Below are 115,343 nucleotides of genomic sequence, written 5' to 3' on the forward strand. Positions count from 1 at the left end.
CACCGGGGTGCCCGCCGACAAGGCCGCCCGCATCGGCCGCGAATTCGCCGCCAATGCCGAGGAATCCGGCGGCCGGTCGATGATCCTGCTCGGCGCGGGCACCAATCACTGGTTCCACTCCGACACCATCTACCGCGCCTTTCTGGCCTTGACCACGCTGACCGGCTGCCAGGGCGTGAACGGCGGCGGCTGGGCGCATTACGTGGGTCAGGAGAAATGCCGTCCGGTGACCGGGTGGGCGCAGGTGGCCAATGCGCTGGACTGGTCGCGCCCGCCGCGGCAGATGATCCAGACCGCCTACTGGTACCTGCACACCGACCAGTTCCGCTACGATCCGTTCACCGCCGACCAGCTCACCACCACCACCGGAACCGGCCGGTTCGCGGGCATGACCACCGCGGACGTGGTGGCGCAATCGGCGCGCATGGGCTGGATGCCGTCCTTCCCGACCTTCGATCGCAATCCCCTGGAGCTCACCGAGGAGGCCCGCGCCCGTGACACCGAACCCGCGGATTACGTTGTCTCCCAGCTGAAATCCGGCGAGCTCAGGTTCGCCTGCGAGGACCCCGACGAGCCGCGCAACTTCCCGCGCCTGCTCACCATCTGGCGTTCGAATCTGCTCGGCTCGTCCGCGAAGGGTGACGAGTATTTCCTGGAACACCTACTGGGCGCGACCAATTCGCTGCGCGCCGAGGAAGCCGAACCCGGCCGGCGTCCCCGGGATGTGGTGTGGCACAAGCGCGCACCTGTCGGCAAGCTGGATCTGCTGCTGACCCTGGACTTCCGCATGACCAGCACCACCGTCTTCTCCGATGTGGTGCTGCCCGCGGCGACCTGGTACGAGAAGCACGACCTGTCCTCCACCGATATGCACCCGTACGTGCACTCCTTCAGCCCCGCCATCGCGCCGCCGTGGCAGACCCGCACCGACTGGGATGCCTTCATGACCATCGGCAAGGAGTTCTCGAAGCTGGCGCGCGGCCATCTGGGGGTGCGCCGGGATCTGGTGGCGACGCCGCTGCTGCACGACACCCCCGACGAGATGGCGAATCCGCACGGGGTGGTCAAGGACTGGAAAGCCGGTGAGTGCGAACCGATTCCGGGACAGACCATGCCGCGGTTGACGGTGGTGGAACGCGATTACACCGCGATCTACGCCAAGATGAGCGCGCTGGGCCCGCTGCTGGACACCCTGGGCGCGACCACCAAGGGCATCACCTTCGATGTGCGGCGGGAGATCGACTACCTGGCCCGCAAGAACGGCGTGGTGCGCGGCGGCCCGGTCGACGGGCGGCCGTCCCTGGTCCGCGATATCGACGCCTGCGAGGCCATCCTGGCGCTGTCGGGAACCACCAACGGGCACTTGGCGACCCAGGGTTTCCGCACCCTGGAACAGCGCACCGGCACCGTGCTGGCGGATCTGGCGGCCGAGCACGAGGGCAAGCAGATCACCTTCGCCGATACCCAGCTCGCGCCGGTGCCGGTGATCACCTCTCCGGAATGGTCGGGCTCGGAGACCGGCGGTCGGCGCTATTCCCCGTTCACCGTGAACGTCGAGCGGAACAAGCCGTGGCACACGCTGACCGGCCGCCAGCACTTCTATCTCGACCACGATTGGATGGCGGAGGTCGGCGAGCAGCTGCCGGTGTACCGCCCGCCGCTGAACATGACCGCGCTCTTCGCCGAACCGCCGCTGGGCGAACACGGCGAGGCGGGGCTGACGCTGCGCTATCTCACCCCGCATTCGAAATGGTCCATCCACTCCGAATACCAGGACAACCTGTTCATGCTGAGCCTCTCGCGCGGCGGCCCGACCATCTGGATGTCCGACCTGGACGCCGCGAAACTCGGTATCGCGGACAATGATTGGATCGAGGCCGTCAATCGCAACGGCGTGGTGGTGGCGCGCGCGGTGGTGTCCTCGCGCATGCCGCAGGGCACGGTGTACATGCATCACGCCCAGGACCGGCTCATCGATGTCCCGCTCTCGGAGACCTCCGGCAAACGCGGCGGCATCCACAATTCGCTGACCCGGCTGCTCATCAAGCCGACCCATCTGATCGGCGGCTACGCCCAATTGTCCTTCGCCTTCAACTATCTCGGCCCGACCGGTAATCAACGCGACGAAGTGACGGTCATCCGCCGTCGCGGCCAGGAGGTGCGGTACCGATGAAACCCATGGCGCAGCTGGCGATGGTGATGAACCTCGACAAATGCATCGGCTGTCACACCTGCTCGGTGACCTGCAAACAGACCTGGACCAATCGGGCCGGGGTCGAATACGTGTGGTTCAACAATGTGGAAACCCGTCCGGGGCAAGGCTATCCGCGCACCTACGAGGATCAGCGGAAATGGCGCGGCGGCTGGACCCTGGATCGCAAGGGCCGGTTGAAGCTGCGCGGCGGCGGGCGTTTCAAGAAGCTGTTCACCATCTTCGACAATCCGCTGCTGCCCGAACTGTCCGACTATTACGAGCCCTGGACCTACGACTACGAAACGCTGACCACCGCGCCGGTGCAGCAGCACACCCCGGTGGCGCGGCCGAAATCGCTGATCACCGGCGAGGATACGAAGGTCACCTGGTCGGCCAACTGGGACGACGATCTGGCCGGGGCGCCCGAGCTGGCCGCGCAGGATCCGATCGTCCGGAAGCTCGGCGACAAGGTGAAGTTCGAGTTCGAGCACACCTTCATGTTCTATCTGCCCCGCATCTGCGAGCACTGCCTGAATCCGGCCTGCGCCGCGGCCTGCCCGTCCGGGGCCATCTACAAGCGGTCCGAGGACGGGATCGTGCTGGTGGATCAGGACAAATGCCGCGGCTGGCGGATGTGCGTATCGGGCTGCCCGTACAAGAAGGTGTTCTTCAATCACCGCACCGGCAAGGCCGAGAAATGCACCTTCTGCTTCCCGCGCCTGGAGGTCGGACTGCCGACGGTGTGCGCGGAGACCTGTGTCGGACGGCTGCGCTATATCGGCGTCATGCTCTACGACGCCGACACGGTGGCCGAGGTCGCCGCGACCCCCGACGAGCGGGATCTGTATGCGGCGCAACGGGATGCGTTCCTGGACCCGTTCGATCCGGAGGTGATCGCGGCCTGCGAGCGCGCCGGTATGCCGCGTGACTGGGTGCTGGCCGCCCAGCAGTCCCCGGTGTACGCGCTCATCCGCAAGTACCGGGTGGCGCTGCCGCTGCATCCGGAATACCGCACGGTGCCGATGGTCTGGTACATCCCGCCGCTGTCGCCGGTGGTGGACGCGCTGCGCGATACCGGGCACGACGCGGAGGATCACGGCAATCTCTTCGCCGCCATCGAGGCGCTGCGGATTCCGGTGGAGTATCTGGCGGAACTGTTCACCGCCGGTGACGTGGAACCGGTCAACGCTGTGCTGCGCCGGCTGGCCGCCATGCGCAGCTATATGCGCGATATCAATCTCGGCCGCGCCACCCGCCCCGAGATCGCCGCCCGGGTCGGCATGACCGAGGAGGAGATCTACGACATGTACCGGTTGCTGGCCATCGCCAAATACGAACAGCGCTATGTGATTCCGGCCGCGCACGAGGAGCAGGCGCACGGGCTGGAAGAGCTCGCCACCGAGTGCAGCCTGGACTACGACGGCGGGCCCGGTATGAACGGGCCGTTCGGCGAGAGCTCCGGACATCCGACGCCGGTGGCGGTGGAGAACTTCCGCATGTTGCGGGACCGGCAGACGGCCGACGAACCGGTCCCGGTGCGCGGCAGCGGGCGGGTGAACCTGCTCAACTGGGACGGGCGGGGCAATCCCGACGGGCTGATGCCGCGTAAAACCGGTGGCAGGCACCGCAAATGAAGGTGAGCGAAGCCGACCGGGCGGCGGCATGGCAGGCGCAATCGTTGCTGCTCGGCTATCCCGACGAGGCGTTGCGGGCCATGCTGCCGATGCTGCGGCGGGTGGCGGACGCGCTGCCGGAGCCGATGGGCGCGCCCCTGCGGCCGGTGGTCGAATACCTGGAGACCGGCGAATCGATGACGGTCACAACGGAATACGTCGATACCTTCGACCATCGCAAAAGGTTCAGCCCATATCTGACTTGGTTCCTGTACGGCGACACCCGCAAACGCGGCATGGCACTGCTGCGCTTCAAACAGGTCTACAAGACGGCCGGGCTGGCGCTCGACGACGGCGAGCTGTCCGACCACCTCGCCGTCGTGCTGGAATTCGCCGCCGCGCATCCGGCCCCCGGGCGGGAACTCCTGGAAGAACATCGCGCCGGCATCGAAGTCATGCGAATGGACCTGCGCGAGAACGATTCCCCTTGGACCGGCGTCCTCGACTCGGTCAGCGCCAGCCTGTCCCCGCTGCGCGGCAGCGACCGCGAGGCCGTCGCGAAGCTCATCGCCGCCGGCCCGCCCGGCGAGGACGTCGGCCTGGAACCGTTCGCCCCGCCCACCTACCTGCCCGAAATCATCGGAGGACGTCGATGACATTGAGCGCCAAGGACTATCTGCTCTGGGTCGCCGTACCCTACGTGGCGCTGGCCGTCTGCGTCGTCGGCTTGATCTGGCGCTACCGCTACGACAAGTTCGGCTGGACCACCCGCTCCTCCCAGCTCTACGAGAACCGCCTGCTCCGCCTGGGCAGCCCGCTGTTCCACTACAGCATCGTCTTCGTCTTCTTCGGCCACGTCATCGGCCTGGTCATCCCGCAGTCCTGGACCGAGCAGCTCGGCATCAGCGAATCCGCCTACCACGCCGCCTCTTTCACCCTCGGCGCGATCGCCGGCCTCGCCACGGTGGCCGGCCTGCTCATCCTCATCTACCGCCGCCGCACCGTGGGCCCCGTCTTCTCCGCCACCACTCGCAACGACAAGATCATGTACGTCCTGCTCGGCCTCACCCTGGCCCTCGGCCTCGGCGCCACCCTCTACGGCAACCTCACCGGCCATCCGCACAACTACCGCGCGGACATCGCCCCCTGGTTCCGCTCCATCTTCTACTTCCAGCCCGAACCCGAACTCATGGTCGACGCCCCCCTCGGCTTCCAGCTGCACGCCCTCGCCGCCTGCGCCCTCTTCGCCTTCTGGCCCTTCAGCCGCCTGGTCCACGTCTTCTCCGCCCCCATCGGCTACCTGTCCCGCCCGTACGTCGTGTACCGCAGCCGGGACGCTCGCACGCTGGGTGCGAGCGAACCGCGGCGCGGCTGGGAACGGGTGTGATCACACCCGGCCCGATCAGTCGATCGCCGGAACGGTGACCTTCCGGTTCAGCTCCGACAGCGCGAAGTCGATGGCCACCGGCGCGCCGTCCGCGCCGGCCACCGTCAGCCGGGTGCCGACCGGCAGATGCCGTCCCGTCGCCGCGAACCACACCGTGAGGCGGGCATCCTCGCGCAGGGTGGGCAGCCACACCTGAGCGTCCGCGCGCGGCACGGTCCCGATCACCCGGAAAGCCATTACGCCGGAGTGGGTTTCCCGCACCTCGGTGCGGGCGTCGGTGATATTGGCCAGCATGCGCGCCAGACCGCGCTCGGGATCGAGCAGCGTGGACGGGATCGGCAGCTCACCGGCCCCCGAAAGCTTCGGCGCCGGACTGTATTTCCCGCTCGCCGATTTCGTGTACAGCTGACCGTTCCGTTCGACGAACTCCACCCGCTGGGAGCGATCGGCGCCCAGCACGATATCGGCGGCGCCCACCGACGACCCGGATTCGGACCCGCGGGGTGCGCGCACATCGGCGGAGAACGTCCGCGCCGCCAGACCCGGCACCGGCGCCGCGGCGGCCATCTCGACGTGGGCGCTGGCGACGTCGCCGCTGGCGGCCCGCGCGCCGCGCAGCAGGAACGCGGCATCGGGTAGCCCGCCGGTGCCGTCCCAGCATGCGGTGGCCCCGGCCAGGACGGCGAGGGCGATTGTGATCCGCCACAACACTCTCATCGCGCGACCGCCAATTCTTCGATGGTGACCGCGGATTCGGCGTCCACCGTGGCCTCGACGCGCCAATCCGGCTGCGGCGCGGACAAATCGGGCGTCGTGGCGAACACCTCGATCACCACCTCGTCACCGGGCACGATGAACCGCCGGAACCGGAACCGCCCGGCCGAGCGCAACCGCAACCAGGGGTCGTCGGCGGCGAGCCGGATCAAGGCCAGCGCGCTCTCCACCAGCAGCACCCCGGGCAGCACCGGGTAGCGTGGGAAATGGGTGGCGAACAGCGGCAGGGTGCCGGTCACATTGAGCCGGCCGCGGGCGCGGCGGCCGTACTCGAGCAGGTCGATCCGGTCCAGGCGCGGCGCGGCCAGGGTGGCCGGGCCGAGGGGAGGCGTAGTCAGCATGGCTTCTTTCACGGTCGGCTCCGATCCAGTGGTCCGCGGCCGAGCAGCGCGTGCGCCAGCCGTTCGGTATCTGCGGGGTCGTCGAGACGGTCGGCGTCGATGAGCGCGCACATGAGATTGCGCACCAGCAGGATCGGATTGCCGCCCACCGTCACCCGCCCGTGCACGACCGCGGTGCGCTGATACGCCGAGACCACCTCCGCGCTCATGCGCAGCACATCGCCGGGCACCGCCTCACCCAGCACGGTCACCTCTCCGATGCCGAGCAGGGCGGCGCGCTTGCGGTGTTCGGAACTCAGCAGCACCAGCCATGCCCCGGCCTGGCACAGCGCCTCGAGCACCACGCCGAACGGCGCGACCGGTCCGGCGGCCGAGGTCTGCCAGTAGTCCTCGTAGACGGAGGTGGCCTTGCGGGCGGTGATGCGCCGCATGGGTTCCCAGGACTCCACGCGGTCGACCAGATGAAATCGCATGTCGATCAGGGCTTTCCGAAGCTGTCGCGCAATTGTCCGGCCAGGGGCGCCGATACCGCGCCGATGAGCCGATCCAGCGCCGCCGGGTCCGCGATCCGCGCTGCCGCGCTGTGGATCTGGCCGGCGTCGAGCACGGCCACACAGCGGGACAGGTAGGCCGCGGGCAGGATCTCGATCATTTCGCCGAGCGTCGTCCAATCCTCCAGCTCGGCGAGCGCCCGGGCCGCCGCGACCAGCAGTTCCCGCGGCAGGCCCGCGATGACGGGCGCCGAGCGCCGCAGATCGAGATGGGTGGCGACGGCCGCGAGATACCGTGCGGGCAAGCGCTGGGCCACCGCCACCGCCCGCGCGGTGTCCAGCACGGAGGCGAGATACGCCGTCCACAGCGGATTGTCGTTGCGGGTGGCGACCTTGGCCGCGATGGGCGGCGGGATGACCTTGGTGACGGCCGCGACCTTGCTCAGGCCGGGGGCGACGGTGTCGTGGAACAGGTCCGTCACCGCATGCCGCAGGGCGGCGATGTCGGCGGCGGGCAGCTGCGCGAGGTGCTCGAGGCGTTCGACCGGCACCCCGAGCGCGCGGGCCAGGCGGATCACCTCGACGGTCGACGCGGTCGGTGCGGCGTTCACTGCCCCACCGCCTTCCGCACCACCGGGCGCAGGAATCCGGGCACATTGTCGAGCGCGCCCAGGGCGGCGTAGGAGAGTTCCACGAGCAGACGCTGATTCGCCTGCTCGATCAGTGTCGCCAGCTCCTCGAGTTGCGCCGCGGGCAATTGCGCGAAGCTGTCCGGCGCGGGCGTGCGCAGCACGGCGGTCAGCTTGTCGAAGCCGCTCGGGGCTGCCACGCCGGACGCCGCCGGGCGGGAATCAGGTGGGGTCATTTCACACTCTTCACTGGGACAGCGGTCGCGCCGAGCCGTACTCGACATCGAGCAATGGCCGAGAACCGCAGTGGTACAAGGAGAATCGAAGGACTCGCGAGTGTGTGGCCGGAGCCTAACACGGCGCGGGGACGAGCGCGCCCTCGTTGACCGGCCGGAATCGGGCTCCTATTCTCGTGCCACCGTGGCCCGGGCCCTCATGCCGCCGCGGTTCTTCCCTTCCTCAGCTCTGGAGTGAGTGACATGTCTTCGTCTTACCGGTATTCGGCCGCCGCGACGGCCGAGCAGGCCGCCGAGTTCAACGAGATCGTGCGGCGCATCGACGATCGGACGCTGCGTACCGCGATGGCCGATCCGGTGACCCGCGCGGTGGTGCTCGGCGCGGTGTTCGCGGGAATGCCACAGCGGGTGCGCGGCGACCGGATCGACGGCGTCACCGCGACGATCTGCTGGCGGATCGGCGCGGCGCCGGACTGCTGGACCGTCGTCATCGACGGCGGCGACTGTGTGGTGCGGCCGGGTATGACAGGCGAGATCCCCACTGTCACGCTGGAATTGGGCACCGTGGCGTTCCTCCGCATGATCGCAGGTCAGGCCGGTGGCATGGCGCTGGTGCTGAGCGGGAAGCTGCGCATCAAGGGCAGTCTCGTCATCGCCCGCCACCTGGAGGACTGGTTCGCGCGTGGCTGACGCGCCCGGTCTGCCATGGCAGGTTCTTGTCAACACTGAGCTGTCACAAGCGCGTTGACAGAGATCGAACCGTTATTTAATGTTCGGAACACCCCGCAAGAGATGCCGCGCATCCTGCGGATCTGCACAGGCGAGTGTGCGAATTGACGTATCGGCAATGTCGCCGGACAACCCACCCCAAAATCCGACCGGTAGACGCCGGTCAGCTGTCGTATCTGCTGTGCGCGTAATTCATGTGCGCCATTGTGAAAAGGTTTCCGCACCATGCCCGTTGATATGTCGATCAGGCAAGATATCGCAGAATTTCTGCACACCCATTACAACCTGGATCTCGACTCGATTTCCCCCGATGCCACCATGCAGGACATCGGGCTCGATTCGCTCGGGGTCCTGACCATCGCGGATCTCATCGAGACCAACTACGGAATCTCCCTGGACGACGAGCGAATCGCGTCCGTGCGGACCTTCGCCGGCCTGCTGGATCTCATCAAGCTCAAGCTGGCCGAGGCCGCCGCGGCCGAGACCCAGCCCGCCGAAGGCCGGTGACCCGTGCAGGCTTACATCACCGCGACCGGTCGTTTCCTACCCGGCGAGCCCGTCTCCAACGACGAGATGGAGGAGTACATCGGCAAGGCCGGCAGCGCCGCCTCCGGGCTCAAGGATCAGATCCTCGCCAATAACGGGATCAAGACCCGGTACTACGCCATCGACAAGCAGCAGCAGACCGTCGTCTCCAATGCCGCCATGGCGGCGGGCGCGGTGCGCAATGCCGTGCGGAACGCGGGGCTGGCCCCCGAGGACGTCGAAATGCTCGCCGCGGCAACGACTCTCCCGGACCTGATGGGACCCGGGCACGCCAGCATGGTGCACGGCGAGCTCGGCTATCCGCCCATGGAGATCATCACCGCGCACGGCATCTGCAGCTCCGGGATGATGGCGCTGAAGAACGCCTACCTCCAGGTCCGGATCGGCGAGAAGACCACCGCCGTCTCGGTGGCCAGCGAATTGGCCTCGCGCGGGTTCAAGCACACCCGCTACGAGGAGATGAAGGCGATCTCGGAAGACGGTTCGCTACCCATGGAGGCGGCGTTCCTGCGCTACATGCTCTCCGACGGCGCCGGCGCCGCGGTGGTCTCCAATGCCCCCGCGCCCGGCCGGATCAGCCTGCGGATCGACTGGATCTCGTTGACCTCCTATGCGAATACCCAGCAGGCGTGCATGTTCTTCGGCAGCAACAAGAATACGGCGGAAAAGACCTGGGGCGACTATCCCACCACCGCCGCGGCCGCTCTCGACGGTGCGCTCGCGCCGCGGCAGAAATTGTCGCTGCTGCCGCATCTGGTCCGCATCGGCATCGACGAATACGTAAAACTGGCCGAGGCCGGCAAATTCGATCCCGATGCCGTCACCTGGTTCCCCGCGCATTATTCGAGCGAACGCATGAAGACCATGCTGATCGGCGAATTGAAGCGGCGCGGAGTTTCCGCCGGACGGCCCGAGGCCTGGTTCAGCAATCTCACCCAGGTCGGAAATATCGGCAGCGCCAGCATTTACGTGATTCTCGACGAAATGCTCGAGACGGGGCTGGTCAAGGCCGGCGACACGCTGCTGTGCATGGTGCCGGAATCGGGCCGGTTCGCGATTTCGTTCATGCACCTGACCGCGGTCGCCGGGCCGTCGGACGGGGATCGGGCATGACGGCCGACCGGTCGCGCGGAAACGGCCGTCGCGCGGTCGTTTTCGAATACACCCAGACGGGGCAGTTGAGCGAGGTGGTGGACGCGCTGGTGGCCCCCATGGCCGCCGCGGGCTGGCGGATCCGCCGGGTCGCGGTGCGGCCCGCCACCCCGTTCCCGTTCCCCTGGCCGGTGCTGCGGTTCTTCGGCGTCTTCCCGGCCTGCGTGGACCAGGACGCCATCATCGAGCTGGCGGACGACGAATTCCATTCCGCGCCGGACGAATTGGTGATCTTCGCCTATCAGGTCTGGTACCTGGCGCCGTCGCTGCCCGCCCGGTCGCTGCTGGCGAAGCATTCGGAACTCTTCACCGGCCGCGAGGTGCTGAGCGTGGTCGCCTGCCGCAATATGTGGTACTCGGCCGCGGCGGAGGTGCAGGGCCGGCTGGCCGACGTGGGTGCGCGCGCCGTAGGCACGGTCGCGGCGATCGACACCCGGGCCCAGGCGATCACCTTCGTCACCACCCTGCGCTGGTTGCTCACCGGGCCGCGCGACGGCACGGTCTTCGGGCGCGCCGGGGTCGGCGCCGACGAACTGGAGCGCATCGGCGTGCTCGGCGCCCGCCTGGCCGACGCCGACGACCGTGCCGCCGTGCTCCGCAAATCCGATGCGGCACCGGTCGTTCCGGTACTGGCGGCCGCGGATCTGCTGGCGGGCAAGGCGTTCCGCAGGTTCGGGGCGGTCATCCGGCGGGCCGCCGGCCGCGGACCGCTGGCCTGGGCGGGCGCCATGACGGGCTTCGTCGCGACGCTGGGCGTGGCCATCGCCACCGGGCTGCCCGCGCTGGCCGTGGCCCGCCTGCTGTTCGGCTCGCACTTCGATCGATGGGTGACCGCGCGGGTCGCCGCCACCCTGGATCCCACCGCCCGCCCGGCGGTGACCGCATGACCGCCGACCGCACCCGGGTCGCCGTCATCGGGGCCGGACCGGCAGGTCTGGCGACGGCATCGTGCCTGGGGCACTGGGGGATTCCGACCGTGCTGCTGGAACGGCGCACCGCCCCGTCCGCGCACCCGCAGGCCACGCTGGTCAACACCCGGACCGCCGAGATCCTGCGCGAGCTGGGCGTGCTGGAAGCGACGCGGACGGCCGGAACCACGCTGGAGAACGCCACCCGGGTGCGCTTCCTGCACACGCAGACCGGCGCCGAGTTCGGGCGGCTGGAACTGGTGGAATCGACCGACAAGCTGATGCGGGTGCTCACCCAGAGCCCGGTCCAGCCGCTGCTGTGCCCGCAGAAGAAGTTGCAGACCGTCATGGCCGAGCAGCTCGCGCGGGACCCGGCCGTACGGATGATCACCGGCGCGCAGGTGACCGAATTGACCACCACCGCACAGGGAACCGCGCTCGCCTACCGCACCGCGGACGGCGTCTCGCATACCCTGGAAGCCGAGTACGTGGTGCTCGCGGAGGGCGTGCACGGCGGGTTGCGCGCCGGGGCCGGCATCGAGACCGTGGCCGAGCCGCCGCTGGGTACGCTGCTGGACATCCACTTCCGGGCGGACTCGCGGGTGCTCCCGCAGGCCACCGACAGCGTGCTGTCCTGGATCATGAACGACCGCACCGCGGGCGTGCTGATCACGGTCGCCCCCGAGGACGGCGAATGGATGCTGGAAGTGCCGCTGCCGGAAGCGGATCCGGCCATCGACCCCGGCGCGGCGGCCGAGATCCTGGCCGCCGCGCTCGGGCCGGGCGTGCCGACCGAGATCATCGGCATTCGCACCTGGACGATGGGTTCGAGCCGGGCGCGGCGCTGGCGGGACGCGAGCGGGCGGGTGCTCGTGGTGGGCGACGCCGCCCACACCTTCCCGCCCACCGGCGGTTTCGGCATGAACACCGGCATCCAGGACGGGCACAATCTGGCCTGGAAGCTGGCGGGCGTCCTCGGCGGCTGGGCCGCCCCGGAACTGCTGGACAGCTATGGATCCGAACGCGCGCCGGTGGCCGGCTTCAACGGTGCGCAGAGCGAGCGCAATGCCCTGGCCATGCGCGAGTTCGCCGTCACCGCGGCGGCCCTGCTGGCCGACGCCGCCGCCGATCCGGCCGAGCGGGCCGAGCGGCTGCGCGCCGGAGTCGAACTCCAGCGGCCGCATTTCGATATCTCCGGGCAGGCGCTCGGCTTCCGCTACGGGGCCGGCGACGTGGTGGAGCAGGTCGTCGACTACCGGCCGCGCGTCGAATTCGGCTGCCGGGCACCGCATTTCTGGCTCCGCCGGGCCGACGGGGAACTGCTGTCCACGCTGGATCTGCCCGACCGCGGCTTCGCGCTGGTGTTCGGCCCGGCCGCGGCCGACCTGTGGATCGACGCGGTCGGCTACGTCTACCTGATGAACACCGTGCCCGTGCACGCGGCGCTGGTGCTCGGGCAGGAGAGCACCGGCGGCGAGCGCACCGGCGCCCGGTCGCTGGTGGACCACTCCGGTGAGATGTCGGCCGCCTACGGGCTCACCGGCGCCGCCACCGCCGTGCTGATCCGTCCCGATGGTCACATCGCCGCGGTGCTGCCCGGTGACGACCCCTACAACGAACTGATCAACGCCGTAATCGACGGCACCACAACCGGTTACACGAAATCAGAGGTGTTGGTGTGAGAACCGAGGCACTCACGCAGGCGATCGCGCTCGCGACGACGACCGGAAAGGCCACCGCGGCGCAGATCGAGGATCTGCTCTCGGGTGAACGGCCCCGGGTGCGTTCGGTCGTGGAGGTGATGCCGGAATCCGATCTGCGCTGGGCGCTGGGCACCGATCTGGGGGAGCAGGCGCTGCTCAATGCCTTCGAACTGATGCCCAGCTACTACGTGCCGGGCGAGTTCACCGATCCGATCATCGTGCGTTACAAGGTGACTCGCGCGCCCGGTGCGCCGGTCGAGCAGGACGTTTTCTTCGGTCCCGACGAGTGCCGGGCGGGCCCGGTGGATCCCGCGCACCAGCCGGATCTGAGCATCTTCGTCGACGGCCTGGGTTTCGTGCGGGTCGCGACCGGACTGGTCAAGGGCATGGAACTGCTCATGCGCGGCGAGTTGAAACTGCAGGGCAATGTGCAGGTGGCGATGAAGACCGAGATCTTCTTCGGCCTGGCCGCGGCGGCGAAATCATGAGCGGGCCACAGCGGGTCGTCATCACCGGCATCGGACTGGTCACTCCGATCGGGACCGGCGTGGAGGACTTCTGGAAGCAGCTGATCGCGGGCGAGAGCGGGGTGCGCACGATCACCTCCTTCGACCCGTCCTTCAACCGGGTCCGGATCGCCGCCGAGGTACCGGATTTCGATCCTGCACGCTGGCTGGAATACAAGGACGTGCGCCGCTTCGACCGGGTCGGGCACCTGGCCGTCGCCGCCGCCGAGCTGACCGTGGCCGACCAGGCGCTCGACGGACTCGACCGGGACGAGATCGCCGCCATTGTCGGGTGCGGGCTGGGCGGGACGCGGACCGCGCAGACCGGCATTCAGGACCAGGCCAACGGCCGGAACGTCTCACCGCTGTTCATCCCGATGGCGATGGCCAACTTCGCCGCCTCCACGGTGGCATTCCGGCATCAGCTCGGCGGCCCCTGCTACGCCCCGCTGTCGGCCTGCTCGTCCTCGGCGGACGCGGTCGGCCAGGGCTATCGCATGGTGCGCGACGGTCACGCGGTGGCCGCCCTGGTCGGCGGCGCGGAGGCCGCGGTGAATCCGGTGGTGCTGTCCGGCTTCACGAGCATGCGGGCGCTGTCGAAGCACAATGACGATCCGCAGGGCGCGTGCCGGCCGTTCTCCAAGGACCGCGACGGTTTCGTGCTCGGCGAAGGCGCGGGCATGCTGCTGCTGGAAACCCTCGACTCGGCGCGGGCGCGCGACGCGCACATCTACGCCGAGGTCTGCGGGTACGGACAGGTGGTGGACACCCACCACGTCACCGCGCCCCGCGAGGACGGCGCGTGCGCGGCCCGGGCGATGACGCTGGCCATGCGCGAAGCCGGGGTGGCGCCCGACGAGGTCGGCTACATCAACGCGCACGGCACCGGCACGCTGCTGTCGGATCCGGCCGAAACCAATGCCGTGCACCGGGCTTTCGGCGCGTACGGCAAGCGGGTGCCGATCAGTTCGACCAAGGCGATGACCGGTCACATGCTCGGCGCGACCGGTGCGGTGGAGGCGGCCATCTGCGCGCTCGCCATCGATCGCGGCACGCTGCCGCCGACCATCAACTACAACGAACCCGATCCGGCGTGCGAGGTGGACTGCGTCCCGAATGTCGCGCGCACCGCGAAGGTCGAGGTGGCGCTGTCGAATTCGATCGCCTTCGGCGGACACAACGTGACGCTCGCCTTCCGGCGCGTCGAGGACTGACAGGGGAATCCATGGAACTGACACATATCGGCACCGTCACCGCCAATTTGAAACCGCCGGTCATGATCGGGCCGGGACCGTACGGCGTGCGCATGTTCTTCGAGATCCTCGACGGCGTGCTGGAGGGCGAGCCCGGCGTGCCGGAGGTGGCCACCATTACCGGCAAAGTGCTCTCCGGCGGCGGGGACTGGGCGCTGATCGGACCGGACGGCTGGGTCCGGCTCGACGTTCGAGTGCAGTTCCAGACCCCGGAGGGCGGCGCGATCTACGCCGCCTTCCCCGGGCTGATCGAATTGAACGAACCGGTGCAGGCGGCAATCGCGGCCGGCACCGGCACCGGCTTCGGTGACCAATACTTCCGGGTCACACCGCAATTGGAGACCGGCGACACCGACTTCGCCTGGGTCAACCACACCATGTTCCTGGGGGAAGGCCGTTTCATCGACGGCTTCGGCCTGCAATACAAGATGTATCGAGTGGGCTGAGATGACCGGATCACAGACCGCGGCCATCGCCGTCGAGGACCTGGTGGTGGTGCGCGACGGCCGCCCCGTGCTGCAGGGGCTGTCGTTCCGAGTGACGCCCGGCAGCGTCACCGGTTTGCTCGGGCCGAGCGGCTGCGGCAAGACCACGCTCATCCGGTCCATCGTCGGCGTCCAGCAGATCAAGGCCGGCACGGTGACGGTGCTGGGCCTGCCCGGCGGCAGCGCCGCGCTGCGCCCGAAGATCGGCTACGTCACCCAGCAGCCCGCCGTGTACGCGGACCTCACCGTCCGCCAGAACGTGCGGTACTTCGGTGCGGTGTACGGGGTTTCGGCCGCATCCGTCGACCGCACCCTGCGTGACGTCGGGCTGGACGACCGGCCCGACCAGCTGGTGGATCAGCTCTCCGGCGGGCAGCAGGCGCGGGTGTCGCTGGCCTGCGCCCTGGTCGCCCGGCCCGAGGTGCTGGTGCTGGACGAACCGACCGTCGGGCTCGACCCGGTGCTGCGCCGCGATCTGTGGGATCAGTTCCGGGGGCTGGCGGCGGACGGCGCGACGCTGCTCGTCTCCAGCCACGTGATGGACGAGGCCGAACGCTGTGATCGCCTGCTGCTCATGCGGGAAGGGCGGCTGCTGGCCGATGAGACGCCGGAGGAACTGCGAGCGGCCACCGGCGTACCGAATCTGGAGGAGGCGTTCCTGCAACTGGTGCTGGCCCAGGAACGCCGCCTCGACCCGACCACGCAGGGAGCCTGACCGTGTCGATCCGACTCACGCTGTGGACCGCCGCCCGGGTGCTGAACCAGCTGCGCCACGACCGCCGGACCATCGGCCTGATCCTGGTGGTGCCGAGCGTGCTGCTGACCCTGCTGCACTTCGTATTCGACCGCAGGCCCGACATTTTCGATCAGATCGGGCTGCTGCTGCTCGGCATCTTCCCCTTCACCTCCATGTTCCTCATCACCAGCGTGGCCATGCTGCGCGAGCGGACCACCGGCACGCTCGAGCGCCTGCTCTCCATGCCGCTGAACAAGCTGGATCTGCTGCTCGGCTACGGCCTGGCCTTCGCCGCGGTGGCCGTCGTGCAGGCCACCGTGGCGGCGAGCGTGGCCTACCGGTTCCTCGGCTTGCAGACCCAGGGGCACATGGCGGTGGTGCTGATCATCGTCGTCGCCACCGCGGTGCTCGGCTCCTCCACCGGCCTGTTCACCAGCGCCTTCGCCCGAACCGAGTTCCAGGCCCTGCAATTCGCGCCGTCGGTGATCATTCCGCAGCTGCTGCTGTGCGGGCTGATCTGGCCGCGCGAGGAGATGTCCGCGCCGCTGCGCGCGGCCAGCGACGTGGTGCCGCTGCGCTACGCGGCCGAAGCGCTGGGCGAGGTCGGCACCTACCCGGAGCCGACCACCGTGCTGTGGCGCGACCTGGCCGTCATCCTGGCCTTCGGCATCACCCTGCTGACTCTCGGCGCGGCCACGCTGCGACGTCAGTCACGTTGATCCGCAACATTATTCGCATTGAAGAGATGGAATCCGATGGCAACTCTGCTGACGGTGGCCCGGCATCTGGTGCCCGCGCCGACCATGAACGACATGAAGTTCGCCGCCCGGGGCTTCCCGGCCGCGGCGAACGAGGTGAGCCGGCGCTTCGAAGGCGTTTCGCGAGCGGTGCTGGAGGGCTTCGAGTACGGGGCCGATATCGACGACCCCGACGAGGTGGCGCGGCGGCTGGAATGGGTGGACCCGCGCTACCGGAGCCTCGCCTACGAGGGCGCCATCGCCGCCATGACGCTGCGGGATCTGCTCGCGCTCGGGCGCACCGATCGGGCCGAGGAGTTCACCCGCACGCACGGCGAACCGCATTCGCTCATGGCCTACGTCGGCTACGGACTGGTCATGTCGCGGCTGCCGCGCCCGCTGTGGCGGCGGGCCATGCCGCGCTTCGACTCGAATCCGCTGGTCGCCCGATTGGGCTGGCTGGCCGTCGACGGCTACGGCTTCGATCGCGCCTTCTTCGACCCGCGGCGCTGGATCGTCGAACATCGCCGGCCGCCGCGCTACCCGTGGGCGGGCGCGCCCGACTACTTCCCGCGCGCCTTCGACCAGGGCGTGGGCCGGGCGCTGAGTTTCTACTACGGCGGTGACTGCGCCGCGGTCGCGGACGCGGTCGAGGCCTTCGAACCGGATCGGCGCGGCGATCTGTGGAGCGGAATCGGCGCGGCCGCAACGTATATCGGCGGGCAGCCCGCCGCCGAGCTGGAGGCGCTGCTCGCGCGGGCCGGGGCGCACGCGCCGGATCTGGCGATCGGGGCGGTGATGGCCGTCAAGGCCAGGCATTACGCGGGCTGGGTGCCCGAGAGCGCGGAGCTGGGCGCGGAGCTGTTCTGCCGGTCCGACGTCGCCGAGATCTCGGCCTTCGCCGAGGCGGCGGCGGAAGCGCCCGCCGAACCCGGCGCGGTGCCCGATTACGAGCAGTGGCGCTTGCGGATTCGCGCCCGCTTCGCCGATCTCGAGGTGCGATCGTGAGTGCGGAACCGCTGCCGCTGCGCGGCGCCGCGACCCCGGCGGTGCCGCCCGCGGAGCTGTTCGCGGTCCCCCGCCCGCCGCTGGATGCCTTCGGCCCGGCCGAAGCGGTCCGGATGCTCACCATCGCCGGGGTGCTCGGCGCCAGCGTTGCGCATCGAATCATTCGCCGCGCCTGGGGATTCGGTGCGAAGCGCGCGAATCGCCGGGTGGCGGCAGCGGAGGGCGTGGTGGACGGCTTCGAACGGCTCGGCCCGCTGTTCGTCAAGCTCGGCCAGCTCATCGCCTCCTCCAGCGGCGCGTTCCCCAAGGAGCTGTCGGACGCGTGCCTGCGCTGCCTCGACGATGTGCCGCCGTTCCCCGCGGAACTGGTGCGCCGCACGGTCGCCGCCGATCTGGGCCGCCCGATCGAGGAGTTGTTCCTGCACTTCGACGACGAGCCCCTCTCGGCGGCCTCGGTCGCGCAGGTGCACGCGGTGGTGCTGGCCGATGGCCGCGAAGCGGTGGTCAAGGTGCAACGACCCGGCATGGCGCGCCGGATGATCGTGGATCTGCGGGCCGCGCTGCTCACCGCGCGCCTGCTGGAACGGCGTTCGGAGGCGGCGCGGATCGCCAATGCCGTCGGCGTGGTCCGGGACCTGTACGAGGTGACCGTCTCGGAGCTGAACTTCCTCGTCGAGGCCGAACACCAGGCGCGGATCGGCGCTGCTGTCGGGGCCTTCGGCGACAATGCCGGAGTCGTTGTCCCGGAACCATTCTGGGATTACTGCGGACCGCGGGTGCTGTGCATGGAACGGCTGCGCGGCATCCCCCTGGATCGCTTCGACGCGGTTCGCGCGGCCGGTGCGGACCCGGAGCTGCTGATCCGCCGGCTGGTCAAGGTGTGGCTGGAAGGCGTTGCGGTACACGGACTTTTCCACGGCGACGTGCACGCGGGCAATCTGTGGCTGCTCGACGACGGCCGGCTGGCCATGCTGGACTTCGGCATCGTCGGCACCATGACCCCGCCCTGGCAGGCACTGGTACGGGCGATGTTCCGGGCCAGCGCCTTCGACGGCGATTTCACCCCGGTCGCGGTCGCGCTGCGTGAGCTCGGCCTGTTCACCGGGCAGAGCACCGACGATGTCGCGATCGGGGAGCAACTGGCCATGGTGATGGGGCCGATCCTGTCCGGCGAGCTCGCGGAGATGGATCTGAAGTCGGTCACTTCGCAACTGCTGGATTTCGGCCGGGGGACCGGGGCGTCCGGACCGGAACAGCTGATCCTGATGGGCAAACAGCTCGGCTATTTCGAGCGGTACGCGGTCGCGCTGGCGCCGGGCTGGCGGCTCGGGCGAGATCTGTATCTGCTGCGCAATATCTTTCCCGAGCAGGTCCTCGCGGCGGCGGCCGAGCGCGGCCTGGAATTGCCCTCATGACCGGCTGATCCAACGATCATGTTCTAAGATTTTTCTGTCCGGGCGGAGGTTCGGCCCGGACGCTGGAGAGGGATGAATGCAAGATACCGGTCGGTGGGGGAATGCTGTAGCCGGGGTGGGACGCTATCGAATTCCTACATTGGTCGGCCGGCAGGCGCCGCTCGCCGAGCTGCGGCGGCTGATCATCGATCCGCGGATCCGGTTGCTCACGGTGACCGGACTCGCCGGGATCGGCAAGAGCAGGCTCGCCGCGGAGGTGGCCGCGACCCTCGAAAGTCGCTCGCTCACGGTGGATTTGGCCGAGTCCACCGAACCCGCGCAGGTCTGGGCGGCGATCCTGCGGGAACAGGACAGGGATCCGCCTGGGCGGCGGGCCGTGGCCGATCATCTCGGCTCCGGGCCCGCGGTGCTGTTCCTGGACAATTGCGATCGCCTGGTGGGGACCATGGCGGGTGAACTGCCGGAACTGTTGTCCCACAACCCGGATCTGACGATCGTCGCGACCAGCCGGCGCGCTCTCGGGCTCTACCAGGAATGCCTGTATCAGATTCCGCCGCTGGAGACCGCGGCGACGCCGCATCCCGACGGGCCCAGCCCGGCCGCCGAATTGCTGCTCAACAGCATCGAAACCCGTTTCCGCAGTGCGACTTCCGCGGTGGATCCAGCGATCGCCGAGGAGATCGCGGTGGAGCTGGGCGGGGTGCCGCTGGGCCTGGAACTGGCCGCGACCGCCATCGCCCGGATCGGCGCCGAGCGGACGCTGCTCCAGATCAGGTCCGGGCACCCGCTGCCGCCGTCGCCGTTCGTCGATATGCCCTTGCGGCACCGGACCATTCGCGATTGCGTCGAATGGGCCTCCACCGATCTGTGCGTCTCGGTGATCAATCTGCTGCTCCAGATCTCGAGCTCCGACGTACTCGCCGATCTGGAGGAAGTGCTGCAGCTGAGCGGCGAATGGCGCGACCGCGTCACCGACGGCCTGGCCAAGCTGGTCAATCACAGCCTGCTCGACCACACCGTCGCCGACAACGGCAATTACGCCTACACCATCTCCGGCTTCACCCGCACCTACTGCCGTCAGCTCATGCACGCGGATACCGAACGCGCGCAACTGATTCGAGCGGTCCGCGCGCACGGTATCGGCCAGCTCGCCGCCGAGATCGCGCGCCTGCGCGCCGAACCGGGCGGGCGCGCCACGGCCGCACGGCTCATCGACCGCTGGTTGACCGATCTGCTCGGCACCGTGCGATACCTGATCGACCAGGGCCGGGGCGAGCAGGCCGTGGTGCTGCTGCGGGAACTCGAGGACGTCTGGATCGAACGCCGGATGCTCGTCTACGCCGAGTCGATTCTGCTCGGCCTGCTCGCCGAGGCGGATGGCGCCGTCGCCCGCGCCTGCCGGGAATTGCTGGGCCGCTGGGCATTACGGTCCGGCCGGTTCCACGATGCCGTCGGACTGTTGAGCCGGGCCGCCCCGAGTACCGATCCCGCCGTCACCCGATGTCTCGCGCTCGCCTACCACGAAACCGATAAACCGGAACAGGCGCGGCTGCTGTTCGCCGGCGCACCGCTGGACGCCGCCGGTTCGCCGCGGGAGCGTGAGGTGGGCGAGCTGATCGAGGAATTGGCCGAACTGGGCGATCCCTCCGGTGCGGACGAGAGCTGGGCCGCGCTGCGCGATCGGGCGCTGGCGCTGCCGCAGGCCGCGGACCGGCTCGGCGTGCTGGGCGTGCTGGGGCGCACGCTGCTGCGCGCTCAGGCGCCCCGGCGCGCGCTCGGGGTGTTCCACCTGGTGCTCCGCACGCCCGATCCGGCCGGGCATCTGACGGAGGTGGTCACCGCGCTGGAGGGCTGCGCCCGCGCCTACCACGCGGCGGGCGCGGACTATTCCGAGCAGGTCCATCGGTTGTCCGCCGCCGCGCGCTGGATTCGCGACACCTACGCGCTGCCCCAGCTCACCGACCATGTGGACGTGTCGAAAGCGCCGGCGGACAGCGATGATCCGGCCATTTCCACCATCGGGGCGGTGCTCGATATCGGCGAGGCGATCGCCTACGCGCTGGCCGCGCCGCCGCTGCCCGCCGACGACTTCGACTCGCCCGTATCACGGCTGACCAAGCGGCAGCTGGAGATCGCCCGGCTGGTGGCGGACGGAATGACCAACCGGATGATCGCCAGCCGTTTGGGAATCGCCGAATGGACGGTGGTGAATCACCTGCGCCAGGTGATGGCGCGGCTGGACTGCCCCTCGCGGTTGCATGTCGCACTGGTGATCCAGCGTGGGGCGCAGCGGACGGCGTGAGTCCCCGGCGGCCTTGCGGACCCGAATAATGGTGTCATGTGGAAGCTTTCGTTTTCAGATAGCGTGGGGGTCCGCAAGCGACACTGGAGAGTTGGTAGATGCCGTTCGTCACGCGCGGGGGCGTGCAGGTCAGTTACAGCGATAGCGGGGGCGGGGAACGGGCGATAGTGCTGGGGCACTGCCTGTTCATGGATCAGGAGATGTTCGCGGCGCAGGTGGCGGGGCTGGCGCCGGAGTATCGGGTGATCACCATCGATTCGCGGGGGCACGGGGCCAGCCGGGACGACGGGGGGCCGTTCAGTTACTGGGACCTGGCGCGCGACGCCTGGGCGGTGGTGGACGAGCTGGGGCTGGAAAAGGTGGTGGTGGGCGGGGTTTCGCACGGGGCGTTCACGGCGCTGCGGATGGCGTTGCTGGCGCGGCCGCGGGTGGAGGGGGTGATCACGCTCAGTGCCACCGCCGTCGCCATGGACGCGCAGCGCCGGGTGGGCTACACCGAGGTGATCGATGCCTGGACGATCGGCACGCCGTTCGCGGCGACGGCGCGCATGGTGGCCTCGCTGATGATCGGCGGGACCGCGCAGGATCAGCAGCCGTGGCGGGACAAATGGCTGACCGGCGATCGGGAGCGGACGCGGATGGCGGCCGAATGCTCCATCAACCGGGATTCGGTGGTGGAGCTGCTGGGGGAGATCACCTGCCCGGCGCTGGTGATCCGCGGCGACAGCGATCATTCCGCGCGGCCCTTCGAAACCGACCAATTGGCGGCGGCATTCGGCGGGCCGGTCGAGACGCACACCATCATCGGGGCGGCCATGACGCCGAACCTCACGCATCCGGAACAGGTCAACGCGTTGCTGCGGAAGTTCCTGGCCGACCTACCCGGCTGAGGCGGGGCCGGTCAGGCCGATGAAGAGCTGGTGGGCGGGACCGGGCGCGGTGCCGCGGTAGCGCTGGACGCGCACCTCGAAAACCGTTGCGGTGCGCGGATCCCGGAGCGCGAAGTCCGGGTCGGGCCGGCCCAGATGGACGTGCCCGGCGGCCCACATGCGCCGGAAGTCGGGCTGGCGCTCCAGATCTCGCAGCACCGCTTCGGCCTCGTCGCGGCCGGACGCCATGGCGGCGTAGGAGCGGAACCGGCCGACCAGCAGGGTGGCCTCGCGTTCCCATTCCTCGACCACGATGCGGGCGCGCGGATCGGTGAACATCCAGCGCAGCACATGACTGCCTGGCGTCAGGCCGGGTAGCGCGTCGCCGAAAGCGTTGTTGTGGTCGATGATCCGCCAGCCGTTGTCCAGCGCCGCCGCCAGATGCGGTTGCAGCGCGTCCAAGGTGGCGCGAATGGCGCTGTCGGGCGCGCGCAATGGCGGCACCGCCGCCGCAGGACGTTGCTGCGCCAGGTGATACAGGTGCACCCGGGCCGCGGTGTCCAGCTCCAGCACGGTGGCGAGCGAATCCAGAATGGCGGCACTGGGATTGAGCGCCTCACCCTGCTCGATCTTCGCGATATAGCCGAGGCTGGCGTGCGTGGCCTCGGCGAGTTCCTTGCGGGTCAGCCCGGCCGGATGGCGGCCGGTGGGCCGGGACCGGCGTTCGCGAACGAACTCGGCCAGCGTCGGTGCGCGCAGGACGGCGTGAGTGTCGCCGCCAACGGTGCTGTCTACCAACGGATCTCCCTTCTCGCAAGATCTTTCGCCAGGATAAGCACCGGGGGTGGTTCTGTCCGCCGGTTCGACACTTCCCACGGTGTGCCGAATCTCGCACCACCACTGCCGGTGGTACCGCCGGGCCCGGCGTTCCGGACGGTGGTACCGGGCCCTGGGTGAGGTCATGACTGGGGTATCCGAGCGGTTGCCCCGTGCGCCTGCGCATTCGATTCTTGCTGTGTGAATTCAACGTGGCCGGAACGCTCGGGATTGCATTCGCGCACCATTCGAATCGGTGACCGATCGTTTCCCTATTTCTTCGGTGCCGACTGCGTCGGTGAAATCGCCGACGGGCTGGCCGGGCTGGGTGCGGATCTGCTGGTTGTGGTGACCGACGATCAGGTCCGCGCGCTGTACTCCGGGGTGCTGGCGCGATGGGGCGAGCGGACCCGGACCGTGGTGCTCAGCCACCCCGCCGGGGAATCCATGAAAACCCTGTCCTGCCTGGCGGAACACCTCGAAGCGGCACTGGCGGCCGGGGCCACCCGGCGGTCGGTGGTGGTGTCCTTCGGCGGCGGCGTGCCGGGCAATCTGGCCGGTGTGATGGCCGGTCTGCTCTTTCGCGGCGTGCGCCTGGTGCACGTGCCGACCACCACCATCGCCGCCATGGATTCGGTGCTGTCGCTGAAACAGGCGATAAACAGTCCGGTCGGCAAGAACGGTCTCGGCACCTATTACGCGCCGGCTGCCGTGTATACCGATGTGCGTTTCTTCACCAGCCTCCCGATTCGCGAATTGCGTTCCGGGCTGTGCGAAATGGCGAAGAATTGCCTGGCCATTCGGCCGGAATCGATCGCGGGGCTGCGCGCGGTCATCTCCGGCGGTGACCTGGGTGCGCCGCGGGCGCTGGCATGGCTCCTGGACGCCAGCATCGACGCCAAATCGGCGGTCACCCGGGACGACACTTTCGAGCGGCGGGCCGGGTTGGTGCTGGAGTACGGGCACACCACCGGGCACGCCATCGAGCTGTGCGACCATCGGGCGCGGGGTGCGGAGGGGCTGCCGCACGGGGTGGCCATCGCACTGGGAATGCTGGTGGCGGCGCATATCTCGCACGCGCGCGGCTGGCTGTCCGAGGACGCGGTGCGCACCCACTACGAGATCGTGACCGGGCTGGGCGTGGATCCGCGTCTGCCGGCTGCGGTGCACGCGGACGACGTGCTGCGGGTGATCGCCGACGACAACAAGAAGGGCTATCTGGAGCCGCGGGCGGACAGCGTCCCGTTCGTGCTGCTGCGGGCGCTCGGGCGACCGGCCATGACCGGGGAGCTGCCGCTGGTTCCGGTGTCCCACGGCGAGATTCGCGCCGCCCTCGACCTGCTGGCGCGGCGGCCGGCGGCGCTCCCGGCGGCGGGGTGACGATCATGCTGGCGATGGACGGCGGGCAGCCGGTGCGGACGGCGGCGTGGCCGCGCTGGCCGCAGCACGACGAACACACCGAACAGGCCGTGCTCGCGGCGCTGCGCTCGGATCGCTGGTCGGTCAGCTGGTACAGCCCGCGCGGCGGGAAATCCCGGGAACGACTGTTCGGCGAGGCTTTCGCGCGCTACAACGGGGCCGCGTACGGGGTGAGCGTGGACCACGGCTCCAGCGCGCTGGTGATCACCCTGGAGGCGCTCGGTATCGGACCCGGCGACGAGGTGATCGTGCCGGCGCTCACCTGGGTCGCGCCCGCCACCGCGGTGCTGCGGGTCGGCGCGGTGCCGGTGCTGGTGGACGTGGACGCCGAATCCGGTTGCGTCACCGGCGAATCGATTCGTGCGGCGGTGACCGCCCGCACCCGCGCGGTGATCGCGGTGCATCTGGCCTGCACCGCGGTCGAGCTGGACGAGGTGCTGGCCGCCACCTGCACCGAGGGCATCCCGCTCATCGAGGACTGCTCGCAGGCGCACGGCACCCGGTGGGCGGGGCGGATGGTCGGCACCTTCGGCAATGCCGGGGTGTTCAGTCTCGGCGCGGCCAAGACCCTCGCGGGCGGTGAGGGCGGCGCGGTCATCACCGACCGCAGGCAGCTGTATCAGCGGATGCTGTTGCTGCGCGCGGACTCTCGCGGCTACACCGAGCACGATCCCGCGCCGGGTGAGTACGAGCTGGTCGAACGCGGCGACATCATGGGCGCGAACTACTGCATGCCGGAACTGACCGCGGCGGTGCTCCTCGATCAGCTGCCCCGGCTCGACGCCCAGCACGAACACCGCGCACTGCGCGCGGCTGAACTGGAGGCCGGGCTGGCCGCCATCCCGGGGCTGAGCCCGATCCCGGTGCCCGCCGCGGTGGATCGGCGCGCGGTGTACGAGTACGGAATCCGGTTCCGGGCGGGCACTTTCGGCGGGGCATCGATCGAAGCGGTGGCCGCCGCACTGACCGCCGAACTGGGCGTCAAGGTCTATCCGCCGCGAGTGCCGTTGCATCGCAGCGAACTGCTGCGCCCGCACACCAAACCGCGCTTCGCCCGCTTCTGGAACCCCGCCGTCGAACGGGCGGCCGGACGCGCCTTCCCGGCGGCCGATCACTACCGCGACCACACCCTGCTGCTGCATCACAGTGTGCTGCTCGGGGCGCGCACCGAGGTCGAGGACATCCTCACCGCGCTGGAAAAGGTGCGCTTCCACGCCGATTCACTCACGACGAAAGGTGTTGGCGTATGACCACCGTGGACCTGATGGCCCGCTGGGAGAGCGTATCGATGGACGGCTTGCACGTCCGGCGGGCGCGCGAGGACGACTGGGACGCCCTGCACGATGCCTACGACCGGGCCTTCGGCGGCATTCGCGCCAAGGACGTCGCGAGCTGGCGGCGGCAGTTCCGGCTCTCCGATATCGCGGTGGCCGAAGACATCTCGGATCCGGACGCGCCGTTCCTGGTCGGCAGCCTGGCGGTGCTGCGCATGCGGATCACCGCGCCCGGCGGCGGGCAGCTGCGGGCGGCGGTGTGCGCACAGGGGCTGATCGCGCCGACGCATCAGAAGCGCGGCATCTACGCCCGGCTGCAGGCCGAAACTCTGTACATCGCACGGGAATTCGACGCCGACGTGTTCGGCGGCGCGCCGGGACCGGGCGCGCACTACGGCTACGCGGGCCCGGCCGCGCACACCCGTTCGCTGCGCATCGACCGGCGGCGCGCGAAACTCCTGGCGGGGGCCGATGATTCGGGCTGGTGCCGGGAGTCGCGGCCGGGTGCGGCACGGCCGCTGATCCGCGAGATCTACGAACGCTGGCAGCGCGGCACGCCCGGGGCCTTGGATCGCAGCGCGCATTTCTGGGCGGCGACCTTCGACGACGAATCCTTCGTCATCGTGCACCCGGACGGCTACGTGCTCTACGACCTGATCGGGGACGTGGTGCGGGTGCGCGACTTCTGCGCCGTCACCGCCGCCGCGCATCGCGAACTGCTGCGCTGCCTGCTCGGGCACACCGAATACGCGGAGATCCAGCTCGAGACCGCGCTCGACGACCCGACCCCGCTGCTCTTCGAGGACCCGCGCGTCACCGCCGTGACCGGGGTCGGGGCCGAGCTGCGCATGTTCATCCTGAACGCGCCCAAGGCTTTCGAACGCCGCGCCTACCGGGCCGACTTCCACGGCGTCATCGAGGTGACCGATCCCTACGGCATGGGTTCGGGGCTGTTCGGGCTGGACGTCACTGCGGGGGAGGGTCGCTGGGAACCGGTCCCGGCGGGCACCCCGCCCGATGTGCGGGTCGGGCCGGTCGAGCTGGCCAGTGCCTACTTCGGCGCGCACACGCCCCTCGAACTGTGGCGGGCCGGGCGCATCCAGGAACTCACCGCCGGGGCCGTGACCGCGCTCGACAACGCGCTGGTGCCGGACCGGCGGCCCGTCAATATCACCGCGGTCTGACCGGCCGCACCACCGATAGAGCAGGACAGACATGACAGCACTGCGTCCCGGGCGGCTCACCGCCGCCGCCAAGCGATTCCTCGTCTGGGATTCCAACCCCGACGTCTTCGGGATCACCATTCCCTGCCCGGTGCCGGTGGCCATGAGCCTGGACGACGCGCGGGCGATGGTCAACGCGATCATCGACAATCACGAATCCCTGCGCAGCCGCTACAGCTACGGGGAAGCCGCGGGTTGCCTGATCGAGGCCGCGTCCGGCGGGATCGTCGACCTCGAGCGCGTCGATGTGCGGGAGATCTCCATCGAGGGGCTCGAACCGGAGCAGCTGGTGGCCCTGATGGAGGAGGAGGGGGCGAAGAACAATCTGCGCCTGAACCCGGCCGCCGGCAAGATCGTGACGGCGGTGCTGTTCACCCGCTCCTACGACGTGAGCATTCTGCTGCTCACCGCCCATCACATCGCCATCGACGGCGTGGCCATGTGGGTGCTGTGGGACGACGTGGCCACCTACACCGCGCAATGGGCCGCGGGCGAACCGATCTCGCTGCAACCCGAAGCCACCACCGGCTCGGAATGGGCGGCCTTCCTGGACGAGCTCGCGCCCAGCCGGGCGGGGGAGCTCGGGTACTGGCTCGGCAGCACCGACAGCGAACCCAATCTGCCGGTGCGCGCGGCGACTCCGGCGGCGGCGCATATCGACGGGGTGATCGACGGGCCGCTGGCGGAACGCCTTTTCACGGCGCTGCCGACCGCTTTCGACGCCACCTACACCCGGATCCTGCTCGTCGCACTGGGTTTGGCCATCGAGGACGTGACCGGGGTGGCGCGGCCCATCCAGGTACAGAAGCACGGGCGCTACAGCCGCCTGCGGCCCGGCACCGATCTGGCGCGCACCGTGGCCTGGCTCTCCGACGACTATCCGTGGCTGGTGCGGCCTTTCGACGGCGACCTGGCGGCGCGGCTGCGGGACGCCATCGCCGGATACCCGGAGCATCCGGAGGATTTCACGCTGCTGTGCTGGCATCACCCCGAAAGCTGGCCGGAGTTCGTGCAATTCAACTTCCCGAAGTTCTACTTCAACTTCCTCGGCGATCTGGGCGTGTGGATTCCGGATGCGCACTCGCGGGAACAGGCGCGGCTGACCATGTTCGACCTGAGCATGTTCCTGGGCGCGAGCAAGCCGGAAGGGACCGACCAGGTGCACTATTCGGTGCATTCGCCCGAGGGGGCGCTGGGGGCGGAACGCGTGGACGCGATCGTCACGCGCTGGCTGGCCATTCTCGAGACGGTGGAGCTGTCTTGAGCAGACTGATCATTGCCGCCATCGGCAGCCGCGGTGATATCGCGCCGCTGCTGGGACTCGGCGCCGGACTGCGCGATGCCGGGCACGAAGTGGTGGTGGCCGCGCACGAGATGTTCGCCGAGCTGATCACCGGCGCCGGTCTCGAATTCCGGTCCATGGCAACGAATCTCGACTTCGATATGACCAGCGCCGACATCACCGACAAACGCAAGATGGAATGGACCTTCGGTTCGCCCAGCGGGGTGCGGGCCATGGGGGAGGGGATGATCGCGGCGCTGCGCGACGAACCCGCCGATGCGCTGCTGCTGGGCCAGCTCACCGAACTCGCCGGGTTCCAGCTGGCCGAGGCCAAGGGGATTCCGGCCATCGGCTTACGTTTTCAGCCCATGTCCGCGACCCGTGCGCACCCGCCCAGCGCCCTGGGGCCGCGCTCGTTCGGGCCGGTCGGCAATCGGCTGGCCGCCGATATCGGGGGCTGGGTACTCGACCGGTTCTACGCGGGGCCGGTCGCGGCGTTCCGGAAGGAACTGGGGCTGCCCGCGGCCTCCGTCCGGGAACTGCGGCGACGCCGGACCGACGCGCAATGGCTGATCCTGCACGGGTTTTCGACCGCCGTGGTGCCCCGGCCGGCCGACTGGCGACCGGGACTGGAGGTGACCGGCTATTGGTGGCCGCCGCAGCCCATCGCCTGGGAGCCGCCCGCGGAACTCCTCGACTTCCTCGCCGCCGGGCCGCCGCCGGTCTTCATCGGCTTCGGCAGCGTCGTCGACAGCGCCACCCGCAGCGCCGAGATCTCGGCGCTGGTGGGGGAGGCGCTGCGCCGGTCCGGGGTGCGCGGCATCGTCCAATCCGGTTGGCTGCGACTGGATGTCAGCGGCGACGACGTGCTGACCATCGGCGATGTACCGCACGAGTGGCTGTTCCCGCGGACGGCGGCCGTCGTCCATCACTGCGGCGCGGGCACCACCGCGGCCGGATTGCGCGCCGGCGTGCCCGCCATCGGGGTGCCGCTGTACTCCGATCAGCCGTTCTGGGCGCAGCGGCTGCTCGACCTCGGGGTCAGCGCCGCCACCATCCCGCATCCGAAACTGTCGGCGGGGCGGCTGGCATCCGCGCTCCAGCGCGTCACCACCGATGCAACCCTGCGCCACAACGCCACCCGGCTCGCCGCCGCCATCGCCCTGGAAGACGGTGCGGGTCAGGCGGTCAAGGCCATCGAAGCACGCCTGAGCGGAGAAATCGGATGAGCAGATTCGTCATCGCCCCCATCGGCACTCGCGGGGATTTCGCGCCGCTGCTGGATGTCGCACTGCGGCTGCGGGATTCGGGTCACGAGGTCGTCATGGCGGCGCACTGCATCTACAAGGAGATGGTCCTGGACGCGGGCCTCGAACTGCGCGTCATGGGCGCGGACTTGGAGATCGATCCGGCCGACCCGAACTTCCTGCACCACGAACGCGCCAAGACCCTCGCGCGGCCGAGCGGGCAGCGGTTCCTCAACGAGACCGTGATCGAGGCGCTCATCGACGAACCCGCCGACGCGCTGCTGATCACACCCATGTCGGAGGCGGCCGGACACGCGCTGGCCGAAGCGAAGGGGATTCCGGCGATCGGCATGCGGCTGGCCCCGACCTCGGCGACGGCGGAGTTCCAGCCGGCGCTGTGCGGGGGCGCGCGGTCGCTCGGCAGCTGGGGCAATCGGCGGATCGCCGATGCCGGAGCCGGGCTCTACGACTTCATCTTCCGCAATATCATCGCCGATCTGCGCCGCGATCTGGGACTGCCGAAAGCGCCGGTGCGGGAACTGCGGCGGCGGCGGGACGCGGCGGATTGGCTTATCCTGCACGGTTATTCGCCCGCCGTGTCACCGCGCCCGCACGATTGGCGGCGCAATGAGCTGGTCACCGGCTACTGGTGGCCGCCCCGGCCCGCCGATTGGGAGCCGCCCGCCGAACTCGTCGATTTCCTGGCCGCCGGACCGGCGCCGGTCTTCATCGGATTCGGCAGCACCACCGCGCGATCCGGTAAACGGGAGGAGATGTCGGCCATCGTGAATACGGCGCTGCGGCGTTTCGGCGGCCGGGCGGTGGTGCAATCCGGGTGGCTGGAACTCGATATCGCCGGGGACGACGTGCTCAATATCGGCACCGTGCCGTACGACTGGTTGTTCCCGCGCATCTCGGCGGCCATCCATCACGCGGGGGCCGGGACCGCCTCGGCGAGTCTGCGGGCGGGGATTCCGGCGGCCGGGGTGCCGGGGCAGGCGGATCAGGGGTTCTGGGCGCAGCGGCTGATCGATCACGGGGTGAGTCCGGGCACCATTTCGCTTCGCAAGATGACCGCCGATCACCTGGTCGGCACGCTGCGGGCGCTCACCGAGGACGATTCCTACCGGGCCAATGCGGCGCGGCTGGGGGCGGCCATCGCACAGGAGGACGGTGCGGGGGCCGCGGTCAAGGCCATCGAAGCCCATATGGCCGCGCTCGGCAGGGGATAGCCGATGCGACTGATCATGATCGCCGTCGGCACCCACGGGGATGTCGCACCGCTGGTCGGGCTCGGGGTCGGCTTGCAGGCGGCGGGGCACGAGGTCGCCTTCGCCGCGCACCCGCTCTTCGAGAGCCTGGTCACCGGGTGCGGGCTCGAATACCTGTACATGGCTTCGGGTTTCGAGTTCGATCCGGACAATCCGATACTGCACGAGACGGCCTCGCAGGACTTCGCGTACACGCTGCGGGTGCTCAGCAAGGGCGTGATCGAGGCGGTCCGCGATCAACCCGCCGACGCCCTGCTGACCGGTATGGCGGTGGAGCTCGCGAGCTACTCGCTCGCCGAATTCAAGGGCATACCGGTCATCGGGTTGCGGTTCTTTCCCACCGGCGACTTCGGGAACGGGCCGATGCATCCCGGAGCCGCCGAGGCCGGGCACGCGGTGCGGCGCGAACTGGGACTGCCCGCGATCTCCACCCGGGAACTCGAGGAACGGTTCCGGGAGTCCGAAAAGTTCGTGCTGCACGGCTTTTCGACGCACGTCATGCAATTGCCGCCGGAATGGCCGCCGGACCGGATGGTCGCGGGCTACTGGTGGACGCCGCGCCCGCTGGGCTGGGAGCCGTCCGCCGAACTGGTGGATTTCCTGGCGGCCGGGCCGCCGCCGGTCTTCATCGGATTCGGCAGCACCACCGACGGGGCCGATCAGCGCGAGGACCTGTCGGCCGTGGTCGCCGAGGCATTGCGGCTGGCAGGCGTGCGCGGCATCGTCCAATCGGGCTGGCTGAAGCTGGATGTCGAGAATGCCGACGTACTGACCGTCGACAGCGTGCCGCACGACTGGCTGTTCCCGCGCATGGCCGCCGTGGTCCACCACTGCGGTGCGGGCACCACCGCGGCCGGTCTGCGCGCGGGCGTACCGGCCGTCGCCATACCCGGCGGCGTCGATCAGCCGTACTGGGCGCAGCGGCTGCTCGACCTCGGGGTCAGTCCCAGGACGATTCCGTTGCGGGAGCTGACCGCCGACGCGCTCGCCGACGCGCTGCGCGCCGCCGTCACCGATCCGGCCTTGCGCGCCAATGCCGCTCGGCTGGGCGCGCTCATCGACGCGGAGGACGGGATCGGCGCGTCGGTGCGAGCCATCGAAGCCTATTTGCGGTGAACTGCCCGGGCAGGGGCGTGAACGGCCGGTCGCTGGATTGTCAGCGGCCGGCCTGCGCGTGGATCCCGTTCGCCACGACTTCGTCGCTGCGCGCGGACGGATGGAACGGGATCGCGCCCGGATCGCGCGGATCCTGATAGTCGTTGATCCACGACTGCTCCGAGCACAGCCCGTGGCCCGCGGTCGCCGCCCGGGCGTCGAAGAACTCCACGCCCAGCAGCCGCGCCGCCGCCCGCTGCGCCTGATCGAGCCGATTCACCGAATCGATGGCCGCCTGCCCGCGCGGCTGCACGAACCGCAGCACGCCGAAAGCGCTGAAGCACACCGCATCCTGTCCGGCGCGGAACAGTTCCGGATAGCCGACCAGCACGATGCGGGCGTTCGGCGCGTAGTACTTCACATACGTGATCACGTTCCGCAGCCGCTCGGCATACCGCTCCGGGGTGATGTCGCCGGCATCCATGCTCCGGCTCGGCACCGCGGCATCCGCCCCGCACCCGCGGACCAGATCCAGCACGCACTGCTGCAGTGCGTACCACAGCGTCGCCTCGTTGCTGCCCCAGCGATCGTTGAGCCCGAACTGCAAGGCCACCACCTTGGTTCGCGGCCCGAACGCGCCCTTCTCGTCGGCCTGCTTGGCCTCCCACGCGGCGGTATGGCTCGGCGGGGTGTCGAGCGCGGCCCCCGGGCAGGACAGATCGAGATAGTCGGCGCTGTCCGCCACCTCCATCAGGCGGCTCAGCCGGGTCGGCCAGGAAGTCTCCCCGTGCCGGCATTCCACCGCCTGCGAATCCACCACCCATTGGTTGGCGCTGAACGAATCCCCGAGCACCACAAGCGCTTTGCCTGCGGCGGGTGCGGCCGTCACCGGCCCGGCCCCGATCGTGGAAGCCACGACCGCCAACGCCACCGCGATCCAAGACCTCATGGCACAACCGCCCAACAAACTGAAACGAAACGCTTTCATCTGGCCCGTGAGTCTAAGCACCACGGTCCCGCTCGCGGGCGACTCCGGCCGCATTCACCGTCCCCCAAATTCCTCCACCCCCGGATTCGGGGGCGGCCGCGCGCGGGCGGCGTCACCGGAACCCACGGTGACGCCGCCGCCGCTCAGTCGATGGTCGCGGCGGTGAAGCGTTCGCGCACGAACGTCCCGCGCTCCACGGTGTCGATGATCGCGGCCGCGTAATCGCCGGTGCTGATCCGGCTTTCACCCGCCGCATCGGTGAGCGGAGTGTCCCGGGCCTCGGCCCGATAGCCGCCGGTCTTCGCGCCCGGAATCAGCTGCACCGGCGGCGGGCTGGCATAGGACCAGTCGACCACCCCGTCGGCGGCACGCAGCAGGCGCAGCGCCTCGGACTGGTCGAGGGCGGTCTCCAGGTATTGCGCCGGGAAATGCGGGGATTCGACGAACGGCGTCCCGTCCTCGGACAGCAGGCTGCCGCCGCCGCCGAGGAACACCAGCCGCCGCACGCCCGCCGCCGGCAGCGCTTCCAGCAGGGCTGCCGCCGCGCGCGGCACCAGATGATCGGGCCCCTTCACCGCGACCACGACCGCGTCGTGCCCGCTCACCGCCTTCTCGATCGAAACGGCGTCGGTCACATCCACATCCGTACTGTCCAGCGCGGTCACCGCGTGGCCGCGAGACCGCGCCTCGGCCACCACCAGACTGCCGAGATTGCCGGACGCGCCGATCACCGCGAGCTTCATCGAGCCGACCCTTGCCATGAATCCGGCGATCAGCGGCGCGATCTCCGGCAGCTTCTCTTCCAATGCGAAATGGCCCGTCTCGAACAGGTGCAGTTCGGCGGCGGGCAGATCCCGCAGGTACGCCCGCGCCCCGGCCTCCGGGAAGAAGGCGTCGTTGCGGCCCCACAGGATCAGCGTGGGCGGCTGCTGCGCCCGCAGCCAGGCCTGCCACTCCGGATAGCGGGCGACGTTCGAGCGGTAGTCCAAAGCCAGCGCCAGCTGTGCCTCCTTACGCCCTGGCAGCTCGAGGAAATGCTGGTCCAAAGTCCAGCCGTCCGGCGAGATCGAGCCGGGATCGGTTGTCCCGCCTTCGTATTGACTCCGCGTGACCGGCAGCGTGAACAGGTCGCCGAGCGCTTCGGCCGGCGCCCCGATGGTCTCCCGCGCCAGCTCCGACAGCCCTTCCGCGTAGGCGTTGGCGTTCTGCACGATCAGCCCCGCGACCGCTTCCGGCCGCCGCGCCGCCAGCCGCAACCCCACCGGCCCGCCGAAATCGAAGGCGTACAACACGAACCGCCGCAGCCCGAGCGCCGTCACGAACCCTTCGACGACCTCGGACAGCCGATCGAACGAGTACTCGAAATCGGCGGGCGCCTCGGTGTGGCCGAACCCCGGATAGTCGGGCGCGATCAACCGGAATCGGGTGCCCAGTGCATCCATCAACCGCCTGAACTGGTGTGAAGCGCTCGGAAAGCCGTGCAGTAACAACAGCGGCAACCCATCCGCGGGCCCCGCCTCCCGGTAGAAGACCCGTACCTCGCCGACCGTGGCGAATCCGTGGGTGATCCGGGGAATCTCCATGCCCATATCTCTCCGATAGCCGTCCCCGGAGCCGGTTGCTCACGGGTGACGGTCATCTGACCGCGCGGCCGGGCGGAACCTGACACTCGATTCGGGTGACGTCCGCCACTCCGATATGGCGCTCGCGGGTAGTCCGGTGCGCCGAAATGGCGCGCGCGGGATCGTTGTGGGCTCGGACATACTGAAACCGCTACCTTCGGGCTATCCGGAGGGTCTTCGAATCGGCGGCTGAGGAGTTCGCATGGTGGCCATTGCTCGTGATGTCGTGATCGTGGGCGCGGGCCCGTCCGGTCTGACCGCCGCCGTGGAATTGCGGAAGGCCGGTCTGACGGTGGCGGTGCTGGAGGCCCGGGATCGGGTCGGCGGCCGTACCTGGACCGGCGACATCGACGGCGCCATGATCGAGATCGGCGGGCAGTGGCTCTCGCCCCACCACACCGCGGCGCTGGAACTGGTGGATGAGCTGGGACTGAAGACCTTCTCCCGCTACCGCGAGGGCGAGTCCGTATACCTGGCCGCCGACGGCACCCGGCAGCAGTTCATCGGCGACGTGTTCCCCGCGCCCGCCGAGACCGCCGCCGAGATCGACCGGTTGCTCGCCCTGCTGGACGAACTGGCGGCCGAGGTCGGCGCCGACACGCCGTGGGAGCATCCGCGCGCGGCGGAACTGGATTCGGTGCCGTTCAGCAGCTGGCTGGAGCGCCACTCGGACAACGAATACGCGCGCGAGACCGTGTCCTTCTTCGTCGCCGGGGCGATGCTGACCAAACCCGCGCACACCTTCTCCGCGCTGCAGGCCCTGCACATGGCCGCCGCCCAAGGCTCCTACACCGCGCTGGCCACCGACACCTTCATGCTCGACAAGCGGGTGGTCGGCGGGATGCAGCAGGTATCGCAGCGACTGGCCGCGTCACTGGGCGCGGACGTGCATCTCGAGTCGCCGGTGCGCCGGGTGCGCTGGTCCGAGGACGGGGTGACAGTCTTCGCCGACGGCGACCTGGAGGTGCGCGCGGACCGCCTGGTGCTCGCCGTGCCGCCGAACCTGTACTCCGCCATCAGTTTCGATCCGCCGCTGCCGCGCCGCCGGCACCAGATGTACCAGCACATGTCGTTCGGGTTCGTGGTCAAGGTGCACGCGGTCTACCCGACCCCGTTCTGGCGGGAAAAAGGCTTGTCCGGCACCGGCTTCAGCGACACCGACATGGTCTCCGAGGTCTACGACAACACCAATCACGACGCCGGCAACGGTGCCATGGTCGGCTTCATCGCCCACGAACAGGCCGACGCCTACTTCGCCATGGACCCCGCCGAACGCCGCCGCACCGCCCTCGACTGCCTGGTCCGCTACCTCGGCCCCGAAGCCGCCGACCCCATCGTCTTCTACGAATCCGACTGGGGCGCCGAGGAATGGACCCGCGGCGCCTACGGCGTCAGCTTCGACCTCGGCGGCCTGACCCGCTACGGCCACGACCACCGCGCCCCGGTAGGCCCCATGCACTTCGCCTGCTCGGACCTGGCGGGCCACGGATTCCAGCACGTCGACGGCGCCATCCGCATGGGCCGCTCGGCCGCCGCCGCCATCGTGGCGCAACGCGCCCCGGCCTGAGACCCGCGCCGGTTCAGTATTGGTCCGCGAGGCGGACGCCGGTGAGCCGCTCGGCTTCCGTCCACAGCCGGGCGGCGACGGCGCGATCACGGGCGCGGCGCGGAATGGAAGCCGGTCCGGTCGGTCCGACCAAGCCGAATCGTCCTGTGGGGCCGTAGTATCCGCCGTTGCCGGCAGCCGGGTCGGCGGTCGCGAAGAGCAGTGGTTCGGCGCCCTGCTCAACCTCTTGCGAGGGCAGGAAGTTCACGCCGCCCAGGAAACCGCGGGCCGGCTTGTCCCGGCCCAGGCTCGCACCCGCCGTCTGCAGATTGGTGCGGGTGTAGCCGGGATGCGCGGCGGCGCTGAGCAGACTCCAGCCGCGCTCTTCGGAGATCTCGGCCAGGCGGACCGACATGATCAGGTCCGCGAGTTTGGACTGCGCGTAGGAGCGGACCGGGCTGTAGCGGCGTTCCCATTGCAGATCGTCGAAATCGATGCGGCCGAAATTGGCGGCGCCGCTGCTCATGGTGGCGACCCGGGGGCGCTCGGCGCGCAACAGGGCCGGCAGCAACTGCACGGTCAGTGCGAAGGGGCCGAGGAAGTTGCTGCCGAACTGGAGCTCGAAACCGTCGGCGGTGAGGTGGCGGTCGGGCGGAGCCATGACGCCGGCGTTGTTGACCAGTGCGTCCAGCGGAGCGCCCGCCGCGAGAAGTTCGTTCGCGAAGTCGCGGACCGAGCCGAGGTCGGCCAGGTCGATGCGGCGGACCTCGAGTTTCGCGGCGGGATGCCGGTCCAGGATTTCGGCTTTCGCCCGTTCGCCTTTCGCGGGGGTGCGCACGGCCATGATCACCGTCGCTCCGGCGGCCGCGAGCCGGGCCGCCGCTTCCTTGCCGGTGCCGCTGTTCGCGCCGGTAACGACGATCGTCTTACCCGTCTGATCAGGGACTTCGTACATGATGGGCTCCTTCCGGAAGTTTAAGAGACTGACGGTCTCTTGCGCTTTCGAGATTAAGAGACCGGTGGTTCGTTGTCAATAGACCGGTGGTCTGAAATACTTGGCGCATGATCGAGTTCCAACGGGCCCGCAGTGACGAACAGCGCGAGATGCGCAGGCAGGCGATCTTGGACACGGCCGCCGGCATGCTGGCGGAGATGCCGGTCGTCGACGTCGGCCTGAACGAGCTGGCGCGGCGCGTCGGGCTGGCCAAGTCGAATGTGCTGCGGTACTTCGAATCCCGCGAAGCGGTGCTGCTGGAATTGCTCGAGCTGCGGTATCGGGCGTGGATCGCCGAGCTGACCCCGCTCCTGGCGGATCACCGCGGCGACCTGCGCGCGCGCCGTGATCGGCTGATCGCCGCGTTCGTCTCGTCGCTGGAACGGGAACCGGTGCTGTGCGACCTGTTCAACGCGCAGGCCGCCATCCTCGAACGCAATATCTCGGCCGAAGTGGCCGCCCGATACAAACGCGGTTCACTCGCCGCCACCGCGGAACTGGTGTCGCCCGTCGAAGCGCTGGTTCCCGAGTTCGGTCCCGGCGGCGCGATGAAATTCTGTGCGGCCGGGCTGCTTTCGGCCGGCGCGCTCTGGAGCCACAGCCATCCCGCCCCCGCCATGCTCGCCGCCTACGAACAACACCCCGAACTGGCCGCGGTCCGCCTCGAATTCGTCCCGGTGCTGACCGACCTGCTCACCGTCCTCGCGCGCGGCATCCTCGCTCCGGATTAGGCAGCGGGGCCGGGAATGCGCACGGCGCCAAGTGGGTTGCCCACAGGGCGTGCACGCCCGCGCGTCGGCGCGTATCGCGGGGAGATACCCCGAGGTTGCGCAGGTCAACGATGGGATAGGCTTTATCGGTCATGAAGTCGGCTTTCCCGGGTCCGGTCGGTGCCCAGACGGTCTACCTCGATCACGCGGCCACTACACCCATGTTCCCGGTCGCCATCGAGGTGATGTGCGCTGCGCTGGGACAGGTGGGCAATGCGTCGTCGCTGCACGGGTCGGGGCGCGCCGCGCGGCGGTGCCTCGAGGAGTCGCGGGAGTCGATCGCGGCGGGGCTGGGGGCGCGGCCCTCGGAAGTGATCTTCACCAGTGGCGGGACCGAGAGCGACAATCTCGCCGTCAAGGGGATCTTCTGGGCGCGGCGCGACGCCGACCCGAAGCGGAACCGGATCCTGGTGAGCGCGGTCGAGCATCACGCGGTGCTGGACACCGTGGAATGGCTGGAACAGCACGAAGGCGCGCAGGTGACGTGGCTGGAGGTGGACGCCGACGGCGTCGTCTCGCCGCGCACGCTGCGCGACGCCCTGGCCGCGCACGCCGAGGACGCGGCGCTGGTCAGCATCATGTGGGCCAACAACGAGGTGGGCACCATTCAGCCGATCGCCGAATTGGCGGCGGTGGCACAGGAATTCGACGTGCCCATGCACAGCGACGCGGTGCAGGCCGCCGCCCAGCTGCCCATCGACTTCGGGCGCAGCGGGCTGGCCGCCGCCAGCTTCGCGGGGCACAAGGTCGGCGGACCGCACGGCGTCGGGGTGCTGCTGCTGGGCCGGCAGGTCGGCGTGGTGCCGCTGCTGCACGGCGGCGGGCACGAACGCGATCTGCGGTCGGGGACCTCGGACGTACCGGGCGCGGCCGGACTGGCCGCCGCCATTCGCGAGACCGTCGCGGGGCTGCCCACCCGCGCCGTGGAACTCGAGCGGCTGCGCGATCGGCTGATCGCCGGCGTCCAGGACCTGTTCCCGGACGCGGTGCTCAACGGCGCGACCGGCGACCGGCGGCTGGCGGGCAACGCCCACTTCACCTTCCCGGGTTGCGAAGGCGATTCGCTGCTCATGCTGCTGGACGCCGCCGGGATCGAATGCTCGACCGGATCCGCCTGCAATGCCGGTGTCGCCGGACCCTCCCATGTGTTGCTGGCCATGGGCGTGGAACCGGCGCTGGCGCGCGGATCCCTGCGATTCTCATTGGGACACAATTCGACCGACGCCGATATCGATGCCCTGCTGGCCGCGTTGCCGCAGGTGGTGGAGCGGGCGAAGGCGGCCGGACTGGCCGGAGCGAAGGGAGGCTTCTAGATGCGAGTACTTGCCGCGATGAGTGGTGGTGTGGATTCCGCGGTGGCGGCCGCCCGCGCCGTGGACGCCGGACACGAGGTGGTCGGCGTGCACCTGGCGCTGTCGGCGTCCCCGGGCACGCTGCGCACCGGATCGCGCGGATGCTGCTCCAAGGAGGACGCCGGTGACGCTCGCCGCGCCGCCGATGTGCTCGGAATCCCGTTCTACGTCTGGGATTTCGCGGACCGTTTCAAGGAAGACGTGATCGACGATTTCGTCGCCGCCTACGCCGCGGGGGAGACCCCGAACCCGTGCCTGCGCTGCAACGAGAAGATCAAGTTCTCGGCGCTGGCCGATCGCGCGGTGGCGCTCGGCTTCGATGCCGTGGTCACCGGCCATTACGCGCGCCTCGCGGACGGCGTGCTGCGCCGCGCGGTGGACGCCGACAAGGACCAGTCCTATGTGCTGGCGGTGCTGACCGCGGATCAGCTGTCCCGGGCCATGTTCCCGGTCGGCGACACCCCCAAGCCGCAGATCCGCGCCGAAGCCGCCGAGCGCGGGCTGGCCGTCGCCGACAAGCCCGACAGCCACGACATCTGCTTCATCCCCTCCGGTGACACCCGCGCCTTCCTGGGCGCCAAGATCGGCATCCGCCCGGGCGCGGTCGTCGACGCCGACGGCACCAAGCTGGGCGATCACGACGGCGTGCACGGTTTCACCATCGGCCAGCGCAAGGGCCTGGGCCTGCCCGGTCCGGCCGCCGACGGCAAGCCGCGCTACGTCACCGGCATCGATCCCGAATCCGGCACGGTCAGCGTCGGTTCCGTACAGGACCTCGAGGTCTGGACCGTGCTCGCCGATCGCGCGATCTGGACTTCGGGCCGGACCCCCGACGGCCCGATCGAATGCATCGTGCAGGTCCGCGCGCACGGCGGCACCGCGCCCGCCGTCGCCGAACCGGTGGACGGCGGCCTGGTGGTGCACCTGCGCGAACCGCTCACCGGCGTCGCCAAGGGCCAGGCCGTGGTGCTCTACCGCCCCGACACGGCCGGCGACGAGGTGCTCGGCAGCGGCACCATCTCCGGTACCGGCCGCGAACCGCACACGCGGGCAAGCGAACTGGTCGCGGATAACGCCCGGTGAGCGCCGAACGCTGGCTGCGATCGGCGACCACCGAACCTCGGCCGCCGCGCGCGGGTAACTTGGGAGCCGTGGATGTGCGGCGATTCGTCGCGCCGGGGATGCGGGTAGCCCTCGCGTCCCGTCTGGTGCGGGCAGCGGATTCTGGTATGGGAGCACGAATTCGACGGCGGCCGGTCCGGCCGAAACGCCGGATACTGCCCGGAACCGTCACCGATCCGGGAGTGAGCTGCCGGGAAGCGGCCGAACAGGCCCGGGCGCGGCGGAATCCGGAATGGCAGGACCCTCCGCTCGAACAATGGAATCAGGTGCCGAGCGCATCGGATGAGCAGCCGTCGCGGGAACAGCACGGCGAAACGGGGACGCACGAGTGAGCAGTGGCGTGGTTGATCACGACGAACGGACCACGCCCGGCCTGCGCGGCGGCATCGCGACCGGTGTCGGCTCCTGGCCCGGCACCGACCCCCGCGAAGCCGCGGCGACCGTGGTCGGCGAACTCGGCGACCTCCCGCATCTGGTGGAACTGCCGGCCCGCGGCGTCGGCGCGGACATGATCGGCCGCGTCTCGGGTCTCCTGGTCGATATGCGGTTCGACAGCACCACCCGCGGCTACCGGCTGGCCCCGCGCCCCGGCGCCGTGGCCCGCCGGGCCCGCGATCTCCTGCGCACCGACCTCGACGCCCTCGAAGAAGCCTGGGAGACAGCCGGTCTCACCAACACCGGCCGCACCGTCAAACTCCAGGTGAGCGGACCCCTCACCCTGGCGGCCGAAGTGGAACTCCCGCACGGCCACCGCGTCCTCACCGACGCCGGCGCCCTGCGCGACCTCTCCGAATCCCTCGCCGAGGGGCTGGCCAACCACGCCGCCGAGGTCGCCAAGCGCCTGGCCGCCGACGTGCTGATCCAGCTCGACGAACCGCTCCTGAACGCGGTCCTCGAGGGTTCCCTGCGCGGCCCCAGCGTCATGAACACCGTGCGCGCTATGCCGGAACCCGAAGCGCTGCACGTCCTGGACACCCTCATCGGCCATCAGGCCCACCCGGTCCTGATCCACTCCTGCGCCGAACCCCCGCCCCTGGACGTGCTCCGCAAAACCCGGGCCGCCGCAATCGGTTTCGATCTGGCCACCATCGCCACCAAGCACCTGGACGCGGTAGGCGAAGCCCTCGAAGCCGGCAAATACCTGGCCCTGGGGCTGGTCCCCACCACGGCCCCGGCCAAGCCCCCGTCGTGGAAGGAGATCGCCGAACCCGGCGTCCGCCTGATGGACCGCCTCGGCTTTCCCCGCCGCCGCCTCGCCGACCAGATCCTGGTCACCCCCGCCTGCGGCCTCTCCGGCGCATCGCTGTCCTGGGCTCGCACGGCCCTGGCGCTGACCGCCGAAACCGCGCACGCCTACGCCGACGAGCCCGAAGCCCTGAACTTCGACTGACTACTGCGGATCGCGCGGCGGCTTCGAACCGAAGTACGGGCGGACGCCCGGATGGTCCAGCTGCCAGTTGTCGGGTTTGCCCGCGGGGTAGACGACCGGGATCTGATCGCCCGTCGACGGCCACTGGCCGGTGTCCCAGGCGAAGCGCCCGTAGACCTCGTGGGCGAACACCGTCGGGCCGGAGATGCTGCCGCTGAGGGTCACGTACTGTTCGCCGGAGACGTCGGGGCGGGGGCTGACGCCGGTGACGTGCAGGATGCCGGATTCGGCGTTCGCGACCGGGCCGCCGCCTTTGCGGGCGCGGAAGTAGTAGGCGACGGTCGCGGCGAGCGCGCCACCGATCAGCAGTAGGAACACGAACTGCATCAGCATGAGCACCATGCTAGGCGGCGGTGGGGTGTCGCTATTGGGGCATCAGTTCCGACATGCCGAATTCGGCGCGGCGCAGTTGCCAGACGGTGGTGCGCTTGGACTGGGAGCGGCCGTTGCCGCGATCGATCAGGGTGCGATTGGCGGTGGTGAACACCAGTTGCGCGCCCTGGGTATTGGTTTCGGGGTTCTGGAACAGCTGGATCAGGCTGTCGGCGGTCTCGGGGGTGAGGTGCGCGTCGATATCGTCGATGGCCAGCACGCCGCCGGTGTCCAGGGCGTCCAGCATGGGCGGGAGCAGACGCAGCATGGCGAGGGTGGCGCTGGATTCGTCGGTGATGTCGAAGGCGGTTTCGATGCCTTCGTGGGACAGGCCGAGCCCGACGCCGCGGCGCGCCACCATGCGGGAGTAGAGGGCGTCGCGGGCGGCGTACAGGTTGGCCAGTTCGCGTTGCAGCAGGGTGACGGTGATGCCGTGTTCGAGGAACATCTCCTCGGCGTAGTTCGCCGAGATGGTGCAGTTCTCGATTTCCTTTGTGGTGGCGGCGATATCGGTGTCCAGATCGCGCAGGTAGTCGGCGTACATGGGGTCGTCGGTCGGCAGCAGCAGATCGGTGATGCCGAGGTCGGCGGCGCGCAGCAGGGTGAGCAGCCGGACCGCGTGATCGGTGGAGCGGGAGATGTGCGCGCCCACCCGGTGCGCGATCTCGGCGGGATCGGGCTGGCCGCACTGCACTTCGAGCAGCGACTGGAACCAGCGGTAGGCCGGCACCAGGGGTTCGGCGTACAGCTGGCCGGACAGGCTGAGCAGCAAGGCATTCGGGCGCACCAGGGGGACGACCGCGCCCAGACCGTAACGGGTGGCCTCGAACATGGGCCCGATGCGCACCTCGTCACCGGAACGCTCGTACACCACCCGTTTGCGATTGTGCGGATGCGAGTGCAGCCATTCGGCTTTCACATCGGCGTTGTCGAGCTTGAACCCGTAGGTGTACGGGCAGCCCTCGGCCACGAAGTGCGCCACGAATTCCGAAGGGCGATCCGCGAATCCGATATGCGGGGTGCGGACCGGCCCGGAGTAGGGATCCCACCCGGTGACCGAGTTCAGCACGGCGTCGCGCATCCGGTCCAGGGCGTCGACCAATCCGGTCTTGCCCGTGGCGGCGGCCCCGTACACGGCGGTGACCGGCGTGGCGACCGCCCCGCTACCGCGAGTCAGCCGCAATTCCTGCGGTTCGGCGAGAGATCGATGATTCGTCACCTGAAAACTGCGCAACACAAGCGAAATCATGCCGGTCGGCGCACGGAATTGCGACTCGCCCTTTTCGGTCATGTTCCGCGAGGCGCGGAAACCGGTCGGCAAACCTTGACATGCAACCTCGAGGTTGCCTATTCTCGATTACGCAACCAAAGGGTTGCCTATAGCGATGGTGTGAGGTGCCCGGTGGACGAGGTGTTCAAGGCGCTGGCCGACCCGAATCGGCGCAGACTGCTGGACGCCCTCAATGAACGCAATGGTCAGACCCTGCGCGAACTCTGCACCGGCCTGGCCATGACCAGGCAGGCGGTGAGCAAGCACCTGGCCGTGCTGGAAGCGGCCAACCTGGTCACCACCGTGCGCCGCGGCCGCGAGAAACTGCACTATCTCAACGCCGAACCCGTCAATGCCATCGCCGACCGCTGGATCAATCGATACGACCGAGCGCGGGTACACGCCCTCGCCGACCTCAAATCCGCATTGGAGAGCGCGACCATGAGCGAGGAATTCGTCTACACCACCTACATCCGCACCACCCCCGAGAAGCTGTGGCAGGCCCTGACCGATCCGGCCTTCACCAAGCGCTACTGGGGCGCCACCTTCGAAACCGATTGGCGGCCGGGCTCACCCATGACCTGGGAGCAGCAGGGCTGGGTCAGCAAGGATCCGGAACAGGTGGTCGTCACCGCCGACCCGTACCGCACCCTGTCCTACACCTGGCACACCGTCGATCAGGCGTTCGCCGATCAGTTCGGTTTCAGCGCGGAGGATTTCGCACAGCTGTCCACCGAATCCCGCTCCATCGTCACCTTCGAACTGGAACCGGTGGGGGAGACGGTCAAACTCACCGTGGTGCACAACGGCTTCGACCCGGGCAGCGCCATGCTCGCGGGCATCACCGAAGGCTGGCCCGCCATCCTCTCCAGCCTCAAGACCCTGCTCGAGACCGGAGAGGTGCTGCCCGAACCGGCGGAATGAGTCAGCGCAGCAGGCCGTAGGCCCGGGTCGGCGTGAGACGCACGACGGCCCGGCGGTCGGCCACCATGGCGCGGCGATAGTCGTCCCAGTCCTCGTGCTCGCCGCTGAGCGCCCGGTAGTAGTCGACCAGTTCGTCCACCGTGGCATCGGCGGGATCCTGTGCGACGGGCGAGATCTCGGCCTCGCCCTCCAGCACCACGTACGACCAGAAGTCGTCGCTGCTGATGTTCAGCGCCGCCCAGGGTTCGCGGCGCAGATTGTGATACTTGGCGCGGTCCGCGGTGATGGAGATGCGGACGACCCCGTCCGGGCCGACCCGGTGCAGCACGTTGGACAGTTGCGGGCGGGTGTCGCGGCGGATCGTCGCGAGGACGGATTTGGGGTGGGAGCGCGCGAACTCGACGGCCGTCTCCAGGTTCATGTGTGCTGCAACCCGGCCCGCACGAGGGCTGTTCCCGGACCCGTCGCGCGATCGTGAAAATCTCGGCGATTCATGGCGCGACGTGCGCGAATGTCGCGCAAAGGTGTCGGTGGGCTCGACTAGTGTTCCTGGGGTGAGCGAATCGGGCATGGACATCACCCAGACGGACGGGGACGGGCAGGCCGCCGCGAGCGGGGACCAGCGCGTCGAGTATCAGCGGCTGGCCGAAGAGGTGCGCGACCACCAGTTCCGCTACTACGTGCGGGACGCGCCCATCGTCACCGACGGCGAATTCGACGAGCTGTTCAATCGCCTGGTCGCGCTCGAGGAAGCGCATCCGGACCTACGCACGCCCGATTCCCCGACCCAGGTGGTGGGCGGCGGTTTCACCACCGACTTCCAGCCCGTGGACCATCTGGAACGGATGTACTCGCTGGACAATGTGTTCAGCGCGGACGAGATGCGGCAGTGGATCAGCCGCGTCGAGGCCGAGGCCGGCACCGATATCCACTACGTGTGCGAGGTCAAGATCGACGGCGTCGCGCTCAACCTGGTGTACGAGGACGGCAAGCTGGTGCGCGGCGCCACCCGGGGCGACGGCCGTACCGGCGAGGACGTCACGCTCAATGCCCGCACCATCGAGGACATTCCGCATCAGCTCAGGGCCAGTGCCGACTTCCCGGTGCCGAAACTGCTGGAGGTGCGCGGCGAGGCGTTCATGACGCTGGAGGATTTCGAAGCGCTGAACGCGTCCATCGTCGCGGAAGGCAAACCGCCGTACGCGAATCCGCGCAATACCGCGGCCGGTTCGCTGCGCCAGAAGGATCCGGCGGTGACCGCGCGCCGCCGCCTGCGGATGATCTGCCACGGTTTCGGGCGGCTGGAAGGCTTCAACCCGGAATCGCAGTACGAGGCGTACCGGGCGCTGGCGGCCTGGGGCCTGCCGGTGTCGGCGCACACCGTGCGGGTGCAGGGCGCGGACGCGGTGGTGGATCGGGTCGAGTACTGGGGCGAGCACCGGCACGATATCGAGCACGAGATCGACGGCCAGGTGGTCAAGGTCGACGAGTTCTCGCTGCAACGGCGGCTCGGCGCCACCTCGCGCGCGCCGCGCTGGGCCATCGCGTACAAGTATCCGCCCGAGGAAGCCACCACCAAACTGCTCGACATCCAGGTGAATGTCGGTCGCACCGGCCGGGTTACGCCGTTCGCGGTCATGCAGCCGGTCACCGTGGCGGGCTCCACGGTGGCCATGGCGACCCTGCACAACGCGTCCGAGGTACAGCGCAAAGGCGTGCTGATCGGCGACACCGTCACCATCCGCAAGGCCGGTGACGTGATTCCCGAAGTGCTCGGCCCCGTGGTGGACGCGCGCACCGGCGCCGAACGCCCCTTCGTCATGCCCACCCATTGCCCCGAATGCGGCACCGAACTCGCCCCCGCCAAAGAAGGCGACGCCGATATCCGCTGCCCGAACCAGCAGTACTGCCCGGCGCAGTTGCGGGAGCGCGTCTTTCACGTCGCCGGCCGCGGCTCCTTCGATATCGAAGCCCTCGGCTACGAGGCCGCCGTCGACCTGCTCAAGTCCGGCGCCATCGGCGACGAAGGCGACCTGTTCTCCCTCGACGAGGACAAACTCCTCACCACCTCCCTCTTCACCAACCAGAAGGGCGAGCTGACCCAGAACGCCCGCCGCCTGCTCCAGAACCTAGAAACCGCCAAGGACCGCCCCCTCTGGCGCGTCCTGGTGGGCCTGTCCATCCGCCACGTCGGCCCCACCGCCGCCCGCGCCCTGGCGTCCGCCCTGGGCAGCATGGACGCCATCCGCACCGCATCCGCCGAGGAACTCGCCGCCGTCGACGGCGTCGGCCCCACCATCGCCGAATCCCTGGCCGAATGGTTCACCGTCCCCTGGCATCTCGACATCGTCGACAAATGGGCCGCGGCCGGCGTCCGCATGGAAGACGAACGCGACGAATCCATCGAACGCAACCTCGAAGGCCTCTCCATCGTCGTCACCGGCTCCCTGCAAACCTTCACCCGCGACGGCGCCAAGGAAGCCATCCTCATCCGAGGCGGCAAAGCAGCCGGATCCGTCTCCAAGAAAACAGCTTTCGTGGTGATCGGCGACTCACCCGGCTCCAAAGCCGACAAGGCCGAGGAACTCGGCGTCCCGATCCTCGACGAGGAGGGTTTCCGCCTGCTGCTGGAAGGCGGCCCGGAAGCGGTCACGCCGCCCGCGGAGGACACCGCCGGGGAATCGGGCGAATAGCCCGGCTCGTCCGGATGTGCTGGGGCACAGTCACGTTCACCCGGTGAGCCGTACCGGATCGCGCACGGAATTCCGTGCCACGATCCCCGGCGAACGATTACTGTGCCCCGCATGCCCCCGGTACGCGCCCGCCTCGCCGAACTCGGCCTGACCCTGCCCCCGGTCAGCCCGCCCCGGGGCGTGTACGTACCCGCCGTGCACAGCGGAACACTCGTCCACGTCGCCGGCCAGGTGCCGATGGTCGCCGGAAACGTGGTGACCACCGGCCGCGTCGGCGCGGAGATCACCCCCGCCGAAGCCGCGGAACTGTCGCGCCGCTGCGCACTGGCCGCACTCGCCGCGGTGGACGCGCTCGCCGATCTCGACCGGCTCGCCCGGGTGGTCCGCGTAGCCGGATACGTAGCCTCCGCACCGGGTTTCGGCGCCCAGTTCGATGTGGTCGCCGCAGCCGTGGACCTCTTCTCCGCCGTCCTCGGCTCCCCGGGCCGCTCGGTGTGCACCGCGGTAGGCGTCCCCGACCTGCCGCTGAGCGCACCGGTCGAAATCGAGGTCACCGTCGAACTCGCGGAATGACATTCGTCGCCGCTCCCACGCCGCCCTCTTCGAGAAATCCGGCGGCGCTGACAGGGGCGGCTATTCGATCGGTACAGCCGTGCCGCTGACCGCTATGCCGCCTGGTGCAACCGGTACCGTCACCTCGATCCGGCCCGGCCGCCCCATATCCGCGCCCTGGATCACGGTCAGAGTGGCCGGTGGTTCCACCAGCCCGAGTTCGCGGAGGTATCCGCCCAGTGCGGCGGCGGCCGCACCGGTCGCGGGGTCCTCGCGAATACCGCCGGGCGGGAAGGGGTTCCGCGCGTGGTACACGGTGGCGTTCTCCCGCCACACCAGATCGACGGTCGCCCAGTCCATTTCCCGCATGAGGTCGCCCAGCGCCGCGAAGTCGTAGGCGAGGTCGGCCAGCCGGTCACGGGTGCGGGCGGCGATGATCGGATGCCAGGCTCCGGCGTAGGCGGCGCGCGGGGGCAGTTCCGGATCGAGGTCGGCGCGGTCCCAGTGCAGGGCGGACAGCAGCCGGTGGAGTTGCTCGGGCGCGATGTTCCGGGATCGCGGCGGGACCGAAACCAGTGTGGCGGTGACCTTCCCGGCGTCGTCGCGGTAGGTGCTGACCGGCACCGGGCCCGCTTGGGTGTGGAACACCAGCTCGCCGGGACCGAATCGCTCGGCGTAGGCGACGGCGGTCGCGATGGTGGCGTGCCCGCAGAACGGCACTTCGACCAGTGGGCTGAAATACCGGACGTCCAGCGTCTTCTCGTCCGCGCCCGGCGTCGCGAAAGCCGTTTCCGAGTATCCGATCTCGGCGGCCGCCGCCAGCATGTCGGCCGCGTCCAGCCCGGTCGCGTCCAGGACCACTCCGGCCGGATTGCCTCCAGCCGGATCGGAACTGAATGCCGCGTAGCGCAGAATTCCCATCGCTCGACGGTAGCGCGCCGGCGGGTCCCGGTCGCGCGATAGGCGATTATCCCCAAACATGCAGTTCGCCGGAATCGGTGAGTCCCACCGCGAATCCGAGCGCGATTCGCCGCGCCCCGTCGCTCGGCAATACCGCGTGGAAATTGCGCGGATCGAAAAGCAGCGCCTGCCCCACCGAGGGCTGCAATACGAAGGATTCGGCGTCCCCCACCACATCCCGGTGATATCCGTACGAGGCGGGCAATCGATACGATTCGTCGCCCGGCGCCCACCGATGCCGCCACACCACCGTCTGCCCGCCCCGATCGGGCACGCTCAAATACAGGTTGAAGGCGAATTGCGCCACCAGATGCGCATCCACCAGTTTGCCGTCGAATTCCCGGATGGAGTCGTCGAAATGCACCTGGAATCCCTGATTCGGCTCCCGCGCCACCCCCGGCCCGAGCTCCCGGTCATCGCACCGTCCGACGGTCACCGCCCCCGGCCACTCCCGCCCCAGATGCTCCCGGCACAGTGCGAACGGATCGTAGTCCAGCGCCAGCGCCGCCCACGCCGCCCGGCTGGAAGCCAATGCGGGCCAATACTTTTCCCCGAGCGCCCCGGCCACCCGATGATCGCTCACCCCGACCCCGAACCGGAACACCGGCGGATCCACCCGCTTGGTGTCGTAGGCGTCGAACGGCACTCTCCGCAGTGCGGCGAGTATCTCCGAACAAGTCCGTGCCGGAAGGAAATCCGCCACTTGAATCGCTGCATACCGACCGGCCGCTAGCCCGGCAATATGATCGCGTTGGAATCCCGATGCGGTTACGGCCACGAAAAACGGATCGCGCGCGCAAACTGACGTCATGTCCCCACCTGCCCTGGGGTTGAATGTGAAATGAGCTGGCACCCAGGCAGGTCGAGGTTCTCACAGTTTCGGTGCGATCAAGCCGGATTAGACCGATTCGAGATGCTCATAATGTTCGCCGGCCGATGGCTGTCAGGGACTCGTGCTGCCCAGCGGCGGGCTGGTGTCCAGTTCGGGCACCCGGCGATCGGCTTCCAATGTGGTGCGCACGAGTTGGCGCGCGACTTCGAGTAGGAGCGGTGCCGACGCGGGATAGCTGATCGTGCCGGCGGCCGAAGGCTGATCATCGAATTCGTTATCGGACCGTATCATTTCGGCCCCTCCCGCCGTGGCGACGATACTGGTTTCGAAGGCCATGCTCTTGTCAACGCCGCAATCCCCGAAAGTGTTAGCAGCGCCGCGAATTACCGTACATCAGGTTCGTCACACTCGCCGCGTGGTTGAAAGGAATCGGAGTGTTGACCGGGAATTGGCTACCGCAGGTCTTCCCACAAGGTCATAATTCGTTTGTAGAGCGCATCGCTGGGATCCAGCTGGATGCGGGCCTGTTGACGGAGCTCGTCGACGATCTCGCGCGCCTCCTGTAACCGCCCGAGTGCCAGCAGTGCCATGGCCGAGGCCCGTCGCATCGCCAGCGACCAGCGGACCACGTGACCATCGTCGGAGTTCGTCGAACTGGCGACCAGATTCAGCGCGTACCCGGCCTCCCGTTCGGCCCCGGCGTAGTCTTCCAGTTCGAGCAGGCAGCGCGTCAAAGTGTGCCGCACCCACAGTGTTTCGGGCCGGGTCTCCGGACCCTTCTCCAGGCTGACCGCGAGGATCTCGCGCACCATGGGCAGCGCCAGATCGGCCTGCCCCTGATAGATCAGGGCCCGGGCGAGACTACGCCGCACGACCAGGGTGTCGAAGTGATCGAAGCCGCGCACGTCGCGCTCCAGCTCCACGATGGTCCGCAGTTCCTTCTCGGCCTCCGCCGCGCGGCCCTCCTGCTCGAGAATCGCGCGCGCCAGTTTGTGCCGGCTGGCGAGAGTATCGGGATTCAGGTCGCCGTCGGGCAGCACCACCGTGCGTTTCGCCAGGATCTCCCGGAACATGCGTTCGGCGGTCACCCGGTCGCCGCGTTCGAGCACGATCCGGGCCTGCTCGTGCCGGATGGCCAGGATCTCCGGATCATCGATGTCGAGCAGGCAGTCCGCGCAATGGTCGACGATGGCGCGAGCCAATTCGGCAGCGGGATCGAGGAATCCGCGCGCGATCAGATATCGCAGGCTCAGCCGGGCCAGGTCGACGGCCGCGGTGACGGTCGAGTGCTCGCGCAGCGGCCGCGCTCCGACCAGTGCGGCCTGCGCGACCTGATTGGTGTGCGCCACCATCAGATTCCAGACCGGCCAATGCGTCGGATCGTCGGGATCGTGCGGGGTGAGCGCCGCTCGCAGCATGGTGACCGCCAGCGAATGGTAGGCGGCGTGCCGTTCCCGCACATCGGCGTCCTCGTACAGCAGATGGTGGATCTCGGGGTGCAGGGACAGCACGTGCTCCTGCGCACTGGAACCGGTCAAAGGAACCTTGTGCAGTTCGACCAGGCCGACATTCGCGAGCTCCTCCAGCGCGTGCACGGCGTGCTGGGTGGTCATCCCGTCGAGCAGATGCGAGACCGCGGGCGGGGCCTCGCGAAACAGCCGATAATAGGGAATGGGCGCGATGCTGAAGCAGGACAACAGCTTCAGCAAGGTTCCCGCCTCACGCACACCCCGCCCGGTGACCAGCGACAGCGACAGCTTGATGACTTCGCGGGTCAGATTCACCCCCAGCGCCTCGTCGAGGGTGCCGGTCGCCTCGTCGGGCAGATCCCAGCGCCGCCGCACCGCCCGGCGGTAGCCGTCGAAGGTTCGGGCCTCGTCGGGACCGTGGGAGCCGCGCGGCTGATTGGCGGATTCGAGGTATTCGCCTGCCTTGCGTAGTCGCAACGGCAGTCCGCCGAGTTCGGCCGACAGCTGCCGGGCTTCCAGCACGGTCCCGCCGTCGGGGAAGATGTCGCACAGCACGGCCGCGCCCGCGAACACGTCCAGGGTGGGCACCTGACGAACCAGACTCCATGGGGCCCATTCGGATACATTGCCTTGGCGGCTGGTGACCAGGACCCGGCCGTAATCGTTCTCGGGCCGCCGCAGCCATCCGGCGGCTTCGGCGACCCGATCCGCGGGTGCGGCGAGTACGCGCGGATCGTCGGCATTGTCGAAGATCAGCAGCCACGGGCGCTGCTGTTCGTTCAGCAGCCGCCACACCAGATCCGCCGGACCGCTCGGCCCCTTCGAGGCGAAGTCGAGCTGGTTCGCGGAGGCTCCGAGCCGTGTCGCCACCTCCCGCATACAGCCGTTGAGCCGCGACATCCGAACCCACAGCACCAGGTGGCCCCGCCGTTCGGCCCGGCGTGCGATTTCCAGTGCGAGCCTGGTCTTTCCGACTCCGCCCTCACCGGTGAGCACCTGGACTCGGCCCGCCGCGTGCTGATCGATGGCGTCCAGCAATTGATCCCGTCCACGCGTGGTGCGCTGCAGGTCGTTCCACGGCGGATCGACGGGCACCGAAAGCCGGGTGTCCCCGTTGGTCTCGTGTTGCCGCTGGATGCGTGCGACGGTCGCGACGCTCGTCAATGCCTGTTTCAGCACCAGATACGAGGTGGCTTCGGTCCCGCTCGGCCGGATGATCGACGAGTGATCCCCGGGCACCTTTCCGGTATCGATGAAGCCCCAGGTCGCCACGTCCGTCGGCACCACGCCGTCTTCCAGTCCGCCGTACGCGGAAATCGGGATCTGGCATTCGGTATCGCTGCGTCCGCGTGCGAAGACGACGCGTTCGAGGACGGTGCGGTGCGCCGACATGACCGCCTCGTGGAACGGCCGCAGCCAGCGTTCCTGCGGATTGCGCACGAACCACATCGATTTGCGCAGGGAGAGAAAGAACTCCGACCCGGTGGTCGGACAGGCGTACATGACGATCTGCCGGATGTTCTCCAGCTCGTGGGCGCGTTTCCGCTGACAGGCGTCGGCGAGGAACTGTTGGACGACCAGCCCGCCCTGGCTGTGCGTGACCAGGACGACCGGGTCGGTGCCGGAGAAGTTCGCCTTGAGGTAGGTGCCCAGTGCGCCGCCGATGTTCCGCACATCCGCGATCCGGCGATCGGGCCGTAGGCGGAACTTCGGGGTGTGGTACTCGAAGTAGTTCAGATGAATCGCGCTGCCCGCCAGTTCGGGATCCGCCTGAATCGCTTTGGTCATGTCCGACCAGGTTTTTCGGGACGAGAACAACCCGTGCACGAAAACGACGTGAACCCCCATGGCGAACCCTCTTCGTCGAACTGCGGTCGAACGACACCTTCCTAACAGATCGGCCCGACACGAACAGTGGCTTTCCCATTGCGAAATCCGCACGAATCGGATGGCCGATTGCGATGGGTCCGCGGGGAATGGGAATGATGGGGGTTTGGTTTTCTTGGCGATGGTCGGAAGTCGGAGGTTGCTGTGGTTCAGGAGTTCGAGATTCGCGCTGCCCGGGCCGAGGAGTTCGCGGCGATCGGGGAGTTGACGGTCGAGGTGTATGTGGGGGAGGGGCACGTTTCGCCGGAGAGTCCGTATGGGGCGGAGCTGGCTGATACCGCTACGCGGGCGGCTGCGGCGGAGGTGCTGGTGGCGGTGCGGGACGGGGTGGTGCTGGGGTCGTTGACGCTGGCGCGGCCGGGGACGCCGTTCGCGGATATCGCGCGGGACGGGGAGCTGGAGTTCCGGATGCTGGCGGTCGCCAAACAGGCGCGGGGATTGGGGGTCGGGACGGCGCTGGTGCGGAGGGTGGTCGACACCGGGCGGGCGGAGGGGTTCGAGGGGGTGGTGCTGACCACCATGCCGACCATGGCCGATGCCCGGCGGATCTACGATCGGCTGGGCTTCGTCCATGTGCCGGAACGGGATTGGTTCACCATGACGGGGCTGCCGTTGACGGTGATGCGGCTCGATCTCAAGTGAGGACGCCGTCGATGCAGAGGCTCTGGGTGCGCCAGGTGGGTGCGGGGCGGTCGCCGGCGAACGCCCATTCGGTGGCGGGGGCGACCGGTTTCCAGAGCAGCAGGCCTTCGGGCAGGCGCTGCACCTGATAGATGTCGTCGGTGCCGGGGACGAGCTGGCTGCCGACGCAGTAGTCGGTGTAGCTGGTGCCGGGTTGCCTTGCGCCGGCGCTGAATCGGCCGGTGGGGTTGGCGGCGGCGCCGGGGTTGGGGACGGTGTCGGCGCGGTCGGTGCGCTGGCCGCTGAACCAGTACGGTGCGCCGTCGCGTTCGCCGCAGCGGAATTCGGTGCCGCCCGCGACGACGGTCTGGCCGGGCGCGTATGTCGTTCCCGCCCACAGGCATCCGATGGCGGGGCGAGTCTTGCGCGCCTCGGCTTCGGCGGTGCCCGCGCCCAGCGGGACGCCGACGGCGGCGAGGGCGGCGACGGCCAGCGGGGTGACGGCGCGGCGGGTCAGCACGAGACGGCCTGCGGCTTGCAGACGGCCCAGCCGGTACCGTCCTCGTTCGGCACCGCGGTCCAGGTGCTGCGGGAGCCGTCATTGCCCATGGAGCGGCTCGCCCCGGGTTGCGGGGTGCGCTGGCTTTCGCGCCGGTTGGCCAGATGCTCGTTCCGCAGTGCGGGGTTCGAATCGATGTGGTGGAAGCCTTGCGGATCGGTGTGGTGAGCGCCGGTGGTATCGCCGTTGTAGGGCCGGGGGCCGAAGTTGTTCGCCGCGTTGCCGCTTCCGAGATTGCCGTTGCCGAGCGAACTGCCGGCGCGGCCGCCGGTGTCGCGGCCGGCGAGGCTGCCGCCCGAAAGCGATTCCGCCGCCGCGGTTCCGGCGGTGATCACGCCGGCGACAGCTGCCAGCGCGAGGGTTGCGAGGGTGGTGGGTATCCGTTGCATGGGCGTCGTTGCCCTCCGTCCATCTACGTAGCTCAATAGTAGTTATCTACTGAGCTCGATAGTAGATGGGCAACGCTGAGAACAGCCTGTGATTCCGCGTAAGCCCCGCTCACGGCCCGAAAAGTGGCGGAAGGCACAACGATTCGGGCCGGTGCGAACGCATCGCACCGGCCCGAAGGAAAGAAGAAAACTAGCCGAGAACCGTGGCCACGATCCCCGCCAGGTAACCCAGCCGCGCCACCTCGGACGGCCGGAAGTCGGGCCCGCCGGGGCGGCCCAGCAGCAGCACCTTGCCGGTATTGCCGAGCGGCGCGGCGGCCAGCTTGGTGTCCATATCGCGCCACAATTGCGGCACCCATTCGCTCTCGCCGTCCAGCACGGCCGGCTTCTCCAGGGGCATCCACGGCGCGGATCCGGCCTGGGTGGACGGCGCGCTCTGCGAACCCACCACCCGGTACGCGCCCTGCGGGCCCATATCGATGATGGTCGACCAGCCCACCCGCAGCACCCGCGGCGCACCGTCGACCAGCACCTGCAACCGATCGTCGCGCGCATTGGCGACCTGATCGATGAGCTCGAGCTCGCGGTGTGTGTCGAGGATCCCCGAGTAGGGCCGCAGCGAATCCACCTGCACGTCGTGCAGGGACTCGGCGGCGGTGATCAGGGTGTCGGGCAGTGCGCCCGACGGCACCTCCACCACGATGTCGTCGATCGCGAAGCCGTCACCGCGCTCGACGACATCCAGCGAGAGGATGTCCGCGCCGACGGAACCCAGTGCGAGCGCAAGGGAACCGAGACTGCCTGGACGATCCGGAAGTTGCACGCGAAGCAGGTATGACACGTGCCTTCCTTTCTTTCCTGTGCGACCGAAACTTTCGGACGGGTACCCGAGGTACGCAATATTTACACCCTCGCGACCCGGTTATCGAATCGAACCGTTTCCTGTGATGCGCACCACTTACTCGTGGGTTGCCCTATCGATACTGCCAGCTCTGCCGACACCTGTCGCGGGCCGCGCGGGCAAGGTCGCTAGGCTGTGACAGGTCGAATCACCAAGCTCTCACCATGTCGAAAGGGGTCTCGCGGTGCCCGCCATCTCCAGGGACGAGGTCGCACACCTCGCCCGGTTGTCCCGGCTCGCCCTCACCGATGACGAACTCGATCTGTACGCCGGTCAGCTGGACTCCATCCTGACCCACGTCGCGCAGATCTCCGAGGTCGCCGCCGAAGACGTCCCCGCCACCGCGTCCCCGAATCCGGCGACCAATGTGACGCGCCCGGACGAGGAACAGCCCTGCCTGACGCCGGAGCAAGCGCTCGCCATGGCGCCCGCCGTCGACGAGCAGCGGTTCCAGGTTCCGCAGATTCTGGGAGAGGGCGAATGAGCGACCTGACACAGCTGTCCGCGGCCGAGCTGGCGGGCAAGATCCACGCGCGCGAAGTCTCCTCGGTCGAGGTGACCGAGGCGCACATCCAGCGCATCGCCGAGGTCGACGGGGAGATCAACGCCTTCCTGCACGTCGCCGGCGAACAGGCCCTGGTGGCCGCCGCCGAGGTGGACCGCGCGGTCGCCGCCGGCACCGTGGCCTCGCCGCTGGCCGGTGTTCCCTTGGCGCTCAAGGATGTTTTCACCACCACCGATATGCCGACCACCTGCGGGTCGAAGATCCTCGAGGGCTGGGTGTCGCCGTACGACGCGACGCTGACCACCAAGCTGCGCGAGGCCGGCATCCCGATTCTCGGCAAGACCAATATGGACGAGTTCGCCATGGGGTCCTCCACCGAGAACTCGGCGTACGGGCCGACCCGCAACCCGTGGGACAAGGACCGGATCCCGGGTGGATCGGGTGGCGGTTCCGCCGCCGCGCTGGCCTCCTACCAGGCCCCGCTGGCGATCGGCACCGATACCGGTGGCTCCATCCGCCAGCCCGCCGCCGTCACCGCGACGGTCGGCACCAAGCCCACCTACGGCACCGTGTCCCGCTTCGGCCTGGTCGCCTGCGCGTCCTCGCTGGATCAGGGCGGGCCTTGCGGCCGAACGGTTCTCGACACCGCGCTGCTGCACGAGGTGATCGCCGGATACGACCCGCGCGATTCCACCTCCCGCAATGTGCCGGTCGCTCCGGTCGTGGCGGCGGCCCGCGAAGGCGCGAACGGTGACCTGTCCGGCGTGAAGATCGGCGTGGTGAAGGAGCTGCACTCCGACTCCTACCAGCCGGGCGTGCTGGCCTCCTTCGACGCCGCCGTGGATCAGCTGAAGCAGCTGGGCGCGGAGATCGTCGAGGTGTCCTGCCCCAACTTCGTGCACGCGCTGTCCGCGTACTACCTGGTCATGCCGTCGGAGGTGTCGTCCAACCTGGCGCGCTTCGATGCCATGCGCTACGGGCTGCGGGTCGGCGACGACGGCACCCATTCGGCCGATCAGGTCATGTCGCTCAGCCGCGAGGCCGGGTTCGGGCCGGAGGTCAAGCGCCGCATCATGATCGGCACCTACGCGCTGTCGGCCGGTTACTACGACGCCTACTACGGTCAGGCGCTCAAGGTGCGCACGCTCATCGCGCGCGACTTCGACCGGGCGTACGAGAGCGTCGACGTGCTGATCTCGCCGACCAGCCCGTTCACCCCGTGGAAGCTGGGCGAGAAGGTCGACGATCCGCTGGCCATGTACCTGTCCGACCTGTGCACCCTGCCCACCAACCTGGCCGGGCACTGCGCCATGTCGGTGCCGTCCGGGCTGTCCGCCGACGACGGGCTGCCGGTGGGTCTGCAGATCATGGCCCCGGCGCTGGCCGACGACCGGCTGTACCGGGTCGGCGCGGCCTACGAGGCGGCGCGCGGCGCGATCGCCTGATCGGCAGTACACAACAACAACACTCGGCTCCCGCCCAGGTATGGGCGGGAGCCGAGTGCGTAATGGGGTGGTGGCGTGGCCGATTCGGAGTGTGGGGTGGCGGCGCGGCCATTTCGGGGCGTGGAGGTGGCGGCGCGTTTTCGGGGCTGGGGTGACGGCGCTGCCGAATCGTCCTCGAGCCGGTAGTCCGCCGGTTCGGGCGTGTCCCTGACCGGATGCCATAGGTTTTGGCGGCCTGACAATCGCTGCGAGCCGCGGGACGCGCCCGGTAGGCTGCACCTGGTTCGGAGTGTCGGAGGGGATCGGGGATGTTGCGTCGGGGTGAGCTGTTCGCCGGATACCGGATCGAACGCGAAGTCGGCCGCGGCGGCATGGGTTCGGTGTACGCCGCCAGACATCCGCGCCTGCCCCGCATGACCGCGCTCAAGCTGTTGCATCCGGAAATGTTCGGGGACAACGACACCCGCGTCCGGTTCGAGCGCGAAGCCGACGTGGTGGCGCGGCTCGACCATCCGAACATCATCACCGTGTACGACCGCGGGGCCGAGGGCGATCAGTTGTGGATCGCCATGCAGTACGTGGACGGCCAGGACGGGGCCACGGTGGACTGGCGGGCGCTCAGTCCCGAGCGTGCGGTGGAGATCATCATCCAGACCGCCGCCGCACTGGATTACGCGCACGGCAAGGGCGTGCTGCACCGCGATGTGAAGCCCGCCAATATCCTGCTGTCGCACTCCGCGGGCACCGCCACCGGGTTCAGCGAGCGAGTGCTGTTGAGCGACTTCGGAATCGCTCGCGTGCTCGACGACACCGCGCACCTCACCCGCACCGGAACCCTCAACGCCACCCTCGCGTACGCCTCGCCGGAGCAACTGTCGGCCGACCCCCTCGACGCGCGCTCGGATCAATACTCGCTGGCGTGCACGCTGTTCCGATTGCTGACCGGGCGCGGGCCCTACGACGCCCCCAGCATCGCGACCGTGCTGCTGGGCCATATCCAGGGCACGCCGCCGACCGTCGTCTCCTTCCGGCACGACCTGCCGCCCGAACTGGATCGGGTACTGGCGCGGGCGTTGGCGAAGGATCCGCGGGAAAGGTTCACCAGCTGCACCGAATTCGCGGAGGCCGCCTGGGATGCGGTGAACCCGCCCGCCGGGCCGACCGTGGTGACCCGGCGCGAACCGCCGCCCGAATCGAGCAACGGGTCCGCGCGATCGCAGCGCGAGATCGTGCACGGGTGCATGCTCGGCGGCGCCGTGGGCGATGCGCTGGGCGCGCCGGTGGAGATGATGCTGCTGCCGAATATCCTGCAGCGCTACGGATCCCGGGGCATGACCGGCAGCGGCGACACCTACAAAGGCAAGATCACCGACGAGACGCAGCTGGCGCTGTTCACCATGGAGGCGCTGATCCGCAGCTCGGTGCGGGCGCGGGCGCGCGGCATCGGCGGGGCGACGGTCGCCATGATTCAGGAGAACCTGCTCGTTTGGCTGCAGGGGCAAGGGGTTTCGCTGCCGGAACAGCCGTTCGCACTGCGCAGCGGGTTGAGCGGATACCCCGAATTGATGAGCTACCGGGGGCCGACACATGCCACCACCACCGCCATGCAGCGGGCCGCCGAACGCCGGCAGCCGGGATCGCCACTGGGGACGCGGGATCGGCCGATCAACGATTCCAAGGGCTGCGCGGGAGTGGTGCGGGCGGCGCCTATCGGATTCCTGCACTCGCTGCCGTCGGCGTTCGAATCAGCCTGTGACGCAGCGGCTCTGACGCACGGCAACCCGAGCGGATGGCTGCCCGCGGGCACTCTGGCCGCCACCGTATTCGGCCTGTCGCGCGGACTGGATCTGCGCACCTCGCTCAACCATGCGGCCAGTGAACTCGCGCGGCATCGCGATCATCAGGAGACGTCCGAGGCGCTCGCGACCGCCATCCGGCTCGCCGACGCCGCCGCGGGCGCGGGCGGAGTCATGCCCGAGCCCGAGATCCTGGATCCGCTGGGCTTCGGGGTGATCGGCCCGGACGCGCTGGCCATCGCGGTCTGCGCGGCGCTGTGTGCCGAAACCATCGGCGGCACACCGGAACAGATCTTCCGCAACGGGGTGCTGCTGGCTGTCAATCACTCCGGGGACAGCGATTCCACCGGAGCCATCTGCGGCAATCTGCTGGGCGCGCGGCTCGGCGTGCAGGCCATTCCCGCCGAATGGCATGCCCGCCTGGACGCCGCGCCCATCATCGACCGCCTCGCCACGGATTTCTGCACCGAATTCGGGCCGAACCCGCCGAGCAATGCCTACGGGGAACCCTCCGACGAGTGGTACGCACGGTATCCCGGATGACTCAGCAATCGGGCAGTGCGGTGCCCTGATCGGTGCCGTAGCGGTGACCGTGCCCGGCGGGAGCATCCAGTGCGCCGAGCAGGTCCGCGGTGGTCTGCACGAAGCTCACCACCGGAAGCCATTGCGGTACCGGCGCATCCGGGCGGGTACCGCTGAGATCCGGTGCCCGCCACAGCAGTGACGGCGACCAATGCACCACCGGATCGGACGCATTCGCGAGAACCGCTGCCCCCGAACGATGCACCGCGTTCGCCGGCGGCCCCGCCCACAGCACCGAGCACGTCCGCCGATCCTGCTCGGCATCGTCGCCGAAGATGGCATTTCCGCCGACCGCGCCCAGGCTCTGCCCGTACACGTACAACTTCGGCCGCCGCGGCAGCGTCGAAATCCGTTGCTCCACCGCCTCGAACAGGGCCCGCGCCGACTCCGCCGCCGCATTCCGCCCGAACATGAACGTCACCCAGCTCGGCGCGGCCGAGTACTGCAGCCCGGCCAGCGCCACATCGCCGCCGAACTTCTCCTCCATGCCCTTCGCCGCGTCCGAATCGATCCAGCCGGAGCCGGTGGGCACCATCAGCACCAGATTCCCCCGCTCGAATCCGCCCGCCCGCTCCAGTTCCCGGACCGCCAACTCGACCCGCGCCGGTAGATCCCGCGCCGAATGCAATCCCACATACACCCGCACCCCTGCCCCCGAACCTCCGGCGACGAACCGCCGTCCCTGCGCACCCAGTTCGGCCCAGCTCGCCGCCGACCCGGGACTCCCCGACCTGGTCGACGAAACAGGCTGCACCACAGTGGGGTCCACGAACGAATCGGCCGCCGCATAAGCCGCCTGCCGCCATTCCACCACTATCGGCACCCCGGCGAACTGCACCCCGAGCAGTGTCACCAACCCGATCAAGGCACTCCGCATTCGACCCAAACCTCTTACGACCCAGCGCAACCCGAACCAGATCCCGACGACGACGGCCACGATCAGTACCGTGGTCAACGCCCATCGCGCCCAGTACCCGAGACCGATAGCGCCGACCCCCATCACCTCCCGCAACCGGTTCTGCCAGTACTCCGCATACGTCATCGCCATCCCGATCGCGGCAACCCCTGCTCCGCCCGCCGCCAATCGCAATCCCGGCGACGTTTCCCGCCGACCCCGGAACCGCCGCAACACAACCCGCACGACCCCAGCTCCCGCCAGCGATAGAACCACCAGCAATGCGGTAACAATGGCCTGCGCCATCGGTGTCCGAGGCAAGAGGCCGGGCGCGAGCGAGGCAACCACCCCGGCCGTGACAGCCGCCGCCGTCCCCACCCGCGGCACCCGGGCGGCAACCGCCTGCCCGACCCGCCCCCTCCCACAGCCGGCACCCACCGTCATTCCGGCATGCTTTCGGTCGGAATCCACACGGCTCGTAGATATCTCGCCCGCCGCCCCCTCCGGCGCCCGGTCGAGCATGGCGGTATCCGCGTTCAGCGGTGGCATGTGCAACTCCTCTGCTGCGATGGAAGATGTCAGCTGGACGGTCACCCCCGCACCTCCGGCGAGTTACGCCGTTCATTGCGGCGCGCACGCATCCGGCGGGTGAAAACCGTGATGGCCGAAGTGATTCCGGCGAGCAGGAACGCGATGCCACTCACCTGGAGAATGCGCACGAGCGGGGAAGGGGAGTCGGGTCCGGCGGCGAGCAGCGTCTCGTGCACCGGCACCCCGTAGTCCTGCCGGATCGAATTCAGATCCACGGCCGCGGTGGCGATACTGGCCATCACCTGGCATTGCGTGCGAGCCAGCGTCTCGGTGCGCGCCGCACACGCGGCATGCATGCGCTGTTCCAATGCGGCATCGAGACTCTGACGCGCCCACGGCCCCAGCGGTTCACCGTGATCGCCCGCGTAACGGAGCAGGTCGTACCCGAGGTCGTGCGCCTTGCACGCCAGATCGAACTCGGCGGGCAGCGGGACCGGCGACGAGCAGTCACCGTTCGGGTTGACCAGAATGCCGTCCGACAACACGGGACGGTATCCGGCCGAGGTGGCGAAGTCGGCGGGAATGAGCGCCGGATCCTGCTGTCCCACCGTCGATTCCACCGCCAGGCGCGCCCCGAGACTCTCCGGCAGCACCGGCGTGGCCGACGCGGCGCTCGCGGCCGGCGCGAACACCACCGCGACCGAGGCGACCAGCAGTGCGACTCCGGCCAGCAGCCCGGCGCGACGGCCGGAGGAGCCGAACGCCGCGGAATCGTCGGCGGCTGCCGTAATGGGGGAATCGTGGGGCGTGCGGGCCTGGCTGGACGGGAACGCTCTCATGGCTCAGAACGCTAGGAATCGGCCGCCGACCTGGGCCTCACGCCCGCGAACCGTTCCCGTCTGGCCGAAACGGGGGAGAAGCGGACCGGACTGATACTCCGGTATGGGGTGGGAGATCGCCCGGGGGTATGACGTGGCGTCGGCCCCGGTTCTCTACCGTCGATGGCATGGTCGGTGATGCGGTCGGACGAGTACGTCCGAAAACAGGTCGGATGTGGTTCGACGCCGTCACGTTATTCGTGGCATTGGTGTTCATCGCGGTGGCATGGCCCACCCTGCAGGTGACGCACAAGGTGCCGGCCGCCGCCATGCCGTTCATCGCCGGGTTCGCGGCGTTCCCGATCTTGCTGGTCCGCGTCAATCCGGCGCTGGGGTGGGCGGTATCGGCCGGGTCGGCGCTGCTGATATCGGTGGCGGTGCCGCATCAACCGGGCAACACCATCCCCTTCCAAGTGGTGCACATCCTGTCGTTGTTCGCGCTGGTGTTCGCGGTCGCGGTGCGTTCGCCGATCCGGATCGTCGGCGTGGTGTGGATCGCCACGTCACTGCTGTTCGCCACGACCATGGCCAACAGCGGCGACAGCTTCGCCGACGCCGGCTTCGGCTGGCCCATCGCCATCACCGGGCTGGTGATCTTCGGCCTGCTCATCCGCTGGGTGGTGGTGCAACGGCAAGCCCTGATGAAGTCCGCGGAAGAAACCGAGCTGGAGCGCGCCCGCAGGGCAATCCTCGAGGAGAAAGCTCGCATCGCCCGCGACCTGCACGACGTCGTAGCCCATCACATGTCGATGGTGGTGGTGCAGGCGCAAACCGCCCCGTACCGGATCACCGGACTATCTGCGGAAGCGCAAGCCGAATTCGAATCGATCGGCACCGGGGCGCGGGCGGCATTGAACGAGATCCGCGGCTTGCTGGGCGTACTGCGCAGCGACGGGCAACTCCCCGAACACGCCCCGCAACCGACCGCCGCCGACATCCGAGGGCTGCTCGAAGGAGCGTTGCGAGCAGGTGTTCCCATCACGTGGAAGATCGATGGGAATCTGACGGAAGTGCCGGAGACGACCGGACTGGCGGCGTACCGCATCGTCCAAGAGTCACTCGCGAACGCTTCTCGCCACGCTTCCGGCGCGCCGGTGCGTGTGCACATCGCCCAAGCCGCCGCCCTCATCTTGACGGTTGCCAATGACCGACCGCTCACGGTGGCGGATCCGTCCGCGACTCCCGGCAGCGGCATCGCCGGTATGCGATCCCGGGCGGAGGCGGTCGGCGGCACTTTGTACGCCGGCGCACGTCCGGATGGTGGCTTCGATGTGCGGGCTGAACTGCCGCTGCTGGTCGCCGCACCGGTTTCGGCCCCATAACCTGGAGTTTTGCTCCACTTTCCGGCCCTCCCCGTCGGTTTCCCGACCGGAACGCCCCCGAAGTGGAGCAAAACTCCAACCCTCCCGGTGCGCGAAGTTGCTCCGCCCACCCGTATCCACCCTCCGGCGTGGCAAACTCGGTGGCGTGCGTGAGGTGGGACTGTGGCGATAACGGTGTTGATCGCCGACGACCAGGCGATGGTGCGAGCGGGCTTCGGGGCGCTGCTGGGCGCGCAAGCCGATATCAGCGTCGTCGGTGACGCTCCGGACGGCAAAATCGCTGTGGCGGAAGCGAAGCGACTGCGGCCGGATGTGGTGCTCATGGATGTGCGCATGCCGGAGATGAACGGATTGGACGCGGCGCGCGCCATTCTCGGCGCCGGTATGGATCCGCCGGTACGAGTGCTCATGCTGACGACCTTCGATATCGACGACTACGTGTACGAGGCGTTGACGATCGGCGCGAGCGGGTTCCTGCTCAAAGACGCGCCGGCGGAGGAGTTGGTGCGCGCCGTGCGAGTGGTCGCGGCCGGAGACGCGTTGCTGGCGCCTACCGTGACGCGGCGGCTCATCGAAGACGTGACGCGTCGCCGGACGCGCCGCAACCCCGCGCCCGCGCTGTCGGTGCTCACGCCACGCGAGCGCGAAGTGCTGGAATTGGTGGCACGCGGCATGTCGAACGCGGAAATCGCCGAAAGTCTTTTCGTGGCAGAACAGACGGTGAAAACGCATGTCTCCAAAGTGTTCGCGAAGCTGAATTTGCGGGACCGGGCGCAAGCCGTGGTGCTCGCCTACGAATCGGGTCTGGTGACGCCGGGCTGACCGGCTGACCAGTGTGAAAACGAGTAGGCTCACGGACTTGTACGTCACCGGAAGGGGGTCGTCGAAGTGCTGAACAGCGGGGACATCTTCGCCGGTTTCCGCATCGAACGGCTGCTCGGACAGGGCGGAATGGGATCGGTGTATCTCGCCCGGCATCCCCGGTTGGGCAAGCTCACCGCGCTCAAGCTGCTGAACCGGGAATTGTACGCGGACAGGGAGATTCGCACGCGCTTCGAACGCGAAGCCGAGATGGTCGCGCAGCTCGATCACCCGAATATCGTCGAGGTGTACGACCGCGGGACCGAGGACGCGCAGCTGTGGATCTCCATGCAGTACGTGGACGGTGTCGACGCCGCCGGCGTGGATGTCACCCAATTGCCGCCGGAACGCGCCGTGCAGATCATCGAAGGCGTCGCCTCCGCACTGGATTACGCGCACAGCCGCGGCGTGCTGCACCGGGATGTCAAGCCCGCCAACATCATTCTGGCGCGCGCGGTGGCCGGGCACGGTGAACGCGTCTTCCTCACCGACTTCGGCATTGCCCGACTGCGCGAGGATTCCACCCACCTCACTCAGGCCGGCATGTTCACCGCGACGCTGGCGTACGCCTCGCCCGAACAGATGACGGGTCAGCATCTGGACCACACCACCGACCAGTACTCCCTGGGCTGTGCGCTCTACTGGCTGCTGATCGGCATCGGCCCCTTCGATTCCCCGCATCCTGGCGAACTGATCCGCGGCCACCTGCAACTCCTGCCGCCGCCCGTCAGCCTGCGCCGCCCCGGCCTCTCACCCGCCATGGACGCCGTCATCACCAAAGCCATGGCGAAGCGCCCCATCGACCGCTTCCCCTCCTGCTCCGATTTCGCCAAGGCCGCCCGCCGCGCCTTGACCGCCCCGCTCCGTCAAATCCCCACGCCGCCGGTGCAATCCGGTCCGACCCATCGCCCCTACCCCCAGAACGCCGCCCAGCCGGCCCCGCCCGGCTACGTGCCCCAGGCTCCGGCCTACCCGGCTCCACTCCCGGGCTATCAGGGCCCGCCGGCCGCGCCCCCGCCGAACTACCCGGCACCCGCGCCCCAGGGATACCCTGCCGCGCCGAGTGCGCCACCGGCACCGGGTCATCCGGTGCCCGGACAGGTGCCGCCCCAAGGCCCGGTAGCCGGCCCGCAGGTCGCGCCGCCGGGTCAGCCGAGTTCCGGGGAGCCGCTGGGTTACCCGGGCGCCGGTGCGCCGGCCGCATATCCACCCGTGTATTCGCCGTCGCCGCAGGCGTATCCGGCCGCGCCGGCTCAGCCGGGCTCGCTGCCACCACCGGAGACGACGGAATCGATGTCCGACGAGTTGTCCCGGCAGCGCACCGACTTGCTGCCGCAACCGGCGACACCCGCCGCTCAGCAGGTCGCGACGGCCGAGCCGGTGGACGCCACCGAGATGCCGGTGACCGCTCAGGCTCAGTCCGAGCGCACCACCATGACCCATACGGTCGCGGTACCGGTCCGCGAGGACGGTTCACGTTCCCAGTCGGAGTCCCGCCCGGAAGCCGCGGCGTCGTCCGAGGAATCGGCGGCGGGGTCGAAGGGCTCGGATCTCGGTGCGGCGTCCGGCTCGAGCGGCTCGGCGTTCGAGGCGGCGGCTCGGGTCGCGGCTGAGCCGGGCCGGCATCGAGCGTCGAGTGCGGAGGCGTTCGTCGGGGATCGAGTATCGGAAATGGTGCGCCATCCGGAATCCGGTGCGTTCATACCCGAGCGGGAGCGTGCCAAGCATGACGCGGGCGGCCGATCCGCAGGCGGGGCGGCCGCGGTGTCGCCGCTGCGGCCGGCCCGGAACGACCCGGCCGCAACGACTTTGCCGGAGGCCCGGACCGTCGAGGCGCCCGCCGACGCCGCACCCGCCGCCGACGACGGCACTCCCGGTGTCGATGGGAACCCGGGGTCGGACGACGGCCCCGCTTCGACGGCTCCGGGGCGAGCCGATATCGCTGCGGCGGAGGAGGCTTCCCCGGATACGGCCGCGAGCGGGCCGGAGTCGGCCGTTCCGCAGGAACCGGTCGACGGCGAGGGCGCCGATCCCACCGAACCCTCGGCTCCGGCCGCGCCCGGCGGAGCGGATTCCGCTGTGGGCGAAGAGCTTCCGGCAAGCGCCGGACCGGCTGCCGATCCCGGTGCGGTGGATGCCGGCCCGGCGCAGGGTTCGGAGGGGTTGACGGTTTCGCAGCGGGTGCCGTTGCCGGCGGAAACGGGGTTCCCGCGGTACCCGGAGCAATTGCCGCCGAATGTGTTCGGGCCGAATACCGGGCAATTCCCGCCGATTTCGATGCCGCCGCCGCAGCGGCCGGAGCAATTGGAGCGGTCTCAGGTGGCGGCGTTGGTGGTGCTGGGCGTGGCGTTGGTGGTGCTGGTAGTGCTGCTGGCGGTGGTGGTGCTGGTGGTGGGCGGGTAGCCGGTGCTCACGGGCTTGCGCGGTGGTCGAGCACCATCAGGCCTTGCTCGACCAGGATCTGCCGGGCGCGGCGGCGGATTCGGCAGTTGTCGACGGTGCAGCATCTATGGATCTGCATGGCTTCGTGAGCTTGCGACAGGGTCAGGTCGCCGGGTTCTACGGTGCAATCGAACAGATACATCATGGTGTCCGCCGGATCAGCGCAGGGGGCAGGCAAATTCGCGGTCCGGCGCTGGCTGTCGGCGGGCGGCGGGCGTGACACCGGGCCTGGGAGAAAGCGTATCGAGGTTTGTGCGCGCGCATGGCGGTATGGGTTGGCTCGCCTGGATATTCGCGTGTGAATAGCCAAATTCTTCACCGACCGGTCGGCCCGCAATGCCGGAATTATTACGCGAATGCGCGGAGTGGGTGCGCCCGGCTCGGGGACGAGTGGGTCCAGAGGTATCGGGGCTCCGGCTCTCACCGGGCGCGACTCCAGTCCAGCACCGCACCGGCGAACCGGCGGCCGAACTCCGCACGCCGTGGAAAACTTTCCGAAACCTCCAGGTCAGCATTCATATTGCATGGGAGCATCGTTCACAGCGACCGAAAACCGCCTTCGTGGGGGAGAGTTCGATGTCCGACCATGGTTCCACCCTGCCGCGCCGCCAACTGGGGCGATATCTGCGCGAGGGCCGAATGCAATGCAATATGACGATCGCCGAAGCGGCCGGCTTGATGGAATGGAGCGAATCGAAACTCCAGCGCCTGGAAACCGGTAATGCGGAGAAGATCCGGGTGCTCGATATCCGGGAACTGTGCCGTATCTACGACTTCGACGACGAGTTCACCGCCGCTCTGGCGGGCCTTGCGCAACAGGCGAGCGTCAAGTCCTGGTGGCACGAATACGAGGATCTGGTGCCGGAGGGCTTCAATGTCTATGTCGGCCTGGAGGCTTCGGCCCGCGCGCTGATCACCTACCAGCCCGATCTGATCCCCGGCCTGCTGCAGACCGCCGACTACGCCCGGGTCCTGATCGGCGATTACTGGCCGGATGCCGAACCCGACGCCCTGGACCGCCGGGTCCAGCTCAAGCTGCGCCGCCAATCCCTCTTGACCCGCAAACGCACCCCCGCCACCTTCGACCTGGTGGTGCACGAAACCGCTCTTCGCAGGCTGGTCGGCAGTCCGCGCGTCATGTCCGCGCAACTCCGCCGCGTGGCGGACCTGTCGACCATGTCGACGATCGCTGTTCGTGTACTACCCTTCTCCGCGGGCGTCCCGACCGGACATACGGTCGGACCCTTCGTGATTCTGGATTTCGGCCGGGACACCGTCGGCAAACCGGTCGAACCGACCGTGGTGTACCTGGAGAACTTCCTGGGCGACCTGTATCTGGAAAAGCAGGCGTCGGTGGACCGCTATCTCGAGGCATACCGGGCTCTTCAGCGCAGCGCACTGGACGAGTCCGCCAGCAGAGACCTCCTACGAAAGGCAGCGAAGGAGTACGCGACGTGAACGTCGACCCCGCCGGCGCCCGGTGGTTCAAAAGCGCCCGCAGCACCGGCGCCAAGGAATGCGTCGAAATAGCCTTCCTCACCACCGGCGTAGGCATCCGGGACAGCAAAAACCCCACCGGCCCGTGCCTGCACTTCGCTCCCGCCGAATGGGATCGCTTCACCACCGCCGTAGCAGCGGGCGCTTTCGACCGGTAATCAGGAATCGGCGGCGAGCACGGGTTCGGCCGGAACTCCTTCGGGCTGTTTGGGTGCGGCGGGCACCCAGCCGCGCAGCGGTTGCACCACCGCGCCGTAGAAGGCGTCGGTCGCGGTTTTCACGCTCGCGACGAAACCGGCCGCGGTGCCGGATCGGCCCTTGGCCATCGGAAAAGACTGTTCCAGCGCGAAAGACACGATTTCGCCGGCCCGCCCGGCGGTCAGCAGCTTGGGGTCGGTGCGCGCCACGGACAGATGTTCGCAGGCCTCGTTGCCGCGTTCGGAGAACACCACTTCCACCCGCACCTCGCCCGGCGCCTGCTCCAGTTGTTTGAGCAGCCAGGACAATCGGCGCGCCGAGGTGCCTTCGTTCGGCGCGTCCAGGGTGGTACGGCACCGGATCGTATTGGTGCGTACGTCGGCGACCACGGTCAGATCACCCGCTGTGTCGGGAATCCGCAGCACCGCCTCGAAACTGCCGTCCGCGGCCAGCCGTTCGGCGACGGCGGCATTGCGGGCGGCGGGATCGCCGCGGAACTTGCGCGGCAGCACATGATTGACGGTCACCCCGAGCTCGGCCGTCACCCGCAATGCGAGATGCCGGGCCAGCGAGACCCAGGTATCGGCCACCGCCAGGGCCTTCTGGTCCCCGGCGCGCAGCGTGCCCGCGGTGACCGCGTCCCGCACCGCGACCCAGTGCCGGCCCATATCGGCGAATTCAGTGGCGCCCGATCTGGGATGGTCGAGGTAGCGCAGGAATTCGCTCAAGATCCAGGCCTGCAGATCATCCTCGATGCCGCCGTGCGAGAGCAGCATCCGGGCTTCGTGCGCTACCTCCGCCCAGGACAGATGCCGCAGTGCGACTTTGGTGAGTTTGCGCCGGTCGACCTCCACCGGCAGTTCCCCGGGCCCGGCCGGAATGTCGTTCGACAAGCTGACCACCACGTCGTACTTCTTCCGCCGGGCCACGTCGAGGTAGTTCTCCAACTGGTCCTTGCGCAGCTTGCCGTTCCCGGTCTTGACCTCCAGCAGTCCGGTCCAGGTCCGGCTGCCCCGCACCACCTTCAGCACGCCGTCCGGAATGACCTTGGAATCGCCGCGCTCGTACTGGACTTCGACGTAACCCTCGAAAGTCCCTGCCGGAGCGCCCATTCGAGCGCACAGGGCGCGGGCGAACGGTTTGACCGCCTGCATGGTGGCGATCAGCGCCGAGGTGGCCCGCCGCTCCTGCTCCTCACCGGCTCCGACGCCGATGACCGAGAACAGGCGCGCGGTCTGCCAGCCGTCGTGCTCGGCGAACTTGAACTCGATCGGCTTGGCCTTCTTGACCACCTTCTTGGTGGTCCGGACGCCGCGCGTGCGCGGCGCGGGCGCGACCGGTGCGGCCTGGTCCTGCGGCGCGGGCTCCACCGGCGCGACGACCTCCGGGCTCGCGGCCGCGGTGTCGTCGTCGATGGAGACGCCGAAATCCTTGGCCAGGCCGGCCAATCCGGTGTCCCAGCCCTGCCCGACCGCGCGCACCTTCCATTCCTCGCCGCGGCGGTAGACGTCGCCGAAATGGAAGGCCGATTCACTGGTGGCATCGGCGGTCAGATATTCGGCCAGCGACTGTCCGGCCCCGTCCACCACCCGGAAGGCGATCTTGCCCAGATCGCCGAAGGTCCCGGCGCTCAGGCTGCCCACCAGTGCGATGGTGTGCACATCCGCGGGCACCGCCGACAGGTCGATCGAGATCCGGGTCTGCGCGCCTTCCTCGATCACGCTGGTGCCCAGAATCCGCACCGACCCGTCCGCCGATTCCGGCTGGTTGTAGAAGACCAGGTCGTTGTCGGACCGCACTTTTCGATCGGCGCCCAGCAATAACGCCGACGCGTCGACCTCGATCTCCGATTCGGTCCATCCCACCACCACGTCGATACGGACCACATCGTCCGGCAATGGAATGTTCTGCCCTTTGGACAGCATCGGAGAATTCACGTTCGCACCCTTCCGTATCGGCCGATCACATGCACCGGAAAATACGGGTACGGACTGTTCCCCCGCACTGTTCGGCACCCCCGGTGATGTCGAATCACACTACGATGCAGTGCCTTTGGTTTGCGGGCTCAGGAATTTTTATGGCACAAAATGTCCTGGAGTTCGCTCAGCAGTCTGGTTTTGGGGCGGGCGCCGACAAGGGTGCGGATGGGCTCCCCGTTCTGAAAGACGATGAGGGTCGGCATCGACAGGATCCGGTATTTGCTCGCGGTGAGCGGGTTCTGGTCGACATCGAGTTTCCGGATGGTCAGGCAATCCGCGTGCTCCGCGGCGATGGCGGCCAGCACCGGTGCGATCATCCGGCACGGCGGGCACCAGGTGGCCCAGAAGTCGACGAGGACCAGGCCGGGGTGAGCGAGAACCTCCTGATCGAAGGCGTCGTCGGTGACGGGGGTGATTTCGGCCGATCGGACGGCGTGGTCGAGGTGCATGTCATCGACGGTAAACATTGTCCTCGGGGTCAAGGCAAGGGCGGATCAGGGGGAATCGAGGCCCAGGTGGCGGGCGACGAGGGCGAGCTGATCGGCGAAATGTTCGAGGAAGGCGGGGGATCGGGGGTCGGCGCCGGTGAGGCCCTGGATCACCTGGGGGAGGGTGGTGGGGGCCATGGCGGCGGCCATGAGCATGACGAGCAGGGCGGCGGGGTCCAGGTCGGCGGGGAGGGCGCCGGAATTCTGCAGGGCGCGCAGGGAATCCAGGGCGGGCGACATCTGGGTGGTGCGGGCAGAGCCGTCGGGATCGTCGGTGGGAGAGCCGGTGTACTGGAGGCCGTTCCAGGCGAGCAGGCGGGGGCCGGCGGGATTGTGCAGCGCTTCGAGCGCGTAGCCGCGCAGTTGTTCGGGCAGGGGGGTGCCGGGCGCCGAGAGTTCGCGCTGGCGGTCTTGCCATTGCTGCGAAATGGCTTGGTAGAGGCCCTCTTTGCCGTCGAAGTAGTAGGAGATCAGTTGCTGGTTGACGCCGGCGCGGGCGGCGATGGCGCTGACCCGGGCGCCCGCGTAGCCGTGCGCGCCGAATTCGGCGGCGGCGGCTTCCAGGATGAGGTTGCGGGTGCGTTCGGGGTCGCGCTGACGCTCCTGGGGTTTGGGGGACCTGCGGGGCTTCGACGTCGGCATGAGGCGATCTTAGCTCCAGCTGGCACAATCATGTGCATGGATGAATTAATCAAACGGATGATTGACAAAGTTGTCCGATGAGGTGACGATGAAGGAGAACCGCTGGTCGCAGCGGGTTGATCAGAAACCACTCGAAGGATATTGAGATGACCAAGGTGCTTATTGCCGGCGGCGGACTCGGCGGGCTGGCGCTCGCGCACGCCCTGCGGCGCGGTGGGTTCGAAGTGGCCGTGTACGAGCAGGACCCGACGCCGCGCACGCGAAATCAGGGGTACCGGATTCACATCGATCCGAACGGGAACGCCGCGCTGCGAGCCTGCCTGCCGCCGGAGGTTCTCGATGCGGTGTGGCGGGTCAGCGGGATCAGCGGTGACCTGGTGGGGATGTACACCCGGGAGCTACGGCCGGTGATGGTGCAGACTTTCCCGGACGTGAGCGCGGACGAGATCACGAATGTGGACCGGGAAGCCTTTCGGCGCGCACTGCTCACGGGGCTCGACGACGTGGTGCGGTTCGGACATACCGTGCGTAGCTACCGAATCGGCGAAAACGGCCGGGTACGAGTGGAATTCGCCGAGGGCGGCGCCGACGAGGGTGATCTGCTGATCGGTGCGGAGGGGCGTCGGGTCGGCCGTGCGCAGGCAACTGCTGCCGGAAGCCGTCGTGAACGATCTCGGCATCCGGTGCCTGTACGGCCGGATGACGCTCACCGAGGACACGGAACCGCTACTGCCCCCGGACTTCCGGCGCGGATTCTGCTGGGTCGCCGACGGCACCGGCCTCGGCGTGGGATTCGCGCCCCAGCGCTTCCGCACCCGCCCCGACGGAGCCCAGGACTACCTGATGACCACCCTGGCCGCCCCCGCCGCACTGATCGGCGTCCCCGATGCCGAACTCTTCGCCATGACCCCCGAATCCCTCTGGAAACTCACGGTCGACGCCACCGCCGACTGGGATCCCGCGGTGCGCGCACTCCTCGCGCACGCCGACCCGGAATCCTTCTTCCCCATCACCATTCGCGCCGCCGAACGCATCCCGGCCTGGGAATCCGGCCCGGTCACCCTGCTCGGCGACGCCATCCACACCATGCCGCCCACCGGCGGAGTCGGCGCGAACACCGCCTTGCAGGACGCCGAATCCCTGGCGAGCGAACTGGTGAAAGCGGCGGCCGGCGAGCAGTCCCTCCTCGCCGCGGTGGCCGCCTACGAACGCGTCATGCTCCCACGCGGTTTCGACACCGTCGACAGCTCCCTGCGCATGGCCGGGCAACTGTTCGCGGCCCAGTGAGCAACGGCCCGCGCATCCCGATGCGCGGGCCGATCCCAAAAGAACCTGCGGCTCGATACCGCTCAGCCGAAGAAGGCCGCGGCTTCCCGATACCGATCGGCGGGCACCAGTTTCAGCTGCTTGGTGGCCTCGGACAGCGGGACCAGGGCGACGTCGTTGCCGTGCAATGCGACCATCTGCCCGAAGTTCCCGGCGTGCACCGCTTCCGCCGCGTGGACGCCGAAGCGGGTGGCGAGCACGCGGTCGTAGGGGGTCGGCGTTCCGCCGCGCTGCACGTGGCCGAGCACCGTGACGCGGACCTCCTTGCCGATGCGGCGTTCGATTTCGGGGGCCAGCTGCTGGGCGACGCCGGTGAAGCGGACGTGGCCGAATTCGTCGATGCCGCCGTCGCGCAGGGTCATGGAGGCGGGGTCGGGGTGGGCGCCTTCGGCGACGACGCAGATGAAGTGCGAATCTCCGCGCTGGAAGCGGCGTTTCACCATGGCGCAGACCTCGTCCACGTCGAACGGGACCTCGGGTACCAGGGTGAGGTGGGCGCCGGAGGCGATGCCGGAATTGATGGCGATCCAGCCCGCGTGCCGGCCCATGACCTCCACCAGCATGACGCGCTGATGGGATTCGGCGGTGGTGTGCAGCCGGTCGATGGCCTCGGTGGCGATGGCGACCGCGGTGTCGTGGCCGAAGGTGGTGTCGGTGCAGTCGATGTCGTTGTCGATGGTCTTGGGCACGCCCACCACCGGCACGCCCTCGTCGGCCAGCCAGGACGCCGCGGTCAGCGTGCCTTCGCCGCCGATCGGGATGAGCGCGTCGATGCCGTTGTCGTCGAGGGTCTGCTTGATCCGGGGCAGCCCGGCGCGCAGCACGTCGGGATTGGTGCGCGCGGTGCCGAGAATGGTCCCGCCCTTGGTGAGCAGGCGGTCGGTGCGGTCGTTGTTGAGGATCTGGATCTTGCGATCCTCGAGTAGCCCGCGCCACCCGTCCTGGAACCCGACGATCGCATCCCCCCAGCGCCCGTTCGCGGTCCGAACGACGGCCCGAATCACCGCGTTCAGCCCTGGGCAGTCTCCGCCTCCGGTCAAGACTCCGATGCGCATGGCCCCCATCATGCCCGAACCCGCGCGTTCGCGGGCCGCGCCCCCGAAGCTAGTGGGCGCAGTGCCCGCCGCGCAGTTCCTCCAGGTGCCCGTTGATCAGCGTGGCCACCTTGGTGAGCATGGCGGTGCCGTCGTCGAAGGACCCGGAATTGGGCTGTGCGGCAATGGCGATGGCCAATTCGCCGCCTTCCACCGGAATGAGCCCGAACTGCCGGACCAGGTAACTTCCGGAGGTATCGGGCCCCCACCCGCCCTTGAATTCCGCATTGTCCAGATTGCCCAATCCCCAGCGCTGCCCGGAGCTGATCTTCCCCATCAATGAGGTGACCGCGTCCGATTCGGGCAGGCAGGGTAGCCGGGACGCGAACTTCAGCTGATCCGACAGCGACCAGTCGGCCTGCCCGAACGCCGAATAATCCGACCGGATGCGCACCGACGGCACCTTGGTGGTGGCGTCCCCGCCCTCGCGCAATACCGCCTGCACCGTCTGCGCCGCCGTATCCGCGCCGCCGAGCGACTGCCAGAGCGTATCCGCGGCCGTATTGTCCGAATAGGTGATGGCATTGGCCGCCGCACCGGTATATCCGGAGTTGGCGCGCAAGGCCGCCAGCGTGAGCGGCACCTTCATGGTCGACCAGGCCGGCCCCGTGGTCCAATCGCCCAGGGCGACTACGCGATCCCCGCCGACCGGCATCAGCGCCAGCCCCACCTTGCCGTTCAGCGTCGGCTTCAGATTGTTGAGGAAGTCCCAGGCCAGACTGCCGGGCACGGCCGCGACCAGCGGTGCGGCGCCGCCGCTCGTCCCCGCCACCGAGGTGGTTTCCGGCACCAGTACCGGCTTGCTGGTGCAGCCGGTCAGCGCACCCGCCAGCAGTGCCGCCGCACCGCCCGCGACCAGGCGCGTCCATAGTCGCCGCGTGGTGTGCGCAAACGCTCCGTCCACCCCGTCACCTCCATTTTCCCGGATACCGGTAAGTCCCTGTTCCTAGCGGACACACCTAAACCCGTCAATCGCAAGGGATTGTTCTGGGTTGCGGCGACCGGGTCAAACGCGGTGCGTAATGCCGCTTTTGACGGCCGTCCCCCCGAGTCGGCGTGTGCGTCCCGGTATTTCATGGACGCGCACGCCGATCTTGTTAATGGCCACCGCCCCTACGGTGACCGCCGGGCCCGCGGTCAGTGACCGCAGTGCCCGCTGCGTAGGTCGGACAGGTGATCGCCGAGCAGTACGGCCATCTTGTCCATCATGTCGGTCGCGTCGTCGAAGCTGCCGGATTCCGGTTCCGCCGCCATGGCCACCGCGATCGGCCCGGCCAGCGTGGGCACCAGCCCGAACTGGCGCACCGTGTATTTGCCGGTGTAGTCGTCGGGTCCCCAGCCGCCCTTGAATTCCGCGCCGATCAGCTTGCCCAGGCCCCAGCTCTGACTCGGCGTGATCTCGCTCATCAGCGAGATGACCGAATTGGCGCGCGGCAGGCAGGGCAGATTGGCCGCGAACTTCACCTGATCGGTGAGCGACCACTCGGTCGCGCCGAAGGCCAGCAGATCGTCGGAATCCAGTGCGGCGAGCCGGGTGTGGCGCGCGGCCACATCGGTGGTGGCGTCCCCGGCCTCGCGCAGCACCGATTCCACCGCCTCGGCGGCCTGATTACCGGTGCCGAGCGAGTTCCAGAGCTCCTGCGCCGCATCATTGTCCGAATAGGTGATGGCCGCCTCGGCGATGGACCGCATACCGTCCGGATCGTGGCGCAGCGCCGCCAGCGCCAGCGGCACCTTGATGGTGGACCAGGCGATACCGCTGCTCCAATTGCCCAGCAGCGTCACCTCGCCGCCGCCGACCGGCATGATCGCCAGTCCGATCCGACCGTCCAGCCCGGACTGCAATTCCGAGAAATCCGCCGTGAAGCCAATGGATTTCGGCAAACCGAACAGGTCGGGCAGTTCGGGCGCGATCATGGACAGACCGGTGGGCGAATCCGCCGCGAGCACCGGCACCACCGGCACCGGCTCGGCCGCCGGTGCGCCCGAGGAAGTCTTCACCTGCACGCTGCACGCCGTCACCGCGAACAGCGTCGCCACCGCGAAACATCGAGCAATGGCCTTGCGACAGGCCGCATTAGGGTCAGTAGACATACACCACCGCGTTCTCGCCACCGATGCACGTGACCAATTTCCCGGCGGCCGTGCAGTTCATCGTGTACGCCCGGCCGGTAACCGGGCTGACCGCGACCACATTACTTGCCGATCCGCCCTGGCTCCCAGTTGCGGCGGCATATGCCCGGCGCACCTCCTCCGCGAAAGGACAACTGGTGACCGTGGATCCGGTCGCGGAGGTGGTGAAGCCGTTGGTCGAGGGGTAAACGGGCGAGCACGGCGAAGCGCCCACCGGCAGCTGCACCGTGGTGGCCGCCGGGGACGTGGTCGTGGTCCCGCCCTTGGTCTGGGACGGCATGTTCACCGTGCCCGGATTCTGTTGTGTCGCAGTCGCATCAGTCGCATTGTTCGATGGTTCGTTGCGGGAGCCGTCGAGGACTTGCCAGCCGATCGCACCCGCGATGGCGGCCGCCGCGATGGTCAGCACGCCGATCGAGATGGGCACCGCCGCCGATCTGCGCGGCCGGTAGGCCGAGCGCGGCGGGGCGGGATCGACGCGCGGATGCTCCGAGGTCGGATACAGCGACGGGTCGGGCGCGGGCGCGTACGGGAATTCCCGCTGCTGATGGCCCCAGACCGGCTGCTGCGGCTGCGCGTCGGCGGGCAGCGGCGTGTAGTGGAAATCGCTGACCCGCACCACGGTCGGATCCGCGGGCACGATGACCGGCAAGTCGGAGGTGGCGGGGTGTTCGTCGGCTTCGGCGGCGGGGAAGCTGCCGGTGACGTACGCCCGGAAAGTCCCGGTAGTGGGTTGCCGCACGGTGGGATCCGAGTTCTGCACGGGCGCGTTCGGCGTGCCGGTGCCGGGCAACCGGGTGGTCGGTTGCTGCCCGGTGGGCGCACCGAACACCCCGGGGTTCCCGGCCGGAACCGCCTGGCCCGGTCCGCCGACGGGCGCGAAACCCGATCCGGTCGGCGGCAGCGTGCGCCCCTGCGGCAGGATCTCGGTCGGCGGGGCGGGAACGGCGGTGCCGGCCAAGGCCATCCGCGCCGCGCGGGCGAATTCCCCGGCGGTCAGGAAGCGCGTGTTCGGATCCTTGGCGAGCGCTCGCGCCACCACTGAATCCAGAGCGGTCGGTATGCCAGGCAATTGGGTGCTGGGCCGCGGCGGCGGATCCGAAAGATGCGCCCGGATCAGCACGCTCATATTGTCCGCCGGGAACGGCTTGGTCCCCGTGAGGCATTCGTGCAGCACGCACCCCAGCGAGTAGATGTCCGCCCGCCCGGTCACCGGCCCCGCGTCGAACCGCTCGGGCGCCATATAGGCATAGGACCCGACCGCGGTCCCGGTCATGGTGAGGGTGGTGTCCCCTTCGGCCCGCGCGATGCCGAAATCGGCCAGATATGCGAAATCCGCATCAGTGACAAGAATATTGGCGGGTTTCACATCCCGGTGCACCAGCCCGGAGTAGTGCGCGGCGTCCAGCGCCGCCGCGATCTGCTCCACGATCGCGACCGCGCGCAGCGGCGACATCGGCCCTTGATAGTCCAGCAGCGAGCGCAGATCCTGTCCGCGCACCAGCCGCATATCGATGTAGAGCACACCGTCGATCTCGCCCCAGTCGTGGATCGGGATGATGTGCGGTTCGGCCAGCCGCGCCGCCGCCTGCGATTCGCGACGGAAACGTTCCTGGTAGGAGGGGTCTTTCGCGAGATCCGACGGCAGCAGTTTGAGCGCTACCACCCGGTCCTTGACCGTGTCGTAGGCCTCGTAGACCTCCCCCATGCCGCCCCTGCCCAGCAGCGAGCGCAGCTCGTACGGCCCGAAACTGCCGCCGGCCCGCGATGGCGGTGCATCCACCCCGTCAAACCTCCAACTCTCGGTCGGGTCGCGACGAAGGTGTCCGCGGCCCGCCCCTATGGACTGGATTCTCCGGGTGCGACCACGCCGTGGTCAAACGCAAAGACGATCGCCGCGGCCCGGTCCCGTAACCCGAGCTTTCCGAAGATATGTCCCACATGGCTCTTGACCGTTACTTCGGAGATGCCCAGACTGCGCGCGATCTCGGAATTCACACGTCCCCGGCCGATGAGTTCGAGCACTTCGAGTTCGCGCACGGTCAGTTCCGATAGGCGGGACTTGCTGGGCGCCGCGGGCGCCGGTACCGATCGGTATGCGGTGAGCACGCGCGGGGTGACCGACGGATCGAGCCAGGACCCGCCGCCCGCGACCGTGCGCACCGCGCGGATCAGATCCTCGGCGGGGGAGTCCTTGAGAATGAAGCCCGCAGCCCCCGCCCGCAGCGCCCCCGAAAGCAATTGGTCGTCATCGAAAGTGGTGAGCACCAGCACCGGCGGCGCGTCCGGGAAGGCCCGCAGCGTGCGCGTCGCCTCGATCCCGCCGATGCGTTTCATGCGCAGATCCATCAGCACCACATCCGGCCGGTGCGCGGCGAGCGCGGCCGGCACCTCGTCGCCGTCCGCGCATTCGCTCACCACGAAACCGTCACGGCGGCGCAGGATTCGGCGCAATCCGCCCCGGACCAGTTCCTGATCGTCGACCACCAGTACGTCGACGAGTTCCTCGTCGGGGCGCTCGGTCACATGCTCTCCTGCGGCTGGCCCGGTCCGGCCGGGTCGGTCTGGGTCTTACGGGTCATGTTGTGCAGCATGGTGCGCAGCGAATCCTCGGCCTGGGTGGCGATACAGGACAGCTGCCCGGGCATCGGGATGCGGGCGAACACCCGCCAGCCGTCGCCGGCCGGCCCGGCCTGCAGATCGCCGCCGAGCAGGGCGGTGCGCTGCCGCATGCCGTCGATGCCCATGCCGCGGCCCGGGCGCACCGCCGCCCCGGCCGGCAGCGTATTGCCGATCTCGACGGTGATGTCCTTGGCGCACAGCGCGATTCGCAGCCGCGCCGACGCGCCCGGGGCATGCTTGGCGATATTGGCGAGGGATTCCTGGCAGATCCGGTACAGCGCCAGTCCCATGCCCGCCGACACCGCCGAGCTGTCACCGCTCATCCGGTAGTCGACCTCCATGCCCGCGCGCACGAAATCGGCCACCAGTTCGGCGATATCGTCCAGCCCGGGTTCGGGTTTGTGTAGCGTGGGCCGCTGATCGAGCAGCCCGACCGTGCGCCGGATATCGGCCATGGCCTGCCGTCCCAGCCGTTCGGCATCGGTGAGCGCGTCCACCGCCTCGTCCACGTCCCGGTCGGTCTGCAGGGCGTGCCGGGCGGCGGTCACGTGCAGCAGCGTGATGCTCAGCGAATGCGCGATCACGTCGTGCACCTCGCGCGCGATCCGGCGGCGCTCCTCGTCGGCCGCCGCCGCGGTCCGCACCTCTTGGTTCTCGCGCTCCTGATACAGGTAGCGGCGCTGGAAGTTCATGAACTGGCCGGTCATCCACCCGCATACGATCGCGATGGCGTAGACCGGCAGGCCCTCGTCGATATGCCCGATGGATTCGAAGAACGCCAGCTCCGCGATCATCACCAGCGCCACCGGGATGCTGGCCAGCGGCGTGGTCAGGGCCGCGACCTCGCCGACCGCGATGATCAGCACGAACGGCGCGGAATCCGAGGGCACCGGTTGCGAGAGGAAGACCGCCGCCGCGGACATGTTCAGCACCGCGATGATCAGCGGTTTGGGCAGCACCCCGAAGAAGGCGTAGAGCGGCCCGGTGATGTAGGTGAGCGTCATGGCCAGGATCGGCAGCAGGCTCGGCCAATAGCCGCTGTCGTAGCGCTGCACCACCGCGACCGTCGCGATCACCAGCAGCACCACGTCGAATACCGCCACCACAGGGACCGGATAGCCGAAGTGCTCCACATTGGTGCGGAACTCCGCGACCGGATGCCGCGCGAACCGCTGGATGCGCGCGCCGCTGGCCAGCGCCCATTCGTGCAATCTCCGCAACGCGCGCCCTACCGGTTGCGGGGTGGCGTCTGTCACGTCCATCCTGTCAGGCTAGTGGCCGGATATGACGGCGTACATCGTGCGCGGGCAGGGGGCGGTCTCCTACCGGGGTAGGAGCTCGAGTCGCGTCCGCGGCACGACGACACGGCTCACGGGCGTCCGTAGCGTTCAGGGCAACGGCATCCGGCACCGAAATCGGATGCGCGACGAAAGGTAGGGGGCCATGACCTGGGCAGACCTGCACGCTCGCACCGAACTCGTGCACACCGTACTGGATCGGGCGGCGCGAAATCCCGCCGATCCCAACCTCTTCCACGACCTGCCCGAGCTGGACCGGCTCTTCGGCGGGGTCGACGGACTGCTGCTCGCGCTGCGGCATCGCTGGGAGAACCATCTGACCGTGAAACTGGATCACGCACTGGCGCAGGGGAAGTCGGTGGACCAGGTGCGGCTCGAACTGGCCGCCGAACAGCCCGCGCTGCGCGCGGTGCTGGACCGGTACGGTACCGACGAGCTGTACCGGCGGCCGCGCCCGCGCGCACTGGCCAGCTGACACAACATCACAAGGGGAGAGGCCCATGCTGGAATTGACCGACGTCACCAAGGAATACCGGGTGGGGGAGCAGACCGTGCGCGCCCTGGACTCGATCAGCCTGCGCATCGAGCCGGGCGAGTTCACCGCCATCATCGGGCCCTCGGGTTCCGGCAAGAGCACGATGCTGCACATCCTGGGTGCGCTGGATTGTCCCGACTCCGGGTCGATTCGATTCCAGGACAAGGAGATCGGCGGCCTCAACGACGATCAGCAGTCCGAGTTCCGGCGGCACCAGGTGGGTTTCGTCTTCCAGTTCTTCAATCTGCTGCCCACGCTCTCGGCTTGGGAGAACGTCGCCATTCCGAAGCTGCTGGACGGCAGCGGATTGCGCAAGGCCAAGCCGCGCGCGCTGGAGCTGCTCGACCTGGTCGGCCTGTCCGACCGGGCCGAGCACCGGCCGGCCGAACTGTCCGGCGGGCAGATGCAGCGCGTCGCGGTGGCGCGGGCGCTCATCATGGATCCGCCGCTGATCCTCGCCGACGAGCCCACCGGCAACCTGGACTCCAAGACCGGGGCCTCGATTCTCGAACTGCTGCGCGAGATCACCGCGGCCGGCAATTCGGTGGTCATGGTGACCCACGACATGGGTGCGGTGAACTACTGCCACCGGGTGATCACGCTGCGCGACGGGCGGATCGGTTCCAATGAGCGGGTGGTGCACGAGTCGGACGGCTCCGCGCATACCGTGGCCGACGCCGAGGTCGCCGAGCGCGACGGGGCGGTGCGCGCATGATCCGCGCGGCATGGGATCGGCTGCGCCTGTTCAATATCGGTGATCTGCTCGCGCATCGCGGGCGCACCGCCATGTCCATGATGGTGATGGGAGTCTCGGCGGGACTGCTGGTTTCGGTGTTCAGCATCTCCGGCTCCATCACCGGATCGGTCGACAAGCTCACCCGTTCGCTCGGCGGCAAGGCCGCGCTGGAGATCACCGGTGTCACCGACGCCGGGTTCGATCAGGCTCTGCTGCAAGAGATCCGGTCCGTCACGGGCGTGCGGGTGGCGGTGCCGATGCTGCGCCAGTCCATCGGCGCGGACGAGCAGCGGGCGCTGCTGGTCGGCGCGGATCAGACCATGACCGAACTCGGCACCGACCTGGACGGGCCGTTGCGCGATCAGGCGGCCAAACTGCTCACCGTCCCCAACGGGGTGCTGGTCGGCTCCGCCATGGGGCGCACCGAAGGCGAGAAGTTCCAGATCGGCGCGGTGAACGCCACCGTGGCCGGGGTGCTGGACGCGGCCGCCGCCCGCGATCTCAATGGCGGGCACATCGTGATGGCGCTGCTGCCGGTGGCGCAGAAGATCACCGAGCGGGCCGGGCGGCTGGACTCGGTGCAGATCATCGCGGCGCCCGGCGCCGACGTCGGTCAGCTGAGATCCGAACTGACCAAGGTGGTTTCGGGCCGCGCCGTGGTCGCCGACCCGGATCTGCGGGCGGCGCAGGCGGGCGGCGCGGTGCAGCTGGTGCGGTATTCGACGCTGGCGTCCTCCGCGGCGGCGCTCATCGTCTCCGCGTTCCTGATCTACAACGCCATGAGTATGGCGGTGGCGCAACGCCGTACGACGCTGTCGCTGCTGCGCGCCATCGGCGGCAAACGCGGGCCGATGGTGCGCGACCTGATCGCCGAGGCGGCGCTGCTGGGCCTGATCGGCGGCCTGATCGGCGCGGTCATCGGGATGTTCATGGGCCGCACCGCCATCACCCGCCTGCCCGCCGCCATGGTGCAGTCGGTGGAGGCGCGCACCGAATACATGGTGCCGAGCTATGCCATCCCCGTAGCGGTGGCCGCCTGCGTGCTGGCCTCGGTCGCCGCGTCGGCGCTGGCCGCCCGGCAGGTCTACAAGGTCGCGCCGATCGAGGCGCTGGCTCCGGTCGGCGGCTCCGCGGCCGATACCGTGCGGCCGGTGTGGCGCTGGGTGGCGGTGGTGGTGGGCGTGGCGATGGTCGCCCTCGCGATCGTGCTCGCCTACTCCGACCTGGGACTGGTCTCGCTGGGCTCGATCTCGCTGTCCATCGGCGGCGGCGTGGTGCTCTGCTTCGCCGCTACCGGGCCCATCGTGCGCGGCATCGCCGCCGTCTCCGGGCGGTTCGGCGCACCCGGCGCGCTCGGCGCCACCTCCGCCGAACGCGCGCCCCGGCGGGTCTGGGCGACCGCCATGACCGTCATGATCGGCGTCGCCGCCGTGGTGGCCATGGGCAATTCCAGCCGCAACCTGGTCAGCTCGGCCGCCGACACCTTCGAATCCCTCGCCTCGACAGACGTTTTCGTCAGCCCCACCGCCATGGAGCAGTTCCCGACCGGGCCGCTGCTCCCCGCCGACCTGAAGGCCAAACTCCAGGCCATCCCCGGCGTCTCCGCGACCGGTTCCGCCCAAATGGCTTTCGCCACCCTGGGCCGCGGCCGCGTCATGCTCCAGGCCTACGAGGGCAATATCGCCCGCAGTTCGGCCCTGGAGGGCACCAGCGACTCCGACCGCGAGCGCATGGCGCGCGGTGAGGGCGTGGTCATCTCCCGCGATGTGGCGCGGTCCCTGGACGTCGAGGCCGGTTCGGCCATCGACCTGCCGACGCCGACCGGCACGCACCGGGTCACCATCTTGCGGGTGGTGCCCTACTTCTCGGCCATCGCCGGCATCGTGGTCATGGACCTGGGCATCATGCAGCAGTGGTATCAGCGCGCGGGCGAAACCATCATCGGCATCGATTTCGCCCCGGGCGCGAACCACGAGGAAGTGATGTCCGCCATCCGCGCCGTGGTGCCCGCCGGAATTCACGTCGACACCGGCCGGGCGGCGGTGGACGCCATCTCCAGCAGCGTCCGCCAGGGCACCTCCATCAGCGCCGCCATCCTCTGGATCGTGGTGCTGGTCGCGACCGTCGCGCTCCTCAACACCCTCATGCTCTCGGTGCTGGAACGCCGCCGGGAACTGGGCGTCCTGCGCGCCATCGGCACCAGCCGCCGGTTCCTGCTGCGCTCGGTGCTCACCGAAGCCGCCGGCATCGGATTGATGGGCGCCGCACTGGGATTGGCCGTCGGCTCGGCGGTGCACTACCTGGCCACCATCGCCCTCGGCCATGCCACCTCCATCGACGTCGTCTACCACCCCAGCCCACTGCTGCTGGTCTACGCGATCGTTGCGACCCTGCTGGCCCTGCTCGGTTCCATCCCGCCCGCGGTGCGCGCCGCCCGCCTGCCCATCGTGGAGGCCATCGCCGCAGATTGAGCTGGGACCGACCGCGTTCGGACATGCGGACCCGTTTACCTAGACTGGTCCGCATGAGCGCAGCTACCGCCGACTTGATGGATTACTCCGACGTCATCGACAGGTACGAGCCGGTGCTGGGTATGGAGGTCCACGTCGAGCTGGGTACCGCGACCAAGATGTTCTGCGGCTGCCCGACCGAATTCGGCGCGGAGCCCAACACCCAGGTGTGCCCGGTGTGCCTGGGCCTGCCGGGCTCGCTGCCGGTGGTGAACGAGAAGGCCGTGGAATCGGCCATCCGGATCGGGCTCGCGCTGAACTGCTCCATCACCCCGTGGGGGCGGTTCGCGCGCAAGAACTACTTCTACCCGGACCAGCCCAAGAACTACCAGATCAGCCAGTACGACGAGCCCATCGCGACCGACGGTTACCTGGACGTGGTGCTCGACGACGGATCGGTCTTCCGGGTGGACATCGAGCGGGCGCACATGGAGGAGGACACCGGTAAGTCGCTGCACGTCGGCGGCGCCACCGGTCGAATCCACGGCGCCTCGCATTCGCTGCTGGACTACAACCGCGCGGGCGTGCCGCTGATCGAGATCGTCACCAAGCCCATCACGGGTGCGGGGGAGCGGGCCCCGGAAGTGGCGCGCGCGTACGTGACCGCGCTGCGCGAGGTGCTCAAGTCCCTCGACGTGTCCGACGTGAAGATGGAACAGGGCTCGCTGCGCTGCGACGCCAACGTCTCGCTGATGCCCAAGGGCGCCAAGGTGTTCGGCACGCGCACCGAGACCAAGAACGTGAACTCGCTCAAGAGCGTCGAGGTCGCGGTGCGCTTCGAGATGCGGCGGCAGGGTGCGGTGCTGGCCGCGGGCGGCGAGATCATCCAGGAGACCCGGCACTTCCACGAGGCCGACGGCTCCACCTCCTCCGGCCGGATCAAGGAGACCGCCGAGGACTACCGCTACTTCCCGGAGCCGGACCTCGAGCCCATCGCGCCCGACGCGGCGTGGGTGGAGGAATTGCGCGGCACCATTCCGGAGTACCCGTGGCTGCGCCGGGCCCGCATCCAGTCCGACTGGGGCCTGTCCGGCGAGGTGTTCCGCGATCTGGTGAACGCGGGCGCGCTGGACCTGATCATCGCGACCGTCGACGCCGGGGCCTCGGTGGACGCGGCGCGGTCCTGGTGGGTCGCCTACCTGACCGAGAAGGCCAAGGAGCGCGAGGTCTCGCTCGAGGACCTGCCCATCACGCCGAAGCAGGTCGCCGAGGTGGCGGGGCTGGTCGAGGCCAAGACCATCAACAACAAGGTGGCCAAGCAGGTCGTCGACTTCGTGCTGGCGGGTGAGGGCGAACCGGCCCAGATCGTCGAGGCCAAGGGGCTCGGCATGGTCAGCGACGATTCCGCGCTGCAGGCCGAGGTCGAGAAGGCCCTCGCCGCCAACCCGGATATCGCCGACAAGATCCGCTCCGGCAAGGTCCAGGCCGCCGGCAAGGTGGTCGGCGACGTCATGAAGGCCACCCGTGGCCAGGCCGACGCCGCCCGCGTGCGGGAACTGGTGCTGGCCGCCTGCGGCGTCAGCGAGTAACCACCCGGACAGCACTGTGGCGCACGGCGGTCGCCGTGCGCCACAGTCGTTTCCGAAGGCAGCTGCTAGTCCGGCCCGTTGCCCTGGCCGCCCTGCGGATTGACCGAAATCCGCACCACGCGATCGTCGTACTGATTGGGCTGCCCGTCGGTCTTGTTCACCGTGGACACCCAGACGATGCCGTTGCCCGCCGGGGACGCGCCGTCCAGCCGTCCGTACTTGTCCTGCGCCAGCAGCGACGGGGCTGCCGTCACCGCGTGGGTGTTCTTGTCCGCCAAGGCCAGTGCCAGGGCCTTCTGATTCGTCAATGCGATGGCCACGCCGTCGGTCGCCGCCGCGCACCCCGCCACGCCCGGATGGTCCTGCCAGGTCCAGGCTTTGCTGATCGACCCGTCGGGGGCGATGCGCTGCAACCGATCCTCGGTGGCGGTGCGATCGGTGACCCAGATGCTGTCCACGTGATCCGAGCACACCCCGCCCGCGACGCCGATACCGCTGGCCATCACCTCGGGGGCCGCGCCCGGTGCGGTGTCCAGACCAAGCAGCTTGCCCGCGAGCGAGCCGTTGTCGGCGGCCGCGCCCGGATTGCCGGCATCACCGGTGAGCACCAGCATCTTGCTCCCGGTGTGGAAGTCGATAGACCCGCGATTACCGGTGGCGCCCTTCGGAATCCCGGTGAGCACCGGTTTCGGCGCGCCGCCGTTCTCGGTGGACAGCCGCACCACCCGGTTGTCGCCGCCGGTGGTGATGTAGGCGTAGATCAGCCCGTCCTCGGCGTAGCTGGGGGAGAGCGCGAGCGCGGTCAGCCCGCCGTCCCCGCTGCCGTCCACGTCCAGCCGGGCGATCTCGATCGGATCCGGCGGCGCCCCTTCGTCGGTGGCCTCCACCTTCAGGATGCGACCGGTCAGCCGCTCAGCCACCAGCCCGTGAACGCCGTCCGGCAGCGCCACCACCCCGCCGGTGGTGTCCAGGCACGAGACCACCACGGCCGTATCCGGATCCACGCACGGCAGATCCGGGCGCTTGGCGGAGGTCGGCGGGGCCTTGGAATCCTTGGTCTCCGGTTCCGCGTCCTGCCAGCTCGGCTCGGTGGTGAACGGGCTCGACGCGCGATCGTCGAAACGTCCGCAGCCGGACAGCAGTACCGCGCCGAGCGTCACACCCAGCACGACCCTGCGTGCGCCCACCCCGATCCGGCCCGCGGCAACCAAACTCATGGTTGAGACGTTACGGAAAACCCGCCGCCTCCGCTCGAACGGGGGTCGGCATCCTCCGACAAGCCGCAAACGCGACATGGACACGCCCGCCGACTGTCGTGTGGATGACGCTCCGGGCGCATACTCTGACCCGCGTGACTGAGAAGCCGAACGAGCCGTCCGCAGGTGCGGGGGGCGCCGACACGCCCGCGCCCAAGCCGGTGGGTGAACCGGTCCGCAGTCCCTTCGACTCGCCGACCGAAGTGTTCGCCACGTCCTCCGTCAAGGAGGAGGTCACCACCCCCGACCTGACCAAGGACACGCCGGCCCCGGCGTCCGCGGACGTGCCGCGCACCGACGAGGAACTGGGCCTGGATCCCGAGGTGCCGCTGTACTCGGAGCTGAAGAACTCGATCCCGCGCCAGGCCGACACCAAGGCCAGCACGCCCGATCCGGCGGCCCCGACCTATGCCTTCGCCAGCATCCCGCCCGCGCCCGCGGTCCCCGCCGACGGGTCCTCGCGCTTCCGGCGCGGCGACGATCGGCGCGGCACGCTGGATCTCGGACTCCTGTTGCTGCGCTTGGTGATCGGCGGCACCTTCATCTACCACGGCCTGCAGAAGGCGACCGGCTGGTTCCACGGTCCGGGCCTGGACGGCATCAAGACCGCCATGGAGAACGGCGGCTGGAAGCACGTCGACATCTCCGCGCCGCTGCTCATCGCGGGTGAGCTCGGCGGTGGCATCCTGGTGGTGCTCGGCCTCGCCACCCCGCTCGCGGCGGGCGCGGTGCTGGCGGTCATCCTGGATGCCTGGATGTGGAAGCAGGGCATGGTGCCCGGATTCCAGTACTCGGCCAAGGCCAATTCGACGGAGCTGGAATCGATTCTGGCGGGGATCGCCACGGTGCTGATCCTGACCGGTCCAGGTCGGCTCTCCTTCGACCGCAATCGCGGCTGGGCGACGCGCCCGTTCCTGGGTTCCCTCGCCGCGCTGGTCGCGGCCGTCGCGGCGGCCATCCTCACCTATATCTATCTGCACGGAGGCAACCCGCTGACGGGCATCGGTCCGTTCGACTGACGAACTGCCCCCGAAATACCAAGCGGCCGGGATGATCCGATGATCATCCCGGCCGCTTCGTCTGTGTACCGGTTGTTCCGGCAGGGGCAGCGGGGTTCACCCCCGCGCCCTCACCACTCGGTCGCGTTGAACCGCTGCCACTCGTCGAACGTCTCCTGATGCAGCCGCATCACTTCGCTCGACTTCATGTCGATCTGCTGGTTCAGCAGCGCGCGATGCGAGGCGATCTGCGCCAATTCGCCCGGCTCCGCCATGATTTCGGCGGAATCCAGCTCCCGGCTCTGCGCGGCCAGTTCCTCGGCTTCGGCCAGCAGCACCTTCGCCTGCGCATTGCGGGCATCGCCGCGTTCCAGCATGGCGGTGTATTCGGCAAGCATGGTGTCCGTCTTGCCGACGTATTCGATTGTCATTCCCCTGCTCTCTGTCTACGGCACGCGCCGCACTGCACCCTTGTCGGCCGACGTCGCCAGCGCGGCGTACGCGCGCAGCGCCGTGGTAACGGGCCGTTCGCGGTGCACGGGCTGCCAAGGCCGCTCGGACGCTTCCATTTTGCTGCGTCGCTCGGCGAGAACCGCATCGGGGACCAGCAATTCGAGCGCGCGGGTGTGCACGTCGATGCGGATACGGTCGCCGTTCTCGATCAGGCCGATGGCGCCGCCGCTGGCCGCCTCGGGCGAGATATGCCCGATGGACAGGCCCGACGTGCCGCCGGAGAAGCGGCCGTCGGTGATCAGCGCGCAAACCTTGCCGAGCCCCGCGCCCTTCAGGAATGCGGTGGGGTGCAACATCTCCTGCATGCCGGGGCCGCCGGAAGGACCCTCGTAGCGGACCACCACCACATCGCCCGGCTGGATCTTCTTGCCGAGGATGAGCGAGACCGCCTCCTCCTGGGATTCGACCACCACGGCCGGGCCCTCGAAGGTGAACAGGTCCTCGTCGATGCCCGCGGTCTTGAGGATGGCGCCGTCCGGCGCGATATTGCCGCGCAGCACGCACAGTCCGCCTTCGACGGTGTACGCGTGCTCGATATCGCGAATGCAGCCGCCGGCCTGGTCGGTGTCCAGGGAAGACCAGCGGTTCTCGGTGGAGAACGGCACGGTGGTGCGCACCCCGCCGGGCGCGGCGTGGAACAGCTCGACGGCTTCCTCGGAAGCCTTGCCGGAGCGGATGTCCCAGGTGTCGAGCCATTCGTCGAAGGACTTGGTGTGCACGGTGGTCACATCGGTCTCGAGCAGCCCGGCGCGGCGCAGCTCACCGAGGATGGCCGGAATGCCGCCGGCCCGGTGCACGTCCTCCATGTGGTAATCGGAGTTCGGCGACACCTTGGACAGGCAGGGCACGCGACGGGAGATCTCGTCGATGGACTGCAGATCGAACTCGATCTCGCCCTCCTGCGCGGCGGCCAGGGTGTGCAGCACGGTATTGGTGGAACCGCCCATCGCCACATCGAGGGCCATGGCGTTGTGGAAAGCCTTGACGTTGGCCACGTTCCGCGGCAGCACCGAGGCGTCGTCGTCGCGGTACCAGCGGTTCGCGATATCGACGATGACCCGGCCGGCCTTCTCGAACAGCGCCCGGCGCGCGGCATGGGTGGCCAGGGTGGAGCCGTTGCCCGGCAGCGACAGCCCGAGCGCCTCGGTGAGGCAGTTCATGGAGTTGGCGGTGAACATGCCCGAGCAGGAACCGCAGGTCGGGCAGGCGGACCGCTCGACCTCGCTGAGCCCGTCGTCGGACACGTTCGGCGAGGCGCTCGCCGAGATGGCGGTGATGAGGTCGGTCGGGGCCTGTGCCACGCCGCCGACCACCACGGCCTTACCGGCCTCCATGGGACCGCCGGAGACGAACACGGCGGGGATGTTCAGGCGCATCGCGGCATTGAGCATGCCGGGAGTGATCTTGTCGCAGTTGGAGATACACACCAGCGCGTCGGCGGTGTGCGCGTTCGCCATGTACTCCACCGAGTCGGCGATGATCTCGCGCGAGGGCAGCGAGTACAGCATGCCGCCGTGACCCATGGCGATGCCGTCGTCCACGGCGATGGTGTGGAACTCGCGCGGCACGCCACCGGCGGCGCGAACCGCCTCGGCCACGATCTCGCCGACGTCCTTCAGGTGCACGTGGCCCGGTACGAACTGGGTGTAGGAGTTCGCGATGGCGACAATCGGCTTACCGAAGTCGGAGTCGGTGAGGCCGGTCGCGCGCCAGAGCGCGCGAGCGCCCGCGGCATTGCGTCCGGCGGTGGTGGTGCGTGAGCGAAGCGGTGGCATGATTCCTCGGGCTCTTTCAGCTGCGCAGTGTCGCAGGGGGGCTGTCTGGCGACTGCGCCGAACTGATTCGGCGGCTACTCCACGTTACTCCCGTGCTCACCCCGCGATTACCGCCGGTAGCAACCTCGCGCACCCCGAACTACGGTGTGTCGCCCTCGGGCTTCGTCTCCGCGGCGGCTTCGTCCTCGTCGTCCGCGTCTTCCGGCTCAGCGAACGGATCCGGGATTCGCCCGCCGGATGCTGCGACCAGATCCGAGAGCCGGTCGTAGCCGACAGCGGGCAAAGTCACATTCGTGTCATCGCTCAGGTGCAGCTGCAGGAATCCACGCTTCGGAATCCGCAGCCCCTTCACCTGTTCCCAGTCGATGTGCCGGGAGGAGAACATCGACCGCACGTCGATGCCTTTCGCGGACACCGTGGTTCGCACCCGCTCGACCCAATAGGCCGCGGCGATCGGCATCACGAAGAGAATCCACAGCACCTTCGGGGCCCCGAAGAACGGGAAGGCCACCGAGAAGAGCAGCAGAAACACCCCCAGGTGCGCCAGCCGGGGGAGGCGGATCACGCGACCCGCGTCCGATTCCGGCGCGGCGGTATGGGACGATCGAGCAGGTGGCACGGACTGATGCTGTGAGGACACACCCATATCCTCGCATCATGGTGAACGGACCCGAACAACCGCACTGTCTCACATAATGGGACCCAATTGGTCAGAAGTTTGACTGAACGACCCACGCGCACATACCGTCGAGCGCGTGAATCGATTCGAGTTGCTCGTAATCGGCCGGCGCGTCCAGCGCTAGAGCCGACGACTGTAGGTCTATTACGTCAGCTCGCAGCTGCGACGCGCCACCCTCGAACAGCCTTGCGCTGTCGGGGGCTTTTTTGTGTTCAGGCAAGTCTCATGGACTGGAACGACAAGCAGTAAGGAACCAAGACGGTGAGCGCACCTACCGCCCGGCCCGGGCCCTCGGCCCGCAGGCCCGCGCCTTCGGCTACTCAGCCGACCGCGGCTCCGGCCGCGACCCCGAATCGTCGCCAGGTCCCGCCCGAGCGGGTAACCGGCGCGCAATCGGTCGTCCGTTCGCTCGAGGAGCTCGGCGTCGACACGGTATTCGGTATTCCGGGCGGTGCGATTCTTCCGGTCTACGACCCGCTTTTCGACTCGGTCAAGGTCCGCCACGTTCTCGTGCGGCACGAGCAGGGCGCGGGTCACGCCGCGACCGGCTACGCCCAGGCAACCGGCAAGGTCGGCGTCTGCATGGCCACCTCCGGCCCGGGCGCGACCAACCTGGTGACCCCGATCGCCGACGCCCAGATGGACTCGGTGCCGCTGGTGGCCATCACCGGTCAGGTCGGCCGTTCGCTGATCGGCACCGACGCCTTCCAGGAAGCCGATATCTCGGGCATCACCATGGCGTGCACCAAGCACAACTTCCTGGTGACCGACCCGATCGACATCCCGCGCATGATCGCCGAGGCCTTCCACCTGGCCTCCACCGGTCGTCCGGGCGCGGTCCTGGTCGACATCCCGAAGGACGTGCTGCAGGCGCAGACCACGTTCTCCTGGCCGCCGGAGATGAAGCTGCCCGGCTACCGTCCGGTCACCAAGCCGCACGGCAAGCAGGTGCGCGAGGCCGCCCGCATGATCATGGACGCCAAGGCGCCCGTGCTCTACGTCGGCGGCGGTGTCATCAAGGCCGATGCCTCGGCCGAACTGCTCGAGCTGGCCGAGCTGACCGGCATCCCGGTGGTCACCACCCTGATGGCGCGCGGTGCGTTCCCCGACACGCACACCCTGAACATGGGTATGCCGGGTATGCACGGCACCGTGGGAGCCGTTGCGGCGCTGCAGAAGTCGGACCTGCTGATCACCCTCGGCGCGCGTTTCGACGACCGCGTCACCGGTCAGCTGGACTCCTTCGCGCCCAATGCCAAGGTCATCCACGCCGATATCGACCCGGCCGAGATCGGTAAGAACCGCCACGCGGACGTGCCGATCGTGGGCGACTGCCGCGAGGTCATCACCGAGCTGATCGAGACCCTCAAGGCCGATCCGGCCGCGCAGGGCAAGGCTCCGCTGCTGGAGCTCACCGAATGGTGGGGCTACCTGTCCGGCGTGCGCGACTCCTACCCGCTGGGCTGGAAGACCCCGTCCGACGGTTCGCTGTCGCCGGAATTCGTCATCGAGAAGCTGGGCCAGCTGGCCGGGCCCGATGCCATCTACTGTGCCGGCGTCGGCCAGCACCAGATGTGGGCCGCGCAGTTCATCAAGTACGAGAAGCCGCGCACCTGGCTGAACTCCGGTGGCCTGGGCACCATGGGCTACTCGGTGCCGGCCGCCATGGGCGCCAAGATGGGCATGCCGGACCGCGAGGTCTGGGCCATCGACGGTGACGGCTGCTTCCAGATGACCAATCAGGAACTGGCCACCTGTGCCGTCGAGGGCGTGCCGATCAAGGTCGCGCTGATCAACAACGGCAACCTGGGCATGGTCCGGCAGTGGCAGACGCTGTTCTACGAGCAGCGCTACTCCAACACCGACCTGGGCACCCACACGCTCCGTATCCCCGACTTCGTGAAGCTCGCGGAAGCCCTGGGCTGCCACGGCATTCGCGTGGAGAAGGAAGAGGACGTGGAGGCCGCGATCCGCGAGGCGCAGGCCATCAACGATCGTCCCGTGGTGATCGACTTCATCGTCGGCAAGGACGCGCAGGTGTGGCCGATGGTCGCCGCCGGCACCTCCAACGACGAGATCATGGCCGCGCGCGGCATCCGCCCGCTGTTCGACGACGACGAGTCGATCGCCGAGCCGGCCATCATCCACGAGGCCATGTCGCACGAGCAGGCCAGTGTGACCGCCCACGAGCGCGCCGCCCAGAAGGGGACCGAGGCATGAGCACCACCCACACCCTCTCCGTGCTGGTGGAGGACAAGCCGGGCGTGCTGGCGCGCGTGGCATCGCTGTTCTCGCGCCGCGGGTTCAATATCGAGTCCCTGGCCGTCGGCGGCACCGAGATCCCCGAGATCTCGCGCATGACCATCGTGGTCACGGTGGAGGATCTGCCGCTCGAGCAGGTCACCAAGCAGCTCAACAAGCTGGTGAACGTCATCAAGATCGTCGAGCAGGACACCGAATCCTCGGTCGCCCGCGAGCTGATCCTGGTGAAGGTGCGCGCCGACGCCAGCGTCCGCACGCAGGTCATCGAGGCCGTGAACCTGTTCCGTGCCAAGGTGATCGACGTGTCGCCCGATGCGCTGACCATCGAGGCCACCGGTACCCGCTCCAAGCTCGACGCCCTGCTGCGCATGATGGAGCCCTACGGCATCCGTGAGATCGTGCAGTCCGGTGTGGTCGCCGTCGGTCGTGGACCGAAGTCGATCACCGCAACTCGCTAGTAACAGGCCGCCGCGGCGGCCCCGGCCCCGTCATCCCGGCATGCTTTCAGCCGGGATCCACCGAAGCTTTAAACACAGAATCCAGAAGGAGAACCCAAAGTGGCAGTCGAGATGTTCTACGACGACGACGCTGACCTGTCGATCATCCAGGGCAAGAAGGTCGCGGTCATCGGCTACGGCAGCCAGGGCCACGCCCACTCGCTGAGCCTGCGCGACTCCGGCGTCGACGTTCGTGTCGGTCTCGCCGAGGGTTCGAAGTCCCGCCCGAAGGCCGAAGAGGCCGGTCTGACCGTCGGCACCCCCGCCGAGGTCGCCGCCTGGGCCGACGTGATCATGGTGCTGGCGCCCGACACCGCGCAGGCGTCGATCTTCACCAATGACATCGAGCCCAACCTGAAGGACGGCGACGCGCTGTTCTTCGGCCACGGCCTCAACATCCACTTCGGCCTGATCAAGGCTCCGGCCAACGTCACCGTCGCCATGGTCGCCCCGAAGGGCCCCGGCCACCTGGTGCGTCGTCAGTTCGTCGACGGCAAGGGCGTTCCGGCTCTGATCGCCGTGGACCAGGACCCGACCGGCAACGGCCAGGCCCTCGCGCTGTCCTACGCCAAGGGCATCGGCGGCACCCGCGCCGGCGTCATCAAGACCACCTTCAAGGAAGAGACCGAGACCGACCTCTTCGGTGAGCAGGCCGTGCTCTGCGGCGGCACCGAGGAACTGGTCAAGACCGGTTTCGAGGTCATGGTCGAGGCCGGCTACGCCCCCGAGATGGCCTACTTCGAGGTGCTGCACGAGCTCAAGCTGATCGTCGACCTGATGTACGAGGGCGGCATCGCCCGCATGAACTACTCGGTCTCCGACACCGCCGAGTTCGGTGGCTACCTGTCGGGCCCGCGCGTCATCGACGCCGGCACCAAGGAGCGCATGAAGGCGATCCTGGCTGATATCCAGGACGGCACCTTCGTCAAGCGCCTCGTCGCCAACGTCGAGGGCGGCAACAAGGAGCTCGAGGGTCTGCGCAAGGCCAACGCCGAGCACCCCATCGAGGTCACCGGCGCCAAGCTGCGCGGCCTGATGAGCTGGGTCGATCGCCCGATCACCGAAACCGCCTAACGTTTCGATGCGAAAAGGCCCGGCATCCCTCGGATGCCGGGCCTTTTCACGTGCCGGGGAGCGGTGGGTTTCACGAGCTGCCGAATGCGCCCCGGGGCACCGCGTTTCGCCACCCGTCGCGGTCTCGATCGCGATCATTGTTGTGCCGCCGATTGTCCCAGCGGTTCCAGCGGTCGAACGAGTAGTCGTCGTCCCATACGCCGTGATGCCCCGGCCGGGCGATGTCGGCGGCGCCCGGTTCGGTCAGCGGCACCTCCGCCGATGCCGGAACGCTCACCGCCGCAAGCGGAATCGCGACCAGCAGGCCCGCGACGGCCGCCTTGCCGAAGAGCTTTCGAGGAGTCGATTTCGCAGCTTTCATACCGGCGACTCTGCCCGATCCTCGGCGTGAAAGACCATGGTGCTGCCACGAATACGGTGAAAGATCAGGGTGCGGTAGTCCTCCGGGATGAGGTGCGCGCCAGGGTGATCCCGATGGCCAGCAGGGCCAGATACGCGAGCCCGCCGACGGTGGCGGTGGTGCCCCAGCCATTGGCGGCGTAGAAGTTCGCGGGGGTGTTCCCGAAGAACAGCGACGGCACGAACAGCAGGTTGATCACGGCGAGCGCGTAGGTCATCCGGGCCGTCCACGCGGGGAGCAGCCGGGTCCGGAGCACGGCGAATCCGATGCAGGCCCAGAAGAGCGCTTCCAGTATCCGGGAGATGCTGCCGTACAGGATGTAGGTGCCGCTGACGGCGATGGTCGGATCGATGTCCACGTCCGACTGGATGGCTGCCCCGGTTTCCAGTCCGACGCCCACGAAAGCCATTGCCATCCAGAGTGTTCCGGCGGTCGTGACCAGTGCGCCGATGAAGTCGAGCTCGGGGTCGGCTCGCTTCACCAAATGCCCGAACCCGGTGATGAAGACGACCGTCATCGTCATGCCGGCCAGTGCGAACAGCGTGCGGGTCAGGATGTTCCAGTCGGGTGGCGGGCCGTCGTAGACGAAGTACAGGGGGAGTACGACGAAGGTGCAGGCGGCGCCGATGACGGCGGCTGTTCCGGTTACCCGGCGAAGCGTTGGCGTGTCCATGACGGCAATAGTATAAGACTTATACTATAAGGGGTATGTTAAAGTTTCCGGTCAGGTATTCCCGCTGATCGGAGGTGGTTTGTGGCGGACCGGAAACGGCCCGACGACCTGGCGCGGCTGTGGCGGGTGAATACCGGCTCGGGGCTGGGCCGCCGCGCGGAACTGGACGTGGACCGGGTGGTCGCCACGGCGGTCGAATTGGCCGACGGCGCGGGACTTTCGGGTGCGACGCTACCCAAAATCGCTGCGGCGCTGAGTGTTACGCCGATGTCGCTCTACCGGCACATCGGCTCGAAGGACGAGCTGGTGGGTCTGATGGCCGATGCCGCGTTCGGCCCCGCGCCCGAACTCGCGTCCGGCCCGTGGCGTCCGGCCCTGACCGGCTGGGCGCTGGCGCAGCGCGAGGTCTTCGACCGGCACCCGTGGCTGGCTCAGCTGCCGGTCAGCGGCCCGCCCCGCGGTCCCCACGCCATCGCCTGGATGGACGCGGGCCTGCGCACCCTGCGCGCGACGGACCTGGACTGGCCCGCCAAGATCGGCGTCATCACCGTCGTCGGCGGCTATGTCCGCCAGGCGTACGTCATGCACCGGCAGCTGACCGAGAGCTGGAACGCCGCCGCCGTCACCGAAACCCAGGCCCTGCGCGACTACACCGCCGACCTGACCGGCCTGGTCGATCCGGTTCGATTCCCCGACGTCGCAGCGCTATTGGCCTCGAACGTATTCGATGCTGTTCCACCCCAACCGGATTCGGCCGAAGGCGATTTCACCTACGGCCTGAGCCTGGTCCTCGACGGCGTCGCGGCCGAGGTAGCACGCACTCAGTAGTGGGTGCCGCCGTCGATGCGGATCTCGGTGCCGGTGATGAACGCGCCGTCATCGGAGGCGAGCATGGCGACCACGCCGGCCACGGTGTCGGGGGAGGCGAAGCCCTGTCCGATGCCCGGTGCGAGCTTCATGAACAGCGACAGATCGGCGTCGGCCGGCAGACCCGGGCCGCGGCCGTCGGTCATATCGCTGGAGATGGACCCCGGCGCGACCGCGACCACCCGCAGCCCCTGCTTGGAGTACTCGGCCGCCAGCGCGTGCGTCATGGACATGATGCCGCCCTTGGACGCCGCGTACGCCGACATATACGGGTGCGCGAAGAACGCCGAGGTGGAAGTGAAGTTGACGATCACGCCCTGGTCGGAGGCCAGCAGCGCCGGCAGCGCCTCGCGGATCATCAGGAAGGTGCCGGTCAGGTTCACCGTGATGATCCGGTTGAAGTCTTCCAGGGGCATCTCGTGGGTGTGCGCCGAGCGCAGGATGCCCGCCGCGTTGATCAGCGCATCCAGTCCGCCCAGGGTCTGAACCGCCTGCGCCACACCGGCTTTCACCGATTCCTCGTCGCCGATGTTCACCACCACGGTGCTCAGCCGATCGGCATTGCCCTGCTCGGCGGCCTGCTTGGCGGTCTCGGCCAGCCCCGCCTCGTTGATATCCGCCGCGACGACCTGCCCGCCCTCGCCGAGAATGCGATGCACGGTGGCCCGTCCGATACCCGAACCCGCACCGGTGATGAGTACCCGGCGATCGGTGAAACGCTCCATTGCGACCTCTCCTAACTGGTTCTTCAGCCTCTACCTGACACGCTACGCCTACATGGCACAACGTGCCACAGTGGCATCCCATCGACTAGGATCGTCTTCGAACCCGCAGCTCACAGGAGGCGAAGTGCCCGCAACCCACACCCCGCGCCTCACCCTGGCCGAGCGCCGCAAAGCCGAAACCCGCCTGGACATCGCCCGCACCGCGGCCCGCCTCTTCGCCGAACACGGCACCGCGGCCGTCACCGCCGAACAGATAGCCGCCGAATCCGGCATCGGCCTGCGCACCTTCTACCGCTACGCCCGCACCAAGGAAGACGCCGTCGAACCGATGCTCGCCGCCGGCGCCCAACGCTGGCTGTCCGCGATCGCCGCGGGTCCCCGCCGTCTCCCCACCCCCGCCGAACTGGAATCCGCCGCCGTCGCCTCCATGACCACCGACGGCGCCGACGACGACCTCGAAATCACCCGCGGCCTGCTCCGCGCCATGGACGACGATCCAGCCCTGCGCGACGTCTGGCACCGCATCAACATGAACGGCGAACGCGAATTACGCACCGTCCTAGCCGATTTGGCCGGCCCCGACGGCGACCCGATCCGCGTGCGCCTGCTCGCGGCCGCCGCCGCCGGCGCCATCCGAATCGCCCTGGAACAGTGGGCCGCCACCGATCCCCCCGCCGATCTCCCCGCCGCCCTCGTCTCCCGCTGCCTCCGCGCCCTCGCCGCCGGAATCTGATCGGCGTTTTGCCACGCCCCCCACCACTTCCCGGCGCTAAGGTGTCGAACGGTCGCCCGGCGACTTCGTAGCTACCCCGTTCCACACCCGCACCCGGAGGTTGTGTTGCGCCGTATCTGGAGTCGCCTCGGCATGTCCCTGGCGGCAGTGTCCGCCCTGCTCGTCACCGCCGGCACCGCCGCCGCGGAGCCAACCCAGCTCCCCGTCAATTACTCGGTCCTGCAATGGTTCTCGGACACCAACAACGCCAAGCCGCCTTACAACCCACCCGGCGGCAACGACTGGTCCTGCGCCCCCTCCGAAGCCCACCCCCGCCCCGTGGTCCTGGTCCACGGCATCACCGGCAACGGCGCGGGCTGGCCCGCCATGTCCCCCCTCCTGCACAACTACGGCTACTGCGTCTTCTCCGTCACCTACGGCATCTACCCCGGCCAGGGCGGCCCCATCGCCGGCATGGGCGGCCTGGAGCCGGTCCCGCAGTCCAGCACCGAATTACGCGATTTCGTAGACCGCGTCCTGTCCGCCACCGGCGCCGAAAAGGTAGATCTCCTGACTTGGTCCGAAGGCACCCTGGTAGCCGCCCACTACCTCCTCTTCGACGGCGGCAACAAGGTGGTAGACCAATCCTTCAACCTCGTCCCCATCTGGGCCGGCACCCACGCCGCCGACCCCCTCGTCAACGCCGCCTACGGCCTAGGCGTCCAAGACTCCGTCTTCACCGCCCTCCGCCCCATCTGCCAAGGCTGCGTAGACATGCTCCCCATCTCCCCCTTCATCCAAAACCTCCAAGCCGCAGGCGTTTACGCCCCCGAAGTCCACTACACCAACCTCGCCACCCGAGCCGACACCGAAGTAGTCCCCTACACCAGCGGCCTCCGCGAAGCCCCCAACGCCACCAACATCGTCCTCCAGGACGTCTGCCCCGTGAACTTCGCCGGCCACAACAGCGTCTCGGTAGACCCCACCGTCGCCGCGTTGATGCTCAACACCTTTACCCCCGGCAGCGTTGCCGAAATCCCCTGCGCTCCCAGTCCGACGCCGTACATCTGAGCTACCGAGCAGTAGCTTCGAGCGCATTTCGTGGGCCCCGTAACACCTTTCGCGCTCGGACATATGCTTCACAAGTGTCCCAACGAGTGCGGGATACCCGTTAGCAAATGCGTAGCATCGGGGTGGTTATGGCGGAAGAGTGGAAGTTCGACGTCCCTACGGTCGGGAGCAAGCATCTGCCGCCTGACCCCCGGTACATGGAGGCGCTGACCAGTCAGGGCTACGGCTTCGAGGCGGCGGTCGCCGACCTCGTGGACAACTCCATCGACGCCGGTGCCAAGGATGTCGTCATTCACTTTCTCCGCGACGACGACCGACTGGTCAGCCTCCTCATCATCGACGACGGCGCCGGCATGACCGACGACGAACTCGATGTGGCCATGACCGTCGGTGGACGCCGGAACTACCGCCACGGCGCCCTCGGTATGTTCGGCACCGGCTTGAAGTCGGCCTCGCTGAGTCACGCGAAATCGGTGACGGTAACCAGTCGCACCCGTACCAGCCGCCCGGCGGGCCGCCGCTGGGATATGGACCGTGCCAAGCACGGTTTCCAATGCGACATCGTCGATCCCGGCTACGCGCAAACCCTCATCGACCGGTATGCCGACAATCCGATCAAATGGAACGGCACCGTGATTCGCTGGGATGGAGTGAAGGACTTCCCCCGCAACGGTGGCGTCGAACAGACCGAGCGTTATCTCTCGCGCACGATCAGCAAACTCGGCATGCACCTCGGCCTGCAACTGCATCGCTTTCTGGCGCGCGGCGACTTCAACATCACCATCGCCGTCGAGGACATCGCCACCGGTATGATCGTCACGAATTTCGGTGTGCTGCCGGTAGATCCGTTCGCCTACCCGATAACAGGCAATCCCGAGTACCCGCGCACCTTCAAAGCCGACCTCCCGTCGGTCGGCGTGGTCCCCATGCAAGCGCATATCTGGCCGGCCCGCTCATCGGTCGCCCAATTCCGCGGGATCGGCTCGCTCCTCGACACCCAGGGCTTCTACCTCTACCGCAACGATCGTCTGGTCCAAGCCGGGGGCTGGAACAACTTTCGCCAACCTGAACAGCACCTCTCGCTGGCGCGGGTAGCGGTCGAACTTCCTCCCGATGCCGGTGATGTATTTCGCCTCACCGTCAAGAAGGACGGAGTGGAGGTGTCCCCGGAATTCATTGCCGCACTGGAGCACACCGCCGACGACAGCGGTGCGACCTTCACGCAATTCCTCGCCACGGCCGATACCACCTACCGCGAATCCCGCAAACGCGCGGGTGTGGAACGTCGTCCGGTAATTCCGCCAGGGAAGGGCTTGGATCCCGATGTGCGAGAGGTCATCTCCGAGGAACTGCCCGCGCTGATCGGCGAAGACCCCATCGCCATCAAGTGGCAGGCCCTGGAAGGTGACATCTTCTTCGACCTCGATCGCGAAGAGCGCCAGATCCTTCTCAACAACAAGTACCGCCCGGCCATTCTGGGCGGTCGCCGTGGCGGCCTCAACGACGCCCCGATGATCAAGTCGCTGCTCTACCTCACGGTCCACGAACTGTTCCAACGCGAACGCATCGGTGCCCGAGACAAGGACAACCTCCAACTCTGGCAATCGGTCCTGATGGCCGCCGCCCGCGCCGAAATGGATCGCCTCGGCGATCGGGATGGGGAATAACCATGCAGCCCTTGCATTCCACCGATGCCGCACCGCGCATCGAACTACACCACGCCGTCCTGTCCGACCTGGCCGGCAGCAAGCCCAAACGGCTGGTTCGGTCCATGCGGTACCAGGCCGAGGACATCGCGGGCGCGGAGCCGTACGCCTCGGAGGCGGACTTCCAGCAGGCACTGCGTGCCGCAGAACCGGGCGATCAGCTGATCGAGATGTGGCGAAAGCAGTTGACGCAGTGGGATTTCATGGAGCGTCCCGAATGGTCGACCACTGATGCTCGTACCGAGCAACGCCGCATCGCCATCTACGAAGCGCTCGAGGTCACCGAGGAAACGGCGAAGCTCCTCGGCAATGCCTGCCCGGTCGCACTCGCTGACGCACCCGTGGTGATCAGCAAGGACTTCACGCCCTGGCGAAAGAAGGAATCCCGCCACGGCCGGGAATGGTATTGGCCGCATTACAGTCGGCTGTTGAGCGAAAAGGGATGGCCCGAAGAGGCGGTGGCCGCGCTGGACATCGCGTCGGAGTGCGTCGTGGAACGGCTTGCCGACCCGACCCGCCCGGACGCCTACCAATCCAAGGGCTTGGTGGTCGGTTACGTCCAATCCGGTAAGACAGCCAATTTCACCGGTGTGATCGCCAAGGGCATCGACGCCGGCTACCGACTCGTCATCGTCCTCGGCGGCACGCTCAATCTGCTCCGCGATCAAACCCAACGCCGCCTCGACAAAGAGCTGGTCGGTCGCGAGAACATCATGCGCGGCGCGAGCGAGTTCGATACGGACTACTACGACGACCCCGAATGGCTGCAACGCAAGTTCGTCGAATTCGGTGATACGCCTTCGGCTCTCGGCGGTTTCGACATCGTCCGCCTGACCACCCGGCACGACGACTACAAGGCGCTGCTCCAGGGCATAGTCGCGTTGGAGTTCGAGAAGCAGGAGCCGGCGGTCCCGCTCTACGATGCCCGCAACCTGCACCGCTCGGCCGCCCGCCTCATGGTCGTCAAGAAGAACAAATCTGTGCTCGCCAAACTGGTGAAGGATCTCAAGAAGATCCGCACCCCACTCGCCGAGATCCCGGTCCTGATCATCGACGACGAATCGGACGAGGCGTCGGTGAACACCTCGCGCCCGAAGCCCGACAGCGAACGCACCGCGATCAACCAGAAGATCTCCGAACTGCTGACGTTGCTGCCTCGCGCCCAATACGTCGGCTACACCGCCACCCCGTACGCGAACGTCTTCATCGACCCCAGCGACACGGCCGACATCTTCCCCAAGGATTTCATCATCTCCCTCCCGCGCCCCACCGGATACATGGGCGCGAGCGACTTCCACGACTTCGAACTCGACGAGTGGAGCGGCGACCGCACCTTCGCGAATTCGAACGAACTGGCACATGTCCGCGACGTCAAGGTCGCGGACGAGGACGACACCGGCCCACTCGAGCAGGCCATCGACACCTTCGTCCTCACCGCCGCCATGAAACTCTTCCGCCAGGACCGAGACGGCCTGGGCGAAGGCTACTTCCGCCACCACACCATGCTCATCCACGAGTCGAACTGGCTCGAGGTACACCGCGAACTACTCGGCCACGTCACCAAATTGTGGTGGGGCGCAGGCTATTCCAGCTCCCGCGGCCACGAACGCCTACGCGCCCTGTTCGAATCCGACATCGCCCCGGTCTCCCGAGCCCGCTCCGCGGATTTCTCGGTCCCACGGTCCTACGACGAACTGATGCCCTACGTCGGCCCCGCCGTAATGAACATCGGCGCAGATCAACGCCCGATCATCGTCGTCAACGGCGACCAGGACATAGAAACCGGCGAAGCCGACTTCGACCGCCGCCCCATCTGGAAGATCCTCATCGGCGGCCAAAAACTCTCCCGCGGCTTCACCGTCGAAGGCCTGACCGTCTCCTACTTCCGCCGCCGCTCCACAAACGCCTCCGCTTTGATGCAGATGGGCCGCTGGTTCGGTTTCCGCAACGGCTACCGAGACCTGGTGCGCCTCTACATCGGTCGTGAGGAAGAGCACGGCAAACAAGACATCGACCTGTACAAGGCATTCGAAGCCGTCTGCATGGACGAGGAGACCTTCCGCCGCGAACTGGAGCAGTACGCCGTCCTGGTCGACGGCGTCCCCCAGGTGACCCCGGCGCAGGTGCCGCCCTTGGTTTCCCAACACCTCCCACTGCTGAAACCGACCAGCCCCAACAAGATGTACAACGCCAAACTGGTCGAGATCCAATCGGCCGGACAATGGGAAGAGCCCACGGCGTACCCCTCGGCCGCCGCAGACCTCCGCTACAACTCGAAACTCTGGCTCCCGATCCTCGAGTCCATGCCTCCCGAAACCGTCCAGCTCTCATACGCATTCGGCGGCAAACTCGGCACCCACTCCTACCCAGCCCGTGTCGGCACCCTCACCGCCGCGGCAGCCCTAGACCTCTTCGAATCACTCCGCTGGCGCGCGAGTAGCCAATTCGAGCCCCACCTCGCCTATCTCCGCGAGATCACCCGATCCGGCATGGTCGACGACTGGATCGTGCTGGCGCCACAACACAAGGCGGGCAAACGAACCCACCTGGGCACCTCCGCCGATCAGTACTCCTGGTTCGAGCGAGACCGCCGCCGCGACCCGCTGTTCGGCGCGATCAGCGACCCCAAACACCGTGGCGTCGCCTACCGCATCGCGGGCGCCCTGACCGACTCGGGAGACCCTTACACCGAGCGATTGGTCGCCGACCGCCGAGGCGTCACCGTCGTTTACCCGATGGTCGAACGCGTCAATCGTGTGGAAGCCAGCTCCGGCACCCTAGACCCCAGCCACGTCGTGATGGGCTTCGGTTTCGTAGCACCGGCATCAGCGCGGACGAACGACAGGCTGGTGCGGTTCAGCACCATCGACTCCTCTGAAGAAGCGATCGTCGAGATCCACTGAACTGGATTGCTCAACGCCCGGATCGTGCCCGCTTGGCGTTGTGCTGTTCCAACACTTCGATGATCGAGTTGCCGACGGCCTCGGCTACCGGCGGCGGGAACGCGTTTCCCACCTGCCGGTACTGGGCAGTTTTCTGGCCCGCGAATGCCCATTCCTGTGGGAAGCCTTGGATGATCGCGGCCTGCTGCACAGTCAGCATCGGGCCGTCCGGCCGGAAGAGATCGCGTTCTTCGGTTCCCTTTGCGGCACAGGTCTCGATGTCATTGGCGACCCCCATGGGGTCGACACCGAGTTGTCGCCACGCTGCCTTCGCCCGGCTGGGCCCGAGATCTGCACCACCATGCTTCTTCGATCCACCAACCAGTGTTGGTGCGACACTGCCGTTCGCGCCGGCCTTGGATAGCCATCGTTCGAATGCCTCGCGGGCACGCTCCCCATTGACCCCGTCGTAATAGCGTGCGTAGCGCTCATGCATCGACGATTTCAACGCTTCGGCGACACTGGCAGACGCCTGGCGGGTTGGCTTCGGCCAGTTGTACGTTATGCCCTCGATTACGTCATTGCGGAAAGCGACCAAGATGGCACGTGGCCGAAGCTGGGGTACCCCGAAGCCACTTGCTTCGAGCACCGCCCATTTGCCGATCGTGTAGCCGAGGCCCGGTTCATCGACCAGCCGCCCATCGTCTGCGATGTAGGTGCCGCCCTCGAGCCTCGCTGCAATCCACGTGCGGTAGGCGGAGAACTTCGGATCCATGATTCCGCGAACATTCTCGATCATCACAGCCCGTGGACGGAGGATTCCGACCAGCTCCAACATGCGTGGGAACAGATCACGCTCGTCGTCCTTGCCGAGTTGCTTTCCAGCATGCGAGAACGGGGGACAGGGCACACCGCCGGCTAGCAGGTCCAAGTCCTGTAGTCGAAGTAGTTCTGCGCCCTTGCGTAGGTCGGTACGCGGGTCGAAATGGTTGACATCGGTCGGCAGGATGTCGCAGTGCGTCCGTTCCCAGTCCCATACCGTGTCTTCCTCGATATTCAACTTGAGGGTGCCGACCGCGTGCGGATCGATCTCCACCAATGCCAGATGGCGGAAGCCGGCTTGGTGCAGGCCCACCGCCTGCCCGCCCGCTCCGGCACATATCTCGATCGAGGTGAAGATGGTGTCGGTCACAGAAGCCCTCCCAGCATGTGAACGGTTCGCACAGCTCTGTAAAGGGGACAGTACTCAGACACACCGACAAGTTACCGACACGCGAATCACATTCCACCGGTCCACGACTCGCCGAGATGCCAGGTTCGTGCGAGGTGACCGTTGGCCATCGGTGAGCGAAACACGCCGTCTAGGATCTGATCTCATGGGCCTCGAACCGACGGACAACGAACTGATCTACGACGCCGATGATCCGTCGGTGGTCGAGATGATCGACTTGTTCGCAGGTCCGGGAGGCCTGGATGTCGCTGCCCGATGGCTCGGAGTCAAGGCGGTGGGGATCGAGAAGGACGGCGATGCCTGCCAGACGCGTGTGGCCGCTCGGATCGGAACTCGGCAAGCCGATGTTCGAAATCTGAAGCTGTTGGACGACTTTCCAGAGGCCAAAATCCTCACTGGAGGGCCCCCTTGCCAGACCTATTCGGTCGCCGGATCAGGTGCAGGGCGCAAGGCATTGAACCAGGTGTTTGCCTTTCTGAAGCGTATGGCGACCGGTGAGAATATCGACGACGAGTTGCAATCCCTCGACGATGAGCGAACCGGACTTGTTCTGCAGCCTTTTCGCTGGACCCTCGCCGCGATCGAGAAGGGCCGTCCGTTCGAGACGATCGTTCTCGAACAGGTTCCTACCGTGAAGCCGGTGTGGGACGCCCTTGCCGTGGAGTTGAGGAAGCTCGACTACGACGTAAGGGTCGACCTTGTGCATACGGAGGAATTCGGTGTGCCGCAGACCCGACGTCGGGCAATTCTCATTGCGTCCAGGAGATTGACTGTGCAATTTCCCGAGCCGACGCATCATCGCTACAACAAACGAGTGCCTCGTGGAGAAGGCGATGCGAAGCGCTTACCGTGGACGACAACCGGCGAGGCGTTGCACGAGACTCGGAAATACAGTTTCGATGTCGTATCGAACTATGGCACCGGGGGAAATCCGAAACTGCGCGGGCGGCGCCGGTCCGATGAGCCATCAGCAACCGTGACCGGCAAGGTGCGTCGCAACCGGATCGTGTCGGGGGGGATTGATTGTGATCGGCTCGAACCGTCGGAAGCCGGCCGCCTGCAAACCTTCCCGAAGGATTACCCTTGGTGCGGCCTCGACCAGTATCAGCAGATCGGCAACGCTATTCCGCCTCGAGTAGGCGCGCACATTCTTGCCGCGGCGATATTCGGCCAGCGACCCACCGCGGCATCACTGGATGCCGCGGTGGAGTCCAATTGGGAAACGAGCAGTGAGCAGCGGCGATGCTTGGACCTCGAGCCGTTCCGGAGGCCAGACGTCGTCGATGGTCTGCTGGACCCGCGAGGTAGGCCGTATCTCGTTGACCTGGATACGATTTCCGTCTAGTCCATATAGGCGCGATGCTGCGGCCTATATGGAGTCGAGCGATTGACGCAACTCCGGGAGCACTGCTTCCAGGAACCCTGGAACATTGCTCCCCCCGAGCACTAGCTGACGGTCAAGCAATCGATTGCCTACCTCGCACGAAGTCTCACTCACCAATGAACAACCATGACAAGCCGACAAATTGAGGCTCGACGACCCCTGACGATCGCTCTCGATACATACCGGATCGTTCGAACAGACGTCGGCATCGTCCAATGACGCCAGGATCAGCGGGATCAGACGCTTGGGCTCGCCAAGACGGACGAGACCGCCCAGCGTGCCTTGCGCGTCGCCGGCCGCTGTATAGATCAGAATCCCTGCGGTGTGATCTGGACGATCACTGTTCGCGTAGACCCTTTCCTGAAGTGCGGCCGAGGCATACCCGCTCGCGAAAGCGAGCCTTCGGATAAGCAGATGCGCGATTGTATGCAAGGCAATGAACCTCGGTTCAGGCACGTCGAGGCGGTGTGCCCATGGTGAGTCGACTCGGCGGTTCAACAGTATGTCCGCTCGTGCCCGGACCGCGGGGTCGCTCTCCCATTCGCTTATCGCACCCTCGTTGAATCGGATGAAGATGCCTTCGCCGAACAGTTCGGCAGCCGGATAGATGGGGCGGGCTTTGCGATCGGTGCCAAGATCGGAGCGTATGAATGCCGCATCAGCGTTGTGACGCCGGAACCCCTTGAGTGCTCTGACTTCGCGTACACGCCGGACCTGGCCGATCCCCGAAAGGCGTTGGACCAGTGACTCGGGGCCGACAGAGGACTCGTTGACCTCCCAGCCGTCCACAACGAAGTCTTCGCCGCTCCGGTCGCGGCCGTTCTGTAGCTTCTCTACGAACGCGGCCCATTCCCCGTCCTTGAGGTCGAGCATGATCTCTGTTTGTGGAGCAGGACCCTCGTCGCCGGTGGCCAGCGAAAGAACGGTCTCGGGCGACATCCCGAGTTCCTCCGCGATCCACCCGGCGACCATCTGTGCTTGAGGACCTCCATTGTCCGCGACCATACGATTGAACAGTGCATGTGCTCGAATGGCATCCGCCTGCGCTTGAGATTGGGGAATGGCCTCCGGAATGTCCAGTGCGGAAATGTGTTCGGCGATGTAGTTACCCGTTGCCCCTCGCTGCACAGGAACCAGTCGGTGCTCGCATGCCTCGGCAGGGAGTTTTTCCCATGGTTGCCGCCCCTCGCATTTGATTCCGTCGCGTTGCAAGGAGCCCTGCCCGACCAGCTCGGAAAGCGGGCGTGCCCGTTTGCATTTGCCGCAGGAGACGACGAGTGAAGCGAGGCCCTCACCGCGTTTGCTGGAGCGCATGAACTTCAGCTCAGAATATGCGCGGCAGAAGCGCACTTCTTCCGTAACCCCCGCATCCTGGCCGCGATGCGCCCACTTGAACCAGTGGACGTCTTGTATATGACTTCCTTTGTCGCATATTGCGACGTAGCGCATCGGGACGAGCATTCCGCCACATTCGCAGTTATTGGTCCAGTGGCCCTTACTCTTTCCGGTAAGCATTGACAACTTCGAACATTGTTCGCAGAACCGCCAGGCGGGAAAGCGCCAGTACAGGAGACCGGCTGTGTCCTTGGCGATCCGACCGGCGTGGGTGGGGGGTTGTCGCAGTTCCCCGGGGCCAAGTCGGGCCACGAGCCGGTCGCAGGCGATCAGCGGTGCACGCTTCGGATCCCACCAGGAGGTATCGGGTGCGATCAGCGACTGGCCGCGTACATCGACGATAGCTCCGACACCGAACGGTGTGATCGTCTCGGAGAGACGAAGGTCGTGCCTGATCTTATCCACGTTCCACCTCCTGAAGTGGCTCCTGTACCTCGATGGCGACATTGGGTTCGACGGAACGCATGGAGTCACCGACAAGCCAGCCCTGGCCCTTTTGCCCGAACCTCTTCAGCAAGGCGTCATCCGTACCAACCCTTCGGTCGTAGCGAAGTGGATTTCCTGTTTCGCGCGCAGTCGCTGCCCGCGCATCCCAATCCCGCAGAAGCTGTCGGATCCTCTCCTCGGTCTCCTCGATCTCGACCCAATCGGATCTCTCGACGAAACCGAGGAATTGCGCCACAAGCTCGTCGACCGCGGCAACCATCCGACCGTCCTCGAGGTCGAGTCGATCAGCCGCCGTATCCGGAGCCAATTCCTTGAATGTCTGCCGCAGCAATGCGATCAACGCGCCAGCCAATGACCGATCCCGTGACGCCAAGGACCACGGGGTCACACTGGTGGGTTCGACGCCGCGGTAGAGCGCTTCGTGGTAACCCCGGAACGTCTCGAAATGGGACCGGTCGCGCGCGCGGTTGGAGCGGAAGAGGGTTACCACGATGCCGTTGGTCTCGCCTCGCCCGACTCGACTGGTCGCCTGGATGTACTCGGCGGTCGTCTTGGGCTGTCCGACCATGAGCATCAGTGCAAGCCGGGGAATATCGATGCCCACGGACAACATATTGGAAGACAGCACGACATCGATCGCGTCATTGGATTCGTCTGCGCGCAAACGGAGTTCACGCAGGTCGTTCGGAAGCTCCTCGGGACCTCGACGACTCGTGAGTTCGAGCACTCGACCGGCACGAACCCGGCGAAACGGCAATTCCAGACGCTCGGCCCGAGTTTCCAGGCGCCCGTTCACGTCATCGACCACGAGGGTTCCGGTACGCCCGGGCTCACGAAGACTGTTGTGGTACATGACAACTGTCCAGTAAGCATCGAGCGAAGTCGCTTTCGCGGACTGCTCCCGCAGGACCTCCGGCAGCTCGACGAGCGGGGCGGCAGCCGATACCAGGGCTGACGCCTGCGATACCGATTGCGGCATCAGACCTACATACAATCTGCCCGAACCGTTCTCGACCGGACGCGAAAAGAAGGTTCTGTCGTCGTCGAGGCCCGCCGGGGGATACAACGCCACCTGCCTGCCGTACAGTCCACGCACCTGCTCGTCCGATGCCCGGATCGTCGCCGTCGAAGCGATGATCTTCGGACTGGATCCCTTGCGGCTCAACAACAGCTGAATCACCGCATCGAATACCGCTACGGTCGTGCCGAGTGGGCCCGACAGCAGGTGAAGCTCGTCCTGGATGATCATCGACGGTTGTCGGAAGATGGTGTTCAGGCCGAGCAGTTTGCCCGCATCGGGCTTGAACTGCAGGCGCGCGAACTTGTCCACCGTCGCGAGCAGGATTGTCGGCGGCGCGTCGTACATCACGTCGTCGATTACCATCAGCGGCAGCTCCGCATGAAACGCGCAGTCGCCTTTCACGCAATGAATCACAACGTCTTTGCCGACCAAGCGCATCCCGTAGCGCGAGAGGTCCGTGGTCCGCTCGCCCGGAAGCAGCGCGGTGAAACACCAGGGGCAGCTTTCGACCTGAAACTGGTTGGCTTCCTCGGGACGCCTGGCTTTGTGCATGCGCTCCAGGGCTTCACCTGCGGCCTTACGAGAAGCCGGAGTGACCTCGTTGCCCACCCACAAGCCGATGGAGAAGGGCAACATGCCTTTCGCACGTGGATCTGTGTTGCGCAGAATTTCCATCGCGCAGATCAGTGCGGCGGCGCGTTGAAACTGTTGAGCGGTGAGCAAGCGGAGGGTGTAGCGGGTGATCACTGCGGTACCGCCGCCCTGCACCCCGTGCTCGATCCGGCGACGGAAGATCTCGATGGCAGCGAGACCGAGATACGCCTCGGTCTTGCCGCCGCCCGTCGGGAACCAGATCAAGTCGACGAGTTCACGGTCGCAATGGGTTTCATCGACGGTGGACGCGAGTGAGACCAGGAGGAACCCGAGCTGGAAGGGGCGCCAAGCGGGCTCGAACGAAGCATCTCCGCGGTTGATCGGCCCCTGTCGCATCTGCAGACGCATGGCCGCCATGCCGAGTGCGAACGCCTTCCGAAGTTTGTCGCTCCTCTGATCGCGTAAGAGGTCGACGCCGGCTGCCATCCGGTGGACAGAGGTCCGCGATCGTTCGGCGATCGTGGCTGCGACCGGCGAGTGGATCCCGAAACCGGTTGCCTGCGCCTCCTGCTCCGAAACCCAAGCCGAGAACGATTCGACGAATGCGTCCAATGCGGACAGCACCCGCTCGGGAGAACTGTCGATACTCGCGAGTTCGCTCAGACGAAGGGCGCGGGCCTCTTCGGTATTCGCCGCGAAACCCGTGGTCTCTACATTCGGCACCACGAAGGAAGGAACCGGCGTCAGGAAGACGCTGAGGCACCGTCCTGCCTCACACTCCCAATCGGCAGCCATGCCGTGTCCGACGGCATACACCTTGCGGTTCCGAAAGCGGAGTCGCAGTTCCGCAGATTCGTCATCGATATCGTATGCGCGCGCTGTGTCGTATTCGAGAATCTCTGCATCGGGAGCTGGTCTCACTTTCAAAGCGACCTGGAACAGCATCCGTGTGATGTCGAGCTTGTCGTCACCGGACGATTGCGTGCTCAGGCGTACGTGGACGGTGACCAGATGTGCAGCACCGAAGGGACGCCACCGCGAACCCACCTCCAGCGGCACCTCTCCCGCGTGAAGATGTTGTACTGGAAGACTTTTCGTCAGCTCCAGCGAATCGAACACGAAGGGGAGGCGTTGCCATCGCGGGGGGCCGTCGTCTGTGATCGATGCGTAGGTCCCACCGGACAGCGTGCAAGTGATCGACGGCTTATCGGTCACGAAGGAGATCGCGACCGATGAAGGTCGCCAGTCCTCTGCTAGTGGAACACCAGCCCCGGATTCCTCTACGTCGCCCTCCTCGACAGCGGGAGGCAGCTCGGAATCAGTCCCCGTGACGTCCGCGTTGTCGGGCGCGGATTCGTATGGAAAGAGCATCCCGACGGAGTACTGCAGATGTGGTCGATTGAAGAGGACCTCGTCGGGACCGCCCTCGGGTCCGACGTACGCCGCGTGGAGATGTGCCAGCGCAGCTTGTTGCGCGGCCGTCAGCGTCATTTGAGCGCTCCTCGCTCTCGGACGAGTTCCTGCAGGCGGCGCTTGTCGTCGGTGGATGCCACGATGTGCAGCGATACACGTGCTCTGGTCACGGCCACGTAGAAGGCGGCGACGCCGTTGGCATCGAACACCTTCGGCAGGTCACAGACGACGACGTGCTCAGCCTCCAAGCCCTTCGCGAACCGCGGACTTGTCACAGTGATTCCGTCGGAAGTCGAGGTCGGAGCCGCGTCGGAGGTCACGCTGATGATCCAGATACCAGTCCGTTGTGCACCATCCGAGATCATCTTGTGCGCGACGCTCGATGCTTCGTCGATATCAGCCGATCCCTTGGACCAGTTCCACTGAATCTTCTCACCGTGGACGATTCCGGGATCGCCGACGTCGGCTCCCAGATACTCCTGAACCACGTGCACGATCGCCTTGGTGTTACGCACATTTCGGTCCAGATCGAATGTCGGAGCCTCGGCTTCGATCAGCTCGAAGACGTCTTCGTCGAAATAGCCGTCCACGTGGGCTTGGTTATTCGGGTCCAGGAACATTCGCCATCGACCATCGGCGCGACCACCCGCGATGACGGCGTCCAGCCGATCCATGGCCTCCGCGTTCATGAGGTCCTGCGCCTCATCGATGAGAACGACATCGTAATTCGTGCCTTCGTTCAGCTCGTCGAAGGGGACGATGTCGATTTTCCGGTCGGCGACCAGCGGCGTGAAGAAGTTGATCAGAGCGGGGGACCGGAAGGTGACCAGAACCGAACGTCCCGCCATCGCTTCCTGTTTCGCGGCCTCGGCCATCACCAACGACTTCCCGGTGCCCGCGCCGCCGAGCACCAGCATCCGGCGGTTTCGAGCGAGGGATGAAAGTACCCGAGCTTGGGCTTCGGTAGCTCTGTTCTGCTCCTCGAGCACAGCCCCACGCTGCGCGTCGATCACGGGCATCCGGGTGAACGCACCGAACAGTCGATCTCGGAGGTCTTGGAGGCGTGCGATCTTGGTTGCGGGCGGCGCGGTTTGACGGTCTGCGACAACGGCATCGAACGCGACGGCGAGTGCAGCGGGGCTCATCTCATGCTGCGCCAACCAGTGAGTCGGTTCCCAGCCGACTGCGCGGGGCGGCGCATCGATATCGGGAGTGATGACCATGGCTTCCTGCGCGTACCAACCGAGGCCTTCGGCGCGAAGTATGGCTCTCAGCGCGAACATCGCAGAACTGGCCTGCTCCATCGGCGAGGTGGCAAGCTTCTTCCAGTCACCACGGCGATTGATCGAATACCAGATCCCGTCATGCTTTCTGACACCACCTCCCTTCACCTCGATAACGAGAACGACTCCCTTCCAGAGGATTACGAAGTCTGCTTCCGCCTGTTGTTTGTACGGGTGTGAGCGGAGCGTTACCGAGTGGAACGCCACCGCGTCGTCCGGCCCTTCGACCGCATCGAGAAGCTCGGCGACCCATCGTTCGGCCGGGCTCACGGTGTGCTTGATGATGTCGGCGAGATCGGGAACAAGGATCATGCGTGCTGCTCCTGCCAGAGGTCCTCGTATGCACGAAAGCCTAGAAGTGAGTTGATGTCTCCGAAGTTGTCCGCCATGTCGACGATCAGACATTCCTCTTTGCCGCCGTTGGCCGGTCCTCGTAGACCGCGGCCGGCCATCTGGATGTAGGCATTCGGGCTGAATGTCGGGCGGGCGATGTACAACGCACGGACGCCCGGCGCGTCGAAGCCTTGAATTAGCAGATCGCAATTGGTGAGAACACGGATCTTGTTCTGTTTGAACCGCTGGATGACATCGCGGCGTTCTTGGCGTCCGGTTTGTCCGCTGACCGAGGCGGCCTCGATTCCGCGATAACGGAGGGTCGCGGCGAGCACTTGAGCCGACAGCACGTTGGGGGTGAAGACCAACACCGGCCAATCCGGATCCAGATCCATGATGTGCTCGACCAGGATCTTCAATCGCGCCTGATCCTGACCGATGCGTTCCAGCACAGCAGGATTGATTCGCCGAGTCGTCGTCGCCTCTTCACGTTCTTTCGCGGAGAGCCTGACTTCGACACCTTCCAGAACTTGATGCCGAACGCGGGCCAGCACGCCTTGCTCGGCCAGTTCCTTATAGGGATTGGATTCGAACGCGCGCAGCTTCCGGCCGCCGAAACGTGCCGCCAGTTGTCGCGTGGCGTCCTCGGAGGTGCCTTTGAAAGGCGTGGCGGACAGGCCGACAAGTGGTCGTGCCCACCCGCGGCCGGCGACGCCGAGCCAGGACAGGATTCGGGTGTAGAGCTCGGAGTCACCGGCCCGGTGCCCTTCGTCGATGATCACGACGGCGGGATCACTGAGCCACGCGTACTCCTGGCGGTCCAGAATCTTGTCGAGTTTGGCGTCGGTCGCCACGATGACGCTGAACTCGGTGTCGGGTTCGTGGACTTCGTTGCGGTCCCACAGTCGGCCGATGGTGAGCGGCCTTTCGTCGCCCAAACCGCGCCACACCATGCTCCAGGTCTGTACGGCCTGCTCACAGAGCTCTTGGGACTGGGCGATCCACAGCACGACTCCGCGTAGCTCGTCCTCGGTGAAGAGGCGCAATACTGTCTCACTCGCGACCCGGGTCTTGCCTGCGCCGGTGGGGAGCTCGACCATGGCCTTCATCGCCCGATCGTTCTCGTCGCGAGTGGTAAGAACCTCGCGCAGTTTTCCGCTGATGTTCTGTTGGAACGGATGCAGGTTGCTCAGTTGGATCGCGCCGGGCACGACGAATTCCGCGTCCTCGTGCTGGATGCGGCGCCCGGCGTACTTGGCGCCGAATCCCATTCGGCGAAGCCAGGAAATCGTCATGGCGCCACCTGCCCAGGTGGTCGGAAAGTCGGTGAACCCTTCGACTTTGAAGAGCTCGCCCAGTTGTTTGACCGAGTCGGATCCATACACCGTCAGATACAGTTCTCCGACCGAAGTCGACTGATCGACCAGCCCCTGAGACCGGAGCGCTCGCCAGAGCCCCTTGGGAAGAGCTTCACGTAGGTCGTCTTCGCCGAAGTAGATCTCCAGTCGCTCGGCATCGGTGGAAGCCGCCACAGCCTGCAGCCGGAGCTCTTCGAGACGGTCGTCGAGGCCGGCCTTCCGAACACCCTGTAGTTCTGCGTTGTTGAGGCGAAGGTCGAAAGCCTGATTGACGATCGGCAGGACGTCCTGGTCATCCACGTCGTTCTGAACGACCAGTTTCAGTCCATCGAGATACCACTCGATCGACTGATCTTCCACGCCGGCGTCGGTCGTCACGCGTTTGGTGACCCGAGCCGCTCTGGCGATCCGAGAATTCGTGAGCCGAGTGGCGACCGTCTCGTACCTGAGTCCGGAGAAGACATCGAGAAGGTGTTCGCTGACCTGCTCGCCTTCGATCACCATCGAGAACGAGAAGGTATCCTCGAAGCGCTGACAACCGATCACGTCGATCAGCTGTGCTGCACGCTCTTCCGTGGTTTGCAGGTAAGGGCGTTGCCTTGATCTGAGAAAGTCGCGTTGTTCGTCGGTTACAGCGATGAAGACAGACTTCGGTGGCCTCGACTCGATCGCTCTCCCGATGCGTGCAGGAATCTTCGGAGGCACCGAGTTCGGATACGCGCGGCGCCCTGCTTCCAGGATGAACTCGGTGAGGATGTCGTCATCCATTGCCGGCGGCAGGAATTCCGCCGCCAATGCGGTGCTCATCGTCGACGTGGATACCGATTCAAGGCTGTCGGGCAACTCCAGCGCAGCCGCTACGGCTGCAGGACCAGTGAACAAGGGCAGGAGGTCGCGATATCGGATGAGTGCCGGAGAAACGACCTCATCAACCCCGCGCACGCCTTGCCTCGACTCCACCCGCCCGGCGCGGTCCACCGCCCACCGCACGGGTGAGCAGACTGAGTAGTTCGCGCCGGAGTCGACATCCTCGCAGTCCCAGGCCGAGTCACCTTGTGCCAGAAGCCCGTAAGTCCATTCGGTGCGCAACTTATCGGGGGCATCGGAATTCGCCAAGATAGGAAGCAGTGAGAAGGGCCCCGGCGACAGGCCATTTTTCGGGTAGAGGCTGATTCGCTCGATCGGACGTTCGCCCGGTCCGAGGCGGTCATTGAGGGTCTGGATTACCCACGCGGTGTATTCCTGCTTGAGTGGTTCGTCGTCGAAGTGGTAGTTCTTCACCGGACCTCGGACGACCCCGAGCGCGTACGCTACATCGGGCAGACACTTCTGGCGGTCGAGCGTCAAAGACTCGTAGCCGGCCAGCTGTACGCCGATGTCGAAAACTTGTTGGGGCCAAGCCCATTCGCCATGATGTGTAGGTACTTTGACTGCGGCCCGCGGGTGGGCTCGGATCACTTGAATCGCATCGCGCACCGATACGTCCACGACGGCGTCCCAGAACCTCGTCAGCTCCTCCTCGCCGGAGGTCGCGGACAGACTGATCAGGCGCGCGGTGAGGATGGCAACGGGATCGAGATTGCGGAAGCCTGCCTCGAGCAACAGAGACTTGATCTTGGGCTGAGCCAGGAACCATGGTGCGATGAAGACAGCACCGTCAATGTCGATATCTTCTTCTTGCTCGAGGAAGACCATGCTGCGGTCCGCGAGTGACCGCAACCCGTCGGTCGTGGGGATGACCTTCGCCTGCGTGATCTCGGGAAGCCCGCGGTTGCCGAGTACGAACTTGAATGCGTTGGCTGTAGATATGGCATCGTCGCCCTCTGCCCACTCCCGAATCCATGACAGCAGACCGCGCTTCGGCACGAGGGCAAGCGCGCGCTTCATGTCTCTGCCCTCACCATCGGTGACATCTTGGTTGGTACCGATGGCGAAGAGTTCACGGAGGCGGGTCACCCGTTGCTTCGATGTGTATGCCCGCCAATGCGGTACATCGTTACCGGTGTTCGGAGAGTTGATCCAGGCGTGGTGGATCGTTTCGTCGATGTCGATCGAAA

102 protein-coding genes and 1 pseudogene (2 of these 103 cut by a window edge) are annotated in these 115,343 nt (G+C 67.7%); 59 read left to right on the forward strand and 44 right to left on the reverse strand.

The window, feature by feature from the left end:
* The 4 genes in view from LTV02_RS00305 to narI are tightly spaced (at most 2 nt apart) and all read left to right on the forward strand, a layout consistent with a single transcriptional unit that may run on beyond the window.
* Positions 1-2,173 carry the 3' portion of a nitrate reductase subunit alpha gene (locus tag LTV02_RS00305; RefSeq protein WP_233036762.1) on the forward strand. Its footprint begins 1,517 nt before the window's first position, so 2,173 of the gene's 3,690 nt are visible here — the last part of the coding sequence; its start codon lies off the left edge, out of view; its stop codon occupies positions 2,171-2,173.
* Entirely contained in the window at positions 2,170-3,828 is a 1,659-nt protein-coding gene (narH, locus tag LTV02_RS00310; RefSeq protein ID WP_233036764.1) for a nitrate reductase subunit beta, read from the forward strand. The genes LTV02_RS00305 and narH overlap by 4 nt, the downstream gene beginning before the upstream one ends.
* Positions 3,825-4,463 carry a nitrate reductase molybdenum cofactor assembly chaperone gene (narJ, locus tag LTV02_RS00315; protein WP_233036771.1) on the forward strand — a complete coding sequence of 213 codons (639 nt, stop codon included), beginning with the start codon at positions 3,825-3,827 and terminating at the stop codon, positions 4,461-4,463. The genes narH and narJ overlap by 4 nt, the downstream gene beginning before the upstream one ends.
* 2 nt (positions 4,464-4,465) lie before the next feature.
* A complete protein-coding gene (narI, locus tag LTV02_RS00320) occupies positions 4,466-5,194 on the forward strand; it encodes a respiratory nitrate reductase subunit gamma (protein WP_233041910.1) in 729 nt (242 codons plus the stop codon).
* Between the two features lie 15 nt (positions 5,195-5,209).
* Here the strand turns inward: narI and LTV02_RS00325 are convergent, their stop codons facing one another.
* Genes LTV02_RS00325 through LTV02_RS00345 form a run of 5 tightly spaced genes read right to left on the reverse strand, consistent with a single transcriptional unit; the run spans position 5,210 to position 7,665 of the window.
* Positions 5,210-5,911 (reverse strand): LppX_LprAFG lipoprotein, encoded by a 702-nt coding sequence (locus tag LTV02_RS00325; RefSeq protein ID WP_233036780.1) that lies wholly within the window; start codon positions 5,909-5,911, stop codon positions 5,210-5,212.
* Positions 5,908-6,321: a 3-hydroxyacyl-ACP dehydratase FabZ family protein gene (locus tag LTV02_RS00330; protein ID WP_233036782.1), complete on the reverse strand. Its 414-nt coding sequence runs from the start codon at positions 6,319-6,321 to the stop codon at positions 5,908-5,910. The genes LTV02_RS00325 and LTV02_RS00330 overlap by 4 nt, the downstream gene beginning before the upstream one ends.
* Positions 6,318-6,782, reverse strand: a complete 465-nt coding sequence (locus LTV02_RS00335; protein ID WP_233036784.1) for a hotdog family protein — start codon at positions 6,780-6,782, stop codon at positions 6,318-6,320. Before LTV02_RS00335 ends, LTV02_RS00330 begins: the two co-directional genes overlap by 4 nt.
* Before the next feature lie 5 nt (positions 6,783-6,787).
* Positions 6,788-7,411 (reverse strand): hypothetical protein, encoded by a 624-nt coding sequence (locus LTV02_RS00340; protein WP_233036791.1) that lies wholly within the window; start codon positions 7,409-7,411, stop codon positions 6,788-6,790.
* Positions 7,408-7,665 carry a hypothetical protein gene (locus LTV02_RS00345; protein ID WP_233036794.1) on the reverse strand — a complete coding sequence of 86 codons (258 nt, stop codon included), beginning with the start codon at positions 7,663-7,665 and terminating at the stop codon, positions 7,408-7,410. Before LTV02_RS00345 ends, LTV02_RS00340 begins: the two co-directional genes overlap by 4 nt.
* A gap of 243 nt (positions 7,666-7,908) precedes the next feature.
* On the opposite strand from LTV02_RS00345, the gene LTV02_RS00350 reads away from it, so the two are divergent.
* The 14 genes from LTV02_RS00350 to LTV02_RS00415 all read left to right on the forward strand — a co-directional run bounded on the left by LTV02_RS00350 (position 7,909) and on the right by LTV02_RS00415 (position 22,035).
* Positions 7,909-8,355 (forward strand): SCP2 sterol-binding domain-containing protein, encoded by a 447-nt coding sequence (locus LTV02_RS00350; protein WP_233036796.1) that lies wholly within the window; start codon positions 7,909-7,911, stop codon positions 8,353-8,355.
* A gap of 276 nt (positions 8,356-8,631) precedes the next feature.
* Positions 8,632-8,901: an acyl carrier protein gene (locus LTV02_RS00355; protein ID WP_233036798.1), complete on the forward strand. Its 270-nt coding sequence runs from the start codon at positions 8,632-8,634 to the stop codon at positions 8,899-8,901.
* 3 nt (positions 8,902-8,904) lie between these two features.
* Positions 8,905-10,053, forward strand: a complete 1,149-nt coding sequence (locus LTV02_RS00360) for a 3-oxoacyl-[acyl-carrier-protein] synthase III C-terminal domain-containing protein (protein WP_233036800.1) — start codon at positions 8,905-8,907, stop codon at positions 10,051-10,053.
* A complete protein-coding gene (locus tag LTV02_RS00365; RefSeq protein ID WP_233036802.1) occupies positions 10,050-10,979 on the forward strand; it encodes a hypothetical protein in 930 nt (309 codons plus the stop codon). Before LTV02_RS00360 ends, LTV02_RS00365 begins: the two co-directional genes overlap by 4 nt.
* Positions 10,976-12,682, forward strand: coding sequence for an FAD-dependent monooxygenase (locus LTV02_RS00370; RefSeq protein WP_233036804.1), 1,707 nt, complete (start codon positions 10,976-10,978; stop codon positions 12,680-12,682). The genes LTV02_RS00365 and LTV02_RS00370 overlap by 4 nt, the downstream gene beginning before the upstream one ends.
* On the forward strand, positions 12,679-13,191 hold the full coding sequence (locus LTV02_RS00375) for an SCP2 sterol-binding domain-containing protein (RefSeq protein ID WP_233036806.1): 513 nt from the start codon (positions 12,679-12,681) through the stop codon (positions 13,189-13,191). The genes LTV02_RS00370 and LTV02_RS00375 overlap by 4 nt, the downstream gene beginning before the upstream one ends.
* Positions 13,188-14,423, forward strand: a complete 1,236-nt coding sequence (gene fabF / locus LTV02_RS00380; protein ID WP_233036813.1) for a beta-ketoacyl-ACP synthase II — start codon at positions 13,188-13,190, stop codon at positions 14,421-14,423. The genes LTV02_RS00375 and fabF overlap by 4 nt, the downstream gene beginning before the upstream one ends.
* Positions 14,424-14,434: 11 nt before the next feature.
* Positions 14,435-14,908 (forward strand): DUF3237 domain-containing protein, encoded by a 474-nt coding sequence (locus tag LTV02_RS00385; protein WP_233036815.1) that lies wholly within the window; start codon positions 14,435-14,437, stop codon positions 14,906-14,908.
* Position 14,909: 1 nt separating this feature from the next.
* Entirely contained in the window at positions 14,910-15,662 is a 753-nt protein-coding gene (locus LTV02_RS00390) for an ABC transporter ATP-binding protein (RefSeq protein ID WP_233036817.1), read from the forward strand.
* A gap of 2 nt (positions 15,663-15,664) precedes the next feature.
* Positions 15,665-16,402, forward strand: a complete 738-nt coding sequence (locus LTV02_RS00395) for an ABC transporter permease (protein ID WP_233036819.1) — start codon at positions 15,665-15,667, stop codon at positions 16,400-16,402.
* Positions 16,403-16,438: 36 nt separating this feature from the next.
* Complete coding sequence (locus LTV02_RS00400) at positions 16,439-17,428, forward strand: DUF1702 family protein (RefSeq protein ID WP_233036821.1); 990 nt, start codon at positions 16,439-16,441, stop codon at positions 17,426-17,428.
* A complete protein-coding gene (locus tag LTV02_RS00405) occupies positions 17,425-18,843 on the forward strand; it encodes an ABC1 kinase family protein (RefSeq protein WP_233036823.1) in 1,419 nt (472 codons plus the stop codon). The genes LTV02_RS00400 and LTV02_RS00405 overlap by 4 nt, the downstream gene beginning before the upstream one ends.
* A 139-nt stretch (positions 18,844-18,982) precedes the next feature.
* On the forward strand, positions 18,983-21,145 hold the full coding sequence (locus LTV02_RS00410) for a LuxR C-terminal-related transcriptional regulator (RefSeq protein WP_233036825.1): 2,163 nt from the start codon (positions 18,983-18,985) through the stop codon (positions 21,143-21,145).
* Between the two features lie 98 nt (positions 21,146-21,243).
* A complete protein-coding gene (locus LTV02_RS00415) occupies positions 21,244-22,035 on the forward strand; it encodes an alpha/beta fold hydrolase (protein ID WP_233036827.1) in 792 nt (263 codons plus the stop codon).
* Here LTV02_RS00415 and LTV02_RS00420 read toward each other — a convergent pair.
* On the reverse strand, positions 22,024-22,812 hold the full coding sequence (locus LTV02_RS00420; RefSeq protein ID WP_233036837.1) for a helix-turn-helix transcriptional regulator: 789 nt from the start codon (positions 22,810-22,812) through the stop codon (positions 22,024-22,026). The two genes, LTV02_RS00415 and LTV02_RS00420, sit on opposite strands and share 12 nt — an antisense overlap.
* Before the next feature lie 219 nt (positions 22,813-23,031).
* Here LTV02_RS00420 and LTV02_RS00425 point away from each other — a divergent pair, with 219 nt between their 5' ends.
* From LTV02_RS00425 to LTV02_RS00455, 7 genes are read left to right on the forward strand one after another with little or no spacing between them, the layout of a single operon-like run.
* A complete protein-coding gene (locus tag LTV02_RS00425; protein WP_233036839.1) occupies positions 23,032-24,210 on the forward strand; it encodes a 2-deoxy-scyllo-inosose synthase in 1,179 nt (392 codons plus the stop codon).
* 5 nt (positions 24,211-24,215) lie between these two features.
* Positions 24,216-25,499, forward strand: coding sequence for a DegT/DnrJ/EryC1/StrS family aminotransferase (locus LTV02_RS00430; protein WP_233036841.1), 1,284 nt, complete (start codon positions 24,216-24,218; stop codon positions 25,497-25,499).
* Positions 25,496-26,707, forward strand: a complete 1,212-nt coding sequence (locus tag LTV02_RS00435) for a GNAT family N-acetyltransferase (RefSeq protein ID WP_233036843.1) — start codon at positions 25,496-25,498, stop codon at positions 26,705-26,707. Before LTV02_RS00430 ends, LTV02_RS00435 begins: the two co-directional genes overlap by 4 nt.
* A 31-nt stretch (positions 26,708-26,738) precedes the next feature.
* Complete coding sequence (locus tag LTV02_RS00440) at positions 26,739-28,010, forward strand: condensation domain-containing protein (RefSeq protein WP_233036845.1); 1,272 nt, start codon at positions 26,739-26,741, stop codon at positions 28,008-28,010.
* Positions 28,007-29,257 (forward strand): glycosyltransferase, encoded by a 1,251-nt coding sequence (locus LTV02_RS00445; RefSeq protein ID WP_233036847.1) that lies wholly within the window; start codon positions 28,007-28,009, stop codon positions 29,255-29,257. The genes LTV02_RS00440 and LTV02_RS00445 overlap by 4 nt, the downstream gene beginning before the upstream one ends.
* The gene (locus LTV02_RS00450) at positions 29,254-30,507 is read left to right on the forward strand and encodes a glycosyltransferase (protein ID WP_233036849.1); all 1,254 of its coding nucleotides are present in this window, start codon (positions 29,254-29,256) and stop codon (positions 30,505-30,507) included. Before LTV02_RS00445 ends, LTV02_RS00450 begins: the two co-directional genes overlap by 4 nt.
* Positions 30,508-30,510: 3 nt before the next feature.
* Positions 30,511-31,662 (forward strand): glycosyltransferase, encoded by a 1,152-nt coding sequence (locus tag LTV02_RS00455; RefSeq protein WP_233036851.1) that lies wholly within the window; start codon positions 30,511-30,513, stop codon positions 31,660-31,662.
* A gap of 40 nt (positions 31,663-31,702) precedes the next feature.
* Here the strand turns inward: LTV02_RS00455 and LTV02_RS00460 are convergent, their stop codons facing one another.
* Together LTV02_RS00460 and LTV02_RS00465 are read right to left on the reverse strand one after the other, a co-directional pair.
* A complete protein-coding gene (locus tag LTV02_RS00460) occupies positions 31,703-32,590 on the reverse strand; it encodes an SGNH/GDSL hydrolase family protein (RefSeq protein WP_233036853.1) in 888 nt (295 codons plus the stop codon).
* A 182-nt stretch (positions 32,591-32,772) separates the two neighbouring features.
* Positions 32,773-34,212 (reverse strand): alpha/beta fold hydrolase, encoded by a 1,440-nt coding sequence (locus LTV02_RS00465; protein ID WP_233036855.1) that lies wholly within the window; start codon positions 34,210-34,212, stop codon positions 32,773-32,775.
* Positions 34,213-34,453: 241 nt separating this feature from the next.
* On the opposite strand from LTV02_RS00465, the gene LTV02_RS00470 reads away from it, so the two are divergent.
* The gene (locus LTV02_RS00470) at positions 34,454-35,818 is read left to right on the forward strand and encodes a flavin monoamine oxidase family protein (protein WP_233036857.1); all 1,365 of its coding nucleotides are present in this window, start codon (positions 34,454-34,456) and stop codon (positions 35,816-35,818) included.
* 13 nt (positions 35,819-35,831) lie between these two features.
* Here the strand turns inward: LTV02_RS00470 and LTV02_RS00475 are convergent, their stop codons facing one another.
* Positions 35,832-36,752 (reverse strand): SDR family oxidoreductase, encoded by a 921-nt coding sequence (locus LTV02_RS00475; RefSeq protein WP_233036859.1) that lies wholly within the window; start codon positions 36,750-36,752, stop codon positions 35,832-35,834.
* A gap of 107 nt (positions 36,753-36,859) precedes the next feature.
* Here LTV02_RS00475 and LTV02_RS00480 point away from each other — a divergent pair, with 107 nt between their 5' ends.
* The 5 genes from LTV02_RS00480 to LTV02_RS00500 all read left to right on the forward strand — a co-directional run bounded on the left by LTV02_RS00480 (position 36,860) and on the right by LTV02_RS00500 (position 41,425).
* Positions 36,860-37,522, forward strand: coding sequence for a TetR/AcrR family transcriptional regulator (locus LTV02_RS00480; RefSeq protein WP_233036861.1), 663 nt, complete (start codon positions 36,860-36,862; stop codon positions 37,520-37,522).
* A gap of 131 nt (positions 37,523-37,653) precedes the next feature.
* A complete protein-coding gene (locus tag LTV02_RS00485; RefSeq protein WP_233036876.1) occupies positions 37,654-38,874 on the forward strand; it encodes a cysteine desulfurase family protein in 1,221 nt (406 codons plus the stop codon).
* Entirely contained in the window at positions 38,875-39,996 is a 1,122-nt protein-coding gene (gene mnmA / locus LTV02_RS00490; RefSeq protein WP_233036878.1) for a tRNA 2-thiouridine(34) synthase MnmA, read from the forward strand.
* Between the two features lie 146 nt (positions 39,997-40,142).
* Entirely contained in the window at positions 40,143-40,367 is a 225-nt protein-coding gene (locus LTV02_RS00495; protein WP_233036880.1) for a hypothetical protein, read from the forward strand.
* Positions 40,368-40,375: 8 nt separating this feature from the next.
* Complete coding sequence (locus tag LTV02_RS00500) at positions 40,376-41,425, forward strand: methionine synthase (RefSeq protein WP_233036882.1); 1,050 nt, start codon at positions 40,376-40,378, stop codon at positions 41,423-41,425.
* Here the strand turns inward: LTV02_RS00500 and LTV02_RS00505 are convergent, their stop codons facing one another.
* On the reverse strand, positions 41,426-41,797 hold the full coding sequence (locus LTV02_RS00505) for a hypothetical protein (protein ID WP_233036884.1): 372 nt from the start codon (positions 41,795-41,797) through the stop codon (positions 41,426-41,428).
* Positions 41,798-41,828: 31 nt separating this feature from the next.
* Positions 41,829-43,073, reverse strand: coding sequence for an AAA family ATPase (locus tag LTV02_RS00510; protein ID WP_067711511.1), 1,245 nt, complete (start codon positions 43,071-43,073; stop codon positions 41,829-41,831).
* A 165-nt stretch (positions 43,074-43,238) separates the two neighbouring features.
* Between LTV02_RS00510 and LTV02_RS00515 the strand changes: the two genes are divergently transcribed.
* Positions 43,239-44,030: an ArsR/SmtB family transcription factor gene (locus tag LTV02_RS00515; RefSeq protein WP_067711074.1), complete on the forward strand. Its 792-nt coding sequence runs from the start codon at positions 43,239-43,241 to the stop codon at positions 44,028-44,030.
* A 1-nt stretch (position 44,031) separates the two neighbouring features.
* Here the strand turns inward: LTV02_RS00515 and LTV02_RS00520 are convergent, their stop codons facing one another.
* Positions 44,032-44,451: a PPOX class F420-dependent oxidoreductase gene (locus tag LTV02_RS00520; RefSeq protein WP_233036895.1), complete on the reverse strand. Its 420-nt coding sequence runs from the start codon at positions 44,449-44,451 to the stop codon at positions 44,032-44,034.
* Positions 44,452-44,599: 148 nt separating this feature from the next.
* On the opposite strand from LTV02_RS00520, the gene ligA reads away from it, so the two are divergent.
* Both ligA and LTV02_RS00530 read left to right on the forward strand, forming a co-directional pair.
* Positions 44,600-46,723 (forward strand): NAD-dependent DNA ligase LigA, encoded by a 2,124-nt coding sequence (gene ligA, locus LTV02_RS00525; RefSeq protein ID WP_233041911.1) that lies wholly within the window; start codon positions 44,600-44,602, stop codon positions 46,721-46,723.
* Between the two features lie 111 nt (positions 46,724-46,834).
* The gene (locus tag LTV02_RS00530) at positions 46,835-47,296 is read left to right on the forward strand and encodes a RidA family protein (RefSeq protein WP_233036898.1); all 462 of its coding nucleotides are present in this window, start codon (positions 46,835-46,837) and stop codon (positions 47,294-47,296) included.
* A 60-nt stretch (positions 47,297-47,356) separates the two neighbouring features.
* Here LTV02_RS00530 and LTV02_RS00535 read toward each other — a convergent pair whose 3' ends face one another.
* The 4 genes from LTV02_RS00535 to LTV02_RS00550 form a co-directional block, all read right to left on the reverse strand.
* Positions 47,357-48,196 carry a PhzF family phenazine biosynthesis protein gene (locus tag LTV02_RS00535; RefSeq protein ID WP_233036900.1) on the reverse strand — a complete coding sequence of 280 codons (840 nt, stop codon included), beginning with the start codon at positions 48,194-48,196 and terminating at the stop codon, positions 47,357-47,359.
* A gap of 46 nt (positions 48,197-48,242) precedes the next feature.
* On the reverse strand, positions 48,243-48,881 hold the full coding sequence (locus LTV02_RS00540; RefSeq protein ID WP_233036902.1) for a 2OG-Fe(II) oxygenase: 639 nt from the start codon (positions 48,879-48,881) through the stop codon (positions 48,243-48,245).
* A gap of 297 nt (positions 48,882-49,178) precedes the next feature.
* On the reverse strand, positions 49,179-49,403 hold the full coding sequence (locus tag LTV02_RS00545; protein ID WP_233036904.1) for a hypothetical protein: 225 nt from the start codon (positions 49,401-49,403) through the stop codon (positions 49,179-49,181).
* A 116-nt stretch (positions 49,404-49,519) separates the two neighbouring features.
* Positions 49,520-52,324 (reverse strand): tetratricopeptide repeat protein, encoded by a 2,805-nt coding sequence (locus LTV02_RS00550; RefSeq protein ID WP_233036906.1) that lies wholly within the window; start codon positions 52,322-52,324, stop codon positions 49,520-49,522.
* A gap of 243 nt (positions 52,325-52,567) precedes the next feature.
* Here LTV02_RS00550 and LTV02_RS00555 point away from each other — a divergent pair, with 243 nt between their 5' ends.
* Complete coding sequence (locus LTV02_RS00555) at positions 52,568-53,065, forward strand: GNAT family N-acetyltransferase (RefSeq protein ID WP_233036909.1); 498 nt, start codon at positions 52,568-52,570, stop codon at positions 53,063-53,065.
* Here LTV02_RS00555 and LTV02_RS00560 read toward each other — a convergent pair.
* The 3 genes from LTV02_RS00560 to LTV02_RS00570 all read right to left on the reverse strand — a co-directional run bounded on the left by LTV02_RS00560 (position 53,058) and on the right by LTV02_RS00570 (position 54,833).
* The gene (locus tag LTV02_RS00560; RefSeq protein ID WP_233036911.1) at positions 53,058-53,564 is read right to left on the reverse strand and encodes a hypothetical protein; all 507 of its coding nucleotides are present in this window, start codon (positions 53,562-53,564) and stop codon (positions 53,058-53,060) included. The genes LTV02_RS00555 and LTV02_RS00560 overlap by 8 nt on opposite strands.
* Complete coding sequence (locus LTV02_RS00565; protein WP_233036913.1) at positions 53,558-53,992, reverse strand: hypothetical protein; 435 nt, start codon at positions 53,990-53,992, stop codon at positions 53,558-53,560. The genes LTV02_RS00560 and LTV02_RS00565 overlap by 7 nt, the downstream gene beginning before the upstream one ends.
* A 190-nt stretch (positions 53,993-54,182) precedes the next feature.
* Positions 54,183-54,833 (reverse strand): ACT domain-containing protein, encoded by a 651-nt coding sequence (locus LTV02_RS00570; RefSeq protein ID WP_233036915.1) that lies wholly within the window; start codon positions 54,831-54,833, stop codon positions 54,183-54,185.
* A 244-nt stretch (positions 54,834-55,077) separates the two neighbouring features.
* On the opposite strand from LTV02_RS00570, the gene gatC reads away from it, so the two are divergent.
* The 3 genes from gatC to LTV02_RS00585 all read left to right on the forward strand — a co-directional run bounded on the left by gatC (position 55,078) and on the right by LTV02_RS00585 (position 59,182).
* Entirely contained in the window at positions 55,078-55,377 is a 300-nt protein-coding gene (gatC, locus tag LTV02_RS00575; protein ID WP_067711088.1) for an Asp-tRNA(Asn)/Glu-tRNA(Gln) amidotransferase subunit GatC, read from the forward strand.
* The gene (gatA, locus tag LTV02_RS00580; protein ID WP_233036917.1) at positions 55,374-56,843 is read left to right on the forward strand and encodes an Asp-tRNA(Asn)/Glu-tRNA(Gln) amidotransferase subunit GatA; all 1,470 of its coding nucleotides are present in this window, start codon (positions 55,374-55,376) and stop codon (positions 56,841-56,843) included. The genes gatC and gatA overlap by 4 nt, the downstream gene beginning before the upstream one ends.
* Positions 56,844-57,151: 308 nt before the next feature.
* Positions 57,152-59,182 (forward strand): ADP-ribosylglycohydrolase family protein, encoded by a 2,031-nt coding sequence (locus LTV02_RS00585; protein WP_233036919.1) that lies wholly within the window; start codon positions 57,152-57,154, stop codon positions 59,180-59,182.
* Position 59,183: 1 nt separating this feature from the next.
* Here the strand turns inward: LTV02_RS00585 and LTV02_RS00590 are convergent, their stop codons facing one another.
* Positions 59,184-60,560, reverse strand: a complete 1,377-nt coding sequence (locus LTV02_RS00590) for an alpha/beta-hydrolase family protein (RefSeq protein WP_233041912.1) — start codon at positions 60,558-60,560, stop codon at positions 59,184-59,186.
* Positions 60,561-60,706: 146 nt separating this feature from the next.
* The gene (locus LTV02_RS00595) at positions 60,707-61,486 is read right to left on the reverse strand and encodes a hypothetical protein (protein WP_233036921.1); all 780 of its coding nucleotides are present in this window, start codon (positions 61,484-61,486) and stop codon (positions 60,707-60,709) included.
* A 212-nt stretch (positions 61,487-61,698) separates the two neighbouring features.
* Between LTV02_RS00595 and LTV02_RS00600 the strand changes: the two genes are divergently transcribed.
* From LTV02_RS00600 to LTV02_RS00610, 3 genes are all read left to right on the forward strand, one after another.
* Positions 61,699-62,847: a sensor histidine kinase gene (locus LTV02_RS00600; protein ID WP_233036923.1), complete on the forward strand. Its 1,149-nt coding sequence runs from the start codon at positions 61,699-61,701 to the stop codon at positions 62,845-62,847.
* A gap of 162 nt (positions 62,848-63,009) precedes the next feature.
* Positions 63,010-63,669: a response regulator gene (locus LTV02_RS00605; protein WP_233036925.1), complete on the forward strand. Its 660-nt coding sequence runs from the start codon at positions 63,010-63,012 to the stop codon at positions 63,667-63,669.
* Between the two features lie 66 nt (positions 63,670-63,735).
* Positions 63,736-66,111: a serine/threonine-protein kinase gene (locus LTV02_RS00610; RefSeq protein ID WP_233036927.1), complete on the forward strand. Its 2,376-nt coding sequence runs from the start codon at positions 63,736-63,738 to the stop codon at positions 66,109-66,111.
* 7 nt (positions 66,112-66,118) lie between these two features.
* Here LTV02_RS00610 and LTV02_RS00615 read toward each other — a convergent pair whose 3' ends face one another.
* A complete protein-coding gene (locus LTV02_RS00615; protein WP_233036929.1) occupies positions 66,119-66,295 on the reverse strand; it encodes a hypothetical protein in 177 nt (58 codons plus the stop codon).
* Positions 66,296-66,726: 431 nt separating this feature from the next.
* On the opposite strand from LTV02_RS00615, the gene LTV02_RS00620 reads away from it, so the two are divergent.
* Positions 66,727-67,608, forward strand: a complete 882-nt coding sequence (locus LTV02_RS00620) for a helix-turn-helix domain-containing protein (protein ID WP_233036931.1) — start codon at positions 66,727-66,729, stop codon at positions 67,606-67,608.
* Positions 67,605-67,805 (forward strand): DUF397 domain-containing protein, encoded by a 201-nt coding sequence (locus LTV02_RS00625; RefSeq protein WP_233036933.1) that lies wholly within the window; start codon positions 67,605-67,607, stop codon positions 67,803-67,805. The genes LTV02_RS00620 and LTV02_RS00625 overlap by 4 nt, the downstream gene beginning before the upstream one ends.
* On the opposite strand, the gene LTV02_RS00630 is transcribed toward LTV02_RS00625, so the two are convergent.
* From LTV02_RS00630 to LTV02_RS00640, 3 genes are all read right to left on the reverse strand, one after another.
* Positions 67,806-69,782: a TerD family protein gene (locus LTV02_RS00630; protein ID WP_233036935.1), complete on the reverse strand. Its 1,977-nt coding sequence runs from the start codon at positions 69,780-69,782 to the stop codon at positions 67,806-67,808.
* Between the two features lie 128 nt (positions 69,783-69,910).
* Positions 69,911-70,273 carry a thioredoxin gene (trxA, locus tag LTV02_RS00635; protein ID WP_233036943.1) on the reverse strand — a complete coding sequence of 121 codons (363 nt, stop codon included), beginning with the start codon at positions 70,271-70,273 and terminating at the stop codon, positions 69,911-69,913.
* Between the two features lie 45 nt (positions 70,274-70,318).
* Positions 70,319-70,954, reverse strand: coding sequence for a TetR/AcrR family transcriptional regulator (locus tag LTV02_RS00640; protein WP_233036945.1), 636 nt, complete (start codon positions 70,952-70,954; stop codon positions 70,319-70,321).
* Positions 70,955-71,100: 146 nt separating this feature from the next.
* Between LTV02_RS00640 and LTV02_RS39550 the strand changes: the two are divergent.
* A pseudogene (locus LTV02_RS39550) lies at positions 71,101-71,166 on the forward strand (hypothetical protein); the annotation flags it as partial.
* 186 nt (positions 71,167-71,352) lie between these two features.
* Here LTV02_RS39550 and LTV02_RS00645 read toward each other — a convergent pair.
* Complete coding sequence (locus LTV02_RS00645; RefSeq protein ID WP_233036947.1) at positions 71,353-71,634, reverse strand: hypothetical protein; 282 nt, start codon at positions 71,632-71,634, stop codon at positions 71,353-71,355.
* On the opposite strand from LTV02_RS00645, the gene LTV02_RS00650 reads away from it, so the two are divergent.
* Entirely contained in the window at positions 71,618-72,241 is a 624-nt protein-coding gene (locus LTV02_RS00650) for an FAD-dependent oxidoreductase (RefSeq protein ID WP_233036949.1), read from the forward strand. The genes LTV02_RS00645 and LTV02_RS00650 overlap by 17 nt on opposite strands.
* A gap of 62 nt (positions 72,242-72,303) precedes the next feature.
* Here LTV02_RS00650 and LTV02_RS00655 read toward each other — a convergent pair whose 3' ends face one another.
* The 6 genes from LTV02_RS00655 to LTV02_RS00680 form a co-directional block, all read right to left on the reverse strand.
* Positions 72,304-73,335, reverse strand: a complete 1,032-nt coding sequence (locus LTV02_RS00655; protein WP_067711520.1) for an ATP-dependent 6-phosphofructokinase — start codon at positions 73,333-73,335, stop codon at positions 72,304-72,306.
* 49 nt (positions 73,336-73,384) lie between these two features.
* Positions 73,385-74,278 (reverse strand): serine hydrolase, encoded by an 894-nt coding sequence (locus tag LTV02_RS00660; RefSeq protein ID WP_233036958.1) that lies wholly within the window; start codon positions 74,276-74,278, stop codon positions 73,385-73,387.
* Positions 74,279-74,511: 233 nt separating this feature from the next.
* The gene (locus LTV02_RS00665) at positions 74,512-75,468 is read right to left on the reverse strand and encodes a serine hydrolase (protein ID WP_233036960.1); all 957 of its coding nucleotides are present in this window, start codon (positions 75,466-75,468) and stop codon (positions 74,512-74,514) included.
* On the reverse strand, positions 75,458-77,290 hold the full coding sequence (locus tag LTV02_RS00670) for a serine/threonine-protein kinase (RefSeq protein WP_233036962.1): 1,833 nt from the start codon (positions 77,288-77,290) through the stop codon (positions 75,458-75,460). The genes LTV02_RS00665 and LTV02_RS00670 overlap by 11 nt, the downstream gene beginning before the upstream one ends.
* Positions 77,291-77,346: 56 nt before the next feature.
* A complete protein-coding gene (locus LTV02_RS00675) occupies positions 77,347-78,033 on the reverse strand; it encodes a response regulator (RefSeq protein ID WP_067711104.1) in 687 nt (228 codons plus the stop codon).
* Positions 78,030-79,391: a sensor histidine kinase gene (locus LTV02_RS00680; protein ID WP_233036973.1), complete on the reverse strand. Its 1,362-nt coding sequence runs from the start codon at positions 79,389-79,391 to the stop codon at positions 78,030-78,032. The genes LTV02_RS00675 and LTV02_RS00680 overlap by 4 nt, the downstream gene beginning before the upstream one ends.
* 181 nt (positions 79,392-79,572) lie before the next feature.
* Between LTV02_RS00680 and LTV02_RS00685 the strand changes: the two genes are divergently transcribed.
* The 4 genes from LTV02_RS00685 to gatB are packed head-to-tail and all read left to right on the forward strand — an operon-like array spanning position 79,573 to position 84,737.
* Positions 79,573-79,902 (forward strand): hypothetical protein, encoded by a 330-nt coding sequence (locus LTV02_RS00685; RefSeq protein ID WP_067711106.1) that lies wholly within the window; start codon positions 79,573-79,575, stop codon positions 79,900-79,902.
* A gap of 25 nt (positions 79,903-79,927) precedes the next feature.
* Positions 79,928-80,677 (forward strand): ABC transporter ATP-binding protein, encoded by a 750-nt coding sequence (locus LTV02_RS00690; protein ID WP_233036975.1) that lies wholly within the window; start codon positions 79,928-79,930, stop codon positions 80,675-80,677.
* Positions 80,674-83,169 (forward strand): ABC transporter permease, encoded by a 2,496-nt coding sequence (locus tag LTV02_RS00695; protein WP_233036978.1) that lies wholly within the window; start codon positions 80,674-80,676, stop codon positions 83,167-83,169. The genes LTV02_RS00690 and LTV02_RS00695 overlap by 4 nt, the downstream gene beginning before the upstream one ends.
* A 53-nt stretch (positions 83,170-83,222) precedes the next feature.
* On the forward strand, positions 83,223-84,737 hold the full coding sequence (gatB, locus tag LTV02_RS00700; RefSeq protein WP_233036980.1) for an Asp-tRNA(Asn)/Glu-tRNA(Gln) amidotransferase subunit GatB: 1,515 nt from the start codon (positions 83,223-83,225) through the stop codon (positions 84,735-84,737).
* 65 nt (positions 84,738-84,802) lie between these two features.
* On the opposite strand, the gene LTV02_RS00705 is transcribed toward gatB, so the two are convergent.
* The gene (locus LTV02_RS00705; RefSeq protein WP_233036982.1) at positions 84,803-85,954 is read right to left on the reverse strand and encodes a PQQ-dependent sugar dehydrogenase; all 1,152 of its coding nucleotides are present in this window, start codon (positions 85,952-85,954) and stop codon (positions 84,803-84,805) included.
* 134 nt (positions 85,955-86,088) lie between these two features.
* Between LTV02_RS00705 and LTV02_RS00710 the strand changes: the two genes are divergently transcribed.
* Positions 86,089-87,012, forward strand: coding sequence for a DoxX family membrane protein (locus LTV02_RS00710; protein WP_067711119.1), 924 nt, complete (start codon positions 86,089-86,091; stop codon positions 87,010-87,012).
* Positions 87,013-87,122: 110 nt separating this feature from the next.
* Here the strand turns inward: LTV02_RS00710 and LTV02_RS00715 are convergent, their stop codons facing one another.
* From LTV02_RS00715 to LTV02_RS00725, 3 genes are all read right to left on the reverse strand, one after another.
* Positions 87,123-87,422, reverse strand: coding sequence for a hypothetical protein (locus LTV02_RS00715; RefSeq protein ID WP_233036984.1), 300 nt, complete (start codon positions 87,420-87,422; stop codon positions 87,123-87,125).
* A gap of 15 nt (positions 87,423-87,437) precedes the next feature.
* Positions 87,438-89,279, reverse strand: a complete 1,842-nt coding sequence (ilvD, locus tag LTV02_RS00720; protein ID WP_233036986.1) for a dihydroxy-acid dehydratase — start codon at positions 89,277-89,279, stop codon at positions 87,438-87,440.
* A gap of 139 nt (positions 89,280-89,418) precedes the next feature.
* On the reverse strand, positions 89,419-89,898 hold the full coding sequence (locus LTV02_RS00725) for a PH domain-containing protein (RefSeq protein WP_233036988.1): 480 nt from the start codon (positions 89,896-89,898) through the stop codon (positions 89,419-89,421).
* Between the two features lie 321 nt (positions 89,899-90,219).
* Between LTV02_RS00725 and LTV02_RS00730 the strand changes: the two genes are divergently transcribed.
* The 3 genes from LTV02_RS00730 to ilvC all read left to right on the forward strand — a co-directional run bounded on the left by LTV02_RS00730 (position 90,220) and on the right by ilvC (position 93,791).
* On the forward strand, positions 90,220-92,178 hold the full coding sequence (locus tag LTV02_RS00730; protein WP_233036991.1) for an acetolactate synthase large subunit: 1,959 nt from the start codon (positions 90,220-90,222) through the stop codon (positions 92,176-92,178).
* Positions 92,175-92,678, forward strand: a complete 504-nt coding sequence (gene ilvN / locus LTV02_RS00735; protein ID WP_067711128.1) for an acetolactate synthase small subunit — start codon at positions 92,175-92,177, stop codon at positions 92,676-92,678. Before LTV02_RS00730 ends, ilvN begins: the two co-directional genes overlap by 4 nt.
* A gap of 111 nt (positions 92,679-92,789) precedes the next feature.
* Positions 92,790-93,791, forward strand: a complete 1,002-nt coding sequence (gene ilvC, locus LTV02_RS00740) for a ketol-acid reductoisomerase (protein WP_233041914.1) — start codon at positions 92,790-92,792, stop codon at positions 93,789-93,791.
* A gap of 70 nt (positions 93,792-93,861) precedes the next feature.
* Here ilvC and LTV02_RS00745 read toward each other — a convergent pair whose 3' ends face one another.
* Positions 93,862-94,152, reverse strand: coding sequence for a hypothetical protein (locus LTV02_RS00745; RefSeq protein ID WP_233036993.1), 291 nt, complete (start codon positions 94,150-94,152; stop codon positions 93,862-93,864).
* Between the two features lie 64 nt (positions 94,153-94,216).
* Positions 94,217-94,864, reverse strand: a complete 648-nt coding sequence (locus tag LTV02_RS00750) for a hypothetical protein (RefSeq protein WP_233036995.1) — start codon at positions 94,862-94,864, stop codon at positions 94,217-94,219.
* Positions 94,865-94,945: 81 nt separating this feature from the next.
* Between LTV02_RS00750 and LTV02_RS00755 the strand changes: the two genes are divergently transcribed.
* Positions 94,946-95,692, forward strand: a complete 747-nt coding sequence (locus tag LTV02_RS00755) for a TetR/AcrR family transcriptional regulator (RefSeq protein ID WP_233036997.1) — start codon at positions 94,946-94,948, stop codon at positions 95,690-95,692.
* Here the strand turns inward: LTV02_RS00755 and LTV02_RS00760 are convergent.
* Positions 95,686-96,456 (reverse strand): SDR family NAD(P)-dependent oxidoreductase, encoded by a 771-nt coding sequence (locus LTV02_RS00760; RefSeq protein ID WP_233036999.1) that lies wholly within the window; start codon positions 96,454-96,456, stop codon positions 95,686-95,688. The genes LTV02_RS00755 and LTV02_RS00760 overlap by 7 nt on opposite strands.
* 124 nt (positions 96,457-96,580) lie before the next feature.
* Here LTV02_RS00760 and LTV02_RS00765 point away from each other — a divergent pair, with 124 nt between their 5' ends.
* From LTV02_RS00765 to LTV02_RS00780, 4 genes are all read left to right on the forward strand, one after another.
* On the forward strand, positions 96,581-97,189 hold the full coding sequence (locus LTV02_RS00765) for a TetR/AcrR family transcriptional regulator (protein WP_233037001.1): 609 nt from the start codon (positions 96,581-96,583) through the stop codon (positions 97,187-97,189).
* A gap of 132 nt (positions 97,190-97,321) precedes the next feature.
* The gene (locus LTV02_RS00770) at positions 97,322-98,239 is read left to right on the forward strand and encodes a lipase family alpha/beta hydrolase (RefSeq protein WP_233037011.1); all 918 of its coding nucleotides are present in this window, start codon (positions 97,322-97,324) and stop codon (positions 98,237-98,239) included.
* 128 nt (positions 98,240-98,367) lie between these two features.
* Positions 98,368-99,906 (forward strand): ATP-binding protein, encoded by a 1,539-nt coding sequence (locus tag LTV02_RS00775; RefSeq protein WP_233037013.1) that lies wholly within the window; start codon positions 98,368-98,370, stop codon positions 99,904-99,906.
* 2 nt (positions 99,907-99,908) lie between these two features.
* Positions 99,909-102,848 (forward strand): Z1 domain-containing protein, encoded by a 2,940-nt coding sequence (locus LTV02_RS00780; protein ID WP_233037015.1) that lies wholly within the window; start codon positions 99,909-99,911, stop codon positions 102,846-102,848.
* 10 nt (positions 102,849-102,858) lie between these two features.
* Here LTV02_RS00780 and LTV02_RS00785 read toward each other — a convergent pair whose 3' ends face one another.
* Positions 102,859-104,019, reverse strand: coding sequence for a DNA cytosine methyltransferase (locus tag LTV02_RS00785; RefSeq protein WP_233037017.1), 1,161 nt, complete (start codon positions 104,017-104,019; stop codon positions 102,859-102,861).
* Positions 104,020-104,203: 184 nt separating this feature from the next.
* Here LTV02_RS00785 and LTV02_RS00790 point away from each other — a divergent pair, with 184 nt between their 5' ends.
* Entirely contained in the window at positions 104,204-105,403 is a 1,200-nt protein-coding gene (locus LTV02_RS00790) for a DNA cytosine methyltransferase (protein ID WP_233037019.1), read from the forward strand.
* Positions 105,404-105,427: 24 nt separating this feature from the next.
* Here LTV02_RS00790 and drmB read toward each other — a convergent pair whose 3' ends face one another.
* The 4 genes in view from drmB to LTV02_RS00810 are tightly spaced (each overlapping or abutting the next) and all read right to left on the reverse strand, a layout consistent with a single transcriptional unit that may run on beyond the window.
* Positions 105,428-107,242 (reverse strand): DUF1998 domain-containing protein, encoded by a 1,815-nt coding sequence (gene drmB / locus LTV02_RS00795; protein ID WP_233037021.1) that lies wholly within the window; start codon positions 107,240-107,242, stop codon positions 105,428-105,430.
* The gene (locus LTV02_RS00800) at positions 107,235-110,390 is read right to left on the reverse strand and encodes a helicase-related protein (RefSeq protein WP_233037023.1); all 3,156 of its coding nucleotides are present in this window, start codon (positions 110,388-110,390) and stop codon (positions 107,235-107,237) included. The genes drmB and LTV02_RS00800 overlap by 8 nt, the downstream gene beginning before the upstream one ends.
* A complete protein-coding gene (locus LTV02_RS00805; protein ID WP_233037025.1) occupies positions 110,387-111,907 on the reverse strand; it encodes a nuclease-related domain-containing DEAD/DEAH box helicase in 1,521 nt (506 codons plus the stop codon). Before LTV02_RS00805 ends, LTV02_RS00800 begins: the two co-directional genes overlap by 4 nt.
* Positions 111,904-115,343 carry the 3' portion of a sacsin N-terminal ATP-binding-like domain-containing protein gene (locus tag LTV02_RS00810; protein WP_233037027.1) on the reverse strand. The gene runs 1,297 nt beyond the window's last position, so 3,440 of the gene's 4,737 nt are visible here — the last part of the coding sequence; the start codon falls outside the window, past its right edge; it ends in the stop codon at positions 111,904-111,906. Before LTV02_RS00810 ends, LTV02_RS00805 begins: the two co-directional genes overlap by 4 nt.

It is taken from the genome of Nocardia yamanashiensis (assembly GCF_021183565.1).
GTDB lineage: Bacteria > Actinomycetota > Actinomycetes > Mycobacteriales > Mycobacteriaceae > Nocardia > Nocardia yamanashiensis.

What these genes read in the sequence shown, in the direction of transcription:
- narH (WP_233036764.1), top strand. Translation starts at nt 2,170, where the DNA reads ATGAAACCCATGGCGCAGCTGGCGATGGTGATGAACCTCGACAAATGC.
- narJ (WP_233036771.1), top strand. Translation starts at nt 3,825, where the DNA reads ATGAAGGTGAGCGAAGCCGACCGGGCGGCGGCATGGCAGGCGCAATCG.
- LTV02_RS00325 (WP_233036780.1), bottom strand. Translation starts at nt 5,911, where the DNA reads ATGAGAGTGTTGTGGCGGATCACAATCGCCCTCGCCGTCCTGGCCGGG.
- LTV02_RS00335 (WP_233036784.1), bottom strand. Translation starts at nt 6,782, where the DNA reads ATGCGATTTCATCTGGTCGACCGCGTGGAGTCCTGGGAACCCATGCGG.
- LTV02_RS00345 (WP_233036794.1), bottom strand. Translation starts at nt 7,665, where the DNA reads ATGACCCCACCTGATTCCCGCCCGGCGGCGTCCGGCGTGGCAGCCCCG.
- LTV02_RS00350 (WP_233036796.1), top strand. Translation starts at nt 7,909, where the DNA reads ATGTCTTCGTCTTACCGGTATTCGGCCGCCGCGACGGCCGAGCAGGCC.
- LTV02_RS00355 (WP_233036798.1), top strand. Translation starts at nt 8,632, where the DNA reads ATGTCGATCAGGCAAGATATCGCAGAATTTCTGCACACCCATTACAAC.
- LTV02_RS00365 (WP_233036802.1), top strand. Translation starts at nt 10,050, where the DNA reads ATGACGGCCGACCGGTCGCGCGGAAACGGCCGTCGCGCGGTCGTTTTC.
- LTV02_RS00370 (WP_233036804.1), top strand. Translation starts at nt 10,976, where the DNA reads ATGACCGCCGACCGCACCCGGGTCGCCGTCATCGGGGCCGGACCGGCA.
- fabF (WP_233036813.1), top strand. Translation starts at nt 13,188, where the DNA reads ATGAGCGGGCCACAGCGGGTCGTCATCACCGGCATCGGACTGGTCACT.
- LTV02_RS00385 (WP_233036815.1), top strand. Translation starts at nt 14,435, where the DNA reads ATGGAACTGACACATATCGGCACCGTCACCGCCAATTTGAAACCGCCG.
- LTV02_RS00390 (WP_233036817.1), top strand. Translation starts at nt 14,910, where the DNA reads ATGACCGGATCACAGACCGCGGCCATCGCCGTCGAGGACCTGGTGGTG.
- LTV02_RS00400 (WP_233036821.1), top strand. Translation starts at nt 16,439, where the DNA reads ATGGCAACTCTGCTGACGGTGGCCCGGCATCTGGTGCCCGCGCCGACC.
- LTV02_RS00415 (WP_233036827.1), top strand. Translation starts at nt 21,244, where the DNA reads ATGCCGTTCGTCACGCGCGGGGGCGTGCAGGTCAGTTACAGCGATAGC.
- LTV02_RS00430 (WP_233036841.1), top strand. Translation starts at nt 24,216, where the DNA reads ATGCTGGCGATGGACGGCGGGCAGCCGGTGCGGACGGCGGCGTGGCCG.
- LTV02_RS00435 (WP_233036843.1), top strand. Translation starts at nt 25,496, where the DNA reads ATGACCACCGTGGACCTGATGGCCCGCTGGGAGAGCGTATCGATGGAC.
- LTV02_RS00440 (WP_233036845.1), top strand. Translation starts at nt 26,739, where the DNA reads ATGACAGCACTGCGTCCCGGGCGGCTCACCGCCGCCGCCAAGCGATTC.
- LTV02_RS00450 (WP_233036849.1), top strand. Translation starts at nt 29,254, where the DNA reads ATGAGCAGATTCGTCATCGCCCCCATCGGCACTCGCGGGGATTTCGCG.
- LTV02_RS00455 (WP_233036851.1), top strand. Translation starts at nt 30,511, where the DNA reads ATGCGACTGATCATGATCGCCGTCGGCACCCACGGGGATGTCGCACCG.
- LTV02_RS00460 (WP_233036853.1), bottom strand. Translation starts at nt 32,590, where the DNA reads ATGAGGTCTTGGATCGCGGTGGCGTTGGCGGTCGTGGCTTCCACGATC.
- LTV02_RS00465 (WP_233036855.1), bottom strand. Translation starts at nt 34,212, where the DNA reads ATGGAGATTCCCCGGATCACCCACGGATTCGCCACGGTCGGCGAGGTA.
- LTV02_RS00470 (WP_233036857.1), top strand. Translation starts at nt 34,454, where the DNA reads ATGGTGGCCATTGCTCGTGATGTCGTGATCGTGGGCGCGGGCCCGTCC.
- LTV02_RS00475 (WP_233036859.1), bottom strand. Translation starts at nt 36,752, where the DNA reads ATGTACGAAGTCCCTGATCAGACGGGTAAGACGATCGTCGTTACCGGC.
- LTV02_RS00480 (WP_233036861.1), top strand. Translation starts at nt 36,860, where the DNA reads ATGATCGAGTTCCAACGGGCCCGCAGTGACGAACAGCGCGAGATGCGC.
- LTV02_RS00485 (WP_233036876.1), top strand. Translation starts at nt 37,654, where the DNA reads ATGAAGTCGGCTTTCCCGGGTCCGGTCGGTGCCCAGACGGTCTACCTC.
- mnmA (WP_233036878.1), top strand. Translation starts at nt 38,875, where the DNA reads ATGCGAGTACTTGCCGCGATGAGTGGTGGTGTGGATTCCGCGGTGGCG.
- LTV02_RS00495 (WP_233036880.1), top strand. Translation starts at nt 40,143, where the DNA reads ATGGGAGCACGAATTCGACGGCGGCCGGTCCGGCCGAAACGCCGGATA.
- LTV02_RS00505 (WP_233036884.1), bottom strand. Translation starts at nt 41,797, where the DNA reads ATGCTGATGCAGTTCGTGTTCCTACTGCTGATCGGTGGCGCGCTCGCC.
- LTV02_RS00520 (WP_233036895.1), bottom strand. Translation starts at nt 44,451, where the DNA reads ATGAACCTGGAGACGGCCGTCGAGTTCGCGCGCTCCCACCCCAAATCC.
- ligA (WP_233041911.1), top strand. Translation starts at nt 44,600, where the DNA reads ATGGACATCACCCAGACGGACGGGGACGGGCAGGCCGCCGCGAGCGGG.
- LTV02_RS00530 (WP_233036898.1), top strand. Translation starts at nt 46,835, where the DNA reads ATGCCCCCGGTACGCGCCCGCCTCGCCGAACTCGGCCTGACCCTGCCC.
- LTV02_RS00535 (WP_233036900.1), bottom strand. Translation starts at nt 48,196, where the DNA reads ATGGGAATTCTGCGCTACGCGGCATTCAGTTCCGATCCGGCTGGAGGC.
- LTV02_RS00545 (WP_233036904.1), bottom strand. Translation starts at nt 49,403, where the DNA reads ATGGCCTTCGAAACCAGTATCGTCGCCACGGCGGGAGGGGCCGAAATG.
- LTV02_RS00550 (WP_233036906.1), bottom strand. Translation starts at nt 52,324, where the DNA reads ATGACCAAAGCGATTCAGGCGGATCCCGAACTGGCGGGCAGCGCGATT.
- LTV02_RS00565 (WP_233036913.1), bottom strand. Translation starts at nt 53,992, where the DNA reads ATGCAACGGATACCCACCACCCTCGCAACCCTCGCGCTGGCAGCTGTC.
- gatA (WP_233036917.1), top strand. Translation starts at nt 55,374, where the DNA reads ATGAGCGACCTGACACAGCTGTCCGCGGCCGAGCTGGCGGGCAAGATC.
- LTV02_RS00585 (WP_233036919.1), top strand. Translation starts at nt 57,152, where the DNA reads ATGTTGCGTCGGGGTGAGCTGTTCGCCGGATACCGGATCGAACGCGAA.
- LTV02_RS00590 (WP_233041912.1), bottom strand. Translation starts at nt 60,560, where the DNA reads ATGACGGTGGGTGCCGGCTGTGGGAGGGGGCGGGTCGGGCAGGCGGTT.
- LTV02_RS00595 (WP_233036921.1), bottom strand. Translation starts at nt 61,486, where the DNA reads ATGAGAGCGTTCCCGTCCAGCCAGGCCCGCACGCCCCACGATTCCCCC.
- LTV02_RS00600 (WP_233036923.1), top strand. Translation starts at nt 61,699, where the DNA reads ATGTGGTTCGACGCCGTCACGTTATTCGTGGCATTGGTGTTCATCGCG.
- LTV02_RS00615 (WP_233036929.1), bottom strand. Translation starts at nt 66,295, where the DNA reads ATGATGTATCTGTTCGATTGCACCGTAGAACCCGGCGACCTGACCCTG.
- LTV02_RS00620 (WP_233036931.1), top strand. Translation starts at nt 66,727, where the DNA reads ATGTCCGACCATGGTTCCACCCTGCCGCGCCGCCAACTGGGGCGATAT.
- trxA (WP_233036943.1), bottom strand. Translation starts at nt 70,273, where the DNA reads ATGCACCTCGACCACGCCGTCCGATCGGCCGAAATCACCCCCGTCACC.
- LTV02_RS00640 (WP_233036945.1), bottom strand. Translation starts at nt 70,954, where the DNA reads ATGCCGACGTCGAAGCCCCGCAGGTCCCCCAAACCCCAGGAGCGTCAG.
- LTV02_RS00645 (WP_233036947.1), bottom strand. Translation starts at nt 71,634, where the DNA reads ATGCCGAGATCGTTCACGACGGCTTCCGGCAGCAGTTGCCTGCGCACG.
- LTV02_RS00655 (WP_067711520.1), bottom strand. Translation starts at nt 73,335, where the DNA reads ATGCGCATCGGAGTCTTGACCGGAGGCGGAGACTGCCCAGGGCTGAAC.
- LTV02_RS00665 (WP_233036960.1), bottom strand. Translation starts at nt 75,468, where the DNA reads ATGTCTACTGACCCTAATGCGGCCTGTCGCAAGGCCATTGCTCGATGT.
- LTV02_RS00680 (WP_233036973.1), bottom strand. Translation starts at nt 79,391, where the DNA reads ATGGACGTGACAGACGCCACCCCGCAACCGGTAGGGCGCGCGTTGCGG.
- LTV02_RS00685 (WP_067711106.1), top strand. Translation starts at nt 79,573, where the DNA reads ATGACCTGGGCAGACCTGCACGCTCGCACCGAACTCGTGCACACCGTA.
- LTV02_RS00690 (WP_233036975.1), top strand. Translation starts at nt 79,928, where the DNA reads ATGCTGGAATTGACCGACGTCACCAAGGAATACCGGGTGGGGGAGCAG.
- LTV02_RS00695 (WP_233036978.1), top strand. Translation starts at nt 80,674, where the DNA reads ATGATCCGCGCGGCATGGGATCGGCTGCGCCTGTTCAATATCGGTGAT.
- gatB (WP_233036980.1), top strand. Translation starts at nt 83,223, where the DNA reads ATGAGCGCAGCTACCGCCGACTTGATGGATTACTCCGACGTCATCGAC.
- LTV02_RS00705 (WP_233036982.1), bottom strand. Translation starts at nt 85,954, where the DNA reads ATGAGTTTGGTTGCCGCGGGCCGGATCGGGGTGGGCGCACGCAGGGTC.
- LTV02_RS00715 (WP_233036984.1), bottom strand. Translation starts at nt 87,422, where the DNA reads ATGACAATCGAATACGTCGGCAAGACGGACACCATGCTTGCCGAATAC.
- ilvD (WP_233036986.1), bottom strand. Translation starts at nt 89,279, where the DNA reads ATGCCACCGCTTCGCTCACGCACCACCACCGCCGGACGCAATGCCGCG.
- ilvN (WP_067711128.1), top strand. Translation starts at nt 92,175, where the DNA reads ATGAGCACCACCCACACCCTCTCCGTGCTGGTGGAGGACAAGCCGGGC.
- ilvC (WP_233041914.1), top strand. Translation starts at nt 92,790, where the DNA reads ATGTTCTACGACGACGACGCTGACCTGTCGATCATCCAGGGCAAGAAG.
- LTV02_RS00745 (WP_233036993.1), bottom strand. Translation starts at nt 94,152, where the DNA reads ATGAAAGCTGCGAAATCGACTCCTCGAAAGCTCTTCGGCAAGGCGGCC.
- LTV02_RS00750 (WP_233036995.1), bottom strand. Translation starts at nt 94,864, where the DNA reads ATGGACACGCCAACGCTTCGCCGGGTAACCGGAACAGCCGCCGTCATC.
- LTV02_RS00760 (WP_233036999.1), bottom strand. Translation starts at nt 96,456, where the DNA reads ATGGAGCGTTTCACCGATCGCCGGGTACTCATCACCGGTGCGGGTTCG.
- LTV02_RS00770 (WP_233037011.1), top strand. Translation starts at nt 97,322, where the DNA reads ATGTCCCTGGCGGCAGTGTCCGCCCTGCTCGTCACCGCCGGCACCGCC.
- LTV02_RS00775 (WP_233037013.1), top strand. Translation starts at nt 98,368, where the DNA reads ATGGCGGAAGAGTGGAAGTTCGACGTCCCTACGGTCGGGAGCAAGCAT.
- LTV02_RS00780 (WP_233037015.1), top strand. Translation starts at nt 99,909, where the DNA reads ATGCAGCCCTTGCATTCCACCGATGCCGCACCGCGCATCGAACTACAC.
- LTV02_RS00790 (WP_233037019.1), top strand. Translation starts at nt 104,204, where the DNA reads ATGGGCCTCGAACCGACGGACAACGAACTGATCTACGACGCCGATGAT.
- LTV02_RS00800 (WP_233037023.1), bottom strand. Translation starts at nt 110,390, where the DNA reads ATGACGCTGACGGCCGCGCAACAAGCTGCGCTGGCACATCTCCACGCG.
- LTV02_RS00805 (WP_233037025.1), bottom strand. Translation starts at nt 111,907, where the DNA reads ATGATCCTTGTTCCCGATCTCGCCGACATCATCAAGCACACCGTGAGC.